The sequence below is a fragment of the Nocardioides dilutus genome (genome assembly GCF_054779555.1).
This window is the reverse complement of sequence record NZ_BAAGYA010000003.1, coordinates 960,897-1,075,973: the sequence shown is the minus strand read 5'-3', so window position 1 is coordinate 1,075,973 and position 115,077 is coordinate 960,897. Positions and strand designations below refer to the sequence as shown.

100 protein-coding genes and 1 pseudogene (2 of these 101 running past the window's edge) are annotated in these 115,077 nt (G+C 71.0%); 58 read left to right on the top strand and 43 right to left on the bottom strand.

Features of this window, described 5'->3' with window-relative positions; translation table 11 throughout:
• Nucleotides 1–1,960, top strand: partial view of an arylsulfotransferase family protein gene (locus ACYVC6_RS20855; protein WP_460716406.1) — the 3' portion only. 179 nt of this gene lie to the left of the window's left edge; 1,960 of the gene's 2,139 nt are visible here — the last part of the coding sequence; its start codon lies beyond the left edge, outside the window; the stop codon is at nt 1,958–1,960.
• 7 nt (nt 1,961–1,967) lie between these two features.
• On the opposite strand, the gene ACYVC6_RS20850 is transcribed toward ACYVC6_RS20855, so the two are convergent.
• A complete protein-coding gene (locus ACYVC6_RS20850; protein ID WP_460716404.1) occupies nt 1,968–2,945 on the bottom strand; it encodes a sigma-70 family RNA polymerase sigma factor in 978 nt (325 codons plus the stop codon).
• A 205-nt stretch (nt 2,946–3,150) separates the two neighbouring features.
• The gene (locus tag ACYVC6_RS20845; protein WP_460716403.1) at nt 3,151–5,328 is read right to left on the bottom strand and encodes a S9 family peptidase; all 2,178 of its coding nucleotides are present in this window, start codon (nt 5,326–5,328) and stop codon (nt 3,151–3,153) included.
• 34 nt (nt 5,329–5,362) lie between these two features.
• On the opposite strand from ACYVC6_RS20845, the gene ACYVC6_RS20840 reads away from it, so the two are divergent.
• The 3 genes from ACYVC6_RS20840 (at nt 5,363) to ACYVC6_RS20830 (ending at nt 8,156) form a co-directional block, all read left to right on the top strand.
• Complete coding sequence (locus ACYVC6_RS20840) at nt 5,363–6,046, top strand: LamB/YcsF family protein (RefSeq protein ID WP_460716402.1); 684 nt, start codon at nt 5,363–5,365, stop codon at nt 6,044–6,046.
• 641 nt (nt 6,047–6,687) lie between these two features.
• Nucleotides 6,688–7,299, top strand: coding sequence for a 5-oxoprolinase subunit B family protein (locus tag ACYVC6_RS20835; protein ID WP_460716401.1), 612 nt, complete (start codon nt 6,688–6,690; stop codon nt 7,297–7,299).
• A complete protein-coding gene (locus ACYVC6_RS20830) occupies nt 7,296–8,156 on the top strand; it encodes a 5-oxoprolinase subunit C family protein (RefSeq protein WP_460716400.1) in 861 nt (286 codons plus the stop codon). The genes ACYVC6_RS20835 and ACYVC6_RS20830 overlap by 4 nt, the downstream gene beginning before the upstream one ends.
• Here the strand turns inward: ACYVC6_RS20830 and ACYVC6_RS20825 are convergent.
• Complete coding sequence (locus ACYVC6_RS20825) at nt 8,143–9,138, bottom strand: GNAT family N-acetyltransferase (RefSeq protein WP_460716399.1); 996 nt, start codon at nt 9,136–9,138, stop codon at nt 8,143–8,145. The two genes, ACYVC6_RS20830 and ACYVC6_RS20825, sit on opposite strands and share 14 nt — an antisense overlap.
• 88 nt (nt 9,139–9,226) lie before the next feature.
• Between ACYVC6_RS20825 and ACYVC6_RS20820 the strand changes: the two genes are divergently transcribed.
• The gene (locus ACYVC6_RS20820; RefSeq protein ID WP_460716398.1) at nt 9,227–10,141 is read left to right on the top strand and encodes a hypothetical protein; all 915 of its coding nucleotides are present in this window, start codon (nt 9,227–9,229) and stop codon (nt 10,139–10,141) included.
• On the top strand, nt 10,138–10,668 hold the full coding sequence (locus tag ACYVC6_RS20815) for a SigE family RNA polymerase sigma factor (RefSeq protein ID WP_460716397.1): 531 nt from the start codon (nt 10,138–10,140) through the stop codon (nt 10,666–10,668). The genes ACYVC6_RS20820 and ACYVC6_RS20815 overlap by 4 nt, the downstream gene beginning before the upstream one ends.
• Here ACYVC6_RS20815 and ACYVC6_RS20810 read toward each other — a convergent pair.
• The gene (locus ACYVC6_RS20810) at nt 10,598–11,932 is read right to left on the bottom strand and encodes a DNA polymerase IV (RefSeq protein WP_460716396.1); all 1,335 of its coding nucleotides are present in this window, start codon (nt 11,930–11,932) and stop codon (nt 10,598–10,600) included. The two genes, ACYVC6_RS20815 and ACYVC6_RS20810, sit on opposite strands and share 71 nt — an antisense overlap.
• A 126-nt stretch (nt 11,933–12,058) precedes the next feature.
• On the opposite strand from ACYVC6_RS20810, the gene ACYVC6_RS20805 reads away from it, so the two are divergent.
• Both ACYVC6_RS20805 and ACYVC6_RS20800 read left to right on the top strand, forming a co-directional pair.
• The gene (locus ACYVC6_RS20805) at nt 12,059–12,988 is read left to right on the top strand and encodes a DUF4192 domain-containing protein (protein WP_460716395.1); all 930 of its coding nucleotides are present in this window, start codon (nt 12,059–12,061) and stop codon (nt 12,986–12,988) included.
• A 23-nt stretch (nt 12,989–13,011) separates the two neighbouring features.
• Nucleotides 13,012–14,490, top strand: a complete 1,479-nt coding sequence (locus tag ACYVC6_RS20800; RefSeq protein WP_460716394.1) for a glutamate--cysteine ligase — start codon at nt 13,012–13,014, stop codon at nt 14,488–14,490.
• On the opposite strand, the gene ACYVC6_RS20795 is transcribed toward ACYVC6_RS20800, so the two are convergent.
• Nucleotides 14,487–14,927: a hypothetical protein gene (locus ACYVC6_RS20795; protein WP_460716393.1), complete on the bottom strand. Its 441-nt coding sequence runs from the start codon at nt 14,925–14,927 to the stop codon at nt 14,487–14,489. The two genes, ACYVC6_RS20800 and ACYVC6_RS20795, sit on opposite strands and share 4 nt — an antisense overlap.
• A gap of 86 nt (nt 14,928–15,013) precedes the next feature.
• Between ACYVC6_RS20795 and ACYVC6_RS20790 the strand changes: the two genes are divergently transcribed.
• Nucleotides 15,014–15,415 carry a universal stress protein gene (locus ACYVC6_RS20790; RefSeq protein ID WP_460716392.1) on the top strand — a complete coding sequence of 134 codons (402 nt, stop codon included), beginning with the start codon at nt 15,014–15,016 and terminating at the stop codon, nt 15,413–15,415.
• Nucleotides 15,416–15,453: 38 nt separating this feature from the next.
• Here ACYVC6_RS20790 and ACYVC6_RS20785 read toward each other — a convergent pair whose 3' ends face one another.
• Both ACYVC6_RS20785 and ACYVC6_RS20780 read right to left on the bottom strand, forming a co-directional pair.
• Nucleotides 15,454–16,164, bottom strand: a complete 711-nt coding sequence (locus tag ACYVC6_RS20785; protein ID WP_460716390.1) for a response regulator — start codon at nt 16,162–16,164, stop codon at nt 15,454–15,456.
• Nucleotides 16,161–17,762, bottom strand: coding sequence for an ATP-binding protein (locus tag ACYVC6_RS20780; RefSeq protein ID WP_460716389.1), 1,602 nt, complete (start codon nt 17,760–17,762; stop codon nt 16,161–16,163). The genes ACYVC6_RS20785 and ACYVC6_RS20780 overlap by 4 nt, the downstream gene beginning before the upstream one ends.
• Before the next feature lie 159 nt (nt 17,763–17,921).
• Between ACYVC6_RS20780 and ACYVC6_RS20775 the strand changes: the two genes are divergently transcribed.
• From ACYVC6_RS20775 to ACYVC6_RS20760, 4 genes are read left to right on the top strand one after another with little or no spacing between them, the layout of a single operon-like run.
• The gene (locus ACYVC6_RS20775; protein WP_460716387.1) at nt 17,922–18,935 is read left to right on the top strand and encodes a Bug family tripartite tricarboxylate transporter substrate binding protein; all 1,014 of its coding nucleotides are present in this window, start codon (nt 17,922–17,924) and stop codon (nt 18,933–18,935) included.
• A 41-nt stretch (nt 18,936–18,976) separates the two neighbouring features.
• Complete coding sequence (locus ACYVC6_RS20770) at nt 18,977–19,480, top strand: tripartite tricarboxylate transporter TctB family protein (RefSeq protein ID WP_460716386.1); 504 nt, start codon at nt 18,977–18,979, stop codon at nt 19,478–19,480.
• Complete coding sequence (locus tag ACYVC6_RS20765) at nt 19,473–21,038, top strand: tripartite tricarboxylate transporter permease (protein WP_460716385.1); 1,566 nt, start codon at nt 19,473–19,475, stop codon at nt 21,036–21,038. The genes ACYVC6_RS20770 and ACYVC6_RS20765 overlap by 8 nt, the downstream gene beginning before the upstream one ends.
• Nucleotides 21,035–21,433: a universal stress protein gene (locus ACYVC6_RS20760; RefSeq protein ID WP_460716383.1), complete on the top strand. Its 399-nt coding sequence runs from the start codon at nt 21,035–21,037 to the stop codon at nt 21,431–21,433. Before ACYVC6_RS20765 ends, ACYVC6_RS20760 begins: the two co-directional genes overlap by 4 nt.
• Before the next feature lie 33 nt (nt 21,434–21,466).
• Here ACYVC6_RS20760 and ACYVC6_RS20755 read toward each other — a convergent pair whose 3' ends face one another.
• Together ACYVC6_RS20755 and ACYVC6_RS20750 are read right to left on the bottom strand one after the other, a co-directional pair.
• The gene (locus ACYVC6_RS20755) at nt 21,467–23,095 is read right to left on the bottom strand and encodes a helix-turn-helix transcriptional regulator (RefSeq protein ID WP_460716382.1); all 1,629 of its coding nucleotides are present in this window, start codon (nt 23,093–23,095) and stop codon (nt 21,467–21,469) included.
• 30 nt (nt 23,096–23,125) lie between these two features.
• Nucleotides 23,126–24,235: a flavin-containing monooxygenase gene (locus ACYVC6_RS20750; protein ID WP_460716381.1), complete on the bottom strand. Its 1,110-nt coding sequence runs from the start codon at nt 24,233–24,235 to the stop codon at nt 23,126–23,128.
• Nucleotides 24,236–24,404: 169 nt separating this feature from the next.
• Here ACYVC6_RS20750 and ACYVC6_RS20745 point away from each other — a divergent pair, with 169 nt between their 5' ends.
• The 3 genes from ACYVC6_RS20745 (at nt 24,405) to ACYVC6_RS20735 (ending at nt 27,261) form a co-directional block, all read left to right on the top strand.
• Entirely contained in the window at nt 24,405–24,974 is a 570-nt protein-coding gene (locus ACYVC6_RS20745) for an HhH-GPD-type base excision DNA repair protein (RefSeq protein ID WP_460716380.1), read from the top strand.
• 111 nt (nt 24,975–25,085) lie between these two features.
• Complete coding sequence (locus ACYVC6_RS20740; RefSeq protein WP_460716379.1) at nt 25,086–26,591, top strand: RNA polymerase sigma factor; 1,506 nt, start codon at nt 25,086–25,088, stop codon at nt 26,589–26,591.
• A 289-nt stretch (nt 26,592–26,880) separates the two neighbouring features.
• Nucleotides 26,881–27,261 (top strand): hypothetical protein, encoded by a 381-nt coding sequence (locus ACYVC6_RS20735; protein WP_460716378.1) that lies wholly within the window; start codon nt 26,881–26,883, stop codon nt 27,259–27,261.
• Nucleotides 27,262–27,311: 50 nt separating this feature from the next.
• Here the strand turns inward: ACYVC6_RS20735 and ACYVC6_RS20730 are convergent, their stop codons facing one another.
• A complete protein-coding gene (locus ACYVC6_RS20730) occupies nt 27,312–27,572 on the bottom strand; it encodes a hypothetical protein (protein ID WP_460716377.1) in 261 nt (86 codons plus the stop codon).
• Nucleotides 27,573–27,703: 131 nt separating this feature from the next.
• Between ACYVC6_RS20730 and ACYVC6_RS20725 the strand changes: the two genes are divergently transcribed.
• Nucleotides 27,704–28,267, top strand: coding sequence for a hypothetical protein (locus tag ACYVC6_RS20725; protein WP_460716376.1), 564 nt, complete (start codon nt 27,704–27,706; stop codon nt 28,265–28,267).
• A 6-nt stretch (nt 28,268–28,273) separates the two neighbouring features.
• Here ACYVC6_RS20725 and ACYVC6_RS20720 read toward each other — a convergent pair whose 3' ends face one another.
• The 3 genes from ACYVC6_RS20720 to ACYVC6_RS20710 all read right to left on the bottom strand — a co-directional run bounded on the left by ACYVC6_RS20720 (nt 28,274) and on the right by ACYVC6_RS20710 (nt 29,916).
• Nucleotides 28,274–29,113: an EamA family transporter gene (locus ACYVC6_RS20720; protein ID WP_460716375.1), complete on the bottom strand. Its 840-nt coding sequence runs from the start codon at nt 29,111–29,113 to the stop codon at nt 28,274–28,276.
• Complete coding sequence (locus ACYVC6_RS20715; protein WP_460716374.1) at nt 29,110–29,583, bottom strand: DUF456 domain-containing protein; 474 nt, start codon at nt 29,581–29,583, stop codon at nt 29,110–29,112. Before ACYVC6_RS20715 ends, ACYVC6_RS20720 begins: the two co-directional genes overlap by 4 nt.
• Nucleotides 29,584–29,685: 102 nt before the next feature.
• A complete protein-coding gene (locus tag ACYVC6_RS20710; RefSeq protein ID WP_460716373.1) occupies nt 29,686–29,916 on the bottom strand; it encodes a DUF7455 domain-containing protein in 231 nt (76 codons plus the stop codon).
• A 297-nt stretch (nt 29,917–30,213) separates the two neighbouring features.
• On the opposite strand from ACYVC6_RS20710, the gene ACYVC6_RS20705 reads away from it, so the two are divergent.
• Nucleotides 30,214–32,316, top strand: a complete 2,103-nt coding sequence (locus ACYVC6_RS20705; protein WP_460716372.1) for a DNA gyrase/topoisomerase IV subunit B — start codon at nt 30,214–30,216, stop codon at nt 32,314–32,316.
• A gap of 289 nt (nt 32,317–32,605) precedes the next feature.
• Here the strand turns inward: ACYVC6_RS20705 and ACYVC6_RS20700 are convergent, their stop codons facing one another.
• From ACYVC6_RS20700 to ACYVC6_RS20675, 6 genes are read right to left on the bottom strand one after another with little or no spacing between them, the layout of a single operon-like run.
• A complete protein-coding gene (locus tag ACYVC6_RS20700) occupies nt 32,606–33,604 on the bottom strand; it encodes a hypothetical protein (protein WP_460716371.1) in 999 nt (332 codons plus the stop codon).
• A 10-nt stretch (nt 33,605–33,614) separates the two neighbouring features.
• Nucleotides 33,615–34,574 (bottom strand): lytic transglycosylase domain-containing protein, encoded by a 960-nt coding sequence (locus ACYVC6_RS20695; RefSeq protein WP_460716370.1) that lies wholly within the window; start codon nt 34,572–34,574, stop codon nt 33,615–33,617.
• Between the two features lie 24 nt (nt 34,575–34,598).
• Complete coding sequence (locus tag ACYVC6_RS20690) at nt 34,599–35,093, bottom strand: beta-class carbonic anhydrase (RefSeq protein ID WP_460716369.1); 495 nt, start codon at nt 35,091–35,093, stop codon at nt 34,599–34,601.
• Nucleotides 35,094–35,131: 38 nt separating this feature from the next.
• Nucleotides 35,132–36,886, bottom strand: a complete 1,755-nt coding sequence (locus tag ACYVC6_RS20685; RefSeq protein WP_460716368.1) for an MFS transporter — start codon at nt 36,884–36,886, stop codon at nt 35,132–35,134.
• A complete protein-coding gene (locus ACYVC6_RS20680) occupies nt 36,883–37,605 on the bottom strand; it encodes an LppX_LprAFG lipoprotein (RefSeq protein WP_460716367.1) in 723 nt (240 codons plus the stop codon). The genes ACYVC6_RS20685 and ACYVC6_RS20680 overlap by 4 nt, the downstream gene beginning before the upstream one ends.
• A 4-nt stretch (nt 37,606–37,609) precedes the next feature.
• Nucleotides 37,610–40,084, bottom strand: coding sequence for a DNA gyrase/topoisomerase IV subunit A (locus ACYVC6_RS20675; RefSeq protein ID WP_460716366.1), 2,475 nt, complete (start codon nt 40,082–40,084; stop codon nt 37,610–37,612).
• A 62-nt stretch (nt 40,085–40,146) separates the two neighbouring features.
• Between ACYVC6_RS20675 and ACYVC6_RS20670 the strand changes: the two genes are divergently transcribed.
• Nucleotides 40,147–42,837, top strand: coding sequence for a bifunctional acetate--CoA ligase family protein/GNAT family N-acetyltransferase (locus ACYVC6_RS20670; protein ID WP_460716365.1), 2,691 nt, complete (start codon nt 40,147–40,149; stop codon nt 42,835–42,837).
• A 61-nt stretch (nt 42,838–42,898) separates the two neighbouring features.
• Here the strand turns inward: ACYVC6_RS20670 and ACYVC6_RS20665 are convergent, their stop codons facing one another.
• The 5 genes from ACYVC6_RS20665 to ACYVC6_RS20645 are packed head-to-tail and all read right to left on the bottom strand — an operon-like array spanning nt 42,899 to nt 50,127.
• The gene (locus ACYVC6_RS20665) at nt 42,899–43,294 is read right to left on the bottom strand and encodes a hypothetical protein (RefSeq protein ID WP_460716364.1); all 396 of its coding nucleotides are present in this window, start codon (nt 43,292–43,294) and stop codon (nt 42,899–42,901) included.
• The gene (locus ACYVC6_RS20660; RefSeq protein ID WP_460716363.1) at nt 43,291–45,480 is read right to left on the bottom strand and encodes an alpha-galactosidase; all 2,190 of its coding nucleotides are present in this window, start codon (nt 45,478–45,480) and stop codon (nt 43,291–43,293) included. The genes ACYVC6_RS20665 and ACYVC6_RS20660 overlap by 4 nt, the downstream gene beginning before the upstream one ends.
• Complete coding sequence (arfA, locus tag ACYVC6_RS20655; protein ID WP_460716362.1) at nt 45,477–46,994, bottom strand: arabinosylfuranosidase ArfA; 1,518 nt, start codon at nt 46,992–46,994, stop codon at nt 45,477–45,479. The genes ACYVC6_RS20660 and arfA overlap by 4 nt, the downstream gene beginning before the upstream one ends.
• The gene (locus ACYVC6_RS20650) at nt 46,991–49,048 is read right to left on the bottom strand and encodes a beta-galactosidase (protein WP_460716361.1); all 2,058 of its coding nucleotides are present in this window, start codon (nt 49,046–49,048) and stop codon (nt 46,991–46,993) included. Before ACYVC6_RS20650 ends, arfA begins: the two co-directional genes overlap by 4 nt.
• A gap of 38 nt (nt 49,049–49,086) precedes the next feature.
• Nucleotides 49,087–50,127: a LacI family DNA-binding transcriptional regulator gene (locus ACYVC6_RS20645; protein ID WP_460716360.1), complete on the bottom strand. Its 1,041-nt coding sequence runs from the start codon at nt 50,125–50,127 to the stop codon at nt 49,087–49,089.
• Nucleotides 50,128–50,236: 109 nt separating this feature from the next.
• On the opposite strand from ACYVC6_RS20645, the gene ACYVC6_RS20640 reads away from it, so the two are divergent.
• From ACYVC6_RS20640 to ACYVC6_RS20615, 6 genes are all read left to right on the top strand, one after another.
• Nucleotides 50,237–51,139, top strand: a complete 903-nt coding sequence (locus ACYVC6_RS20640) for a carbohydrate ABC transporter permease (protein WP_460716359.1) — start codon at nt 50,237–50,239, stop codon at nt 51,137–51,139.
• 8 nt (nt 51,140–51,147) lie between these two features.
• Nucleotides 51,148–52,008 (top strand): carbohydrate ABC transporter permease, encoded by an 861-nt coding sequence (locus ACYVC6_RS20635; protein ID WP_460716358.1) that lies wholly within the window; start codon nt 51,148–51,150, stop codon nt 52,006–52,008.
• Nucleotides 52,009–52,022: 14 nt separating this feature from the next.
• The gene (locus tag ACYVC6_RS20630) at nt 52,023–53,372 is read left to right on the top strand and encodes an ABC transporter substrate-binding protein (protein WP_460716357.1); all 1,350 of its coding nucleotides are present in this window, start codon (nt 52,023–52,025) and stop codon (nt 53,370–53,372) included.
• 100 nt (nt 53,373–53,472) lie between these two features.
• Nucleotides 53,473–55,236 (top strand): glycoside hydrolase family 35 protein, encoded by a 1,764-nt coding sequence (locus ACYVC6_RS20625; protein ID WP_460716356.1) that lies wholly within the window; start codon nt 53,473–53,475, stop codon nt 55,234–55,236.
• Nucleotides 55,237–55,287: 51 nt separating this feature from the next.
• On the top strand, nt 55,288–56,505 hold the full coding sequence (locus tag ACYVC6_RS20620; protein ID WP_460716355.1) for a hypothetical protein: 1,218 nt from the start codon (nt 55,288–55,290) through the stop codon (nt 56,503–56,505).
• Nucleotides 56,502–57,884, top strand: coding sequence for a flavin monoamine oxidase family protein (locus ACYVC6_RS20615; protein ID WP_460716354.1), 1,383 nt, complete (start codon nt 56,502–56,504; stop codon nt 57,882–57,884). Before ACYVC6_RS20620 ends, ACYVC6_RS20615 begins: the two co-directional genes overlap by 4 nt.
• A 56-nt stretch (nt 57,885–57,940) precedes the next feature.
• Here the strand turns inward: ACYVC6_RS20615 and ACYVC6_RS20610 are convergent, their stop codons facing one another.
• Nucleotides 57,941–59,512, bottom strand: a complete 1,572-nt coding sequence (locus ACYVC6_RS20610) for an outer membrane protein assembly factor BamB family protein (protein ID WP_460716353.1) — start codon at nt 59,510–59,512, stop codon at nt 57,941–57,943.
• Between the two features lie 320 nt (nt 59,513–59,832).
• Between ACYVC6_RS20610 and ACYVC6_RS20605 the strand changes: the two genes are divergently transcribed.
• The 3 genes from ACYVC6_RS20605 (at nt 59,833) to ACYVC6_RS20595 (ending at nt 62,521) form a co-directional block, all read left to right on the top strand.
• Nucleotides 59,833–60,570, top strand: a complete 738-nt coding sequence (locus ACYVC6_RS20605; RefSeq protein ID WP_460716352.1) for an SDR family NAD(P)-dependent oxidoreductase — start codon at nt 59,833–59,835, stop codon at nt 60,568–60,570.
• A gap of 5 nt (nt 60,571–60,575) precedes the next feature.
• Nucleotides 60,576–61,418 (top strand): aldo/keto reductase, encoded by an 843-nt coding sequence (locus ACYVC6_RS20600; RefSeq protein WP_460716351.1) that lies wholly within the window; start codon nt 60,576–60,578, stop codon nt 61,416–61,418.
• A gap of 203 nt (nt 61,419–61,621) precedes the next feature.
• Nucleotides 61,622–62,521, top strand: a complete 900-nt coding sequence (locus tag ACYVC6_RS20595) for a DUF4037 domain-containing protein (RefSeq protein ID WP_460716349.1) — start codon at nt 61,622–61,624, stop codon at nt 62,519–62,521.
• A 34-nt stretch (nt 62,522–62,555) separates the two neighbouring features.
• Here the strand turns inward: ACYVC6_RS20595 and ACYVC6_RS20590 are convergent, their stop codons facing one another.
• Complete coding sequence (locus ACYVC6_RS20590) at nt 62,556–63,257, bottom strand: hypothetical protein (RefSeq protein ID WP_460716348.1); 702 nt, start codon at nt 63,255–63,257, stop codon at nt 62,556–62,558.
• Nucleotides 63,258–63,384: 127 nt separating this feature from the next.
• Between ACYVC6_RS20590 and ACYVC6_RS20585 the strand changes: the two genes are divergently transcribed.
• Both ACYVC6_RS20585 and ACYVC6_RS20580 read left to right on the top strand, forming a co-directional pair.
• Entirely contained in the window at nt 63,385–63,972 is a 588-nt protein-coding gene (locus ACYVC6_RS20585; RefSeq protein ID WP_460716347.1) for a DUF5998 family protein, read from the top strand.
• Nucleotides 63,973–63,990: 18 nt separating this feature from the next.
• A complete protein-coding gene (locus ACYVC6_RS20580; protein ID WP_460716346.1) occupies nt 63,991–65,124 on the top strand; it encodes an alkaline phosphatase family protein in 1,134 nt (377 codons plus the stop codon).
• Nucleotides 65,125–65,141: 17 nt separating this feature from the next.
• On the opposite strand, the gene ACYVC6_RS20575 is transcribed toward ACYVC6_RS20580, so the two are convergent.
• The 3 genes from ACYVC6_RS20575 to ACYVC6_RS20565 all read right to left on the bottom strand — a co-directional run bounded on the left by ACYVC6_RS20575 (nt 65,142) and on the right by ACYVC6_RS20565 (nt 67,940).
• Nucleotides 65,142–66,611, bottom strand: coding sequence for a multicopper oxidase family protein (locus ACYVC6_RS20575; RefSeq protein WP_460716345.1), 1,470 nt, complete (start codon nt 66,609–66,611; stop codon nt 65,142–65,144).
• 41 nt (nt 66,612–66,652) lie between these two features.
• Entirely contained in the window at nt 66,653–67,141 is a 489-nt protein-coding gene (locus ACYVC6_RS20570) for a hypothetical protein (protein ID WP_460716344.1), read from the bottom strand.
• A 124-nt stretch (nt 67,142–67,265) separates the two neighbouring features.
• Nucleotides 67,266–67,940 (bottom strand): thymidine kinase, encoded by a 675-nt coding sequence (locus ACYVC6_RS20565; protein ID WP_460716343.1) that lies wholly within the window; start codon nt 67,938–67,940, stop codon nt 67,266–67,268.
• Between the two features lie 19 nt (nt 67,941–67,959).
• On the opposite strand from ACYVC6_RS20565, the gene ACYVC6_RS20560 reads away from it, so the two are divergent.
• On the top strand, nt 67,960–68,799 hold the full coding sequence (locus tag ACYVC6_RS20560) for a sulfurtransferase (RefSeq protein ID WP_460716342.1): 840 nt from the start codon (nt 67,960–67,962) through the stop codon (nt 68,797–68,799).
• A gap of 117 nt (nt 68,800–68,916) precedes the next feature.
• On the opposite strand, the gene ACYVC6_RS20555 is transcribed toward ACYVC6_RS20560, so the two are convergent.
• The 4 genes from ACYVC6_RS20555 to ACYVC6_RS20540 all read right to left on the bottom strand — a co-directional run bounded on the left by ACYVC6_RS20555 (nt 68,917) and on the right by ACYVC6_RS20540 (nt 74,904).
• On the bottom strand, nt 68,917–70,938 hold the full coding sequence (locus ACYVC6_RS20555; protein ID WP_460716341.1) for an SDR family oxidoreductase: 2,022 nt from the start codon (nt 70,936–70,938) through the stop codon (nt 68,917–68,919).
• A gap of 125 nt (nt 70,939–71,063) precedes the next feature.
• The gene (gene sepH, locus ACYVC6_RS20550; protein ID WP_460716340.1) at nt 71,064–72,206 is read right to left on the bottom strand and encodes a septation protein SepH; all 1,143 of its coding nucleotides are present in this window, start codon (nt 72,204–72,206) and stop codon (nt 71,064–71,066) included.
• A 159-nt stretch (nt 72,207–72,365) separates the two neighbouring features.
• On the bottom strand, nt 72,366–73,673 hold the full coding sequence (locus ACYVC6_RS20545) for a D-arabinono-1,4-lactone oxidase (RefSeq protein WP_460716339.1): 1,308 nt from the start codon (nt 73,671–73,673) through the stop codon (nt 72,366–72,368).
• A 10-nt stretch (nt 73,674–73,683) separates the two neighbouring features.
• A complete protein-coding gene (locus ACYVC6_RS20540; RefSeq protein WP_460716338.1) occupies nt 73,684–74,904 on the bottom strand; it encodes an MFS transporter in 1,221 nt (406 codons plus the stop codon).
• 73 nt (nt 74,905–74,977) lie between these two features.
• Here ACYVC6_RS20540 and ACYVC6_RS20535 point away from each other — a divergent pair, with 73 nt between their 5' ends.
• From ACYVC6_RS20535 to ACYVC6_RS20525, 3 genes are all read left to right on the top strand, one after another.
• Nucleotides 74,978–76,105, top strand: a complete 1,128-nt coding sequence (locus ACYVC6_RS20535) for a ferrochelatase (RefSeq protein WP_460716337.1) — start codon at nt 74,978–74,980, stop codon at nt 76,103–76,105.
• The gene (locus tag ACYVC6_RS20530) at nt 76,102–76,917 is read left to right on the top strand and encodes an inositol monophosphatase family protein (protein WP_460716336.1); all 816 of its coding nucleotides are present in this window, start codon (nt 76,102–76,104) and stop codon (nt 76,915–76,917) included. The genes ACYVC6_RS20535 and ACYVC6_RS20530 overlap by 4 nt, the downstream gene beginning before the upstream one ends.
• Nucleotides 76,918–77,134: 217 nt before the next feature.
• Complete coding sequence (locus tag ACYVC6_RS20525; RefSeq protein ID WP_292674314.1) at nt 77,135–77,428, top strand: DUF4193 domain-containing protein; 294 nt, start codon at nt 77,135–77,137, stop codon at nt 77,426–77,428.
• Nucleotides 77,429–77,451: 23 nt separating this feature from the next.
• Here the strand turns inward: ACYVC6_RS20525 and ACYVC6_RS20520 are convergent, their stop codons facing one another.
• Nucleotides 77,452–77,748, bottom strand: a complete 297-nt coding sequence (locus ACYVC6_RS20520) for a DUF4235 domain-containing protein (protein WP_460716335.1) — start codon at nt 77,746–77,748, stop codon at nt 77,452–77,454.
• A gap of 34 nt (nt 77,749–77,782) precedes the next feature.
• Nucleotides 77,783–78,250 (bottom strand): DUF3093 domain-containing protein, encoded by a 468-nt coding sequence (locus ACYVC6_RS20515; protein ID WP_460716334.1) that lies wholly within the window; start codon nt 78,248–78,250, stop codon nt 77,783–77,785.
• Nucleotides 78,251–78,302: 52 nt separating this feature from the next.
• Here ACYVC6_RS20515 and dut point away from each other — a divergent pair, with 52 nt between their 5' ends.
• The 4 genes from dut to ACYVC6_RS20495 are packed head-to-tail and all read left to right on the top strand — an operon-like array spanning nt 78,303 to nt 80,561.
• Nucleotides 78,303–78,812, top strand: coding sequence for a dUTP diphosphatase (gene dut / locus ACYVC6_RS20510; protein ID WP_460716333.1), 510 nt, complete (start codon nt 78,303–78,305; stop codon nt 78,810–78,812).
• A complete protein-coding gene (locus ACYVC6_RS20505; RefSeq protein WP_460716332.1) occupies nt 78,809–79,453 on the top strand; it encodes a DUF3710 domain-containing protein in 645 nt (214 codons plus the stop codon). Before dut ends, ACYVC6_RS20505 begins: the two co-directional genes overlap by 4 nt.
• A gap of 5 nt (nt 79,454–79,458) precedes the next feature.
• The gene (locus ACYVC6_RS20500; RefSeq protein ID WP_460716331.1) at nt 79,459–79,818 is read left to right on the top strand and encodes an OB-fold nucleic acid binding domain-containing protein; all 360 of its coding nucleotides are present in this window, start codon (nt 79,459–79,461) and stop codon (nt 79,816–79,818) included.
• On the top strand, nt 79,815–80,561 hold the full coding sequence (locus ACYVC6_RS20495; protein WP_460716330.1) for a DUF3159 domain-containing protein: 747 nt from the start codon (nt 79,815–79,817) through the stop codon (nt 80,559–80,561). Before ACYVC6_RS20500 ends, ACYVC6_RS20495 begins: the two co-directional genes overlap by 4 nt.
• A gap of 33 nt (nt 80,562–80,594) precedes the next feature.
• Here ACYVC6_RS20495 and ACYVC6_RS20490 read toward each other — a convergent pair whose 3' ends face one another.
• The 3 genes from ACYVC6_RS20490 to ACYVC6_RS20480 are packed head-to-tail and all read right to left on the bottom strand — an operon-like array spanning nt 80,595 to nt 84,849.
• Nucleotides 80,595–83,522, bottom strand: coding sequence for a helix-turn-helix transcriptional regulator (locus tag ACYVC6_RS20490; protein WP_460716329.1), 2,928 nt, complete (start codon nt 83,520–83,522; stop codon nt 80,595–80,597).
• A gap of 6 nt (nt 83,523–83,528) precedes the next feature.
• Complete coding sequence (locus ACYVC6_RS20485) at nt 83,529–84,200, bottom strand: potassium channel family protein (RefSeq protein ID WP_460716328.1); 672 nt, start codon at nt 84,198–84,200, stop codon at nt 83,529–83,531.
• A gap of 1 nt (nt 84,201) precedes the next feature.
• Nucleotides 84,202–84,849: a potassium channel family protein gene (locus tag ACYVC6_RS20480; protein WP_460716527.1), complete on the bottom strand. Its 648-nt coding sequence runs from the start codon at nt 84,847–84,849 to the stop codon at nt 84,202–84,204.
• Between the two features lie 98 nt (nt 84,850–84,947).
• Here ACYVC6_RS20480 and ACYVC6_RS20475 point away from each other — a divergent pair, with 98 nt between their 5' ends.
• From ACYVC6_RS20475 to ACYVC6_RS20465, 3 genes are all read left to right on the top strand, one after another.
• The gene (locus ACYVC6_RS20475) at nt 84,948–86,999 is read left to right on the top strand and encodes an APC family permease (RefSeq protein ID WP_460716326.1); all 2,052 of its coding nucleotides are present in this window, start codon (nt 84,948–84,950) and stop codon (nt 86,997–86,999) included.
• Nucleotides 87,000–87,028: 29 nt separating this feature from the next.
• Nucleotides 87,029–87,625: a hypothetical protein gene (locus ACYVC6_RS20470; protein ID WP_460716325.1), complete on the top strand. Its 597-nt coding sequence runs from the start codon at nt 87,029–87,031 to the stop codon at nt 87,623–87,625.
• A gap of 74 nt (nt 87,626–87,699) precedes the next feature.
• On the top strand, nt 87,700–88,770 hold the full coding sequence (locus ACYVC6_RS20465) for a class I SAM-dependent RNA methyltransferase (RefSeq protein WP_460716324.1): 1,071 nt from the start codon (nt 87,700–87,702) through the stop codon (nt 88,768–88,770).
• A gap of 210 nt (nt 88,771–88,980) precedes the next feature.
• On the opposite strand, the gene ACYVC6_RS20460 is transcribed toward ACYVC6_RS20465, so the two are convergent.
• The 3 genes from ACYVC6_RS20460 to ACYVC6_RS20450 all read right to left on the bottom strand — a co-directional run bounded on the left by ACYVC6_RS20460 (nt 88,981) and on the right by ACYVC6_RS20450 (nt 98,448).
• Nucleotides 88,981–89,643, bottom strand: a complete 663-nt coding sequence (locus tag ACYVC6_RS20460; protein WP_460716323.1) for a tyrosine-type recombinase/integrase — start codon at nt 89,641–89,643, stop codon at nt 88,981–88,983.
• 223 nt (nt 89,644–89,866) lie between these two features.
• Nucleotides 89,867–90,331 (bottom strand): DUF4304 domain-containing protein, encoded by a 465-nt coding sequence (locus ACYVC6_RS20455; protein WP_460716322.1) that lies wholly within the window; start codon nt 90,329–90,331, stop codon nt 89,867–89,869.
• Nucleotides 90,328–98,448, bottom strand: coding sequence for a DNRLRE domain-containing protein (locus tag ACYVC6_RS20450; RefSeq protein WP_460716321.1), 8,121 nt, complete (start codon nt 98,446–98,448; stop codon nt 90,328–90,330). Before ACYVC6_RS20450 ends, ACYVC6_RS20455 begins: the two co-directional genes overlap by 4 nt.
• A 486-nt stretch (nt 98,449–98,934) precedes the next feature.
• Between ACYVC6_RS20450 and ACYVC6_RS20445 the strand changes: the two are divergent.
• The 6 genes and pseudogenes from ACYVC6_RS20445 to ACYVC6_RS20420 all read left to right on the top strand — a co-directional run.
• A pseudogene (locus tag ACYVC6_RS20445) lies at nt 98,935–99,252 on the top strand (transposase); the annotation flags it as partial.
• The gene (locus ACYVC6_RS20440; protein ID WP_460716526.1) at nt 99,241–99,513 is read left to right on the top strand and encodes a transposase; all 273 of its coding nucleotides are present in this window, start codon (nt 99,241–99,243) and stop codon (nt 99,511–99,513) included. The pseudogene ACYVC6_RS20445 and the gene ACYVC6_RS20440, both read left to right, overlap by 12 nt.
• Nucleotides 99,514–99,780: 267 nt before the next feature.
• Nucleotides 99,781–100,500 carry a Type 1 glutamine amidotransferase-like domain-containing protein gene (locus tag ACYVC6_RS20435; protein WP_460716320.1) on the top strand — a complete coding sequence of 240 codons (720 nt, stop codon included), beginning with the start codon at nt 99,781–99,783 and terminating at the stop codon, nt 100,498–100,500.
• Nucleotides 100,501–100,602: 102 nt separating this feature from the next.
• Complete coding sequence (locus ACYVC6_RS20430; protein ID WP_460716319.1) at nt 100,603–103,428, top strand: aconitate hydratase; 2,826 nt, start codon at nt 100,603–100,605, stop codon at nt 103,426–103,428.
• A gap of 87 nt (nt 103,429–103,515) precedes the next feature.
• Nucleotides 103,516–104,853 carry a hypothetical protein gene (locus ACYVC6_RS20425; RefSeq protein ID WP_460716318.1) on the top strand — a complete coding sequence of 446 codons (1,338 nt, stop codon included), beginning with the start codon at nt 103,516–103,518 and terminating at the stop codon, nt 104,851–104,853.
• Nucleotides 104,840–105,343 carry a SigE family RNA polymerase sigma factor gene (locus ACYVC6_RS20420; protein ID WP_460716317.1) on the top strand — a complete coding sequence of 168 codons (504 nt, stop codon included), beginning with the start codon at nt 104,840–104,842 and terminating at the stop codon, nt 105,341–105,343. Before ACYVC6_RS20425 ends, ACYVC6_RS20420 begins: the two co-directional genes overlap by 14 nt.
• A gap of 3 nt (nt 105,344–105,346) precedes the next feature.
• Here ACYVC6_RS20420 and ACYVC6_RS20415 read toward each other — a convergent pair whose 3' ends face one another.
• Nucleotides 105,347–105,652 (bottom strand): hypothetical protein, encoded by a 306-nt coding sequence (locus tag ACYVC6_RS20415; protein ID WP_460716316.1) that lies wholly within the window; start codon nt 105,650–105,652, stop codon nt 105,347–105,349.
• A 24-nt stretch (nt 105,653–105,676) separates the two neighbouring features.
• On the opposite strand from ACYVC6_RS20415, the gene ACYVC6_RS20410 reads away from it, so the two are divergent.
• The 10 genes from ACYVC6_RS20410 to ACYVC6_RS20365 all read left to right on the top strand — a co-directional run bounded on the left by ACYVC6_RS20410 (nt 105,677) and on the right by ACYVC6_RS20365 (nt 113,942).
• Nucleotides 105,677–105,979, top strand: a complete 303-nt coding sequence (locus ACYVC6_RS20410; protein WP_460716315.1) for an MTH1187 family thiamine-binding protein — start codon at nt 105,677–105,679, stop codon at nt 105,977–105,979.
• A gap of 197 nt (nt 105,980–106,176) precedes the next feature.
• On the top strand, nt 106,177–106,791 hold the full coding sequence (locus ACYVC6_RS20405) for a DUF3105 domain-containing protein (protein ID WP_460716314.1): 615 nt from the start codon (nt 106,177–106,179) through the stop codon (nt 106,789–106,791).
• Nucleotides 106,791–107,891, top strand: coding sequence for a DNA glycosylase AlkZ-like family protein (locus ACYVC6_RS20400; RefSeq protein WP_460716313.1), 1,101 nt, complete (start codon nt 106,791–106,793; stop codon nt 107,889–107,891). Before ACYVC6_RS20405 ends, ACYVC6_RS20400 begins: the two co-directional genes overlap by 1 nt.
• A 21-nt stretch (nt 107,892–107,912) precedes the next feature.
• Nucleotides 107,913–108,317 (top strand): YjbQ family protein, encoded by a 405-nt coding sequence (locus ACYVC6_RS20395; protein WP_460716312.1) that lies wholly within the window; start codon nt 107,913–107,915, stop codon nt 108,315–108,317.
• Nucleotides 108,318–108,369: 52 nt separating this feature from the next.
• Nucleotides 108,370–108,741, top strand: a complete 372-nt coding sequence (locus tag ACYVC6_RS20390; RefSeq protein ID WP_460716311.1) for a hypothetical protein — start codon at nt 108,370–108,372, stop codon at nt 108,739–108,741.
• A 32-nt stretch (nt 108,742–108,773) separates the two neighbouring features.
• The gene (locus tag ACYVC6_RS20385; RefSeq protein ID WP_460716310.1) at nt 108,774–109,232 is read left to right on the top strand and encodes a cupin domain-containing protein; all 459 of its coding nucleotides are present in this window, start codon (nt 108,774–108,776) and stop codon (nt 109,230–109,232) included.
• Nucleotides 109,229–109,657 (top strand): NUDIX domain-containing protein, encoded by a 429-nt coding sequence (locus tag ACYVC6_RS20380; protein ID WP_460716309.1) that lies wholly within the window; start codon nt 109,229–109,231, stop codon nt 109,655–109,657. The genes ACYVC6_RS20385 and ACYVC6_RS20380 overlap by 4 nt, the downstream gene beginning before the upstream one ends.
• Complete coding sequence (locus tag ACYVC6_RS20375) at nt 109,654–110,583, top strand: SMP-30/gluconolactonase/LRE family protein (protein WP_460716308.1); 930 nt, start codon at nt 109,654–109,656, stop codon at nt 110,581–110,583. Before ACYVC6_RS20380 ends, ACYVC6_RS20375 begins: the two co-directional genes overlap by 4 nt.
• A 31-nt stretch (nt 110,584–110,614) precedes the next feature.
• On the top strand, nt 110,615–112,540 hold the full coding sequence (gene dxs / locus ACYVC6_RS20370) for a 1-deoxy-D-xylulose-5-phosphate synthase (RefSeq protein ID WP_460716307.1): 1,926 nt from the start codon (nt 110,615–110,617) through the stop codon (nt 112,538–112,540).
• The gene (locus tag ACYVC6_RS20365) at nt 112,521–113,942 is read left to right on the top strand and encodes a hypothetical protein (protein WP_460716306.1); all 1,422 of its coding nucleotides are present in this window, start codon (nt 112,521–112,523) and stop codon (nt 113,940–113,942) included. The genes dxs and ACYVC6_RS20365 overlap by 20 nt, the downstream gene beginning before the upstream one ends.
• A 9-nt stretch (nt 113,943–113,951) precedes the next feature.
• Here ACYVC6_RS20365 and ACYVC6_RS20360 read toward each other — a convergent pair whose 3' ends face one another.
• Nucleotides 113,952–114,554, bottom strand: coding sequence for a TetR/AcrR family transcriptional regulator (locus ACYVC6_RS20360; protein ID WP_460716305.1), 603 nt, complete (start codon nt 114,552–114,554; stop codon nt 113,952–113,954).
• Nucleotides 114,555–114,629: 75 nt separating this feature from the next.
• On the opposite strand from ACYVC6_RS20360, the gene ACYVC6_RS20355 reads away from it, so the two are divergent.
• Nucleotides 114,630–115,077, top strand: partial view of a homocysteine S-methyltransferase family protein gene (locus tag ACYVC6_RS20355; RefSeq protein ID WP_460716304.1) — the beginning only. It continues 461 nt past the right edge of the window; 448 of the gene's 909 nt are visible here — the first part of the coding sequence; its start codon is at nt 114,630–114,632; the stop codon falls past the right edge of the window.

Here is a 115,077-nt window from a genome sequence, read left to right as displayed (position 1 = left end):
GGTGGCGAGATATGCCGTCACCACCGGGGAGGCCACGGCCGGCACGCTCACGGTCACCGCGACGTCGTCGGACCCCGATCGGCGGATCCACTTCAACGGGATCCCTGACCCGGACGGTGTCCGGACCTTCATTGGACTCGATGAGGGTGACGAGATCGCGGTGTTCATCCGGGACTCCGGGGGTCTGGCCCGCTACGCGCTGATCTACCTGCCCGCGGGCTTTCCGGCTCTGGAGAGAGTGAGCCCCGACGAGTCGCTCGGTGAGGTGGCGCCGGGCCACGTCCTCCTCACGCTGGGCCTCTTCCTGTCCCCGTCCGACTTCTACGAGACGGCCGTTGACGTGAACGGGGTGCCGGCCTTCGCGCGCGCGATGGTCCGGGCGATGGACCTCCAGCGCCAGCCCAACGGGAACTTCTCCGTCTTCAGGCCGACGACGGCACCCGGACGCACCGGGTCCGACCTCATCGAGCTGGACGCGGGCCATCAACCGGTGCGGACCTGGCGCACTGTCGGCCTGGTCAACACCGACCCCCACGACGCGATCCTGCTCCCGGACGGTTCGGCGTGGCTCATGGCCTATGAGCCGAACGCGAACACAGACCTCGTCGACGCCGTCATCCAGCACATCGCGCCCGACGGGGATGTTCTCTTCTCCTGGACCAGCGCTCCGTACGCGTCGGAGACCACCGTGGATCCAGCATCGGACTTCCATGCTGACTACGCGCACATCAACTCGTTCGAAGTGCTCCCAGACGGACACCTCCTGGCATCATTTCGCCACCTGAGCTCCGTCTACAAGATCGCCACCCATGCCGATGGGGCCCACCTGCCGGGAGACGTGCTCTGGAAGCTCGGCGGCCGAGACAGCGACTTCACCTTTCCCGACGGCGACGCCGGCCCGTGCGCCCAACACACAGCCCGCATGCTTCCGGGCGGCAACGTCCTCATGTTCGACAACGGTTCATGGGCCGTGAACTCCCAGACCTTGTGCGTCGACCCCGCAGACCCGGGCGGTCCGTCCGTCGCGCGAACCAGCACGCGCGTCGTCGAGTTCCAGCTCGACGAAGTGGCCGGCTCCGCCGAGCCCGTCCGCAGCTTCAGTCCGTCCGGCTGGTTCGCACTCTTCGCCGGGTCGACTCAACCACTTCCTGCGGGCGCGACCATGATCGGCTGGGCTGCCGAGACCCGTGCCATGGCGACCGAGATCAGCGATGGCGGAGAGGTCCTCTGGGAGCTGCGTGATGCATCGTCGGGTTTGCGCTACTTCAGCTATCGCGCCCACAAGGCCCTGGTCCCCGACGTCACCCTGCCGGAAGTCGCCGTCACCGCGCCCACGGATGGTGCGTCGTACCTCGAGGGTGAGTCCGTGGTCGCGGCATACGAGTGCACGGATCGCGGCGGCTCGAGCCTGCAGACGTGTTCTGGCCCGGTCGAGCCCGGGCAGCCCGTCCACACCTCGACGCCGGGCACCCACAGCTTCCAGGTGACTGCCGCCGACGGGGCGGCGGGAGTCACGACCGTCACCCGGACCTACTCGGTGCTGCCCGTCGGGCGGCCGGACGCGGCGATCAGGGTGCGCGGTACGCCGGACTATCGCGGCCTGGGCCACTACGGAGGCAGCGCACGCCAGCGCGTCAAGGCCACGATCGACCGACCGGGTGGCAAGGCACGGGTCCTCGTCAAGCTCACCAACGACGGCGCAGTCGCTGACCGACTGTCCGTCGAGGTGCGCGAGGACTCGCCGTGGTTCCGGGTGAGCGGCAGCTGTGCGGACCACGAGACCTCTCCCACGCTCGCGCCCGGACAGAGCTGGGTCTGTCGGCTGAACGTGACCCGCCTCGCGGCCGCGCAGGCCGGCCGGAAGACCCTCGTCCGGGTGCCGGTGCGATCGGTGACGAACCCGTCGCGGCGAGATGTGGTCGCTGTCAAGGTCCGCGCCCGGTCGGTGGACCCGGACTAGCCGGGTCCTAGGCGGCCAGGTCGGGATCCGCGATCCGGCGCAGCTTCTGCAGCGCCTCGCGCTCGAGCTGGCGGACCCGCTCGGCGGAGATACCGTGCTTGAGCCCGATGTCGGCGAGCTTGTGCTGGCGGCCGTCGACCAGGCCGTAGCGCGACCGGATGATGTCGGCGGCTCGCTCGTCGAGGTGCTCGACCAGGGTGTTGAGCCGCTCGCGCGACTCGACGTCGAGGACGCTGAGGTCGGGACCGGGCGTCGTCTGCTGGGCCATCAGGTCACCCAGCGAGGTGTCGCCGTCCTCGTCGACGGGGGAGTCGAGGCTGACGTGCTCGCGGCCCCAGGCCATCAGGTCGAGGACCCGGTCGAGGTCCATGCCGAGCTCGGCGGCGATCTCGGAGGGGTCGGGGTCACGGCCGAGCTGGCGCTCCAGCGTGCGACGGGCGCCGCCGACCTGGTTGAGCTCCTCCACGACGTGCACGGGGAGCCGGACGACGCGCGCCTGCTGGGCGATGCCGCGGGTGATCGCCTGGCGCACCCACCAGGTGGCGTAGGTCGAGAACTTGTAGCCCTTGGTGTAGTCGAACTTCTCGACCGCGCGGATCAGGCCGGTGTTGCCCTCCTGGATCAGGTCGAGCATCGGCATCTGGGCGCGGCCGTACTTGCGCGCGATGGAGACGACCAGGCGGAGGTTGGCGGTGATGAACGTGTCGACCGCCTTGCGGCCCTCGTCGGCGAGCCACTCGAGCTCCTCCTGGGTCGCCGACATGGGGGCGCCGCCCTTCTTGCGGCCGACGCGGCCCTCCTTGAGGAGTGCCTCGGCCATCAGTCCGGCCTCGATCGTCTTGGAGAGCTCGACCTCGGTCTCGGCGTCGAGGAGGGGGTTGCGGGCGATCTCGTCGAGGTAGAGCCCGACGCTGTCGCGGCCCTCGATCTCGCGCGTGGCACCGACGTTGCGGCCGGTGGCCGTCGCCTTGGTTGCGGTTGCCATGGGGTCCCTCCTTGCCCTGCGTGGGACCCTGGAGGTCACACGACATCAACAACGCCCCCGGTGACCCGAAGATTCCCTGTTCACACGGGCTCGTGGGGGTGCTTACGCCTTGATCGACGCTCGAGCGCGCCGTGGAGTTGCCTGATGAGCGGAATCTCAGGGACTTCTCAGGGGTGATCCGGAGCCGGGGCCTCCGGCGGATGGCTCAGACCCGTCCCGACTTCTCGGCGAGCCCCATCCGGTCGAGGATCCACGCCAGCGTGAACGCCCGGTCCTTCCACGCCTTGTAGCGCCCCGAGACGCCGCCGTGCCCGGCCGCCATCTCGGTGCGCAGCAGCACGTCCTCGCCGTTGAGTGCGACGGCCCGCAGCCGGGCGACCCACTTGGCGGGCTCGACGTAGAGCACCCGGGTGTCGTTGAGCGAGGTCTCGGCGAGGATCGGCGGGTAGGTGATCGGCGCGACGTTGTCGTAGGGGGAGTACGACGCCAGGTAGTCGTAGACGGCCGGGTCGTCGGCCGGGTCGCCCCACTCGTCGTACTCGGTGACCGTGAGCGGCAGGCTGGCGTCGAGCATGGACGTCAGGGCGTCCACGAACGGGACGCCGGCGACGATGCCACCGAAGAGGTCGGGTGCCTGGTTGGCCACGGCACCGACCAGCAGTCCGCCCGCGCTGGCGCCCTCGGCGACCAGCGTCTCCGGGCTGGCCCAGCCGGTCTCGACGAGGTGCCGGGCGCAGGCGACGAAGTCGCTGAACGTGTGCTGCTTGGCGAGCATCTTGCCGTCGTCGTACCACCGCCGGCCCATCTCGCCGCCGCCCCGGACGTGCGCGATGGCGAACGCCGCCCCGCGGTCCAGCAGCGAGAGGCGGGCGACCGAGAAGTAGGGGTCGATGGACAGCTCGTAGGCGCCGTAGCCGTAGAGCAGCACGGGCAGGGGGCGGGGGGACCCACGCCGGGCCACGATCGAGATCGGCACCCGCTCACCGTCCTCGGCCGTGGCCCACAGCCGGTGCTCCTCGTAGTCGGCGGGGTCGTAGCCGCCGAGGACCGGCGCCCGCTTCAGCAGGGTCAGCTCGCGGCTGCGGACGTCGTAGTCGTAGACCGAGGCCGGGACGGCCATGGTGGTGTAGCCCAGCCGGACCGTGGGACGGTCGAACCCGGGGTTGCCGCCGGCCCCCACGGTGTAGATCTCGTGGTCGAACTCGACGAGGTAGTCGTCGGTCACGGGCGCGGCGGGGTCGGCGCCGAGCTCCAGGACGCGGAGCTGGGTGAGGCCGGCGCTGCGCTGGCTGACCACGAGGTGCCCCGCGAACGCGTCGACGTTCTCCAGTCGCACCGCCGGGTCGTGGGGGACCAGCGGCGTCCAATCCCCCGCAGGGGTGGGGGCGATCGGCGCGGTCCCGAGCTCGAAGTCCGGGCCGGTGGCGTTGTGCAGGACCAGGAACCGGTCCTCGCCACCGAGTACCGCGTGGTCGAGCGAGTACTCCAGTCCCTCGCGGCGCTCGGCGAAGACCCGAAGGCCCTCCTCGGGTGCGTCGGCGTCGAGGAAGCGGTACTCCGAGGTGGTCTTCGACCCGCTGGCGACCATGATGAAGCGGTCGCTGCGCGAGCGGCCGACGCCGACGAAGAACCGCTCGTCGGTCTCGTGGTGCACCAGTTCGTCGTCAGCCTGGGTGGTGCCGAGCAGGTGGCGCCAGACCTTGTCGGAGCGCCAGGCGTCGTCGACGGTCGTGTAGTAGAAGCTCCGTCCCTCCCGGTCCCAGGTGGCGCCTCCGACGACGCCGGTGACCTCGTCGTGGAGCTCGCCGGTGGCAGCGTCGGCACCAAGGTCCTTGACCCGGATCGTGTAGCGCTCGTCGCCCACCACGTCGGTCGAGTAGGCGAGCATCGTGCCGTCCGGGGAGACGCTCGAGCCGCCGAGGGAGAAGAACTCGTGGCCCGCAGCGAGCGCGTCGAGATCGAGCAGCACCTCTTCGCCGGGCAGCGCGGGCAGGTCCGGCGTCGCGTCCTCGTCGGGCCGGGGCGGTGTCCAGTCGTCGGGTCCCCGCACGGGAACCCGACAGCTGGCGCCGTACTCCTTGCCCTCGAAGGAGCGGCCGTAGTACCAGTGACCGCGGCTGCGGGTCGGCACCGAGAGATCCGTCTCCAGGGTGCGCGCCTTGATCTCGTCGAAGATGGCCTGCCGCAGGTCCGCGAGGTGCGCCGTCCGGTGCTCGGTGTAGAGGTTCTCGGCCTCGAGGTAGGCCGTCACTTCCGCGGAGTCCTTGTCGCGCAGCCAGTCGTAGTCGTCGACGCGGGTCCGGCCGTGGTGTTCGGTGGTGACCGGACGGCGCGGTGCCACCGGAGGCTGTGCCATCTGAGGCCGGGAGATGGGTGGCTGCACGCCGGCGAACCTATCCGGGCCTACCTTGGATGCCGTGCGGTACGTCGACCTGAACGCCGACCTCGGCGAGGAAGTCACCGACGACGTCGCCCTGCTCGAGGTGGTCACCAGCGCCAACGTCGCGTGCGGCTACCACGCCGGCGACGCCGAGATCATGGCCACGGTGTGCGAGCGCGCCGTGGTCCTCGGGGTGACGGTCGGCGCCCAGGTCTCCTACGACGACCGGCTGAACTTCGGGCGGCTGGCGCTGGACGTCGACCCCGGCGTGCTCCGCGACCAGGTCGCCGACCAGGTGGGCACGTTGTCGGCGATCGCGGCCGCGGCCGGTACGACGGTGAGCTACATCAAGCCGCACGGGGCGCTCTACCACCGGGTCCTGGACGACGGCGCCCAGGCGGCCGCCGTGCTCGAGGGGTCCGGTGCGCTTCCCGTGCTGACCATGCCGGGTGCCCTGGCCCGGCTGGCCGCCGCGGCCGGCCGGGTGGTGTGGTCCGAGGGCTTCCCGGACCGCGCCTACGGCGCCGACGGCCGGTTGCTGCCGCGCGACCGGCCGGACGCGGTGCTCGACGACCCGGAGGCGATCGCGGGCCGCGCGGTTCACCTGGCGCCGGAGGTCGACTCCCTGTGTCTGCACGGGGACACCCCTGGTGCGGTCGCTCATGCCCGGGCCGTCCGGCGGGCTCTCGAGGACGCCGGCTGGACGCTCCGCGGGCTCTGATGCCTCTCCACAGGCAGTGGACCGCAGGTGTGGAGAACCCGGCAGACCTGTGGAGGTGACGGGCTGTTCTGTGGAGCAAACTGTGGGACCAGAAGAATGTCGGACTTTCTTCGCCGAACCCCTTGCGCGGTGTCGGAGCCAGGGCATAGAACTCTCCCACCGAGCCACCAGCGGGAAGGCCGAAAGGCCGGATCGCAGAGGGTTCGGGGATCAGATCGGCACCACGATCCACACCGTGACTTCGGTCGCGGCGCCGGCCCAGGACGGGGTCGGTGGGATCCGCAGAGCCGGTCGGGTCGAGGTGGGCGTCCACCTTCCACCTCAAGCCGAGGGCCGCTTGGTGCTCATACCACCAGGCGACTCTCACCAACTCCGATCGACCAGCGGCTTGCCGTTGCAGATCGGGGCCGAGCTGGAGGAAGGATCCACACCGCGACTCCGGTTGCGGCGTCGGCCCGGTGACGGGGGCGGCGGGATCCGACAGACAGCGCGGTCGAGGTGGGCGTCACCTATCCGCCTCAAAGCCGAGGGCCTCTTGATGCTCATACCATCAAGAGGCCCTCACCCTTTTCTCGCACCTACCGTGCCCAACTTCGGCCTCGGGTCGCAACTCGACGCGCACCGCGCCTCAGACTGTTCACGTGACCGACACACCCGTGACACTCGCCCGGGTCGGACCCTCCGCTCTGCGCGTTGAGGTCGCCGACGTACGCCGGGCACTGGCCCTGGCGGCCTGGGCCCGCTCCTTGGAGGTGGCCGCGGCCGAGGTCGTGCCCGGCGCGCGGACGGTCCTCTTCGACGGCGTGGGGGACCTGCCGGCACTGGAGGAGCTGGTGTCCTCGTGGACCGGTGACGATGCCTTGGTCGAGCCGGGCCCGCTGGTCGAGGTGCCGGTGACCTACGACGGAGCCGACCTGGCCGACGTGGCCCGTCGTTGGGGCACGGATGCCGACGGGGTCGCGGCCCGGCTCGCGCGGACCGAGCTGGTCTCGGCGTTCTGTGGGTTCGCACCGGGGTTCGCCTATCTCAGCGGGCTGCCCGCCGACCTGTCCGTGCCGAGGCTGGTCACGCCCCGGCCAGAGGTTCCGGCGGGGGCCGTGGCGGTCGCGGACCTGTGGTGCGGGATCTACCCGACCGCGTCGCCGGGAGGGTGGCGGCTGCTCGGCCACACGGACGCCACCTTGTGGGACCCCGCCGGCGACCCCCCTGCGCTCCTGGCGCCCGGCACCCGGGTCCGGCTGGTGGCGACGTGACCGTCGGCGCCAACACGATCGGGGCCAACACGATCGGGGCCAACACGATCGAGGTGGTGTCCGCCGGGCCGCTGACCACCGTGCAGGACCGGGGACGCCCAGGGCTCGCCCACCTGGGCGTGCCGCGGGCCGGCCCGTTGGACCGGCCGGCCGCGGAGCTCGCCAACCGCCTGGTCGGCAACGGTCCGGATGCGGCGCTGCTCGAGGTGACGCTCGGCGGGCTCGTGGTCCGGCCCGACCGGGGCCTGTGGGTGGCGGTCACCGGCGCCGGGCGGGAGCACGCCCGGGCCGAATGGGTCGCCGCCGGGGAGATCCTGACGGTCGAGCCGCCGGCCGACGGCGTGCGCTCCTACCTCGCCGTGGCCGGCGGCATCGCCGTCGAACCGGTCCTCGGTTCCCGCGCCACCGACACCCTCGCCTGGGTAGGACCTCCGCGGGTGACCGACGGCGTCGAGCTGCCGCTCGGTCCGGCGTCCGGTGCGCCGCAGCCGCTCGACACCCCGCGACCGCCGCCGGCGGGGCCGTTGCGGCTGTTCGCGGGGCCGCACGCGGCGTTCTTCGAGGAGGGCGCGCTCGCCGCCGTCTGCGCCGCGGCGTACGCCGTGCGGCCGGAGTCGAACCGCGTCGGGCTGCGCCTGCAGGGACCGCAGGTGCCGCGCCGGGGTCCCGCCGAGCTGCCCAGCGAGGGCATGGTGCTGGGTGCCGTGCAGGTGCCACCGGACGGGCAGCCAGTGGTGCTGCTCGCCGACCACCCGCCGACCGGCGGCTACCCGGTGCTCGGCGTGGTCCACCCCGACGACCTGTGGCAGTGCGGCCAGCTCCGACCCGGGGAGACCGTCCGATTCAGAGGTGCTTGATCCACTCCGCGGAGTCCTCGACCGCCTCGAAGCCGATCTCCTTGTTGATGTTGACCATGAAGTCGTTGGTCTCGGCGTTCTGGGTGGTGATGCGCCGCTTGTCCGGGTGGGCGGTCTGCACGGCCTGGATGTTGGCGATCTTGACCGCCAGCCCGAGCCGGTGACCCCGGTGCTCGCGGTGGACGAAGGTGCCCCACTGGAAGACGTCCGTGCCCTCGCCCCTGGCGACCGCCAAGGTGGACTGTGCGACCACCTCGCCCTCCGGGCTGAGCGCGACGGTCTCGAAGAGGGAGCGGCCCATCGCCTCGGTGGTGGCGTAGCGCTCGCGCAGCCGCTCGGGGGTGAACGCCTCCTCCTCGAAGTGGACGAGACCCGTCGGTGCGTCGACGGCGAGCTGCCCCAGCAGCAGGCACAGCGACTCCGCGAGCTCGTCGGGGAACTCGTCGACATAGGTCACGATCGAGTAGCCCTCGTGCCGCTCGGCCGCCTTGTCGGACCACGCCTTGAGGCGCTCGTCGGGCACTGGGAGGGGGAGGTGCCGCACCACCTCCACGTTGGAGAACATGAAGCCGCACGCCTCCGCGAACCCCCGGGACGGGTGGGTCTCGCGCTGGCCGGGCGGGATCTTGGAGTCCGTCAGCAGCATGGTGCGGCCGTCGAGGCGAGCCCGGTCCGCGAGCTCGGCGACCAGGGCGCGCCCGACCCCCCGGCGGCGGGCGGGCGGGTCGACCCGCAGGTCGAAGTAGACCTTGTCGACGTTGTCGAGCACGGGGAACCAGGCTGCGCAGAAGCCGAGCAGCGTGTCACCGTCGTAGGCGCCGAACACCTCGTGGCGCTCGCCGCTGTCAGGGGTGCGATATGCGCCGGTGAACTCCTGCAGCGTCCAGAAGGGCATCGCCTCGCGCCTGGTGGCGCGCTCCTCCACGGCATAGAGGTCGCCGATGACACCGTCGTCGGCGATGTCGAGATCTCGGAGGTCCACGACCGGTCAGCCTAGGCAGCATCGGTGCGGCAGCAACACTGGTTTTCCGACGTGACAACCGATCGACCGGCCGTTCCGTAGAGGAGACATGACGCTCGACGAACCCGACCTCGCCCTCCTGCTCGACGAGAGCTTCGGCGACGGCCCGCCGCTTCCCGCGCCGGCCGACCGGCTCGCGGCCGGCCGGACGGCCCTGCGTCGCCGCCGCCGCGTGGGCGTCGCCGGGTCGGCGGCTGCGGTGGCCGTCATCCTCGGCGGTGTGGCGGTCCTGGGACCGGGCGGCAACGGCCCCGAGACCGCGGAGCCCCTGGCTCCGGGCCCGACCACCTCGTCCTCCGAGGGCACCATCGACGAGGCGCAGCTGGAGGTGTCGCTGGACCGGCTCGCGGCCCTGGCCCAGGTCCGGGCCCGGCACCTGCAGACCCAGCAACTGGTCAGCAAGCAGTTCCCCGCAGCGCTCGACCAGGACGGGACGCTCGTGGTCAAGGACGGGTGGGAGGTGACCCAGCAGGTGCCGGATCCGGTGGGCCTGACCCCGCCAGAGGCATCGCTAGGGGTGGTCGTGACCGACGGCCGACGCACCCGCTGGATGCTGCTCACGCTCGAACTGGTGAAGGGCACGATGTCGGCGGGCGCCAGCGCCGACGACCCGGGCAAGGGCTACAGCCGCTTCGAGGACTGGCTGGCCAGCATGGTCGCGATCAGCGGCGGGGCCGAGCCGGATGCCCTGGTCGTGGTCGGCGCCGGCGACCAGGTCGCCGCGGGTCCGGGCAGCACCCTGGTGGACGTGCAGGAGATCGACGTCATCGAGGGCTACACGTCGCCGGGCGACCGGATCGCCGAGGTGAGGCGTGACGGCCGGACCTGGTTCGTCGTCATCCGTGGCCACGGCCTCGACGCGGAGACCATCCCCGTCGATGCCGAGGTGTTGCCGGACGCGACGCTGGACGCGCTGCTGACCTATCTCGCCCAGCAGGCCGACTCCGGGGAAGGGGTGCGGTGAGCCGATCCACCGAGGATCGCGACGCGGAGTACGTCGCCTACGTCGCCGCGCGGCAGGCCCACCTGCGCCGGATCGCGTTCGCCGTGTGCGGTGACTGGCACCGCGCCGACGACCTGCTCCAGACGGCGCTGACCAAGCTCTACGTGGCGTGGCCGAGGGTGCACCTCGACGGCAGCCCGGACGCCTATGTCCGCCGGATCATCGTGCGCAGCCACATCGACGAGTCCCGCCGTCCGTGGCGGCGCGAGCGGTCGGGTCTGGACGGCCACGACCGGGCGGCCGAGACCGGGCTCCCGGTCGAGGAGCGCTCGGCCCTGTTCGAGGCTCTCCAGCAGCTGCCGGAGATGCAGCGCAAGGTGGTCGTGCTGCGGCATTGGCTCGGTCTGAGCGTCGAAGAGACCGCGAGCGAGCTGCGGATCAGCGGGGGCACGGTCAAGAGCCACAGCGCCCGGGCGATCAGCTCTCTCCAGGGGGTGCTGGAGGAGCCCAGACCGACAGGTCCGGGTCGTCCTCGGCGTACGACCTGACCGGGCCGGCGGGCGTCTCCGCGGTCTCGAAGCGCACGGTGACCACACCGCGTCCCGAGCCCCAGACCCAGCCCTTGCCCATCTCGGCATGCACGACGTCCATTCCGGGCGCCCAGCGTCGGACGGTGCCACCGCGGGGGAGCGGCAGCTCGAGGTCGGGCGCGTCCTCCTCCTCGTCCTCGGCGTCGGTGGTCTCGCCGAAGAGGTCCTCCTGCACCCAGTCGGCCAGGCCGGAGACGCCGACGCCGAGCAGGCGGACGCCGCCCGAGGTGTCCAGGTCGGCGAGAAGGCCCCGGGCTAGTCGGGCGATGGTGCCGGCGTGGTCGGTCGGTGAGGCGAGGGTCGTCGACCGGCTGACCGTCGTGAAGTCGTGCAGCCGGACCTTGATGGTGACTGTGCGGCCGGACAGCCCGTGCTTGCGCAGCCGGGTGGCGACGTCACCGGCCTGCCGGGTGAGCAGGTGCTCCATGAGCGTCCGGTCGGTGAGGTCAGTGTCGTAGGTGCCCTCCTGGCTCACCGACTTCGCCTCCCGTTCGGCCACGACGGGCCGGTCGTCCTGGGCGCGGGCGAGCCGGTAGAGGCCCGAACCCTGGGCCTTGCCCACCAGGCGCACGAGCTCGTCGAGGCTCACCGTCTCCAGCTCGGCGACGGTGTGGATCCCAAGGCGGCGCAGCCGCTCCGAGGTCGCCGGCCCCACGCCCGGGATGACCGTGACGTGCATCGGCCGCAGCAGCTCCTGCTCGGTGCCGGGGACGACCACGACCAGGCCGTCCGGCTTGTCGAGGTCGGAGGCGACCTTGGCGATGAACTTGGACGTGCCCAGGCCGACCGAGGCGGTGAGGCCGCCGGTGGCCTCGTGGACGTCGGCCCGGATCCGCTCGGCCAGCGCGGTCACCGTCTCGATGCCGAGGTCCGGCAGGCCCGCCTGCTCGAGGTCGACGAACGCCTCGTCGAGCGACAGCGGCTCCACCAGTGGGGAGACCTCGTGCAGCAGGCCCATGACGACCGCGCTGGCGTCCCGGTAGGCGTGGAACCGCCCGGTGAGGAAGGCGGCGTGCGGGCACCGGGACCTCGCCTCCCGCGTCGACATCGCCGACCGTACGCCGTACTTCCGGGCCTCGTAGGACGCCGTGGCCACCACGCCGCGGCCGCCGGTGCCGCCCACGACGACCGGCTTGCCGCGCAGCGAGGGCTTGTCGCGCTGCTCGACCGCGGCGAAGAACGCGTCCAGGTCGAGGTGGAGGACCGAGGCCTGGTCGCGCACGGCCGCACCGTACCCCCGGCAGCCGACATGCCAGCCAGGGCGCACAGGCGACCCCCGGCCCGGGTTCTCCCCAGGCTGCCGCCGACCGGCCCCGGAGCGTCGGCCGTCCTGGGGAGCGTCGTACGCATGACGACCACACCCAACCGCCAGGTCATGACCTTCCGAACCCCCGAGGACGTCCTCGCCGCGGTGCCCGTGCTCCTCGGTTTCGAGCCCTCCGACTCGGTGGTGATGCTCACCTTCGGCGGCCGGGAGACGTTCCACGCTCGCATCGACATCCCGCCGCCGCGAGAGCTGGACGAGGCGGTCGCCCTGCTGCTCGAGCCCGCCCTGGCCCACGGCGTGGAGCACGTCCTCTTCGTCGTCTACTCGGCCCGGCAGCGTCGCTCGCAGCGGCTCCTCGACCGGCTCGGCGCGAGCTTCGCCGAGGCCGGCATCCGGGTGGTCAGCACGGTGCGTGCCGACGGGGCCCGGTGGTTCCTCCCGGGGGTTCCCGACGCCCCGGGCGTCCCCTACGACGTCTGCGCCCATCCGTTCCGCGTCCGCTCGGTGTTCGAAGGGATCGTCGTGAGCGCCTCCCGTGACGAGCTGGCGGCCCGGCTCGTGCCCACCCCGGGGGTCGCCTCGGTCGACCGGGCTCGGGCGCGGGTGGATGCCTACGACTCAACGGAGGTGGTGGCCACCGTCTGGCGGGCGCTGGGCCGGGGCAGCTTCGAGGACGACGACCTCGCGGGCGTGCTGCAGGGGATGTGCGACCAGGCCGTCCGTGACGCGGCCTGGGGCTCGATGACCCGCGACGACGCGTCCGCCCATGTGGCGCTGTGGACCGATGCCGTCCAGCGCTCGCCCGAGGACCTCGTCGGTGCTCCGGCGGCGGTCCTGGGTCTGGCCGCCTGGTTGGCAGGCAACGGCGCCCTGGCCTGGTGCGCCGTCGACCGGTGCACGGCCAGCGACCCCGACAACTCCTTGGCCGAGCTGGTGGGCCGGCTGCTCAGCCGGGCCGTTCCGCCGTCCTCGTGGGACCACACCTATCGGGAGCCCGGCGGCGCGGGTTAGCGTCGACGGCATGGGTGAGCGGCATGGGTGAAGAGGTCGACGCACAGGAGTTCACCCGGGCCGACCGGACCCGCCACCGCGAGAAGGTCCGCCGCTGCCTCGACGTGTTCGCGCGGATGCTGCGCGAGGCCCGGTTCGACACCGACGACCCGATGACCGGCCTCGAGGTCGAGCTCAACCTGATCGACGACCGGGGCGACCCGGCGCTCAAGAACGTCGAGGCCCTCGCCGCGATCGCCGACCCCGCGTTCCAGACCGAGCTCGGCCAGTTCAACATCGAGATCAACGTCCCGCCGGCCAAGCTCCGCGAGGACGGGCTCGGCTTCTTCGAGGACGTCCTGCGGCGCAACCTCAACGACGCGGAGGCCAAGTCGGCCGAGGTCGGGGCGCATCTGGTGATGATCGGCATCCTGCCGACCCTCGCCGAGGGCCACATGACGGCCGAGAGCATCAGCCCCAACCCGCGCTACAAGCTGCTCAGCGAGCAGATCCTGGCCGCCCGTGGCGAGGACATCGCGATCTCGATCGCCGGAGTCGGCAACATCGAGCGGCTCGAGGCGACCTCAGACTCGATCCTGCCCGAGGCGGCCTGCACCAGCACCCAGTTCCACGTCCAGACCTCCCCCGACGACTTCGCGGAATACTGGAACGCCTCCCAGGCCGTCGCCGGCATCCAGCTGGCGCTGGGCGCCAACTCTCCCTACCTGCTCGGCAAGGAGCTCTGGCGGGAGACCCGCATCCCGCTGTTCGAGCAGGCCACCGACACCCGCAGTGAGGAGCTCAAGGCCCAAGGGGTGCGGCCCCGGGTCTGGTTCGGCGAGCGCTGGGTCAACTCGGTCTTCGACCTGTTCGAGGAGAACGTCCGCTACTTCCCGGCCCTCCTGCCGATCACCGACGACGAGGACCCGCTGGCCGTGCTCGAGTCCGGTGGCACCCCGACGCTCTCCGAGCTCCGGCTGCACAACGGCACGATCTACAGGTGGAACCGGCCGGTCTACGACATCGCCGGGGGAGTGCCGCACCTCCGGGTGGAGAACCGGGTTCTCGCGGCCGGTCCCACGGTCGCCGACACGGTGGCCAACGCCGCGTTCTACTTCGGACTGGTGCGCTCGCTGGCGGAGAATGAGCGTCCACTGTGGTCCCAGATGTCCTTCAGCGCCGCGGAGGAGAACTTCCACGTCGCTGCGCTCCAGGGCATCGACGCCCAGGTCTACTGGCCGGGAGTCGGCCAGATCCGGGCGACCGAGCTGGTGCTGCGCCGGCTTCTCCCCATGGCACATGAAGGCCTGGCCTCGTGGGGTGTCGAGAGCGCCGCGGCCGACCGCCTGCTCGGCATCATCGAGCAGAGGTGTCTGATCGGGACCAACGGCGCGGAGTGGTTCGTCAACCGGATGGCCCAGCTCGGTGACCTGGACCGCTACGACGCGCTGCGGCGCGCGCTGCTCGACTACCGCGAACGGATGCACACCAACGAGCCCGTCCACACCTGGGACCAGGTCTAGGGCCGCAGCCGCACCCAGGTCTGGCCGGCTCCGCTGCGGGGGTCGCGCCAGCCACGCCGGGTGACCACCACCATGGTCAGGTCGACACCCGCCTCGGCGCAGGCGGTGGCAGAAGAGCTCAGCCACTCCACGTCGAGGTCGTGCAGGGCGAGGTCGCCGGCCCGGGTCAGCCACACCCAGGGCCCCGCCGACGACGACAGCGACGACCCCGGCGGGGCGGGCCGGCGGCGACCGAGCATCGCGGCCACGATGTCGGCGCGCAGGGCGTGATCGGTCGGCTCGTCACGGTTGACGGTGAAGCGGCGCAGCCGGCCCCCCGGTGTGCCCACGTGGACCACGGGCGGGAACGCCCGGCCAGTGAGGGAGCGGACGTGCTCGGCCACGGCCCGGCGCAGGAGCCGCCGACTCTCGAGGTCGATCGGTTCGCGCACCTCCACTCCGACAGCCTGCCCGTTCCTGGCTCGGCAGGGGTTTGGCCCTCCACAGGCTGCCTGCAACGGCCCGGATTGGGTACGGTGCCCAGATGGGAACCGTCGTGGTGGGATATGTGCCCAAGCCGGAGGGGGAGGCCGCGTTGAGCGCGGCGATCGCTGAGGCCAAACTCCGCAGCTCGACCCTGGTGATCGTCAACTCTCATCGCGGGGGCGACTCCTTCGACGGCGAGAAGGCGCTCCGCGCCGATGCCGAGCTGGACGACGTCAGGGCGCGGCTCGAGGCGGCTGGCGTCGACTTCGAGATCCGCCAGCTCGTCCGCGGGTTCGAGCCCGCCGAGGACCTCATCGGCATCGCCCAGTCCACCGATGCCGAGCTCATCGTGATCGGCCTGCGGCGGCGTACGCCGGTCGGCAAGCTCATCCTCGGCAGCAACGCCCAGCGAGTGCTGCTCGACGCGCCGTGCGCGGTGCTGGCCGTCAAGTCCGACTGAGCCTGGATCCACCGGACGGCGAGCCTGGGTCCCCAGGGTCAGCCGAGCCAGTGGTAGCGGTTCTCGGGACGTCCCGCGGCGCCGTACTTCGGCGTCACCCGAGCCCGCCCCTCGGTGACGAGGTGCTCGAGGTAGCGGCGCGCACTGACGCGGGAGACCCCTACCTGGTCGCTGATCTCCTGCGCGGAGGCAGAGCCGTCGTGCTCAGCGAGCGCGTCGCGGACGGCCTCCATGGTGGTGCGGGAGAGACCCTTGGGCAGGACGGCTGCGGTGCGTCCACGGCGCGGGGCGACCAGGAGCCGGTCGACCTGGTCCTGGTCGAGCTCGGTGTCCTGGACCTCCGTGCGCTGGATCTCGGCCCGGTGCCGTAGGTAGTCGTCGAGGCGCTCGCGGAGGACCTGGGCGGTGAACGGCTTGACCAGGTAGTGCAGCACCCCGCCGGCCATCGCGGCCCGCACGGTGTCCAGCTCGCGGGCCGCGGTGATGGCGATGACGTCGATCGGCCGTCCCGGGCGGGCCCGGAGCTGCTGGAGCACCTCGAGGCCGGTCATGTCGGGCAGGTAGACGTCCAGCAGCACCAGGTCGGGCCTGGTCTCGTCGACGAGGCGGAGCGCCTCCGCGCCGTCGTGGGCGACGCCGACGACGTCGAACCTCCCGTGGAACTCCACGAACCCACGGTGGAGCGCCGCCACGGCGAAGTCGTCGTCGACCACGAGCACCCTGGGCCGTTCGCTGGGCCGTTCGGTCATGACCCTCCTCCGGCGGGAGCCGGCTCCCGCGGCGCGGCCCGGGGGGCGCGACGGGGGAGGTGGACCTCGAAGCGGGCGCCACCCGAGGCCGACGCCGAGACGGTCACATCGCCACCGCGCCGCCGGGCGACCCGCTGGACGAGGGCGAGCCCGATGCCGCGGGTGCCGGCCTCGCCCTTGGTGCTCCACCCGGACTCGAAGATCCGGTGCCGGTCCGACTCCGGGATGCCGGCGCCGTCGTCCTCCACGGTCACCAGCGTGCCGTGCTCGTCCTGGCGCAGCGAGACCTCGACGGTCCCAGCCGGGGCACTGGCGTCGACTGCGTTGTCGATGAGGTTGCCGAGGACGGTCACCAGGTCGGCGCTCTCGTCCTGGCCGACCTCCGAGGCGGGGTCGACGAGGAGGTGGACGCCGCGCTCCTCGCTGGTCGTGGTCTTGGCGAGCAGCAGCGCGACGACGTCGGGGTTGGCGATCCCCGGCGCCACCGCGGCGCGGGTCAGCGAACCGCCGTGGCCGGTGCGGGCGATGAACGCCAGCGCGTCGTCGGTGGCGCCCGTCTCGATCAGCCCGGAGATGACGTGCATCCGGTTGGAGAACTCGTGGGCCTGGGCGCGCAGTGCCTGGGTGATGTCCCGGGCGCCGTCGAGCTCGCGCAGGGTGCGGAGCAGCTCGGTCCGGTCGCGCAGCACGAGCACCGAGCCCACCGTCTCCCCGTCGACCTGGGCGTCGCTGCGCTGCCCCAGCAGGATCCGCTCGCCGGCCAGGAGCATGCGCTCGCGCGTCTCGCCGTCGGCGCGCAGCAGCGCGAGCACGCTGGGCTCCAGCACCTCCTCGGCCCGTCGACCGATCGTGTCGGGACCGAGGTCCAGCAGGCGGACCGCCTGGTCGTTGACCAGTGCGATGCGCTCCTGGGCGTCCACGGCCAGTAGGCCCTCACCGATGCTGTGCAGCATCGCCTCGCGGGTCTCGAGCAGCGCAGCGATCTCCTCGGGCTCCAGGCGGTAGATGCGCCGCCACACAAGGCGGGAGACCCACACGGCGCCCAGGGTGCCGACCAGCACCGCGCCGGCGAGCCACATGGCCAGGCCGGGGAGGTAGTCGTAGAGGTCGGCGCGCAGCTCGGACTCGAGGATCCCCACGGACACGGAGCCGATGATCGTGCCGCCGTCGTCGCGGATCGGCAGCTTGACGCGCCAGGACTCGCCCAGAGTGCCGGTCTGGGTGCCGACGTACATCTTCCCCGAGAGCGGGACCGAGGGGTCGGTGGAGACGCGCTTGCCGATCTGGTCGGGGTTGGGGTGGGAGAAGCGGATGCCCTGGTCGTCGGTGACCACGACGTAGGTCACGCCTGAGGCCTGGCGGATCAGCTCGGCGATCGGCTGGATCGTCTCCGAGGGGTCCTCGGAGTCGAACGCCTCGACCACCGAGGGGAGCGTGGCCACGCTCTGGGCGACCCCGATCATCTGGTCCTGGTAGGACTCCCGGATCTGCGCGGCCTGCATCCGGGCGGCCACGACGCCGACCAGGCACACCGTCGTCAGCACGATGAGCATCTGCAGCACCAGCAGCTGGGTGCGCAGGGAGCCTCTCCGGACCATCCCGTCATTGTGCAGCAGGTCACAGCCCTGACGGCCGGCTCGGAGCCAGGCCAAAAGTTCCAATACGACCGATACCTCCGCAACGTTCCCGCCCGGTCAGCGCCACTCCTACGGTCGCCGGACGTGACGCCCGTCACGATCCCAAGGAGTGAACCCGACATGACCCGCTTGCTGAACCATCGCCGCCGTCTCGCCACCACGGCTCTCGCCCTCACCGGAGCGCTCGCCTTCGCGGGCTGCGGCTCCCTGGGCGACAGCACCGAGGACGCCGCTGCCGACGACAGCGCCATCGACGACCTGAAGATCATCGTCCCGGCCGACCCGGGAGGTGGCTGGGACGCCACCGGTCGCGCGATGCAGGGCGTCCTGCAGGACAACGACCTGGTCGGGAGCGCCCAGGTGGTCAACGTCGGCGGGGCCGGCGGCACCATCGGCCTCGCCCAGCTCGCGAACGAGCGCGAGGAGAACACCCTGATGGTCATGGGCCTGGTGATGGTCGGGGCGATCGAGACCAACCAGTCCGAGGCCACGTTGGCCGACGTGACCCCGATCGCCGAGCTGACCGAGGAGCCGCTGATCATCGTGGCGCCCGCGGACTCGCCCTACGAGTCGGTCACCGACCTCGTCGAGGACCAGGCGGCCCGCGGTCAGGGCGTCTCGATCGCCGGTGGCTCGGCCGGGGGAGCGGACCACATTCTCGCCGGGCTGCTGCTCCAGGACGCCGGCATCGCGCCCGACAGCCTCAACTACATCCCCTACTCCGGCGGCGGCGAGTCCCTGGCCGCGCTGCTCGGCAGCAAGGTGGACGCCGGCATTTCCGGTGTCGCGGAGTACGCGGCCCAGGTCGAGAGCGGCGAGCTCAAGGCCCTCGGCGTCTCCGGCGAGGAGGCGTCCGACCTGCTGCCCGACGTCCCGACCCTCACCGAGCAGGGCGTCGACGTGACGCTCACCAACTGGCGCGGCGTGGTCGCTCCCGGCTCGATCGACGACACCAAGGCGGATCAGCTGACCGAGCTGGTGACCGAGATGCACGGCACCGAGGACTGGGCAACCGTGCTGGAGGAGAACGCCTGGGCCGACGCCTTCGTGGCGGGCGACGAGTTCGCGACCTTCATGGACGACGAGATCGCCCGGGTGATCGAGGTCCTGCGCGACATCGGTCTGGTCGAGTGACCATGTCGCCCACACCGTCCTCCACGCACGACGCGCCCCCCGTGGACCGCGCCGTCCCCGCCGGCGAGCTCGGGTTCGCCGCCGGGGTGGTGGCCCTCGGCGTCTTCTCGCTGGTCCGGGCGGGCTCCATCAACGAGCCGGTCACCGCCGGCTCGATGGGGCCCCGGGTCCTGCCCTACGTGGTCGGCGCGGCGCTTGTCCTCTCCGGCCTCGCCGTCGCGGCGGCGGTGGTCCGCGGCCACCGCGGCGAGGCCGAGCAGGGCGAGGACGTCGCCGATGACGACCACACCGACTGGGTCACCGTCGGGCTGCTGGTCGGCATGTTGCTCATCCACGTCTTCCTCATCGTCCCGGCGGGGTGGCCGTTCGCCGCCGCCGTGCTCTTCGGCGGCTCCGCGATCGTGCTGGGCGCCAAGCCGTGGTGGCGAGCGGCCGTGATCGGTCTGCTCCTGGCGTTCGTCCTGCAGGCGGCGTTCGCCGGCGGCCTGGGCGTCTCGCTGCCCGCCGGCCCGCTCCTGGAGGGGGTGTCGTTCCTCGGTGGATAGCTTCTCCGCCCTCATGGAGGGCTTCGGCACGGCCTTGCAGCCGGAGTACCTGCTGCTCGCCATGGTCGGCGTCTTCGTCGGCACCGCTGTCGGCGTGCTGCCCGGCATCGGCCCCGCGATGACCCTCGCACTGCTGCTGCCGCTGACCTACAGCCTGGACGCGACCGGGGCGCTCATCATGTTCGCCGGGATCTACTACGGCGGGATGTACGGCGGGTCGACCACCTCCATCCTGCTCAACACCCCAGGTGAGTCCGCGTCGATCATCACTGCCCTCGAGGGCAACCGGATGGCGAAGGCGGGCCGCGGCACCGCGGCGCTGGCCACCGCGGCGATCGGCTCCTTCGTCGCCGGGACGATCGCCACCGTGGCGCTGACCTTCCTCGCGCCGCTCGCGGCCGAGCTTGCCGTGAAGCTAGGCCCTGTCGACTACGTCGCCCTGATGATCCTGGCGTTCCTGACCGTCGGCGCACTGCTGGGCAGCTCCGTCTCCCGAGGCCTCGCCTCGCTGTCGATGGGACTGTTCATCGGCCTGATCGGGGTCGACCTGATCTCGGGGCAGCAGCGGTTCACGTTCGGCATGTCGGTGCTCGGCGACGGGATCGACGTCGTCCTGGTTGCCGTCGGCCTGTTCGCGGTCGGCGAGGCGCTCTACGTCGGGTCCCGGCTGCGCCGCGGTCCGGTCGAGGTGGTCCCGATCGCCAAGGGCTGGCGCAGCTGGCTGACCCGCGACGAGCTGCGGCTCTCGTGGAAGCCGTGGTTGCGGGGCACCGCCATCGGCTTCCCGATCGGCACGATCCCCGCCGGCGGAGCGGACGTGTCCACGTTCCTGTCCTACGCCGCGGAGAAGAAGCTGGCCAAGGGCGAGCGCAAGGAGCAGTTCGGCCACGGCGCGATCGAGGGCGTGGCAGGCCCGGAGTCGGCCAACAACGCAGCGGCTGCCGGGGTGCTCGTCCCGTTGCTCACCCTGGGCCTGCCGACCTCGGCGACCGCGGCGATCATGCTGCTGGTGTTCCAGCGCTTCGACGTACCGACGGGGTCGCAGCTGTTCGCGGGCGACGCCACCCTGGTGTGGGGGCTGATCGCCAGCCTCTACCTCGGCAACGTGATGCTGCTGGTGCTGAACCTGCCGCTGGTCGGGATGTGGGTGCGGGTGCTCCAGATCCCGAGGCACTACCTCTACGCCGGCATCCTCACCTTCGCGGGGATGGGTGCCTTCGCGGTGAACTTCATCCCTGCCGACGTGATGATCCTGCTGGTGATCGGGGTCATCGGGTTCTTCATGCGGCGCTACGGCTACCCGGTGGCACCGATGGTCGTGGCGATGATCCTGGGCCCGATGTTCGAGGCGCAGATGCGCAGGGCGCTCTCGATCTCGCAGGGCGACCCGCTGACGCTGGTGCAGTCGCCGTTTGCGGTGGTCGTGTACTCCACGGTGGCGGTGCTCTTCGCGGTGTCGCTGTGGCTGAAGGGGCGCGAGAAGGAGGCGGAGGAGGTTCTGCAGCACGTGGAGGACGACGAGCCGCTGTCGACCGGAGAGAGGGCTGGGCGGTCATGACCGTGGTCGTGGGATACATCCCCAACGAGCTGGGCGAGGCGGCCCTCGACGTGGCTATCGAGGAGGCGCGCAGGCGCGGCACCGACCTGGTCGCCGTCAACACCACGCGGGCCGACCGCCTCGTGGACCCGCGCTACGCCCAGGAGGCACAGGCGACCGCGCTGGAGGCGCGGCTCGAGGAGTCGGGTATCCCGCACTCGGTGCGCCGGTTCACCTCGACCGAGCTGGCGGCCGACGACGTGCTGAGCACGGCCGACGACGTCGGCGCCGAGCTGATCGTGATCGGCCTGCGCCACCGCACCCCGGTGGGCAAGCTCATCATGGGCTCCACCGCCCAGTCGATCCTGCTCGACGCGACCTGCCCGGTGCTCTCGGTGAAGCTGCCGCGGCACTGAGGTCGCGGCGCACTGAGGTCGCGGCGCCGGCCCTCAGGTGATCCCGTGCTCGAACGCGTAGGCGGCCGCGGCCGTGCGGGACCGGACGTCCAGCTTGGTGAAGATGTTGCTCAGGTGCCGCGCGACCGTCTTCTCGCTCAGGAACAGGGCCGTCGCGATCTCCGGGTTGGACCGGCCCGCGGCGACCAGCCGGAGCACCTCGGCCTCGCGGGCGGTGAGCCCGCCCGGTAGGCGACCCGGGGCCAGCAGCCGGTCCGCCTCCAGTGCGGCCGGCCGCGCCCCCAGCGCCGCGAGTGCCCGGGCCGCGGCCGCCAGCTCGGCGGCCGCGGACTCCTCGTCGCCGAGCTGCCGCAGCGCGCGACCGACCAGGACCTGTGTTCGGGCGGTCTCGTAGGGCCAGCCGAGCTCCCGCCACCCCTGCAGCGCCGGACGCGTCGAGGCCAGGGCTTCCTCGGGTCGGTCCTCGGCGAGCGCCAGAGCCCCGACCGCGTAGCCGGCCATGGCCCGCAGAGAGCTCGACTCGAACCCGTCACCGACCGCCACCAGCTCGGCGACGAGCGGGCGCGCGGCGGCCAGGTCGTCCCCGGCGATGAGGACCTCGATCGCGCCGGGGAGCAGCTGCGAGCGATGGATCGGGTCGCGTGGCTCGCCGAGCACGCGGCGTACGGCCGCGCACGCCGCGTCGGTCCGGCCGCAGGCCAGGGAGAGCAGGGCATGTGCGGGCTGTGGGTCGTGGCCGAGTCCGATGGCCTGCTGGAAGGCCGCCTCGGCGGCGTCGTGCTCACCACGGATCCGCAGCAGGTCGCCCTTCTCCGCGAAGGCCAGTCCCGCGGCGCCCGGGGTGTCCGCCGCGACGTAGCGCGCGGCGGCGCCCTCGAGCTCGGCAATGGCCTTCTCGAAGGCACCCCGGACCCGCATCACCTGGGCGCGGTGCACCGCGCACTGACCGGTGAACGGCACCAGCCCCACCTGCGCTCCGCACCAGGTCGTCAGCGCGGTCGTCCACTGCGCGACCCTGCCGAAGTCCGAGATCTCCTGGCAGGCCTCGATCAGTGAGCAGTAGGTGTGCCCGGCGAAGATCGGGGACACCTCGCCCGTGGAGACGCCGACCATGGCCTCGTCGAGCAGTCGCACGCCCTCGGGCACCCGGCCCAGGTAGAGCAGGCACCGCCCCTGGGCCATCAGTCCGGCGGCGAGCAGATCGCCGTCACCGAACCGGCGGCCGTACGACGTGAGGGCGGCGGCCTCATCGTGCCCGGTGACCGGGTCACCGCCGAGGATGTGCGTGAGCATCCGGAAGAACAGGACGTACCCGTGCTCGACGGTGTCCTCCTCGAAGCCCGCCAGCAGCCGCTCGGCACGCGCGATCCAGCCGCTGGCGACCGCCCGTTCCCCGCGGTCCATCAGCGTCATGGCCAGCCAGAAGGCCGACCGGACCGCGGCTGGCTGGTCCCCGGCGTCGACGTGTGCCTGGTAGGCCCGCTGGAGCGCCTGGATGCAGTCGTTGTGACGGCCGACGAGGAAGGCAGCGGTGGCGAGATCGGCGAAGTCGGCGGCCAACAGAGCGTCGCTCCCGGCCGCCGAGAGACCTTCGTACGCGGCGACCCAGTCGCGGCGGTCGAAGGCCTCACGCGCCCGCTGCAGCTCTTCGACGACGTCCACGAAGCCTCACCTGCTGCGAGCATAGGACGTTCAGGCGGCCTGGGGCTGCTTCCTTCCCGTCGCCTTCACCCGGTCGCCGATCCGCCGCGCCAGGAACTCCGCGTCCCGGCCGATGCCCGGGAAGACCATGGAGCTGAACGCGTACTGGAACGCGAGGCCGCAGAAGAAGAGCCCGGGCACCTCGTCGACCACACCGCGCATCTCCACGGGCCAGCCGTCCTCGCCGACCACCGGCAGCTTGATCCAGTCGAAGACCTGGCGGAAGCCGGTCGCCCAGACGACGTTGGTGACGGGCACGACGGTGCCGTCCTCGAGCAGCGGCATGCCGTCCCGGACCCCCACCATCCTGGCCGTGTTCCGCTCGACGCCGCGCGCGGCGAGGTCCTCGCGGTGGATCCGGACCATGGGCCCTCCGTGCGCCCGCACCTCGTGGAACTCCTTGCGTCCGATCGGCGTACGCCTGGTGAGGACGTGCCGCCACGCGAAGACGACCACCGGGAACATGAACCTCGCCCGGCGCTGCTCGGGCTTGAACGGGAGCTGCCCGGGGTCCCGCCCGCAGAGGGTGACCGGGTTGGTCTGCGCCGCCTCGAAGGCGATGTCGGTGCCCGAGTGCGAGGCACCCACCACCAGGACCGGCCCGGGGCGGAGGTCGGCCGGCCGGTGGTAGTCGCTGGAGTGGAGCTGGTGGATCGACGGGTCGAGCTGGTCGGCGAAGTCCGGCAGGTTGGGGGTCTGGCCGAACGTCCCGGTCGCCACGACCACGTTGTCGCAGGTGATCGTGTGGTCGCCGATGAGCAGCTCGAAGCCCCCGTCGGCGGTCTGCTCCAGGGCGTCGACCCTGGTGCTCATCCGCACCGGCAGGTCGAATTCGAGCGCGTAGCTCTCCAGGAAGGCGGCGACCTCGTCCTTCTGGGGGAAGGTCCAGGGGTCGGCCGGGAACGGCATGCCCGGGAGGCCGTCGTACTTCGCCGGGCTGTAGAGCCGCAGCGTGTCCCAGTGCCGACGCCAGTTGTCGCCGACCCGGGCGTTGCCGTCCAGGACGACGCAGGGTCGGCCCTGCTTCTTCAGGTGGTAGGCCGTGGACAGGCCGGCCTGGCCGGCCCCGATGATCACGGTCTCGATGTGCTCGGTGGACATGGTTCCTCCCGGGTGTCGGGTGAGGCTGGTGTCTGGTGAGGCTCCGACGCTAGGAAGGGCGAGCCGTTGGCCGCGTCGGGCAGGATGCCCAAACCCGTTCCGTCGGCCTGGGTGGGTTGACCCATCCGCCCGGGAGGCGTGATGACCCCGGGTGCTGCAGGATGGCCGGGTGACGATCCACATCACCGGAGACCCGGCGGCCGACGAGGTGCTGTCCACCAACGCCTTCGCGCTGGTCGTCGGCATGATGCTCGACCAGCAGTACCCCATGGAGCACGCGTTCCGCGGGCCGGCGAAGGTGCTGGACCGCTTCGGGACCCTCGACCCGGCCGCGATCGCGGCAGCCGACCCGGAGGAGTTCGCCACGCTCTGCTCGACCCCGCCGGCGATCCATCGCTACGGGCGCTCGATGGCCGGCCGGCTCCAGGCGCTGGCCGCGCTGGTCGAGGAGAAGTACGACGGCGACGCTGCCCGGCTCTGGACCGAGGCCGGGTCGGCGCAGGAGCTGTTCGACCGGGTGCTCGAGCTGCCCGGGTTCGGCAAGCAGAAGGCCCAGATCTTCGTGACCCTGCTCGCCAAGCAGCTCGGCGTACGCCCGGAGGGTTGGGAGGCTCTCGTCGGCGACTATGCCCAGGACGGGTATCGCTCCGTGGCCGACGTCGTCGACCCCGCGTCGCTGCAGAAGGTGCGGGACTTCAAGAAGGCCAAGAAGGCGGCCGCCAAGGCCGGATCCGCCTGACAGGCACCGATGCGGAGGCCTCATGGTCTGCGTGGCAGAATGAGGACGCGGCTCTTGACGACAGCGGGTCCTGCCGCGCCCCGATGCCTTGGCCCATGCTTGTGACGAGAGGTGTTCGTGTCCTCGAACGCGCGTAAGATCCCTGCCCCGGTGCTGGCCCACCCAGCCGTTGTGGCACTTGTCCAAACCGGGACGGAGACCGGCTCCCTCAGTCCGGAGCAGGTGCGCCAGGCCAGCGATGCCGCGGCGATCGAGCCGCGCCATCTCAAGGGCCTTCTCGCCCATCTGAGCGGGCTCGGGATCTCGGTGGCCGTGCCGGTCACGGCCAAGGCGAGCACGCGTGCCGCCGCCGCGAGCAGCGCCACGGCCAAGAAGACCGCCACGGCGAAGGCGACGGCCAAGAAGGACGCCGCCCCCGCCAAGAAGGCCGCACCGGCCAAGAAGGCCGCCGCGACCAAAGCGGCGCCGGCCAAGAAGTCGGCCCCGGCCAAGAAGGCGGCCGACGACGCCGCCGCCGAGGTGCCGGTCGAGGCCGTCATCGGGCCCGACGGCAAGAAGATCCTGCCGGACATCCCGGACGAGGAGTTCGAGAAGGCCGTCGTCGCCGACCCCTCCATCAAGGAGGACGAGGAGTCGGCCACGACCGCCTTCGTCGTCTCGGCCGCCGACGACACCGACGAGCCCGAGCAGCAGGTCATGGTCGCGGGCGCGACCGCGGACCCGGTCAAGGACTATCTCAAGCAGATCGGCAAGGTTCCCCTCCTCAACGCGGAGATGGAGGTCGAGCTCGCCAAGCGCATCGAGGCGGGTCTGTTCTCGGAGGAGAAGCTCGCCAAGGGCGGCAAGATCAGCGCCAAGATGCTCGAGGAGCTCGACTGGATCGCCGAGGACGGGCGCCGCGCCAAGAACCACCTCCTCGAGGCCAACCTGCGGCTCGTCGTCTCCCTGGCCAAGCGCTACACCGGCCGCGGCATGCTGTTCCTCGACCTCATCCAGGAGGGCAACCTCGGCCTGATCCGGGCGGTCGAAAAGTTCGACTACACCAAGGGCTACAAGTTCTCGACCTACGCCACCTGGTGGATCCGTCAGGCCATCACCCGGGCCATGGCCGACCAGGCCCGCACCATCCGGATCCCGGTGCACATGGTCGAGGTCATCAACAAGCTGGCCCGCGTCCAGCGGCAGATGCTCCAGGACCTGGGCCGCGAGCCCACCCCCGAGGAGCTCGCCAAGGAGCTCGACATGACCCCCGAGAAGGTCGTCGAGGTGCAGAAGTACGGCCGCGAGCCCATCTCGCTGCACACCCCGCTCGGTGAGGACGGCGACTCCGAGTTCGGGGACCTGATCGAGGACTCCGAGGCGATCGTCCCGGCCGATGCGGTGTCGTTCACCCTCCTCCAGGAGCAGCTGCACGCCGTTCTGGACACGCTCTCCGAGCGTGAGGCGGGAGTCGTCAGCATGCGTTTCGGTCTCACCGACGGCCAGCCCAAGACCCTCGACGAGATCGGCAAGGTCTATGGCGTGACCCGCGAGCGGATCCGCCAGATCGAGTCCAAGACCATGTCCAAGCTGCGTCACCCCAGCCGCTCGCAAGTCCTGCGCGACTACCTGGACTGAGGTAGCGGCCGCGCGGCCGGCCAGAGCCGGTCGATTTTGCACCCCGCAACGTGGGAACGGACGGGGTGCTTCGTGACATGTCCATAGTGAGCCACCGGTCGTGGCCGGGCTCCAGGGGGACGCGGCCGCGGTCGGTGGCGCCACGCTGCTTCCGTGGCGCGGCATCCACCGTCGGTGGCGTTCCCCGATGCTCGGGTCGTCGGGCGAGATGTCCACGGACGACGTAACGCCGAGGGCTCCTGGCGACAGGTATCGACGTAGGTCCCCCCACCGCACAGGAGTTCCCCCCATGAAACTCGCCCGCATTCTTGCCAGCGCCGTCGCGACGGGAGTCGTCCTCATGGGCGCCAGCCCTGTGGCGACCGCCGACGAGCCCGCGCCCGCCGACGGGCCGTGCGCGACCCAGGAGGCCAAGGTCGCCAAGGCCGAGGCGGCGCTGGCCCGGGTCACCGCCGTCTTCGAGCGCCAGAAGGACCGGGTCGCCGCTGCCGAGGCCGCCGTGGCTGCGGCCACGACCGACAAGGAGCTTGCCAAGGCCGAGAAGCGCCTGGCCAAGGCCGTCGCGAAGGCCGCCGACGCCAAGAAGGAGAAGAAGGCGCAGAAGAAGCGGCTGGCCAAGGCCGAGGAGCGCCTCGCCGAGTGCGAGGCTGCGAACCCGCCCGCACCCTGAGACGCCGCGGCATTCCCGGCCGGCTCCGGCCGGGGGTGCCTCGGTCCCCGCTACGAGGCGTCGTCGAGGCTGCGCTGCAGGCGCAGCTCGTCCCGCAGCGCGTAGGGCACGGGGCTGCCCATCTCCTCGAGAGACGCCGTGTAAGCCTCGAGGGCGAGCACCAGGTCGTGCCTGGCGTTGCCGGCTTCGACGCGGCTGGCCAGCTGGAGGCGGCGCACCTTCTCCACCGCGTCCCGGGCCCTCACCACGTCACCGAGCAGGTCGCCGAGGGGCGCCCCGGAGTGGAAGTGGAGCGGCACAGGTGCGGTCACGGCTCTCCCCGATGTCGGCGGACGCCAGGAGGCTCGGCGTCGCCACATCATCTCACTACTCAAGTGCCTGCATGCGCCATCCTCCAATCGGGCCATGGACCCATGGTCCGGCGGCGTGCGATGTTCGGGCCATGCCCACCACCCGCACTCGTCTCAACCGCGGCCTCCTCGGGACGGTCCTGGCGCTGACCCTGCTCGGAACTACTGCCGGGCCGGCGGCCGCCGAACGTCTCGGGCTCGACGACCCCGCCGACGTCGGCGGTGCGTCCCTGTCCGACATCCTGGCTGTCACGGCGGTCCACGCACCGAAGAAGCTCGTCGTCAGGGTCGACTTCGCCGAGCTCGAGCCGACCTCCAGCGCAGGCCCGTCCAGCCTGGCGGTCTTCGTGGACACCGATCCCCTCGCCAAGGGTCCTGAGTTCCGGATCGGCACGGGCCTCCAGGAGGGCACCGACTACCAGCTCGTCCGGATGAAGGGTTGGAAGCCGGTCGGGGAAGCACTGTCGTGCCCACACGTCGTCGCCCTCAACTTCGACACCAACCGGGCGCGGGTCCGGGTCAACCGCACCTGCCTGGGTAATCCCGACAAGGTACGCATCGGCGTGAAGATGACGGACCACTGGGACGGGTCACACCCCGTCGTGGACTGGCTCGGCAAGCGCCGCTACCTGAGCATCCCGATCGCCAGCGGCTGACCGAGGTCAGCCCAGCGCGACCAGGGTGACCGCGGCCGCGCACAGCGCCAGACCGGCCGCCTGCGCGCGGTGCACGTGCTCGCGGAGCACCAGAGCGGCCAGCAGCACCGTGAACGCCGGGTAGAGCGAGGTGATCACGGCGGCCACGCTCAGGTGTCCCTGCTGCGTCGCGACCTGGAACAGCCCGGTAGCCAGGGTGCCCAGGGCGCCGCTGAGCAGCCCGCCGAGGGCAAACCGGTTGCGGGGGACCCAGTCCTGGCGCAGTGCGACGGCCACCAGCACGACGACGACCCCGGCCACGAGCTGGTTGAGGGCCAGCGGCAGGAAGCCGGCGCTCTCCGGGATCTGCCCCAGGGCCGCGAACAGGGTCCCGAACCCCAGGCCCGCCAGGATCCCGTCGAGCAGGCCCGACCCGGGGCCCAGGGAGGCGACCGGTGGACGCGTGGGTTCGCGGGAGACGAGCCAGATCGCGGGGACGGCGAGCAGCACGCCCAGCCACACCCCGCTGCCGGGCCGCTCGCCCGTGGCCACGGCGACCACAACTGGGACCAGGACCGCGCCGACCCCGGACACCGGCGCGACGACCCCCATCCGGCCCGAGGCCAGCCCGCGGTAGAGGAAGGCCGTCCCGAAGCCGTTCCCGAGCCCGGCCGCCAGGCCCCAGGCGAGGTCGCCGGTCGTCGGGTCGCCGCCGTGCACCAGGGCGACGACGAGGACCAGCAGGGTGCCGCCCAGCTGGGCGACCAGCGACACCGCCCACGGCCCGGCACGCTTGGAGAAGATGCCTCCGTTGAAGTCGCCCAACCCGTAGGCCGCCGCAGCCAACAGCGAGAGCAGCACCGTCACGTGGCGAGCACGCCCCCGACCCAGACGAACGTCGCGGCGAGGCCGGCGACCAGCTCGATGACGATGCTCAGCCCGACGGCCCGCAGGGCTGCCTTGGTCGACGGCCAGGCCTGGCTGCCCACCCGGCGCCGCTCGGCGGCGTAGACACCGAGGACGAAGCCCACGAACAGGCCGACGACCGGGAGGACGAAGAAGCCGACGATGCCGACCGCCGCGCCGACCCACTGCGTCGAGCTGGGCACGCCGGCGGTCCTGAGCCGGCGGTTGGGCACCAGATACTTCACGACCCCGCCGGCGACCAGGATCGCCGCGGCGACCGCGAAGACGACCCAGGCGGTGGCACCGCCGACGTCGACGGCCCAGACCAGGATGCCGGCGAGGATGAGGACGGAACCGGGCAGGATGGGCACCAGGATGCCGGCCATCCCGACGGCGATCGCGAGCGCGACGAGGAGCTCGAGACCGGTCACGGCGGTCACCTTGCCACAGGCCTCCGCAGGGTCCGGACATGCACGACGACCCCGGACTCAGGTCCGGGGCCGTCGTGGATGACTAGGGGTGGAGCGGCTGGCTCAGCGCTCCGCGTCGGGAGCAACGGCCGGGGTGCCGACGAGCTTGTCGGTCTCGTCGACCATCGTCGCCGCGACCTCCTTGAGGGCCTCACCGTGCTCGCGGGCGTGGTGTGCACAGAAGAGGAGCTCGCCCCCGGACAGAAGCTCGACACGGAGGTAGGCCTGGGCGCCGCACCGGTCGCAGCGGTCGGCTGCGGTCAGCGGCGTGCTGGTGGCAACTGCAGTCGTCACGTCGGCCTCATTTCTGGTCGGTTCCCCGGTACCCCCCGGGAACGGTTCCTTCTGGTACTGCTGTCTGCAACGTAGCCGCGGCTCCCAAGATTCCCGCGCCCACCCTCCTGCTCTGCGACATCTCCATCACATCACGGCGCACGCTTCCCCGCCTGCGAGTTGTCCACTCTGAGACCCCAGGGTCGTCGATGAGTGATCTAGTCCACACGGCAGAGGTCGCCGTCACCACCATTGAGTTGTTCCTCCACGCTAGACCCCGGTCATGGTTCGCGAGCCTCCACGGGCCTCCGGCGTGTCGTGAGTAGATTCGGAACCAGAACGCTGCCGGATGAGGAGCCACCGATCGACAACACCTACAACGCCGCCCACCTCCTGGTCCTCGAGGGCCTGGAGGCGGTCCGCAAGCGCCCCGGCATGTACATCGGCTCCACCGACACCCGCGGCCTCATGCACTGTCTCTGGGAGATCATCGACAACGGCGTCGACGAGGCGCTGGCGGGCGTCGCCAAGCACATCGAGGTCACGCTCCACCCGGACGGCTCGGCCGAGGTGCACGACGACGGCCGCGGCATCCCCGTCGACAAGGAGCCAAAGACCGGACTGCCCGGCGTGGAGGTGATCTTCACCAAGCTGCACGCGGGCGGGAAGTTCGGCGGCGGGTCCTACGTCGCCACGGGCGGCCTGCACGGCGTCGGTGCGTCCGTGGTCAACGCCCTGTCCGCACGGCTGGACGTCGACGTCGACCGGTCCCCGGCCCAGCAGGGCATGTCGTTCCGCCGCGGCGTGCCAGGTGTGTTCGCCGCCGACGGCCCCGACGCTGCGTTCGAGGCGAAGTCGGGCCTGACCCGCAAGGGCGGCCGGGTCGCCAAGACCAAGTCAGGGACCCGGATCCGGTTCTGGCCCGACCGGCAGATCTTCACCAAGGACGCCGACTTCGTCCTCGAGGAGCTGTTCACCAGGGCCCGGCAGACCTCGTTCATCGTCCCCGGCCTCGAGCTGGTCATCCGCGACCTGCGGGGCTCGGAGATGCGCGAGGAGAAGTTCCGCCACGACGGCGGCATCGCCGAGTTCGCCGACTTCCTCGCCAAGGACGAGCCGGTCACCGAGATCCTGCGCCTGCAGGGCATGGAGACGTTCACCGAGACCGTTCCGCTCCTCGACGACGCCGGCCACATGACTCCCCAGGAGGTCGAGCGCGAGCTGCACGTCGACATCGCGCTGCGCTGGGGCACCGGCTACGACACCGAGGTGCGCTCGTTCGTCAACGTGATCGCGACCCCCAAGGGCGGCACCCACGTGAGCGGGTTCGAGCAGGCGCTCACCAAGACCTTCAACGAGTCGATGAAGGCCGCCAAGGTCCTCAAGGTCAACGACGACGACGTCGTCAAGGACGACGTCCTCGAAGGCCTCACCGGTGTCGTCACGGTCCGGCTCGCGGAGCCGCAGTTCGAGGGGCAGACCAAGGAGATCCTCGGCACCCCGGCCGCGCGCACCGTCGTCCGCAAGGTCGTCGGCGCCGAGCTCAAGAAGTTCCTGACCTCGACCAAGCGGGCCGAGAAGGCCCAGGCCCGGCTGGTCATGGACAAGGTCGCCGGGGCGGCCAAGACCCGGATCGCGGCCCGCCAGCACAAGGAGACCCAGCGCCGCAAGAACGCCCTGGAGTCCTCGGCCCTCCCGGCCAAGCTCGCCGACTGCCGGGCCAGCGACGACCGCACCGAGCTGTTCATCGTCGAGGGCGACTCCGCGCTCGGCACGGCCAAGCTCGCCCGCAACTCCGAGTTCCAGGCGCTGCTGCCGATCCGGGGCAAGATCCTCAACGTCCAGAAGGCCTCGGTCGCCGACATGCTCAAGAACACCGAGTGTGCCTCGATCATCCAGGTGGTCGGCGCGGGCACGGGCAAGACCTTCGACCTCGACGCGACCCGCTACAACAAGATCATCTTCATGGCCGACGCCGACTCCGACGGCGCCCACATCCGCTGCCTGCTGGCCACGCTGTTCTTCAAGTACATGCCAGAGCTGATCGAGAAGGGGCGCGTCTACTCCGCGGTCCCGCCGCTGCACCGGATCGAGATCTCCCAGCCCAAGAAGGGCATGGACAAGTACCTCTACACCTACTCCGACGACGAGCTGCAGCGAAAGCTGGCCGAGCTGAAGAAGAAGGGTGTCTCCTGGAAGGACCCGGTCCAGCGCTACAAGGGCCTGGGCGAGATGGACGCCGCGCAGCTGGCCGAGACGACCATGGATCCGCGCCGGCGCACGCTGCGCCGGATCACCGTCGACGACGCCGACGCCGCGACCCGGGTCTTCGAGCTGCTCATGGGCACCGACGTGGCCCCGCGCAAGGAGTTCGTCATCAGCAACGCAGGCGCGCTCACCGAGGAAGACCTCGACTTCTGAATCGTCCGCTCGCGCCGACGAGCGGGATCTGGGAGTGCGAACCAATCGGGCGTTCTGGCCATCCCACCCGGTGTCCCGCCTTGCACCGAACGGAGTCGAAGATGAAGTGTCGCCTGACCGCCTGGGCAAGCGTCCCTGTGTGGACCGTGCGCGGCCTGTCCGTGCTGATCGGACTGGTCATACCGCTGACGCTGACTCCTCCGGCCTCCGCGGACACCGACGTCGTCAGGGACGAGACGAAGGACGGCGGGCTCCGGTCGCGCGAGTCCGACGGGCGGTTCCGACGGTGTCACGACGCAGACTGGCGCGCCACCCTGGTGAGCAGCGCGTCCAGTCCCGCCGCGTCCCAGGCGGAGCCACGGCCGCGGAGGGTGAGCACCGTCCGGCCGGCGTGGCCGACCGCGCCGAGCGAGAGGCCGGTGCCGCCGGCGGTGACCGGGTAGAACGCGAGGTCGCGGGCCGCGGCCGTCGTGACGTCCCCGAGGTGTGAGACGAGCAGCGTCGACCCCAGACGAGAGGCGAGCACACGCTGGGCGGCGGCGGCCAGCCACCCTCCAGAGGCGCCGCTGCCGCCCGCCGAGTCGAGGGGGGCGGACCGAAGCGCCTCCTGGACGTGCTCGCGCGAGAGTCCCTCGAGGTCGCGCAGCCGGATCAGCTCGCTGCGGTTGGCCAGGCGCTCGCCGGGGGCAGCCGCCCGTCCGGCGCCGACCGCGACCGTGACGTGACGACTGCCGCGGCCACGCTCCTCGTTGTGGGCCATCACCGCCGAGACCGCGGCGTGCACGAGGTCGGCGGTGCGGACCCGGCCCGGCACGGCGACCTCGGCGAAGGCGTCTCCCTCGGCCGCGACGGCGGGTAGCGGGGCGACCCGCGCCGGGGGAGCCAGGGCCACCTCGCGGAGCCGATCGAGGGCGGCGCTTCCCCTGCCCGCGGGCCGATCGGCGACACCCCGCGCCGAGGACGTCACCTCACCACCAGCGAGCGCGGCCAAGACCTCGAGCAGGCCGAGACCGTCGACGTAGGCGTGGAAGGCGGAGATGACCAGCCGGTCCCCGGCGAGGCCGGTCACGAGCGGCACGTCGCGCACCTCCGCGATCTCCCGCCGCACCGTGTCCGCGCCGCCCGTCATCACCGGAGGCGGTGCGGGCCAGCCCTGTGCGAGGTGAAGCGCCTCCTGGCGGGCGTTGAGCTCGGCCGCGGTCAGCGACGGGGCCGGGACCGCGGTGAGCAGGATCCGCCACGCGATCGAGGGGTCGCCGCCCCAGGCGGGTGGGCTGGTCTCGGTCACGAGCCGGAACCTATCCCTGCGGGTGGGTGGCGAGGTACCGGCGCACGGGGACGGGCTTGGTGCGCTCGTAGCCGACGGGCAGGAGCACGTCACCCTCGGTCGTCAGGTAGTAGACGTCCCACTGGTGGTAGGCGAGGAAGGCCCGCGGCCGGCGCTCCATGACCTTCGCGTACGCCGTCACTCCGCGCACGTACGCCGGGTGGTTGTTGTACTCGTAGAGCGCGTTGGCCACTCCCCGCGGGCCCCGGGCGAACCCGTTGGAGGCGAGATAGCGGGCCGCCGCCATGATCGCGTCCGCCGGGTCGTTGACGTCTCCGCGTCCCCACCGCGCCCAGGTCGTCGGGATGAACTGCATCGGGCCCTGCGCTCCGGCCACCGAGGTCCCGCGGATCCGGCCCATCGCGGTCTCGACCAGGTTGATGGCGGCGAGGTACTCCCAGCCGACGCCGTAGGCCGCCTCGGCGTCTCCGTAGAAGCGCATGAGCTCCTCGGCAGGCTCGGGCTCGACGATCCGCCACGCCGGCAGGGTGCGGCTGAGTGTGGTGTGCATCGACCGGAACTCGCGGCGGGCCGCGACGTTGTCGCGGACCACCGAGTGCAGCCGGGGCGGCAGCGCCGCGTAGACCGCCTTGTCCCACCCTGGGCGGGTCCCGAGGACCCGGTAGGCCAGCTGCTGGACGCGGGCGGCCAGGCGGAGCTCGGCAGTCGTGGTCGCCGGGTCGGCGATGGCCGCCTCGGCGGTGAGGATCTGACGAACGACCTGTCGGGCCGTCCGGGCTCGCGCCACCCGGGGCGTGGAATCTGTCGCAGCGGAAGGGGTCGGTGTCGGGGTCGAGCCGGGCGCCGCGGTGGGAGAGTCGGACTCCGGTGAACGCAGCGCGCTGCGCTCGGTCGCCGGTCCACTGCAGGCGACGAGCAGGACGACCGCGAGCGCGGACGCAATGCCTGTTCGGATGCGGATGGTTCCCACGCCAGCCAGCCTACGAACCAGGGGTCAGACCTTCTGGTCGAGCAGCCCGGTGTCGACGTCGTAGAGGAAACCGCCGACCGCGACGTCCTCGGGGATGAGCGGGTGGGCCCTGACCTTCCTCACATCGTCCTCGAGCGCGGCGAGCTGGTCGGTGACCACGCTGAAGAGCTGCCAGGACGGGTCGGTCCCGGTCGCCGCGCCGATCCGCTCGCGCAGCTCGGCCTCGGAGTTCGCCGCCATGGCGCAGCGGGTGTGCGGCACCACCAGGATCCGGCGCACGTTGAGGAGGTGGGTGCCCAGCACCAGCGCCTCCATCGCCTGAGGTGTGACCCGGCCGCCGGGGTTGCGGAAGATCTTGGCGTCGCCCAGGCCGAGACCGAGCATCCTCAGCGGCTCGATCCGCGAGTCCATGCAGGTGATGACGGCAACTCCGGCTCGCGCCACGCCGTCGAACCCGCCTTGGTCGAACGCCGCGGCGTACTGCTCGTTCGCGGCCAGGAGGTCGTCGAAGTCGCTCACGGGCAGGACGGTAGTGCGTCGATGTTTCCGTTCTTCGCTCAGCCCAGCGAGCGGACCCTCGGGTGGGCGTCGGCCCGGGTGGCCGCGCCGCGGAACACCAGCAGCGCGATGACCGCGGCCGCCAGGGCGCAGAAGACGGCGCCGAGGAAGACCGTCTGCTCCTGGGCGACGCCCGCCAGCTTCTGGAGGTCGCGGAAGTCCTTGCACATCTCCGGCTTGCCGCAGACCTCGGTCACCGTCTGGAGCGCGTCCTGCTCGGCGTAGTAGCGGCGCAGGCCGATCGTGGTGAGTGCGGAGATGCCGACGAGCATGCCGACCATCCGGGCCACCACGACCATCGCGGAGGCCAGACCGTGCACCCCTGGGTCGGTGTGGGCGAGCACGGCGGCGTTGACCGGTGCCAGGGCGAGCCCGAAGCCGAACCCGCACACGACCAGGGCGATGTTGGAGGTGGGGTCCTCGAGGGAGTCGATGCCCCACTTCGACATCAGGAAGAAGCCGGTGGCCGACATCGCCATCCCCACGGCGGTGATCAGTCCGGCGTTGCGGGTCCGGGTCAGGTAGCCGCCGACGACCGCGCCCACCGGCAGGGCGACGAGGAACCTGACGAGCACCAGGGCGGCCATCAGCTGGGAGCCTCGGTAGGTCGTGGTCCGGGCGTAGATGGGGATGTCGATGAGGGCCGCGATCAGGGCGGCGCCGACGAAGAAGCTCACCAGGATCGCTCCCCAGGCCGGCGTCTGGCGTAGCGCGCCGGGCGGCACCAAGGGCGCCTCCGCGCTGCGCAGGTGGAGCACGAAGGCCGCCGTGGCGACCGCGGAGACGAGCAGGTACCAGAGCCCGCGGTCGGAGAAGACCTGCACCTGCGGGTCGGCGGTGGCGAAGGCGAGGATCACGCCACCCAGGGCCACGGCGAGCAGGAGCGCGCCGCGCAGATCGGCCTCGCGTGACGAACGTGCCCAGCCGGGCAGGTCGAGCAGCGGACGGCTGGCGGTGGCGGAGCGGACCAGGAAGAGCAGGAACGCCACGGCCGCGACGGCACCGACCGGGGTGAGCCACCGGTTGTCGCCGGCCACCGGGAGGAACAGCTCGCCCCAGGTGATGTGGGTGACCAGCTCGTTGGGCTGCACGAACACCAGGGCGCCGAAGACCAGCGCGACGAGCAGGAGCAGGGGGCTTCCCCAGTCGAGGCGGCCAGGTGGTCTCGAAGCCCGGTCCGCCGTCGTCCGGTCGTCACTGGCCGCCCGCAGCGCCGCGGCGAGGACCAGCCCGACGGCCAGGTTGATCAGGAAGATCGTGCGCCAGTCGGCGACCGAGATCACCAGCGCACCGAACAGCGGGCCGATCACCGAGCCGAGCTCCTGCACGGCGGAGACCAGGCCCAGCGGCACCCCCCGGCGCTCGACGGGGTAGAGGTCCGCGACCAGAGCCAGGGTGGCCGGGACCAGCCCGCCGCCGCCGACACCCTGCAGGAAGCGGCCGGTCACCATCGATGGCAGGTCGTAGGCCAGCGCGGTGACCAGCGACCCGGCGGCGAACACCACGAGGGCCGCGACGAGCACCGGGAGCCGGCCTCGCAGGTCGGCGATCCGCCCGATCAGCGGCAGCATGGCGATGTAGCCGAGCAGGAAGCCCGAGACGATCGGGGCAGCCCGCTGGAGCTGGTCGATGGGGATGCCGGTGGCGCCCATCATCTCGGGCAGCGCGAGCACGACGACGTAGGTGTCGGCCGCGGCGAACGCGACGGCCACAGCGGCCAGCCCCAGGAGCAGCCGGGGCGACCTGGTGGTCACGGCGCGGTGATCTCCGCTTCCGTGCCGTAGTCGTCGAGCGTCAGCGTGTAGGTGAGCTCGTCGGCCTCGTCGTAGAAGACCCCGCTCAGCTCGGCCCGCCGCAGCTCGCCGTCCTCGCTGATCGTCAGGGTCGCCTCGAAGTCGCCGCTCGCGGTCGGGATCAGCGCCTCGACCGCCGTGGACGGGATGGTGCCGGTGTATTCGGTGAAGATCTCGCGGTTGTCCTGGCCGCCGCGGACCGAGTCACCCTCCTCGACATCGGTGAGGGCCGAGATCAGGCCGGAGAACCCGCCGTCGGGCTCCATCAGGGTGGCCGGGTCGGGGGCGCCGTAGTCGTCCGGGTCGATCTGGGTCCAGTCGGGTAGCAGCAGGGAGTTCTTGGCGTAGGTCACGCCGTCGACGGCGATGACCTCGGCGGTGGCCGGGAGGCCGTTGACGCTCAGCTCGAACTCTCCCTCGAACGCCGCGGGGTGGGCGCCCAGGCCGGTCGCGGACTTGATACCGGTGACGCCGCTCGGGACCTCGTCGGTCGAGAGCGAGATCGTCACCCCGGGGGTTTCGTCGAGGGTCGTCTTGGCGAGTGCGAGGACCTCCTCGGGAGTGGGGTCGTCCGCGTCTGCGCCACCGGCCTTGGCGTCCTCGGTGCAGCCGGCCGCGGCCAGGACCAGGGCCGCCACGAGGACCAGTGCGGACGCGCGCCCGCTGAACGATGAAGCCATGCGGTCAGCCTCGCACAAGCCGCGTGAGCCGAACGCCGACCGGCCCCGCGGCCGCGGCGATCGGCTGCGACCCCGGCGTGCCCGACCCGTCGCGCCTGCCGATCGCCTCGGGCAGGTCGACCGGGGCCCCGCTGGCGGCCGCGGCGCGCGCGGGCGCGTCACCGGCCCAGGCGAAGACGAGTGCGTCCTCACCCTTGAGGAAGCGGTGGCAGCGCACGCCGCCCGTGGCGCGGCCCTTGGCGGGGTACTCCTCGAACGGCGTGACCTTGACCGCTCCGGGCTCGGTGCCGGGCAGCGCGGTGGTCGACCCCGACGCCGTCACCACGACCGCGTCGGAGGGGTCGAGCGCGCCGAACCAGGCGACCCGCTCGCCGGAGGAGACGCGGATGCCCTGCATGCCGCCGCCGGAGCGGCCCTGGGGTCGCACACCGTCCGCGCCGAAGTGCAGCAGCTGGGCGTCGGTGGTGATGAAGCACAGCGTCTCGTGGCCGGTGGTCAGCTGCACCGCCCCGACCACCTCGTCGCCGTCCTTGAGCCCGATGACGTCCCACTCGTCCTTGCCGATGACCTCGGGGTTGACGCGTTTGACGATGCCGTCCCTGGTGCCGAGGGCGAGGCCGGGCCCGTCGCTGGTGAGGGTGCACAGCGCCAGGGCCCGCTCGCCCGGCTCGAGCGAGGCGATCTCGCTGACCGGGTAGCCGCCCTGGAGGTTGGGGTCGTTGGCCGAGGCGGGGAGTCCCGGGAGGTCGAGCACGGACAGCTTGACCAGCCGGCCCCGGGACGTGAGCAGGCCGACCTCGCCGCGGGCGGTTGTGGCCACCGCCGACACGATGACGTCGTGGTTGGTTCGGTCGCCCCCGGCACCGACCGGCTCGGCCGAGGACGTGCGGGCGAGGAGCCCGCTGGACGACAGGAACGCGAAGCACGGGTCGTCGGCGACTTCGAGCGGCGCCGCCTGCGACGCCACCGGGGTGCCGGCGGTCTCGAGGAGGACGGTGCGCCGCGGCGTGCCGAAGGTCTTGGACACCTCGAGCAGCTCGTCCGACACCACCTTCTTGAGCATTTCCTCCTCGGCGAGGATGGCCTCGAGCTCCTCGATCTCGTGGCGGAGCGTCTCCTGCTCCTTCTCGAGCTCGATCCGGCTGAAGCGGGTCAGCCGGCGCAGCTGCATGTCGAGGATGTAGGTCGCCTGGGCGTCCGACAGGTCGAAGACAGAGATCAGCCGCGCCTTGGCCGCGCCCGAGTCGTCGCTGGTGCGGATCACCTCGATGACCTCGTCGATGTCGAGCAGGGCGATGAGCAGGCCGTCGACGAGGTGGAGGCGGTCGGCGAGCTTGTCGCGCCGGAACTGCGAGCGGCGGCGGACGACGGTGTAGCGGTGCTCGAGGAAGACCTCGAGGAGCTCCTTGAGGCCGAGCGTGCGGGGCTGGCCGTCGACGAGACAGACGTTGTTGATGCCGAAGGACTCCTCCATCGGCGTGTGGCGGTAGAGCTGCTCGAGGATCGCCTCGGGGTGGAAGCCGTTCTTGACCTCGATGACCAGTCGGGTGCCGTTGGCCATGTCGGTGAGGTCCTTGATGTCCGCGATGCCCTGGAGCTTCTTGGACTGGACGAGGACCTTGATCCGCTCGACGACCTTCTCGATGCCGACGGCGTAGGGCAGCTCGGTGACCACGATGCCCTTGCGCCGGCCGATGGTCTCGACCCGGGCGGTCGCCCGCATCCGGAACGACCCGCGGCCGGTCTCGTAGGCGTCCTTGATGCCGTCGAGCCCGACGATCTTGCCGCCGGTGGGCAGGTCCGGGCCCGGGACGAACCGCATCAGGCTGTCGAGCCGGGCGCCGGGGTGGGTGATGAGGTGGCGCAGCGCCTGGACGACCTCGACCAGGTTGTGCGGCGCCATGTTGGTGGCCATGCCCACCGCGATGCCGGTGGTGCCGTTGACGACCAGGTTGGGGATGGCGCTCGGCAGGACCGTCGGCTCGAGCTCCCGGCTGTCGTAGTTGGGCTTGAAGTCGACGGTGTTCTCGTCGATGGAGGCCGTCATCGCCACCGCGGCCGGGGCCATCCGACACTCCGTGTAGCGCATCGCGGCCGGCGGGTCGTCGCCGCCGGGGGAGCCGAAGTTGCCGTGTCCGTCGACCATCGGCAGCCGCATCGACCACGGCTGAGCCAGGCGCACCAGGGCGTCGTAGATCGCCCCGTCACCGTGCGGGTGCAACCGGCCCATGACCTCCCCGACGACGCGGGCGCTCTTGATGTGGCCGCGGTCGGGCCTGATGCCCATCTGGTTCATCGTGTGGAGGATCCGGCGCTGCACAGGCTTGAGCCCGTCACGGGCGTCGGGCAGCGCGCGGGAGTAGATGACCGAGTAGGCGTACTCCAGGAACGAGGATCGCATCTCGTCGCCGACGTCGATGTCGAGGATGTGCTCCTCGAAGTCCTCGGGGGGCGGTGGGGTCGCAGAACGCCTTGCCATAGGGCGATTCTCTCCCGGCGTACGACACTCTCCCGTCACGCCCCGCCGATAGAGTCCGGGGCGTGACCGCGACCCAGGCCCCGCCCGCACACTGGGAGGCCGACGTCCTGCTCAAGGACGGCAGCACGGCACACATCCGGCCGATCCGCGGCGAGGACAAGGACCTGATGGTCGAGTTCTACTCGCGGGTCTCCGACCAGTCGAAGTACTACCGGTTCTTCTCCCCGATGCCGACCCTCTCGGACCGGGACGTGGCCCGCTTCACCGAGGTCGACCATGTGGGCCGGGTGGCCTTCGTCGTGCTGCTGAGGGGCCGGATGATCGCGGTCGGCCGCTACGACGTCGTGGAGAACGGCGAAGCCGAGGTCGCGTTCCTCGTCGAGGACGAGCACCAGGGCCGGGGGATCGCCCAGATCCTGCTGGAGCACCTCGCCCAGGCGGGGCGGGAGCGGGGCGTGGAGCGGTTCGTCGCCGAGGTGCTGCCCGACAACCAGGCGATGATCCAGACCTTCAGGGACGCGGGATACCGGGTCGTCAGCCAGTACGACGACGGCGTGCTCAGCCTCGAGTTCCCGATCGACCCCACCGACACCCTGGTCGGCGCCATGGCCAACCGCGAGCACCAGGCCGAGGCAGCCTCGATCCACCGCTTCTTCAACCCGCGCTCGGTCGCGGTGATCGGCGCCAGCCGCCGTCAGGACACCATCGGCCAGGCCCTGGTGCGCAACCTGGTCACCGGCGACTTCACCGGCCGCGTCTACGCCGTCAACCCGAGTGCGGCGGCGGTGTCCGGCATGCCGGCCTACAAGGCGGTCGGCGACATCCCCGACGAGGTGGACGTGGCGATCGTCGCAGTGCCGGCCGACTCGGTGACCGACGTCGTCCTCGACTGCGCGTCCAAGGGCGTGCACGGGCTGGTCGTGATCTCCTCGGGCTTCGCAGAGACCGGTGAGGAGGGCCGTCAGCGGCAGCGGCGGCTGGTCGGGCTGTCACGTTCCTACGGCCTGCGGCTGATCGGGCCCAACGCGCTGGGCATCATCAACACCGACCCGTCCGTGTCGCTCAACGCCTCGTTGGCCGGGTTGATGCCACCGCGGGGCCGGGCCGGCTTCTTCTGCCAGTCCGGTGCGCTTGGTTCGGCGATCCTGGAGAAGGTCAACAACCGCGGCCTCGGTCTCTCGACGTTCGTCAGCGCGGGCAACCGCGCCGACGTCTCGGGCAACGACCTCCTGCAGTACTGGGAGGAGGACGACTCGACCGAGGTCGTGATGATGTATCTCGAGTCGATCGGCAACCCGCGCAAGTTCTCCCGCATCGCCCGTCGAGTCTCCCTGCGCAAGCCGATCGTGGCGGTCCGCTCCGGGCGCACGACGCAAGGTGTGCCGATGGGCCACGCGGTCCGCAAGATCGCTGCGCCGCCCCAGGCCGTCGACGCGATGTTCAAGCAGGCAGGCGTGATCCAGGTCGACACCCTGGACGACATGTTCGACGTCGCCCAGCTGCTCGCCCACCAGCCGCTGCCGCGCGGGCGCCGGGTCGCGATCGTCGGCAACTCCGACGCGCTGGGCCTCCTCGCCGCCGACGCGGCGGCCTCGGTCGGCCTGGTCGTCAACCGGCAGGTCGCCCTGGACGCCGAGCCGACCGCGGAGGACTTCGAGGACGCGCTCGACAACGCCATCGACGACCCCGAGGTCGACGCGGTGGTCGCGGTCTACATCCCGCCGCTCAACGTCGCCGGCGAACACATCGCCAACGTCCTGGCCGCGGTCGGGGAGCAGTCCGACAAGCCCCTGGTCTCGACGTTCCTCGGTGCTGAGGGTGTCCCCGAGCTGCTGCGCGTCCCCGACGTCGCCGGCTCCACCGCAGGTCGCGGCTCGGTGCCGTCCTACCCCGCGGTCGAGGCAGCGGTCCGGGCCCTCGCGAAGGTCGTGGAGTACGCCGTGTGGCTGCGCACCCCCGACGGCGCGTCCGTCCCCCCGGAGCACGTCGACCTGGTCGCCGCGCGTCAGGTCGTCGGGCGGGCGCTGATGGGGCACCCCGAGGGCACCACGCTGGACCAGGACGACGTCACCGCCCTGCTCGGGGCCTATGGGATCGAGCTGTGGCCGGCCGTGCCCGTGTCGTCACTGCGCCAGGCGCAGGCCGCCGGCCGTCGGCTCGAGTGGAACGTGGTCCTCAAGGCGACGGCCGAGCACCTCCAGGAGCGCCCGGACCTCGCGCACGTGTGGCGCAATGTCGACAACGCCGAGGAGATGAAGGACGCCTGGAACTCGCTCAGGGCTCTGGTGGGACCACCCGAGCAGGCGGGCTACGTCGTCCAGAAGAACGCGCCCCCCGGCGTCCCGATCGCGGTGCGCTCCATCGAGGACCCGCTGTTCGGCCCGGTCGTGTCCTTCGGGATCTCCGGGCCCCTGACCGAGCTGCTCGGCGACAAGTCCTACCGGATCCCGCCCCTGGGAGACCGCGACGCCGCCGCCATGGTGCGGGAGATCCGGGCCTCGCCGATGCTCTTCGGCTACCGCGGCTCGGAGACGGTGGACGTCGCGGCCGTGGAGCAGCTCATCCTGCGGCTCGCCCAGCTGCAGCACGACCTGCCCCAGGTCGCTTCCGTGGAGCTGTCGCTCGTGCTGGCCAGCGTTTCCGGCCTGTCGGTCCTGACCGCGTCGGCGCGGGTCGAGCCGGTCGCCGACCCCCGCTCGGACTGGTTCGTGCGCCGGATGCCGGCCCATCCGGGGGACACGATCCCGCAGTAGTGTCGGTGCGTCCTAGCGCCGCTAGCGGCGCGGTCGCAACCGCACTCTTCTTCCTGAGCGGTCATTTCCCAGGCATCGAGTGCCCGGCGAGACGCCAGGCGTCTGCGAGCACGATGATCTGCGCAACCACGAGCGCACCCGCGGCAACGAGCCACACCCGACCCAGGTCGGCGCCGATGGTGATCACGAGCGCCGCGGCCCCGAGAACGGCAAACGCGGCGGCGACTCGCGCCGGGGCGCCGGCCATTGCCCGCCACAACGACGGAATGACCAAGGCGATCGGTAGCCAGCAGCCAACGAGGATCGCTACACCAAACAGGTCAAGCGGTGCCGGGCCGTGCGTTCTGCTGAACGACAAGACCCGTTGATCGGAGTCCGGAAGCGCGACGACAACCGCACCAACCACTGACCCGACGATCCATACAGACGACCGCAGGAACAAGGACTTCCTCGTCACAACGACCCCTCGAGAAGCTCGGAGCGCCAACTTGCCGACGGACCTGGAGTCGCCTCCGCGACCAGGTGCACGATGACCAGGTCGTCGGCCTCCAGCAGTGGCGCGACCAGGCCGACCTCGCCCAGCAGGCGGCCGCTCAACACCTCGCCGCCGTCGTACCACCGGGGTCGCGGGCGGTCCTTGGGTGACACCGTGAGGGGCGCGGGCATCACCCGGTAGGCCGTCTCGGGGGCCAGGCCGGGGAAACGGAGGCGGCCGGCCGGCTCGCCCAGAGTGAGGTCGAGCGCCGAGACCCGGAAGAGTGCCTCGCGCCCGTCACGGGCCACCACGCCGTCCAGCTGCAGGCCGTCGGGCACGGCGTCCGCCCGCACGACGCGGCCGGAGTGGAGCAGCCCCCGGAAGCGCTTGTGCAGCGCGATCCAGGCCCGGAGCTCCTCGCGCTCCTCCTCCGAGATGGTCGTGAGGTCGCACTCGACGCCGAGGTGTCCCCACAGGGCGGTGCCGGCCCGGAAGCGCAACGTGTGCCGGCGGCCGGTGGTGTGGTCGACGCCCGATCCGACGTGGGTGCCCATCAGCTCGGGAGGGAGGGTGAGCCCGGTCCACCGGACCAGACGATGCGCCTCGTGGGCGTCGATGCAGTCGGAGATCCAGACCCGGTCGGTCCGTTCGAGGACTCCCAGGTCGAGGCGCCCACCGCCCCCGCAGCACGACTCGATCTCGAGCCCGGGGTGCCTGGCCCGGAGTGCGTCCATGAGGCGGTAGACCGCAAGGGTCTGCAGGTGGACGGCGGGTCTGAGGTCCCGGCCGCGGCCCGCGCCCGTCAGGGCCCGGTTGTGGTCCCACTTGAGGTAGGCGATGTCGTAGCGGTCCACCAGCGCCGAGATCCGGCCGAACACGTGGTCCCAGGCGTCCTGGTCGGTCAGGTCGAGCACGTGCTGGTGGCGCGAGCTGATGCCTGGACCGGCGTGGGTGCCGAGGACCCACTCGGGATGCGCCCGCGCCACATCGGAGTCGAGGTTGACCATCTCGGGCTCGACCCACAGGCCGAACTCCATGCCCAGGTCGTGCACGGTCTCCACCAGCGGGGTGAGCCCGTCCGGGAACACGCCCTCGTCCACGACCCAGTCGCCCAGGGAGCTCGTCGCGTCGCGCCGGCCCTTGAACCAGCCGTCGTCGAGGACATACCGCTCGACGCCCAGCTCCGCCGCACGCTCGGCGAGCTCGACGAGCCTCGGCAGGTCCAGGTCGAAGTAGACCGCCTCCCAGGTGTTGAGGAGCACTGGTCGCTCGCGCCGGGGGTGGACCTCGCGCGCCCTCAGGTGCTCGTGGAAGCGGCCGGAGAAGGCATCGAGCCCCTCGCCCCAGGAGGCGTAGAGCCAGGGCGAGGCGTAGGTCTCGCCCTGGCCGAGCACGATCTCGCCGGGCATGAGCAGCTCGCCTCCGCGCAGCATCTTCCAGCCGGTGAAGGAGCTCTCGGCACTGAGCACCTGGTTGCCGCTCCAGCCGAGATGGACACCCCAGACCCGGCCGGCGCGGAAGCCGAACCCGGACCGGCCGGCGCACAGCACTGTGGCCGAGTCGTGGCCGGGGCGGCCGCCCCAGGCCTCGCGGACGTGCTGCCCCTGGGTGAACGCGTGACGCTGGGGAGTGCGCTCGTGAGCGTGCCGTCCGGCCATGTCCAGGAGCTCGTCGGCCTCGGCCGGCACCGGGAGGGCGGGCTCGAGCAGGGTCACCTCGTACGCCGTGTCCGCCAGGTTGCGCACGCGGGCCCGCAGGCGCAGCAGGCCACTGCCCAACAGCTCGAGCACGGTGGTCACCTCCACGCCGGCGGACTCGTCGAGGGCGACGCTGGTGAGCCGGGTGGAGTCGGCTGACTCGGTGACGCTGTGGTCCACCGAGCCGAAGGTGAGCGCCCAGGCCCGGCCGGCGCGGCTGCCCAACAGACCCGGACGGCCCACCCAGCCACTGGTCTGCTGCGGCAGCACGGATGCCCACGAGTGCTGGTAGATCGCCCCGTCGACGGTCGGCATCTCCAGCGAGCGGAGGACGGCGGGCAGGTGCTCGTCCGCGAGGTCGCCGAGGTCGGGGCCCCAGTGGAGGATGCACGGGAGCTCGGTGGGGTCGAGGCGGACCGCCAGGCTGGTGTCGCCGCGCCGGAGGTGGACGCCGCGGGCGGGGTCCGTCACGACGTGGTCGGGGAGGCGACGACGTCCTGGCCGGTCTCGAGGACCGTCCACGACTCCGCGGGCAGGACGAGCGAGAGCGTGTCGCCGGGACCGGGGGAGACCTCCGTCGAGGTGAACAGGCGGTCGGACCCTGCAGGCGCGTCGGCGGTGAGGGTGCGCGCGGACCGCAGGTGGGCCGAGGGGAGCCCCCGCCACTCGAGGTGGACCTCGGTCGGTGCCGCCGACCGGTTGGTGAGGAAGAGGCTCCAGACGTCGGTCTCCGGGTCGAGGGTGGCGGCGGCGGTGACGGCCGGCACGTCGCCGTACCTCTCGGTGGCGACGGTGGCGCAGTCCACCTCGGTCTCCAGCACGACGCCTCGCGCGGCGTGGCTGACGGCCGCGAAGGGGTGGAACGTCGGCTGGCGCCAGGCAGCCCCGCCCGGCTCGGTCCGGATCGGCGCGATCACGTTGACCAGCTGGGCCTGGCACGCGATCCGCACCCGGTCGGCGTGGTTGAGCAGGGAGATCAGCAGGTCGCCGACCACCACGGCGTCCAGGGCGCTGTAGTCGTCCTCGAGCAGCCGGCCGGCCTCGGTGATCCGCGGCAGCCCCTCGTCGTTGAACCGGGTCTGGTACCAGACGTTCCACTCGTCGAACGCGATGCCGATCCTCTTGCTGCTGTGCTTGCGGGCGGCGACCGCGTCGATGGTGGCGGTGACCCCGTCGATGAACGAGTCCATGTCGGCCCCGGAGGCCAGGAAGCTGCGCCGGTCGCCGTCGACCTCCTCGTAGTAGGCGTGCATCGAGATGTGGTCGACCACGTCCCACGCCTGCTCCAGCACCTCGGACTCCCAGTAGCCGAACGTCGGCATGGTGTGGTTGGAGCTGCCGCAGGCCACCAGCTCGAGCGTCGGGTCGACGAGCTTCATCGCCTTGCCGGCCTCGGCGGCGAGGCGTCCGTAGTCGGTCGCGGTCTTGGCCCCGATCTGCCAGGGACCGTCCATCTCGTTGCCCAGGCACCAGAGCCGGACGTCGTACGCCGCCTCCCGGCCGTGCCGGCGGCGCAGGTCCGACCAGTGGGTGCCGCCCGGCAGGTTGCAGTATTCGACGAGATCGGCCGCGGCCTGGACGCCGCGGGTGCCCAGGTTGACCGCCATCATCGGCGCCATCCGGTTGCGCTCCGCCCAGGCGAGGAAGTCGTCGGTGCCGACCTGGTTGGACTCGACCGACCGCCACGCGAGGTCGAGCCGCCGCGGCCGCTGCTCGCGGGGGCCGATGCCGTCCTCCCAGCGGTAGCCGGAGACGAAGTTGCCGCCGGGGTAGCGCACCAGGTTCACCCCGAGCTCGTCGACCAGCTCCTCGACGTCCCGGCGGAAGCCGTGCTCGTCGGCCATCGGATGCCCCGGCTCGTAGATCCCGGTGTAGACGCAGCGGCCCAGGTGCTCGACGAAGCTGCCGAACAGGCGGCGGTCGAGCGGGCCGCGGTCCCGGCGCGCGTCCAGCCGGACGCGCGCGGGGTGGGTGGTGGCGGTCATCGGGCGCTGCGGTCCGGTCTGGCGAACACCGCCACCGCGGAGCCCGGAAGCCCGTCGAGCCTGGGATCGCCCTCCGCCGAGGACAGGACCGGCTCTCTGACGTCGCCCAGCTCGCCGAGGTCGACGGCATCCACGGGGTCGTCGGTCCTGTTGACCAGGAACCAGAACTCCCGCTCGCCGTCGGTGCGGATCGTGAGCTCGACCCGGCCCCGGAGTCCCTCGGGCAGCTCACTGTCCACGCCGGCGGCCTCGAGCAGCCGGCCGAGCAGCGGCTCGAGCCCCGCCGGGCCGAGACGGGTGGAGACGTAGGTTGCCGAGCCCCCGCCCACCACGCGCCGGGTGACGGCGGGGCGCCCCGCCTGAGGACCGGTCTTGTAGGTCGCGATGACGTGCGTGTCGGGCGTGGTCGAGGTGATCCGGTCGGTCCAGCGGGTCCCGGTGCTGCCGTCATCGAGGACCACCTCGTCGCCGTCGAGGAGCGGCCCGAACTCCTCGATGCGGATGCCGAGCAGCACGCGGAGCGCGCCCGGGTAGCCGCCCGGCCACACGTGGTCGTTCTCGTCCACGACGCCCGAGAAGTACGTCGTGGCGAGGTGTCCGCCACGGCCGACGAAGTCCCGCAGCTGGTCAGCCACAGGGGCCGGCAGCACGTGCAGCAGCGGCGCCACCACGACGTCGTAGCCCTCGAGCGGCGCGCCGGTGGGCAGGACGTCCGCCCTGACCCCGAGCGCCAGGAAGGCGGCGTACCAGTCGAGTGCCTCCTCCCGGTGGCTCAGTGCGGAGCTCGGGTTGGCCTCCAGGCCGAGGGTCCACGACGACTCGATGTCGAAGAGGATCGCGGCCCGGGCCTGCTGGCGCCGCGAACCGACGACGGGGGAGAGCCGCTCGAGATGGCCGCCCAGCCGGACCACGGTCCGGTAGACCTCGCTGTCCTCGCCGGCGTGGGGCACCATCGCGGAGTGGTACTTCTCCGCGCCGGCCACGGACTGCCGCCACTGGAAGAAGCACACGGCGTCCGCACCGTGGGCGACGTGGGTGAGCGAGTCCCGCACCAGCCCCCCGTCGGCCTTGGGCGGGTTGATCGCACGCCAGTTGACCGCGCTGGTGGAGTGCTCCATCAGGAACCACGGCTCGCCGCCGGCGAGGCCACCGGTCAGGTTGGCCGAGAACGACAGCTCGTCCAGGGCGCGGTCGTCGACCAGCGTGTAGTGGTCGTTGGAGACGAAGTCGACCTCGGCGGCCCAGTCGGCGTAGTCGATCCCGTCGAAGTGCTGCATGACCATGAAGTTGGTCGTGACCGGAACATCGGGGGTCAGGCGCACCAGGACCTCCCGCTCGGCGCGCAGGTAGTCCTTGAGCGCGTCGGAGGAGAACCGCTTGAAGTCGAGCTGGTGGGTCGGGTTGGCGATGGTCGGCGTCAGCCGCGGCGGCAGGACCTGCCCCCAGTCGCTGTAGCGCTGTGACCAGAACGCCGTCCCCCAGGCGTGGTTGAGCGCGTCGAGGTCGGCGTACCGCGCCGACAGCCAGACCCGGAACGCGGCCGCGGCGTCGTCGGAGTAGTCATAGAGGTTGTGGCAGCCGAGCTCGTTGGAGACGTGCCAGGCGGCGAGCGCGGGGTGGTCGGCGTAGCGGCTCGCGATCGCCTCGACGAGGGCGAGCGCGTGCTGCCGGAACACCGGTGACGTCGGCCGCCAGTGCTGCCGGGAGCCTGGCCACATGGTCTCGCCGGTGCGGGTGACAGGGAGGATCTCGGGGTGCGCGGCGCCCAGCCACGGCGGCGGCGAGGCGGTCGCGGTGGCGAGGTCGACGGCGATGCCGTGCGCGTGCAGGAGGTCCATGACCTCGTCGAGCCACGCGAAGTCCCAGGAGTCCTGGGCCGGCTGAAGCCGGGCCCAGGAGAAGATCGCGAGGGAGACGATGTTGACCCCGGCCTGGCGCATCAGCCGGACGTCGTCGTCCCAGACCTCGCGGTCCCACTGGTCAGGGTTGTAGTCGGCCCCGAAGCCGAGCGGTCCCCGGACCGTGCCGCCCTTCACGGACTCGGGCCACCTCACCCACCGGTGGTGTCGACGGCTGCCTTTTCGTGGGGTGTTCATGCCTCGGTCCCGGGGGGCGGGGCGGTGCTGGCCCGGACCACCAGCTGGGTCGGCACCAGCTCAGCATGGTGCTCGTGCTCACCGGACCGGATCTCCCTCATCAGGGCGTCGACGGCGCGCCTGCCGACCTCGGCGAACGACTGGCGGACGGTGGTCAGCGGCGGCCAGAAGTACGCCGCCTCCTCCATGTCGTCGAAGCCGACCACGCTGACGTCGTCGGGGACCCGGCGACCGCGCTCGTGGAGGGCCCGCAACAGCCCCAGGGCCATCTGGTCGTTGGCCGTGAACACCGCGGTCACCTGGTCGTCGTCGGCCAGGCGGAGCCCGGACTCGTAGCCTGATCCCGTCGACCAGTCGCCCGGCAGGACCGGCGGCACGACCCGCCCGTGCGTCTCGAGCGTCTCCTGCCACGCGGTCCGGCGGCGTCGAGCCGAGTAGGACAGCTCGGGCCCGGCGACGTGCCAGACGGTCTCGTGACCCAGCTCCAGCAGGTGCTCGGTCGCCAACCGCGCACCGTGGGCCTGGTCGTTGTCGACGATCGGGTAGTCGTACTGCGCGCTGGAGTCGACCACGACGACCGGCAGCCCGTCCGGCACGGCGACGCCGTCGAGCCGGTGCGTCTCGACCAGGATGATGATGCCGTCGACCGCCTGCTCGCCGAGCTGGTCGAATGCGGCCCGCACCGCCTCCTGGGTGGCGTCCAGCACTGGCACCAGGTTGATCGCATAGCCGGTCTCGGTCGCCGCGGACGCGACCGCGTCCAACGTGTGGGTGGTGCCGACGCTGGAGAGCTCGAACGCGATCACGCCGATGCTCTGGAACCGTCCGCTGCGCAGCGCCCGGGCGGCGCGGTTGGGGCGGTAGCCGACCTCGCGCATGGCCGCCAGCACCCGCTCGCGGGTCGCCTCGTCGACGTAGCGGGCGCCGTTGGCGACCCGGGAGACGGTCTGTCCCGACACCCCGGCGATCCGCGCGACGTCGGCCTGCGAGGCCGCACGACGCGGCCCCGGCCCCGCCGCGGTGCCGTCCGTCCCCATGGATGGAATCCTTTCGGTCGAACCTGTTGACGTCAACATGTGTCGTGCGCCACTCTACCTGTTGACGTCAACAGGCCGCCACCGGAATCGGCGGTGAAAGGAGGCGAGGATGGCGCAGCTACCGGCCCATCGGCCCCGGCGCTACTCGCGCACCGACACCCGTGGCTGGCTGTTCGTCGGCCCCTTCCTGGTGGTCTTCGCGCTGACCTTCCTGGCGCCGATCTGCTACGCCGCCTACCTCAGCGTCTTCCGGGAGCAGGCATTCTTCGGCACCAAGGAGTTCGTCGGACTGGCCAACTACGTCGACGTCTTCACCGACGACAAGTTCTGGGACGGCGCGCTGCGGGTCGTGCTGTTCTTCGTCGTCCAGGTGCCGATCATGCTCGGCCTGGCGCTGGTGGCCGCTCTGGTCATCGACAGCGCCCGGCTCTACGCCAGCAACTTCTTCCGGCTGGTCATCTTCCTGCCCTATGCCGTGCCCGGCGTGGTGGCCGTCCTGATGTGGGGGTTCATGTACGGCACCAGCTTCGGGCTGGCCGCCGATCTCAACGACCTGTTCGGCACCTCGTTCGTGCCGCTCAGCGAGAGCTGGATGCTCGCGTCGATCGCGAACATCGTGACCTGGGAGTTCGTGGGCTACAACATGCTGATCTTCTACTCCGCGCTGCGCACGGTGCCGAGCGACATCTACGAGGCGGCCGCGATCGACGGCGCCGGCGCGCTGCGCACGGTGCTCTCGATCAAGATCCCGGCCCTGCGCGGGGCCATCGTGATCGCCACCATCTTCTCGATCATCGGGACCTTCCAGCTGTTCAACGAGCCCAACATCCTGCGCACGCTGGAGCCCAACGTCATCACGACCTACTTCACGCCCAACCTCTACGCCTACAACCTCTCCTTCGGCGGCCAGCAGTACAACTACTCGGCCGCGGTCGCCATCGTGATGGGGCTGCTGACCGCGGTGATCGCCTACGTCGTCCAGCTGCGCGGGTCTCGGGAGGCGATGAAGTGAGCGGCAACGTGAGCACCTCACCGCTGACACCGCGGCGCTCGCCGCTGCTGACCGGGCTGATGGTCCTCTTTCTCGTCTACACCCTGGTGCCGCTGGTCTGGCTGGTCCTGAGCGCCACCAAGACGCAGGCGGACCTGTTCTCGAGTCCCGGCCTGTGGTTCGGGGGCGACTTCGCCTTGTTCAGCAACATCCGTGAGACCTTGACCTACAACGACGGCATCTACCTGCGCTGGCTGGCCAACACCCTGCTCTACGTCGTGGCGGGGGCCGGCGGCGCGACCCTGCTGGCCACCGCGGCCGGCTACGGCCTGGCGAAGTACCGCTTCCCGGGGCGCCGCGTGGTGTTCGCGATCGTCATCGGGGCGGTGGCCGTGCCCGGCACGGCCCTGGCCGTCCCGACGTTCCTGATGTTCTCCAACATGGGGCTCACCAACACGGTCTGGGCGATCATCATCCCCTCGCTGATCAGCCCCTTCGGCCTCTACCTGATGTGGGTCTATGCCGCCGACGCAGTCCCGCAGGAGCTGCTCGAGGCGGCGCGCATCGACGGCGCCGGCGAGATCCGGATCTTCTTCACCGTCGCCCTGCGGCTGCTCGCGCCCGGCATCGTCACGGTGCTGCTCTTCGCCGTGGTCTCGACCTGGAACAACTACTTCCTGCCGCTGATCATGCTGAGCGAGCCGAAGCTCTACCCACTCACCGTCGGCCTCACCCAGTGGAGCGGCCAGGCGACCGGGGCGAACTCGCAGCCGATCTACAACCTCGTGGTCACGGGCTCGCTGCTGACCATCGTCCCGCTCGTCATCGTCTTCATCCTCCTCCAGCGGTTCTGGCAGTCCGGCCTGACCGCGGGCAGCGTCAAACAGTGAAAGAAGGGAACAGCATGTTGATCACTCGTGGGCGCAGTGCCCGCCGGGTCGCCCTTGCCGTGGCGGCTCTGACCACCGCTTCAGTCCTCGCGGGCTGCGGCTCCGATGACGGAGGCAGCGGCGGCAGCGGAGGCGGCGACGGCACGGCCGCGGACCTCGACGCCGCGCTCGAGGAGGGGGGCACCATCACCTACTGGACGTGGACCCCGTCCGCGGAGGCGCAGGTCGCGGCGTTCGAGGACCAGTACCCGAACGTCGACGTCAAGCTGGTCAACGCCGGGACCGGCAACGATCACTACACCAAGCTCCAGAACGCCATCAAGGCCGGCTCCGGCGGCCCGGACGTGGCGCAGGTCGAGTACAAGGCTCTGCCCCAGTTCGCGCTGCCTGGCGACCTGGTCGACCTGACCCAGTACGGCCTCGACGAGTACGAGGACGACTACACCGCGTCCACCTGGGCGTCCGTGCATGCGGGCGACGGCCTCTACGGCCTGCCGCAGGACTCCGGACCGATGGCGCTCTTCTACAACCAGGAGGTCTTCGACCAGCTCGGGCTCGAGGTGCCTACGACCTGGGACGACTACGTCGCCGCCGCCCAGCAGATCAAGCAGGCGGATCCGTCGAAGTGCATCACCAACGACAGCGGCGACTCCGGGTTCACCACGAGCATGATCTGGCAGGCCGGGGGCACTCCGTTCCAGACCGACGGAGACAGCGTCACGATCGACCTGCAGGACGAGGGCACCCAGAAGTGGACGGGTATGTGGAACCAGCTCGTCGAGGGTCAGCTGGTCTGCACCATCCCCGGCTGGACCGAGGAGTGGTTCAAGGCGCTCGGTGACGGCACCATCGCGACCATCGCTCTCGGCGCCTGGGCGCCCGGCGTCTTCGAGGACTCGGTGCCGGACGGCGCCGGCAAGTGGCGGGCGGCGCCGATGCCGACCTACGACGGGCAGCCGGCGACCGCCGAGAACGGCGGCAGCACCCAGTCGGTGCTGAAGCAGAGCAAGAACCCCGCCCTGGCAGCGGCGTTCGTGCGCTGGCTCAACCACGACGAGGGCATCGAGCCGTTCCTGGAGAGCGGTGGCTTCCCCGCCACGGTCGCGGACCTGGAGGACCCGGCGTTCGTCGACGCGGAGCTGGAGTACTTCGGCGGCCAGCAGGTCAACCAGGTGCTCACCGACGCGGCCACCCACGTGGTCGAGGGCTGGGAGTACCTGCCCTTCCAGCTCTACGCCGACACCATCTATGGCGACACGGTCGGTGAGTCCTACAAGGACCACTCCGACCTCAACGCCGGGCTGACCGCCTGGCAGGAGGCCCTGGTGAAGTACGGCAAGGAGCAGGGCTTCAGCGTCAACTGACCGACCCACCACTGAACGGACGGACAGCCGCCGCCCGACGCGCTCCCCCCGGCGCGAAAGCGGCGGCTGTCCGTCGCCCCCGATCGAACGTGAGGTAGGCATGCCCGAGTTCAGGGTCGGCGAGACCGACTTCCTCCTCGACGGTGAGCCGTTCCAGATCCTCTCCGGGGCGCTGCACTACTTCCGGGTCCACCCCGACCACTGGGCGGACCGCATCGAGAAGGCCCGGCTGATGGGCCTGAACACCATCGAGACCTACGTGCCGTGGAACGCCCACAGCCCCCGGCCGGGCGACTTCTACACCGACGGCATCCTCGACCTGTCCCGGTTCCTGTGCCTGGTGGGCGAGGCCGGCATGCACGCGATAGTCCGCCCAGGGCCGTTCATCTGCGCGGAGTGGGACAACGGCGGGCTGCCGCCGTGGCTGTTCCGCGAACCGGACGTCGGGATCCGCCGCTCCGAGCCGCGCTTCCTCGACGCCGTCTCGAGCTACCTCGACCAGGTGCTGGCGCTGGTGCACCCGCACCAGGTCCACCTGGGTGGACCCGTGCTGCTGGTCCAGGTGGAGAACGAGTACGGCGCCTACGGCGACGACCCGGCGTACCTGCGGGCGCTTGTCGACGTCATCCGGGCGGCTGGCATCGGCGTACCGCTCGTCACCGTGGACCAGCCCGTCGACGCCATGCTCGCCGCGGGTGGGGTCGAAGGGGTGCTACGCACCAGCTCGTTCGGCTCGGACAGCGTGAACCGGTTGCGGACCCTCCGTGCCCACCAGCCAACCGGGCCGCTGATGTGCATGGAGTTCTGGGACGGCTGGTTCGACCACTGGGGCGGCATCCACCACACCACCCCGGTCGAGCAGGCCGCCGCCGAGCTCGACGCTCTCCTCGCGGCCGGGGCGTCGGTCAACATCTACATGTTCCACGGGGGCACGAACTTCGGTCTGACCAGCGGGGCCAACGACAAGGGCATCTACCGGCCGACCGTGACGTCCTACGACTACGACGCTCCCCTGGACGAGGCCGGCAACCCGACCGCGAAGTACTTCGCGTTCCGCGACGTCATCTCTCGCTACGCCGCGGTGCCCGCCGAGACTCCTGGCGCAGCCGGTCCCGCACCCGAGCTGACGGTCGCGTTGGGTCAACCGGTCCGGCTGTTCGATGACCCGGCGTCCTGGGGCACCTGGAGCAGGTGGGAGTCACCACCGATGCTGGACGAGCTGGGGACCGACGCCCGGCTGGCCGTCTACCGGACCCAGCTGTCCGTCGACGGACCGGGCGTCCTCACCCTCGGCGAGGTCCGTGACCGCGCCACCGTCCACCTCGCCGGCGCGCCCGTCGGCATCCTCGAGCGGGAGCACCACGAGCGGGCGATCGCGCTGCCACGGGGGAACGGCCGCCTGGACCTGGTCGTGGAGGACCAGGGCCGGGTCAACTACGGCGCCCGCATCGGCGAGCACAAGGGCCTGGCCGGGCCGGCCCTGTTGGACGGGGTGCCGGTCACGGGCTGGGAGGTGCTGGCCGTCGACCTCGACCGGGTGCCGCACCTGTGGGACCTGTGGGACGCCGCTCGCACCGAAGGTCGGGGCTCCGGGGTCGGTCCCACCGCGTGGCGGGCGACCTTCTCGGCCGAGCCCGCTGTCGACCACTTCCTCGACACCGCTGCCTGGGGCAAGGGCATCGCCTGGGTCAACGGCTTCTGCCTGGGGCGCTACTGGCGCCGTGGGCCGCAGCGCACCCTCTTCGTGCCCGGGCCCGTGCTGCGGTCCGGTGCCAACGAGCTCGTCGTCCTGGAGCTGGACGTGCTCGCCGACCCGACGGCCCGATTCGTCGCGGGGCCCTGCCTGGGTCCGCTCGAGGACTGAGCCTCCGCGGCCAGGCCCCGCGTTGGCCCTGGAGAGCAGTAGCGTGCGGCCATGTGCGACACCTTGGTGAGCCTCACCGATGACGGTGTGCTGTTCGCCAAGAACAGCGATCGCGACCCCAACGAGGCCCAGGTGCTGCGCTGGCACCCCGCGACCTCGACGACCTCGGCCCGGCTGCGGTGCACCTGGAGCGAGATCGACCAGGTGCCTCGCACCCACGCCGTGCTCCTCAGCCAGCCGTGGTGGATGTGGGGCGCGGAGATGGGCGGCAACGAGCACGGCGTGGTGATCGGCAACGAGGCGGTGTTCACCCGGGGCGCCGGCCGGGAGCGCTCGGACTCCGCCCTGCTGGGCATGGACCTACTCCGGCTCGGTCTCGAGCGCGGCGCCACCGCCGAGGAGGCGGTCGGGGTCATCGTCGACCTGCTGGAGCGACACGGCCAGGGTGGCTCGTGCAGCCACGAGCACCCGCGCTTCACCTACGACAACTCCTTCATCGTCGCGGACCCTGATGGCGCGATCGTGCTCGAGACCGCCGGCAGGCGGTGGGCGACCGAGGCCGTGAGCGGACGTGGCCGGTCGATCAGCAACGGGCTGACCATCCCCGCCTTCGCGCGAGCACATGCCGATCCTGTGCGCGGCCGGGTGGCCCAGTGTGCGGCCCGCCGCGGCCGCACCCAGGCCTCCGCCGAGCGCGCCGACGACGTCGCCGCGATGCTCGCCGCGCTGCGCGACCACGGCGGTCCGGCACCCCGGTGGTCCCGGGTCAACGGGGCGCTGTCGGCGCCCTGTGCCCACGCTGCCGGGATGCTCACCACGACCCAGTCGACGGCGTCCTGGGTCGCTGACCTGCGGGCGGACCCCCGGCACTGGGTCACCGCCACCTCGGCGCCCTGCACCTCGGTCGCCAAGCCCGTCCGGGTCGAGGAACCGGTCGCGCTGGACCCGGACCCGATGCCCACCAACAGGTACGACGCGGCGTACCGCTGGTGGCGGCACGAGCGGCTCCACCGGCTGGCGCTGCGCGACCACGCCGCCGCGCTCGCCAGGTTCGGTGGTGAGCGGGACCAGGTCGAGAAGGAGTGGATGCATGATCCGCCCGGCAGCGCCGAGGCGTTCACCACCGCCGACCGGCTCGAGGAGGCCTGGCTGCAGGACCTGACGCAGGCCGGCCTCGCCGACACGCGGCCGGGCTGGCTGCGCCGGCGCTGGCGGGCCATCGACCGGGCGGCGGGGCTGCCGGAGGCGGCCGGGATGAGCGCGTCATGAGGGTCGTGGTGGTGGGCGCGGGTCTGGCCGGGCTGTCGGCGGCGCGTGAGCTCCAGCGGGCCGGGGCCGAGGTGGTGGTCGTCGAGGCGCGCGACCGCGTCGGCGGCCGTCTCGAGGGTGGCACGCTCGAGGGCCAGCCCGTCGAGCTCGGCGGCACCTGGATCGGCGAGGGCCACTCGCGGATGTATGCGCTGGTCGAGGAGCTCGGGCTGGCGACGTTCCGGACCTGGAACGACGAGGGCAAGCTGCTCATCCAGCTGGGGAAGAAGCGTGCGCTGGTCTCCGGCACGAAGGGCGCGGTGCCCAGGCTCAACCCGGTCGCGCTCGCCGATCTCGCGCAGGGCATGGCCCGCTTCGGCAGGCTCGCCCGCGGCGTGGACCCCGCCGAGCCGTGGGCACACCCGCGCGCGCACCGCCTCGACAGTGAGACGTTCGAGAGCTGGGTGCACCGCAACCTGCGCACCCCGTCCGGCCGCGCCTACTTCCGCACCGCGACCGAGGCGGTCTTCGCCGCCGACACCAGCGACATCTCGCTGCTGCACGCCTTGTTCTACGCCGTCAGCAACGCCGACCTCGAGACACTGCTCGCCGTCGACCGCGGCGCTCAGCAGGACCGGGTGGTGGGTGGCTCGGTGCTCGTGGCCGAGCGGCTGGCCGCCGACCTCGACGTACGACTCTCGACTCCGGTCACGACCGTCGCCGTGGATGCGGCCGAGGTCCGGGTCCTCACGAGGTCGGGCGAGACGATCGTCGGCGATCGCGTCGTCGTCGCGCTCCCACCCACCCTCGCCGGGCGTCTGCACTACGACCCGGTGCTGCCGGCCTGGCGCGACCAGCTGACCCAGCGCCTCCCGGCGGGGACTGTCGCTAAGACCTTCGCCGCCTACCCGACGCCGTTCTGGCGAGACGACGGGCTCAACGGCCAGGCCGCCTCAGACAGGGGACCGGTCAAGGTCACCTTCGACGTCTCCCCGCCCGGCGGCGAGGTCGGCATCCTCCTCGGGTTCGTCGAGGGCGGCGAAGCACGACACTGGCAGCGGCTCTCGGCGGCCGACCGCCGGCGTGCCGTGCTGGACAGCTTCGTCCGCTACTTCGGGCCGCAGGCTGCGGCACCCTCGTCGTACGTCGAGAAGGACTGGAGCGCCGAGGAGTTCACCCGGGGCTGCTATGGCGCCCATTTCGCGCCCGGCGTGTGGACCAGCTATGGCCCGGTGCTGCGCCCGCCGGTCGGGCGGATCCACTGGGCCGGGGCCGAGTACGCCGTCGAGTGGAACGGCTACATGGAGGGCGCCGTCCGCTCCGGGTCGGCCGCGGCGCGTGAAGTCCTCGGCACCGGCGGAACGGGTCAGCCGAAGGACCCTGGACGTTTCGGGAAGTAGACAGGCGCTCTGGCCGACCGAGTCGCAGCCCGGCCGGCCAGAGTGGCCCGATGGTGTTAGCCGGACAGGCCGAAGGAGTAGAGCTTGTTGTTCGGTGTGCCGAACAGTGAGTAGCCCGACCCCCAGAACAGCCGCCCATCGGAGATCGCGGCTCCTGATAGGCACGAGCCGCCACTGGCGAACGTCCACAGGATCTCACCCGTAGCCCCGTTCAACGCGTACATGTGCCCCGCGGAGTCGAGCGCGCACAAGAAGACCACACCGTTGGCCGTGGTCAACGGGCCCGAGGTCGCACCTCCGAACGCTGACCCACCGAACGGCGGGACCGTCTGCCAGAGCAGCTGGCCAGTGACGGCATCGATGCTGCTGATCACGCCGCTGGTTGTCGTCGTGCCATCAGGCAGCGTCCACGGCACCGCGTTGCTGTTGGCATCGGCGGTGTACACCCGAGAGGCGTCGACGGCCGAGCCCCACTGCAGGCCACCGGCCGTCCCACCAGGTCCTGCCTGGGTGACCCAGCGTACGGCGCCGGTGTCGGGGTCGAGCGTCCAGTACTGGCCGCTCTTCTGGCCTACCCCCACGACGTCCCTCTTCTTGCCATTCTCCGTGACCGTGAACAGTGCCGGAGCCTGGCCGAAGTCGAAGTCGGGCCCGGCCGGCTCGGGACAGTTCGTGCCCTCGCCGATGAACGGGATGCAGTCCACGGTCCAGGCGTCGAAGCCCAACGCTCGCGTCACCCAACGGATGGCGCCCGTCTTCAGGTCCAGGGCCATGATCGAGTCGAAATGGTTGTCAGCGGGAAGGCACGCCTGCTGCGCCTCGGGGTCGCCGCCCGCAGCCGTGACGCAGTCGAGCGTCTCCTGTGGGGCGTCGTAGTTGTTCCCGGTGGCGATGTACAGCTGGCCGCGCCTGGAGTCGATCGCCGGCGAGCTGCCCCACACGGCGTTGCCGGGGAAGCCCTCAGGTGCCGTCCTGACCTGCCACACGATGGCGCCGGTGTTCAGGTCGAGTGCCGCGAACCTGCCTCGGAACGAGCAGCATTCGTAGCCGGGGATGATCGCCGCGAAACCCTCCTCCTGAGACGATGTGCCGACGTAGACCCGGTTGCCGAATATCGTTGCCGACTGCGTGATGATCGCTGCCGGGTGCGTGTCCAGTGTCGTGGCCCAGAGCAAGGCACCGGTGTCCTTGTCGAAGGCGAGGACCTTCCCGCCCCCGCCGAACGGGCCCTGCGTTCCGATGATCACCTTGTTGCCGGAAACGGCTGGTGTCGCCCTGGCGTAGTCACCCGGGACGCCGCTGGCGGCGGCGATGGTGGACCGCCACCGCTGCTGGCCGGTCCACTTGTCGACGGCGTACAGGTAGCCGGCTCGGTCGGGGAAGTACACCGTGTCGCCGACCACCGCCGGCGTGGCCGAGACGTCGCCGCCGGTCGTGAACTGCCACTTCACCTCGAGCTCGTCCACATTGTCCACGCTCAAGGTCTTCTCGCTCGCTTGGAACCGGGTGTTATGCAGATTGCCACCCGCCGAGTTCCAGTCGCTCCCGCCCACAGCAGTGGCCGTCACGTTGCCGAGCAGCAGCACGCCGGCCACCGCGATCGCGAGCGCTCCCGTCGTCCTTTTCATCCGCTTCATTGAGCCCTCCAATCAGGAAGGGCGCACAGGACGAAGATCGCGACGCGAGCTTCGCAATGACCGTCCCGCTCGCCTCCTCAGCACTGAGTTGGTGCTGAGTGGAACGTAGCCCTCTATTCACGCACGCACATCACCAATTCCGGCCGGTTGAGCGAGGTCAGTTCTGCTGCGCCGTACGTCGGCCTGCGCCGGTGAGCTGTCCGACCGAATCACGATCCACCGGCGCCTGAGACGAGGCCACCTCAGGCGAGGACTCGGCGTTCATGTCGACTGGTGACAAGGAGCAGGCGCCGCCTGACAGACTCGGGGTGATGACCTCGTACGTCGTGACAGGAGGTGCCCAGGGTGTCGGCTGGGCCATCGTGCAGCGGCTGGCCGCAGACGGGTCGACCGTCGTCGTGGTCGACCTCGCGGGGAGCCTGGACCGGGAGGGTCCCGGCATCCGGCTGCTCAGTGGCGATGCCTCCGATCCCGAGGTGACCACCCGCGCGGCCGCCGAGGCCGAGGCCCACGGCGCACTGGTCGGCTGGGTCAACAACGCCGCGGTCTTTCCCGAGGCCGACCTCACGAGCACCCCGGTCGCCGAGGTCCTGGCAGGGATCACGACCAACCTGGCGCTCGCCGTGACCGGCTGCCACACCGCGGTCAACCACTTCGTGACCCACGGACGGCCGGGCGCCATCGTCAACGTCTCGTCCCACCAGGCCCAGCGCCCGGTCCGGGGCGCCTTGCCCTACGCGACGGCAAAGGCGGCCATCGAGGGCCTGACCAGAGCGCTCGCCGTCGACCACGGACCCGACGGGATCCGCACCAACGCGGTCGCGCTGGGCTCGATCAGCACAGCCAGGTACGAGGAACACCGCGAGCAGCACCCCGAGGTCGACGGCCAGATGGCGGCGCTGCACCCGCTCGGACGGGTCGGCACGGCGGCCGAGGTCGCCGAGGCCGTCGCGTTCCTGCTCTCGGACTCGGCCGGCTTCGTCAACGGCGCGGTGCTGCCCGTGGACGGCGGACGGTCGGTCAACGGACCCGACCCGGAGGCACACTGATCCCGATGACCCAGGACGTCCCGCGATACCAGCTCAACGACGGAAGCTCGCTGCCCAAGATCGGCTTCGGCACCTACACACTCAACGGTGAGGACGGCGTGGCGGCGATGACCTCCGCGCTGAAGGCCGGCTACCGACTGCTGGACACCGCCGTCAACTACGGCAACGAGGAAGAGGTCGGCAGGGCCATCCGCAGCGCAGGGATCTCCCGTGAAGAGGTCCAGGTCACCACGAAGATCCCCGGTCGGCACCACGCCACGGCCCTGGCCATCAAGTCTGTCGAGGACTCCCTGCGCCGGCTCCGCATGGACTACGTGGACCTGTGCCTGATCCACTGGCCCAATCCCAGCGTCGGCAGATACGGGGAGGCGTGGCGGGCCCTGGTGGAGCTGCGGGAGCGCGGCCTGGTCAGGTCGATCGGCGTCAGCAACTTCACCGAGAAGCACCTCAGAGAGGTCATCGACGACACCGGCGTCACGCCCGTGGTGAACCAGATCGAGTTGCACCCCTACTTCGTCCAGAACGACATGCGCGCTGTGCACTCCGAGCTGGGGATCCTGACCGAGTCGTGGAGCCCGCTGGGCAAGCGCAGCGCCCCGTTCGACCAGCCACCCGTGGCCCGGGCGGCGCAGGCCCACGGCGTGGCCCCGGCGCAGGTGATCCTGCGCTGGCACTTGCAGCTCGGGGCCCTTCCCCTGCCCAAGTCCGCCTCACCAGAGAGGCAGCGGCAGAACCTCGATGTCTTCGGGTTCGAGCTGGACGAGCAGGACATGGCCGCGATCACCGGGCTCCACCGTCCGGATGGGCGGCTGTTCGGAGGAGACCCGGACATCCACGAAGAGATGTGACACGGGTCTGCCGCGCGAGCCGGTGAGAAAGGACGGGTGCGTGCGAGCATCTTCGGGTGACTGCGGGCGGTGAGGGCATCGCGCTGTCGCGTTCATATTTCGAGGACCTCGTCGGCCCCCTGTTGAAGCAGCACGTTCCGGACGTGCGGTACGCAGCCGCACGCGTGGGGACTGGGTCAGACGTGTTGGGGCTCGATGACGCCATGTCGCGCGACCACGACTGGGGTCTGCGACTGCAGCTGTTCGTCCCCGACGTCGACCGATCCCATGTCCTGTCCGCGCTCGACCGGCACCTACCTTTCGACTTCCGTGGGCACCCGATCCGGTTCGGCTTCTCCAGCGACCCGACAGAGAGCTTGCGAATCGATGTGACCAGCGTGAACGCGTTCGCCGAACAGTCACTCGGCTTCGACCCACGCGGCGTCGTATCCCTGGTCGACTGGCTGAGCGTCACCGGCCAGGCTGCCCTCGAGGTCGTCTCCGGCGCGGTCTTCGAGGACCAGACAGGCGAACTGACCCGGCTGCGCGAAGCCTTGGCCTGGTACCCCGACGACATCTGGCGGTACGTCCTCGCATGCGACTGGCAGCGATTGGACCAGGAGTTGCCGCTCGTGGGACGTGCCGGCGGACGCGGCGACGACCTCGGGTCCAAGGTCATCGCGGCACGGCTCGTCGACATCGCCGTCCACCTCGGGTTCATGCTCACTCGATCCTGGCCGCCGTACTCGAAATGGCGAGGATCGGCCTTCGGCCAGCAGGCCGGCTGCTCAGCCATCGCGACAGACCTCGCGCGGGCCCTCGACGCCCCCGGTTGGGAGAACCGCCAGGCCGCGCTCCGCGACGCCCTGACCGGTCTCGCAGACCTGCAGCGCCAGAGCGGGCTACCGGCACCTCAGCCAGCGGTCGAGCCCTTCTGGGACCGCCCCCACCTCCACCTGAGCCCCGGCCTGGTGCCGGCGCTGCTTGAGACCATCCGAAGCCCGGAAGTCCAGGCGCTGCCGGCCGGCCTCGGGAGCGTCGAACAGCAGACCGACAACGTCGACATCCTCACCAACCCTCATCGTCGGAGGGCATTGGCAACCTCGATCCACGCTCACCCATAGACGCATCGGGGGTGATCTGAGCAGCCTTGGCCGGCTAGCGCAGGGCGGCGCGATCCACGCGGTCGTGGTAGCGGTGGCCGACCTTGCCGCCCAGCATCGCGGCCAGCGCCGTGACCCCCAGGACCGCACCAGCGGTGATCAGCCCTCCCCAGCCGAGCTCGTCGGTGGAGACGGGGATCCGGGGCAGGTCCACGCGGTCCAGGACGTTGTACTGCGAGCCGAAGATCGCACCCAGCCCCAGAGCCACGAGCGTGACCAGGAGACCGATGGTCCAGACGCCCAGCCCTTGCACGCCCCCGTCGAAGCGGGACATGCGTCCGGCGACATAACCGCCGGTGTAATAGGCCAGCGCCAGGACGACGACGAGGGTGACCGCCGCTGCGACGCCGATCGTGCCGGCGGACCGTTCCGCCTCGGACTGGGTGATCTGCGTGGTGGAGTCGATCGCTGCCAGGACCGCACCGACGATGCCGATCAGCAGGATCGTCACGGCGATGGCCACCAGCCAGCCGAAGAACGCCGCGCCCGGGTTGAGCCCGCCGAACTTCTCCCGGGCGGCCGCTTCGCCGTGGTGGGTGGGCACCGTGCGGTGGACCTCCCGCTCGTGGCGGTGGTCCCCGATGCGCTCCCCGCGATGCTGGCCGCCGTCGTGCGGCTGCGTGGCGTCATGGTCGGTGCGGTCGGGATCGACTCCGGTCGCCCCCTCGGAGTCGATTCGTTGGTGCGTGCGTCTCATGGTGTCTCCTCACTGCAGGCGTGCGCCCGTCGGCCACGTCTTGCGGTGTCGGTGCCCTTCCGGCCCACCCGCAAACTCCGGCCGCCTCGGTCGGGGCCGCGTAGGCGTCCGTGACAGACTGCAAACCATGCCGCTTCGCACCACCGAGGACCGGGACCGCAGGCGTGACCTGCGCGCCGCGATCGATCACACGGGCTACTACCCGGAGGTCGTCGGGGACGCGGTCGCCGCAGCCCTGGCCGACGAGCCGGTGGTCTCGTTCTACGTCCACCACGAGCCGACCTTCGACCGCGACGAGGTACGCCGCCACCTGAGCGTCATCGTGCTCACGCCGTCTCGGCTCGTGCTGCTGCACACCGACGAGCACGCCGGCGACGACCTGCTCCCGGAGCCCTACACGTCCACGAGCACTGAGGCGATCCGGCTGTCCGCGGTGAAGTCCGTGGTCGTGACCCGGATGGTCGCCAACCCGACCTCAGGGGCGACCAAGCCGGCCGAGGCGGTCATGACGATCGGCTGGGGCGGCGTCAGCCGGATGGATCTCGAGCCCGCGGGCTGCGACGACCCCAGCTGCGAGGCCGACCACGGCTACACCGGCGTGCTGTCCGCCGACGACTTCTCGCTTCGGGTGTCCGCGGCCGCGGACGGCGCCGACGCGGTGGCCGGCCTGCTGTCGTTCGCCGAGCAGCTCTCAGCCCGCACCCACTCTGCCTGACCACAGGGGCCTGACCAGATGGGCGAGCCGGTGACCGAGGGGTTCGTCGAGCCCGCCTACTCCCAGCGCTCCCTCGGCGACGTCGTCCCGGCGGTGGCCGCTGCGCTCGGACGGCCGATCGGCGCGACGCCGACTGACCTGACGCTGCCCGACGCCCCGTCCTACGTCGTCTTCCTGGTCGACGGCCTGGGCGCGCGCCTCGTCGACCGCTACCGCCACGCCGCGCCGTTCCTCGCCGCGCTGCTCGACGACAACGAGACCGGCACCGCCGGCGTCCCGTCGACCACAGCGACGAGCCTCACCTCGCTCGGCACCGGCCTCACCCCGGGCACGCACGGTCTGGTCGGGTTCACCAGCCGGATCCCGGGCACGGAGCGGCTCCTCATCTCGCTGCTGTGGGACAAGGACGTCGACCCGCTCGAGTGGCAGCCGCACCCCACGGCGTTCATGCGGATGCAGGACGCCGGCGTGGCCGTCACGATCGTCAACAAGCGCGAGTTCCAGGGAAGTGGGCTCACGATCGCCTCCTCGCGTGGCGGTGACTACATCGGTGCCGACCGGGTGGGGGAGCGGATCGCCGCTGCGGTGCAGGCGGCCGCGGCCAGTCCGTCGTTCACCTACCTCTACGACGGCGACCTGGACTGGACCGGACACAAGTACGGCGTCGCATCACCCCCCTGGTTGCAGCAGCTGGCCATGATCGACGCCGAGGTGGAGCAGCTGCGCGAGGCGCTGCCCGAGGCGACCCGGCTCGTCGTCGTCGCCGACCACGGGATGGTCGACTCGCCGCCGGAGCACCGCGTCGACGTCGACGAGCACCCCGAGCTGCGCGACGGGCTGCTGCTGTTCGGCGGCGAGGCCCGCTTCCGCCACCTCTACTGCCGCAACGGTGCCGTCGACGACCTCTGTGCCACGTGGTCGTCGTTCCTCGGACCGGCCGCCGATGTGATGACCCGGGACACCGCCATCGAGCGCGGCTGGTTCGGTGAGGTCATCCCCTCGGTCTACCCCCGGCTCGGGGACGTGGTGGTCGCCATGCGCGGCGACCACTCCGTCTTCTCCAGCGTCGACTTCGCCTACGAGATGACGCTCGTGGGCCTGCACGGCTCGCTGACCCCGGACGAGATGCTCATCCCGATCCTGGTCTGCTGAGTCTCACTGCTGACTCCTCACTCCGGTCGGTTGCCGCGGTCGCCACCCACCCGGAACGACGACCTGACCCCGGTGTACATCAGGTGCGCCACCAGTCCCTCGGCCGCGTGCGAGAGGTTGTGGCAGTGGTCCATCCACAGTCCGGGGTTGTCGGCCACGAAGGCGATCTCGTAGGTCTCGCCGACCCGCACCTCGAGCGAGTCGACCCACCAGGGGCTGCCCGTGGCCACCTTGCCGTCTCGGGACAGGACCACGGCGTGGTGCCCGTGCAGGTGCATGGGGTGCGCGTCGTCGCTGCCGTTGTGGAGCTCCATCACCACGACGTCGCCCTCGCTGACCATGAACATCGGTACGTCGGGGAACAGGTGGCCGTTGATGCTCCACCACATGCCAGGGCGCCCGTCCAGGAAGCCGGGACGCCTCCCGATCCGGTAGTCGAAGCGACGGTCCGCCTGGCTCGGGTCGAGGCCCAGGTCGGCAGGCTCGCCGTACGACAGCAGGTCGAGGAACCCGTCGGGGACCTCCGGCTGCTTGCCGCCGGTCGGGTCCTCACCCAGGACCAGGGTGGTGGTGCCGGCGAAGTCGATGCGGACGCCGCCGGGGGGGACCGTGATCCCGAGGTCCACCCGGCCCCCGGCGGGCAGGCCGTACCTCTCGCCCTCCACCGCGCCGGGCGCGTTCAGGTCGGTCCCGTCCACGGCGAGCACCTGGTAGGCACCGCCGGTGACCCACAGCGGCGCCAGGCCGTTGTCGGTGTTCACGACCCGCAGCCGCAGCCGCTCCCCGGGATCCGCGTCGATCGTCGTGGTGCCCTCGGCGCCGTTCAACGTCGGCGTGCTGCCGTAGCGATGCAGGACGACGACCTCGTCGCGGACCTCGGGGTCCCGGGTTGCGGGGTGGACCACCAGAGCCCCCAGGATCCCCTCCCGCACCTGCGCGTGGGAGATCTGGTGGGAGTGGTACCAGAACGTGCCCGCCTGGTCGGCCACGAAGCGATAGACGAAGTCCTCGCCGTCCCCGACGGCGTCCTGGGTCACTCCGGCCACCCCGTCCGCGGCGTTGGGCACGTCCACGCCGTGCCAGTGCAGCGTGATCCCCTCGTCGACCCCGTCGTTGACCAGCCTGACCTCGACCAGGTCGCCGACGGTCGCCTCCAGCACGGGGCCGGGTGAGGTGCCGTTGACGAGGTAGCGGCCGTCGTCCCGGGTCACCGCCAGGGTCTCGGTGACGTCGGGCGCGCGGTCCGGGTCCGCGACGAGGTCGGCCACGGCGGTCTCTTGCGCCGCCCCGTGTCCCGCCCCGTGAGGTTGCCCGACGGGACCGCCGCCCCAGTCGGGATAGCCCATGGCGGCCATGTCGTAGGAGTCAGGAAGCCGGCTGGCGTTCCACATCCAGCCGAGCGGCAGCACGATCGCCAGCGTGGCGACGACGGCCACGACGGTCCGCGGGCGGTCGCGCAGGGCGCGCCACCAGCGCTCGACGCCCACCCTGGCTCGAGCGACGCCCGCAGCGGGGGTCTGTGCCGGGCTCAGGCCGGGGCCGTGGTGCTCGGGGCGGCGGGCTGGGCCGGGGCGCCGATCGCGCTCGACGCCCGCTGACCGGCCATGATCGCGACGCCCATCAGGACCAGTGCGTTGACGCCGTGCAGGGCACCGAAGCCGGAGCCGACCTCACGCGACAGGGCGGGGAGGACGAAGACCTGCAGCACGACCAGGCCGAAGACGACCGCGGCCAGCATGACGCCCTTCGGCACGCCCCTGGCGAAGAACGAGACGATCAGCAGGATCAGTGACGTCAGCGGGATCAGCACGAGCCCGTTGAAGAACATGTGGATCGCGAAGCCCCACTCGGCGGTGAACTCCTGGTCACAGTCGTCGCACTCGAGCAGCTCCTTGTTGACCACTCCGCCCTCGTTGTTGATCCAGTCGGTCATGCCGAAGAACGCCCACGCGATCGCACCGGCCTGGACGACGACCAGCACGGCGATCATGAATGCCAGGAAGCGGTATGCCTTCATGGTTCCCCCTCGTTCCCCCGCGCGCGACGCAGGGGTTCGTCTGTCGATGCCCCGCAGCATGCGCCTGCAGGGCCGTCGAGGGGAATGGCTAGAACGGGTCAACCGAAATGGGTGACGCGGCGCTTCAGCCGAACGGCAGGGGCTCCGCGCCGAGCGAGACCGCCTTCGCGCGGGCGGCGGTCATCCGGCGCCGGTGGTGCTGGCGGCACAGCACCTCGTAGGCGACGTGGGCGTCGTCGACCGGCTCGCCGCCCGACTCACCGGCGGGGTCGTCGACGTCACCGACCACGATGACCTCGCCCTCGACGACCATCTCCCCGTTCTCGGTGCGCGCGTTGTGGGTGGCCCGCTTGCCGCACCAGCACAGCGCCTCGACCTGCAGGACGTGCATCCGGTCGGCCAGCTCGACCAGGCGGGCGCTGCCTGGGAACAGCTCGCTGCGGAAGTCGGTGAGGATCCCGAACGTGAACACGTCGATCTGGAGCTCGTCGACCACCTTGGCAAGCTGGTCGATCTGGTCGCGGGTGTAGAACTGCGCCTCGTCGCAGATCAGGTAGTCGATCCGCGCGCCGGCGGTGAGCGCGTCGACGACGTAGCGCCAGAAGTGGAAGTCGGGGGAGACCTCGACCGCCTCGTGCGCCAGGCCCAGCCGGCTCGAGAGTGTCGAGGTGCCGGCCCGGTCACGGGTGGTGAAGATCCGGCCGACAAGCCCGCGCGCCGCGCGGTTGTGGTTGGTCTGCAGCGCGAGCGTGCTCTTGCCGGAGTCCATGGTTCCGGTGAAGAACTGCAGCTCCGCCACGTGCGGCATCCTGTCACGCGTGCCACAGAGCAGCAGTCCCCTGATCTCGACCGCCGACCTCCGTGACCTGCTCGCCGCGCGGGCGCCCGTGACCATCCTCGACGTCCGCTACCGGATGGGCGGCGGGCCCAGCGGACCGGGGGAGTACTCCCTCGGCCACGTCCCGGGCGCGGTGTACGTCGACCTGGACACCGAGCTGGCCGCCGCACCCGGCGCCGGCGGCCGGCACCCGCTGCCCGCGACACAGGACTTCCAGGAGGCGATGCGTCGCGCCGGGGTCGACCAGAACCGGCAGGTCGTCGTTTACGACGACTGGGCCGGACTCGCTGCCGGCCGCGCCTGGTGGCTGCTGCGCTTCCACGGCCACGCCGACGTCCGGGTCCTCGACGGCGGCTGGAGTGCCTGGGTCGGGGACGGCGGCGAGGTGGAGCGGGGCGTGAACCTCAACAGCCGACCGGGCGACTTCACCGCCCGGCCCGGCCAGCTGCCGGTGGTCGGGGCCGACCGGGTGCTCGAGGTCCCCCTGCTCGTCGACGCCCGGTCGCCCGAGCGCTACCGGGGCGAGAACGAGCCGATCGACCCGGTCGCCGGGCGCATCCCCGGCGCGGTCAACGTGCCGACCAGCGCCAACCTGCAGGCGGACGGTCGGTTCCGGAGCCCGGACCAGCTCAAGACGGCCTACGAGGCCGCCGGCATACCGACCGACGGTTCCCGGGAGGTCGCCGTCTACTGCGGCTCCGGTGTGACCGCCGTGCACGACATCCTGGCGCTGGAGACCCTCGGTGTGCGCGCCACGCTCTACCCCGGCAGCTGGAGCGACTGGATCACCGACCCAGCGAGACCGGTGGAGATGGGTTGAGTTCCAGCATCAGCTTGCGAGGTTTCGACACGCTCGGTTCGGGCTTCGCAAGCTCAGCCCGACTCGCTGCTCAACCACCATCGATCTGATCCGTCCTCGTTCCTCGGACGGCTCAGATCACCAGTGGATGCCCTTGAACGCCCGGGCGAGCAGCAGCTGCTCGGACTCGCGGGTTCCGCCCGTCGGCGCCTCGCCCTGACCCTTCCCCTGGGCAGCCGCCGAGTCCGGGAACACGTGGTAGGCCATGTTGAGCAGCCGGAAGGTCGCCTTGGGAGCCACCGTGTGTGCCACCGCGCCGACGTTGCCGAGCAACGTGTTGATCTCGTGCGGCCGCTCGACCATCGCCTTGATGACCAGGTCCGCCGCCTGCGCCGGTGAGATCGTCGGGAACTTGTCGTAGATCTTGGTCGGCGCGATCATCGGCGTCCGCACCAGCGGCATGTGGATGCCGGTGAACGTGATCCCGTCGCCGACCAGCTCGGAGGACACCACGTTGCTCCACGAGTCCAGCGCCGCCTTGGAGGCGACGTACGCCGAGAAGCGCGGCGGGTTGGTCTGCACGCCGATCGAGGAGATGTTGACGACGTGGCCCCGCTTGGCCTTCTTCATCGCCGGGATCAGGCCCATGATCAGCCGGATCGCCCCGAAGTAGTTGAGCTGCATGGTGCGCTCGAAGTCGTGGAAGCGGTCGTGGCTGAGCCGAAGCGAGCGGCGGATCGACCGTCCGGCGTTGTTGACCACGAAGTCGACCGACGGGAGCTCGGTCGAGAGCTGCTCGCAGAGCCGGTCGATCGCCTCTAGGTCGGACAGGTCGCACGGGAAGACGTAGGCCGTGCCGCCGCGGCGCTCGATGGTGGCCCGGGTCTCCTCGAGCTTGTCCTTGCCGCGGGCGACCAGCACCGGGATCCCTCCGGCCTGGGCGACCTTGAGCGCGGTGACCTGGCCGATGCCGCTGGAGGCCCCGGTGATGACGACGTGCTTGCCCTTGAGGGCCTCCCGCACCTTCGGGTCGCGCCCGGTGGCCTCGTCGAGGTGCTCCTCCCAGTAGGTCCACAGGGTGCGGGCGTAGCCGTCGAGGTCTGGCACGGCGATGCCGGAGCCGGCCAGCGCCTTCTCGGTGCGCCGGGAGTCGAAGACCGCGGTGAACGACGAGTGCGCCAGCACCTCGGCGGGGATGCCCGAGCGGCCCAGGGTCAGGTCGAGCGCGGCCTGCACCGGGGCGAGCTTGACCAGGGAGGTGGCCAGCGACAGCGGCCGGAGCCGGCGCGGCACGAGGGCCAGCGGGCCGGCGGCGGTGACCCGCCGGTCGACAGGGGTGGCGAAGGTCGGCGCGCCGGCGGCCCGGCAGAACGTGTTGACCACGTCGGCGGTCGGCTGCGGGTCCGGGTTGACCAGGTGGAACGCCTGGCCGTCGCGGCCGGGGAGGTGGGCGAGGTGGTCCATGGCCTTGGCGACGTAGTCGACCGGGACCAGGTTGGTGTCGCCGAGGTCAACGCCCAGGAGCGGCAGCCAGGCGGGCAGGTTGTCCCGCATCGCCTTCATGAGGGGGAAGAAGTAGTAGGGCCCGTCGACCTTGTCCATGGCGCCGGTCTCGGAGTGGCCGACCACGATCGCCGGCCGGTAGACCCGCCAGGGGACCTCGGCATCCTCGCGGACGATCCGCTCCGACTCGAACTTCGTGCGGTGGTAGGCCGACGGCAGGTGCTGGCCCTCGTCGAACATCGTCTCGTCGAAGACGCCGTGGTATTCGCCGGCGGCGGCCACCGAGGAGACGTGGTGGAGGTGACCGACCTGCAACGCGTGCGCCAGCTCGAGGGCGTGCCGGGTGCCGCCGACGTTGAGCTTCTCGTTGGTGGCGTCGTCGACGGTCATGTCGTAGATCGCGGCGAGGTGGAAGAAGTGGTCGATCTCGCCCTTGTGCTCCTTGACCCACGCCTCGTCGACGCCGAGCCCGGGGCTGCCGAGGTCTCCGACGACGGGCACGACCCGGTCGGCGCCCCAGCCTCGGATGAGGGCCTCCATCCGGTCCAGCGAGCCCTGGCGGCACAGCACGTAGACGGGGCCCGAGCGATGGTCGACGAGCTCCTCGACGAGGTGGCGGCCGATGAACCCGGTCGCGCCGGTCACGAAGTAGGACATGGCGGGAGGTTACTCGCAGGGAACTTGCGCTGGGAGCCTTCCCTGCGGTGGTCTCGACCCGCCCGTCGCGACCTCGCGAGCTCGGCCGCGGGGCTTGCTCGACCTCCTCGCCGACGGAGCCCTCGCTACGCTCGGTCTCCGTCGCTCGGACCGCCAAACATGATCTCGTCCCAGCTGGGCACGGACGCCCGCCTCTTCCGCGCCGGCGGGCGGGCCGGGGGCTCGTCGGCGGCCGGGCCGGTGGCTGCGTCGGTGGCTGGGTCGGCGGCCACGACCTCGAGCTCCTCAGTGGTCTGCTCGTCGGTCGCCGGCGTGACGTCCACGTCGAGGAAGGCCTCGATCGGCTGCTCGACCCCGAGGTCGGTGGCCGGGCCCGGCACCGGGTCGCGCACCATGTCGAGGGCGTCGGCACCGAGCTCGTCGGGGGTCAGGGCCAGCTGCTCGCTCGGGACCGCGGTCAGGAGGCGGCCCGCCGGCTCGGGCTCGCGCTCGGTCTCCGGCGCGGACGGGACGGAGGTCTCGAGGTGGTCGCCGACCAGCCAGCGGGCCTCGTCGTTGTCGAGCAGGACGAAGTTGCCGCGCTGGTCGTAGGTCAGCCGGCCCACTCCCTCCTGCCCGCCCGCGCTGAAGCTGGCGGTCAGGGTCCAGCGGCCGTCCTCACGGCGCCAGGCGTCCCAGACCACACTGTCCGGATCGACGTTCATGCCCCGGAGGCGGCTGCTGACGGAGTCGCCCAGGGTGCGGTTGGTCCCGGCCGGACTCGGCTGTTCGCTGGGTCGGTCAGCGGCCGGGCGACGGATGGAGGCGCGGAGCGCCCGCTGGGCGACGTGCTCGCGCTCGGCGAGGACGGGAGCGGCGTACGGCATTACCTTCTCGAGGGTGGTCTGCGCTGCCTCGGCGACCGCTTCGGGGGTCTCACCGGCTCGGATCCTGGCCTGGATGTCACGGGGTCGAAGAAGGATGCTCTCCATCGTCTTCTCACTGGTCCTCGAGTTGGCGCCGGATCGGGTCGGTGTGCTCTGGCTGCTGGGGTCGGTGCGGGACGGGTCGCCGTGCAGAGCGGCGCGGAGGCGCGCGTCGATGTCGACGGTGAACTCCAGGCCTGCGCCATCCACGAGAAGCAGCCGGGTTCCGTCGTCGGTGAGACCCCGAAGCCTGAGGTGGGTGTCCGCGGGCCGCTGCGGCCGAGCGTCGGACGGCGCCGGGCGTGACGTCGACTCGGGGGAGGTCCCCGGGGCGATGTTCGCGGGCAGTTCCTGGGCCGACATCTCTCGTGGTTCCTTGCGTAGCGGTGTGCACGACCTTACGACGGCGCGCGCCGCAGGCAGCGGCACCGCCACGGCGCGCCATGCCTGGATTTCATGCCTGGGTTTCCGCCTGGATGACCCGGCCCGGATCTCGTTCCGTGGCCGCGGGCCAATGAGACCTCAGTCGCCCAGGATCTGCCGCAGGTGGGGGTTGGCGAAGACCCGGTCCGGGTCGAGCCGGTCGCGCATCGCCAGGAAGTCGTCGAAGCGGCGGTAGGCCGGTCGCAGGTCCTCGGCGGTGCGGGTGTGCATCTTGCCCCAGTGGGGGCGGCCGTCGTAGGTGCGCATGATCGGCTCGACAAGGGCGAAGTAGTCCGTGTGGTCGGCGTCGCGGTGGGTGTGGAAGGCGAGGTAGAGGGTGTCGCGCTCGTAGGCGGTGGACATCGGGATGTCGTCGGCCGGCGCGGTGCGGACCTCGACCGGGAAGCTGATCCGCAGCCGCGAGCCGTCGATGGCCTTGCGGACCTCGGCGAGGGCCTCGAGGCCGGCCTCGCGGGGGATGGCGTACTCCATCTCTCGGAACACCACGGAACGCCTGGCGGTGAACACCCGGTGGGGCACGTCGCTGTAGGTGCGAGCGCTGAGCATCCTGGCCATGACCCGGTTCATCCGCGGGATGACGCCCGGCGCCCGGTTGGCTCCCGCGGTGAGCATCCCGAACAGCGTGTTCTGGAGCAGGTCGTCGTCGACCCACGCCTTGACCCGGCCGAGCGGCCGGGCGAGCGTCAGGTCTGTGCCGCGCCGGTGGTTGCGCTTGGTGAGCATCCGGTCGGTGTGGGGAAACCAGAACATGTCGAGGTGGTCGGACGTCGCCGTCATCTCGTCGAACGTCGAGGTTGCCTCGGCCCACGACATCGGCTGCTCCTGTGCCTCGAGGACGAAGACCGGCTCCACCTGGAAGGTCACCTTGGTGAGCACGCCCAGGGCGCCGAGCCCCACCCGGGCCATCTCGAGGACGTCGGGGTTCTCCTCACTGGTCGCCCGCAGGACCTCCCCGGTGCCGGTGACGAGCTCGAGCCCGACGACCTGCGCGGCCAAGGACGCGGCCCGGCCGCCGCTGCCGTGGGTGCCGGTCGAAATGGCACCCGCGAGGGTCTGCTCCGCGATGTCTCCCATGTTGTGCAGGCTGAGACCCTCGCCCTCCAGGGCGCGGTTGAGGTCCTTGAGGATCGTGCCGGTGCCGGCGGTCACCGTCATCGCCTCGCGGTCGACATCGAGGATCCCGGCCAGCCGGCCAGGAGTCAGCATGGTCGCGCTGGGTGCGCCGATAGCGGTGAAGCTGTGGCCCGAGCCGACCATCTTGACCTGGGAGCCGCTCGCGCGGGCGGCGGTGACCTCGGCCGCGACGGCCTCGCTGTCGGCCGGCTCGACGATCCGGGTCGGGGTGGCGTGCTCGAGCTCGGACCAGTTATGCCAGTGGTTGGTCACGGCAGGGTTTCTACACGACGGGCGCGGTCTCGGTCGCCTGGGTGGACGACCCCGCGCCGCGCGGGACGGTCTGGGCGGCCAGGGCGGCGACGACCCCGGCCGCGAGGCTGACGAGGTAGGCGGCCGAGGCGCCCCAGTGGTCGACGACGAACCCGGCGATCGTGGCGCCCGGCGCGACGCCCGCGACGATGCCGGTGTGCATGATCGCCATCCCCTCGGTCAGGCGCGAGACCGGAACCGTGCGCTCGGTGAGCGACAGCGTGGCGATCATGGTGGGCGCGATCGCCACCCCGCCGACCAGCAGGGCCAGCCCCATCACCGGGATCGAGTCGACGAAGTAGAGGGGTGTCATCACGCAGGCCATGCCGAACGCTCCCCAGCGCACCCGGGCGGCGGGGCCCGCCTCGGACGCGACGGCGCCGGCGACCAGACCGGCCAGGAGGCTGCCGAGCGCCCACACGGCCAGCAGGCCGCCGGCATAGCCCTGGTGGCCCTGCTCGTCGGCGAACGCGACGGTGGTGACCTCGGCGGCGCCGAAGAGGATGCCGAGGGCGAGGCAGACAACGGCCAGGGGGACGACCGTGCGCCACGGCATCGGCTGGCGGAGGCCGGCCGACCTGTCGTGCGGGTGTGGCGGCGGTTCGGTGGCGCGCTGGGCGGAGAAGGCGAGGCTGCCGCCCACGCCGGCGACGACGGCGACCCCCAGCCCGAGCACCGGGCTGATGGTGCTGGCCAGCACCGCGACCAGGATCGGACCGATGATGAAGACGACCTCGTCGAACACGGCCTCCAGCGCGAAGGCGGTCTGCACCTCGGCCGGCTGCTGGAGCACGTAGGACCACCTGGCCCGGACGCAGGAGCCGATCGGTGGCAGGGCCGCGCCGGCGCCCCCTGCCGCCACGTAGGTGACCGCAATGGGCCAGTCGGCCTCGACGGCGGTGACCAGCGCGACCATCGAGATGCCGTAGCCGACGGCCGCGGCGGCGAGCACGACGCCCTGGCCCAGGGTGTCGACCAGGCGACCCATGAGGATGGCGCAGGCGGCGTTGGCGATCGCGAACGCCGCCGCGACGGCACCCGCCACGCCGTAGGAGTCGGTCGCCGGCTGGACCAGCAGCACGATGCCCAGGCCCGTCATCGAGATCGGCAACCGTGCGACCAGGCCGGTCAGGGAGAACCGCAGCGTGCCGGGACGCGACAGGACCGTGCGGTAGGGAGACAGCGACACCATGAGTGGTCCCAACGTAGGACCAGCCGGGGACACCGGACCAGTCGTTATCCGACCGGCTCCTAGGCTGGCCGACGTGCCAGTCGCCGCAGACGTGTCGCCGTACGACGCCCTCCTCCTCGTCTCCTTCGGCGGCCCGGAGCGTCCCGCGGACGTCGTCCCGTTCCTGGAGAACGTGACCCGGGGCCGGGGCATCCCGCGCGAGCGGCTGGAGGCGGTGGGCCAGCACTACTACCTGTTCGGCGGCCGGTCGCCGATCAACGACCTCAACCGGGACCTGCTGGCCGCGGTCCGCGCCGACCTGGCGGCGTCGGGCATCGACCTGCCCGTCTACTGGGGCAACCGCAACTGGGACCCCTACCTCACCGACGTGCTCGCCGAGATGGCCGCCGACGGCATCACCAGGGCGGCCTGCTTCGTCACCAGCGCCTACTCGTCGTGGTCGGGGTGCCGGCAGTACCGCGAGAACCTCTACGACGCGGCGGCCCCGCTCGGGGCCGGAGCCCCGCGGCTCGACAAGCTGCGCCACTACTTCAACCACCCCGGTGTCGTGGAGCCGGTGGTCGAGGCGGTCGTCGAGGCGCTCGAGGAGCTGCCGGACGCCGCCCGGGACGGCGCCCACCTGGTCTTCGTGACGCACTCGATCCCGATCGACATGAACGAGCGGAGCGGTCTCGCCGGCGGCTCCTACGTCGAGCAGCACCTAGACATCACCGCCGAGATCGCCGCGCGGGTGAGTCAGGAGACGGGCCGGCGCCGCGACCACGCGCTCGTCTACTGCTCCCGGTCAGGGCCGCCGTCCGTGCCCTGGCTGGAGCCGGACGTCAGCGACCACCTCACCCAGCTGGCCGCTGACGGCGTTCCCGGCGTCGTGCTCGTCCCGGTGGGGTTCGTGGCCGACCACATGGAGGTCGTCTACGACCTCGACACCGAGGCGCTGGAGACGGCCCGCGAGCTCCAGCTGCCGGCCGTGCGGTCGGCCACCCCGCAGGGCGACGCGCGGTTCGTGGCGATGGTGCGCGAGCTCCTCGTGGAGCGCGCGGCCGCGGAGCGGGGGGAGCAGGTGGAGCGACCGAGCGTGGGCTCGCTGGGTCCGCTCTGGGACACCTGCCCGGTCGGCTGCTGCTCCAACCCGGCCGGTGACCGCCCCGCCCTGTGTGGGTCTGACCTGCGCGGATCTGAATTGGGCGGGTCCGACCGGTGAGCGAGGCGCTGCTGAGCCTCGCGGTCGACGCGGCCAGGGCCGCTGCCGAGCTCGTCCGGGCGCGGCGCCGCGGCGAGGTCACCGTGGCGGCCACCAAGTCCAGCGACGTCGACGTCGTCACGGAGGCCGACCGGTCCGCCGAGCGGCTGATCCGGCAGCGGCTCGCCGAGGCTCGTCCCGACGACGCGATCATGGGGGAGGAAGGGGACGACGTGGCGGGGTCCAGCGGGGTCCGTTGGGTGATCGACCCCATCGACGGCACCGTCAACTTCCTCTACGGCCTGCCGCAGTACGCCGTCTCGATCGCGGCCGAGGTCGGCGGCGAGATCGTCGCCGGGGTGGTCCTCAACATCGCGACCGGCACCGAGTTCACGGCCTACGTCGACGACTCCGGGGTCGCCCGGTCCCGCCGGGACGGTGAGCCGATCCGGGTCCGCGAGACGGTGCCGCTGTCCCAGCGGCTGGTCAGCACGGGCTTCGGCTACGACGCCCGGCTGCGCGAGCTGCAGGCGCAGGCGCTGGTCAAGCTGATCCCCCAGGTCCGCGACATCCGGCGGCTCGGCTCGTGCGCGCTAGACCTCTGCCACGTCGCGGAGGGCACCATCGACGGCTACGTCGAGGAGGGGGTCAACCTGTGGGACCACGCCGCAGGAGGCCTGGTCGCCCGGGGTGCCGGGGCCGTGGTCGAGGTCACCACCGGGGCGGGTGGAGGGCGGCTGGTGCTGTGTGCGCCGGCCGACGGCTTCGCCGAGCTGAGGGTGCTTGTTGCGGCGGCGGGGTACCTTGCAGAAGGGGTCGCCGGGGGGCCCTGAGTCACCGCGGGGAGCCGGGAATAGCCCCGGGTCATCGACTGTTCATGAGACGCATCGCTCGCCGGTGTGCCACAAGGGCCGTCGATGGTGCACAATCTGGCGCGCCGACCCCGTCTGACGCGGGCGGCGTTCCCCCGCAGTTCCCCCGATCGATTGACGACAGCCGGCCGATCAGCAGGTTCCCACCGCCTGCCAGCAGCCGAGAGGAGTGAGTGACATGGCGACGGACTACGACGCACCGCGCAAGACCGAGGAAGACCAGTCCGAGGAGAGCATCGAAGAGCTCAAGGCACGCCGTCACGACAAGAACTCCGGCAAGGTCGACGAGGACGAGGCCGAGGCCGCCGAGTCGTTCGAGCTGCCCGGCGCCGACCTCTCCCACGAGGAGCTCGCGGTCGAGGTCAAGCCCAAGCAGGAGGACGAGTTCACCTGCATGAGCTGCTTCCTGGTGCACCACCGTTCGCAGCTGGCCGACCAGAAGAAGATGATCTGCTTCGACTGCGCGGCCTGACCCAGGTCGTCAGGTCCAGGTCCTCAGGCCTTTTGCGAGTCGTGCTTCAGGTTCGGCGGCAGGTGGCCGGTCGACCTGGCGTAGTAGGTCGCGGCCTTGCGTTGGGCGAGCATCCGCGCCACGCCGATCGCGACGCCGCTGACCGTGGCCCAGGCCACCGCCTCCCAGATGTCGACGTCCGGGTCGGCCGGGTTCTCGGGCGGCTTCTTGCCGGTGGCGACTTTCCATGACGTGTTGAGTGCCTTGCGGGCGAACGCCGCCGCGGCGAGTGCGCTCATCAGCGAGAAGACCGTCCAGAGCTTCGAGCTGTCCGATGCCATGGCCGGACAGTACCCACCGCGCTAACCCACCGCGCTAGCCGCCGTTCGCAGTGAGCCGGGTCAGGGCCCCCGCCAGCTCCTCGGGGTGGCGCGAGCTGACCAGCCAGTAGGGCGCCGGGTCCGCCGGGTCGGTGATCTCGACCCGGACCGCGCGCTTGAGGTAGGGGCGCAGCAGCAGGAACGCGCGGGCGTCCGCCTCGGGGCCCGACACCCGGCGGGTGCGCTCGGCGTCCAAGGCCTCGGCCGCGCCGAGGTGCTCGGGCCCGATCCGAGCCTGGCCGGCGCGGAACCCGCCGTCGTCGACCTCCAGCCGGGCTGACCCGTAGCTGACGAGTCCCGCAGCGAGCAGCGTCATGGCGACGGCCGTCACGACCCAGGCCACCGCGCCGGGAATCGCGACGATGCAGGCGAGCCACAGGCTGGCGACGAGCATCGTGCCCTGCACCCACCAGCGCAGCGGCACACCCAGGCGCTCGCGATAGATCGGGCCGGTGGTCTCCACGGGCCGGAGTCTCCCATCCGGGTGGGGACCCGCCAGGGATAGGGTCCGGGCCGTGACGCTGCCCGCCTCGCTGCCCGTGCAGGTGGTCCGCCTGGACCCCGACCTGCCGCTCCCGGCCTACGCCCACCCCGGTGACGCCGGGGCCGACCTCGTCACCGGTGTCGACGTGACACTGGCGCCGGGTGAGCGCTGCCTGGTGCCGACGGGTGTCGCTCTGGCCGTGCCCGAGGGCTACGTCGCCCTGGTCCACCCACGGTCCGGCCTGGCGGCCCGGCATGGACTCTCGATCGTCAACACCCCGGGCACCATCGACGCGGGCTACCGCGGTGAGGTCAAGGTGCTCCTGGTCAACCACGACCCCAGGGAGACCATCGAGCTGCGGCGTGGTGACCGGGTCGCCCAGCTGGTCTTCCAACAGGTCGAGCAGGCGGCGTTCCTGGAGGTGGAGGCGCTCCCCGACAGTGCCCGTGGCAGTGGCGGTTACGGTTCTACTGGGGGATTCACCCGTTCCCGACCAGCAACCCGATCAGCAGACCAGCCAGCAGCAGAGGGAGAGCAGTGAGGTTACGTCGCAGGTCCGAGGTGTCCGAGGAGACCGCGGACGATTTCGACGTCGACCTCGCGGACGGCGGGACGACCTCGGGCGCGGAACCCACCACCGGGCCCTTCGACGCCGACGAGCTGCCGGACGACGGCCCGGAGCGCGTCGACCTGGGGTCGCTCCTGATCGCGCCCGAGCCCGGACGCGAGCTCCGGCTCCAGGTCGACGAGGCCAGCGGCGCGGTGCAGTCCGTGGTCCTGGCCGGGGCCGACGGCGCGCTCGAGCTGCGCGCCTTCGCCGCGCCGCGCAACGGCGACCTGTGGTCGGAGGCCCGCCCACAGATCGCCTCCGAGGTGGCCGGTCGAGGTGGCACCGCCACCGAGCGCGAGGGCCGCTGGGGCCCCGAGCTCGTCTGCCGGGTGCAGGTCCGCACCCCCGACGGCAAGACCGGGACCCAGGAGTCGCGCATCATCGGCATCAACGGACCACGCTGGCTGCTGCGCGGGACGCTGCTGGGCAAGCCGGCGACCGACGTCGAGGGGTCCCAGGACTGGGAGGACCTGCTCAGCCGGGTCGTCGTCCGCCGCGGCGCCCAGGCGATGCCGGTCGGGGAGCCCCTGGCCGTGACCATGCCGCCGCAGGCGCGCCGCGTGGAGCAGTGAGTGTGATGAGCAAGAGCCGGCTGCGTCGCAACATCAGCCGCTGGGCCAGCTCCGCGGACCAGGAGGCCCGCGACCTACGCCGGGTCTATGCCGGCAACGATTGCATCCGGATCTCCGAGGCGCCCGACCGCGAGATGGTCCGGCTGCGTGGGTCGCTGCGCACCGTCTCGCTGCGTCCGCGCGCGGGAGTGCCGGCCCTGGAGGCCGAGCTCTTCGACGGGAGCGGTTTCATCGTCATCGTCTGGCTCGGCCGCCGCCGGATAGCGGGTATCGACCCAGGGCGCTCGATCCAGGTGGAGGGGCGGATCGGCGAGCACTCGGGGGTGCGCACGATGTTCAACCCACGTTACGAGCTCATCCCGTGACCGAGACGTCCCCCAACACGCCCCCGACGCCGCCCGCAGCGCGGGAGCCGTCACCGGCGGCGACCGCACAGACCGTCGAGGAGGTCGTGCGCAAGCAGCTGGGCTCGGCGCTCGGCGGCCGCCGCGGGATGCTGGAGGCCGCGGTCCCGACGATCACGTTCACGGCGCTGTGGCTGACCACACGCGAGCTCCAGCTGGCGCTGGCCGTGAGCATCGGCGCCGCCGTGCTCTTGCTGCTGGTTCGGCTGGTGCAGCGCTCGTCGGTCCAGTTCGTGATGAACGCGCTCTTCGGGATCGGCATCGGCTGGGTGTTCGTCACCATCGCCGCCAGACGCGGTGGCAGCGAGGACGAGCAGGCGCTGGCCTACTTCCTGCCGGGCATCCTCTACAACTCCGGCTACTTCGTGCTGATGGCCTTCACCTGCCTGATCGGGTGGCCCCTGGTCGGGTTCATGGTCGGGAGCGTCACCGGAGACCCGACCGCCTGGCACGCCGACAAGCAGGTCGTCCGGCTGTGCGCCCAGCTGACGTGGCTGCTCGCCGTCCCCTGCCTTCTCCGGGCCTTGGTCCAGGGTCCGATCTGGCTCGGCGGCAGCTCCGGCGCGATCGACACCGATGCGGCGATCGCCGCGCTGGGCGTGCTCAAGATCGCGCTCGGCTGGCCCCTTCAGCTCGCCGCGCTCGGCACGATGCTGTGGCTCCTCGGGCGCAACCGGACGCCGGTCCAGCCGACCGTCGCCTGAGCGCCAGCCACGTCGGCCGTCGGTCCCCTCGGCTCAGAGGACGTCGAGAAGGCCGCGACGGTGGGCGACCGTCACCGCCTCGGTGCGGCTGGAGACGCCCAGCTTCGCCATCAGGTTGCTCAGGTGCACGCTGGCCGTCTTCTCGCTGATGAAGAGACGTCGCCCGACCTCGCGGTTGGTGAGTCCCTCGGCGACCAGCGCGAGGACCTCCTGCTCGCGCGCGGTGAGCACCGTGGCCCCCGCTGCGCCCGGCCCCGCCAGCCCGGCCCGGCTCATGGTGGCGGCCACGGCCCGCTGGAGCGGGGCCGCTCGCATCACGCGGGCCGACTCCGCAGCGGCCTCGGCATGCGGCCGTGCCGCGGCCCGGTCGCCCGCCGCGACCCAGGCGTCGGCCAGGCGCCAGTGGCAGCGGGCCTGCTCGTAGGCGTGCCCATAGCCGAAGGCGTCGAGGGCCGCCTGCCACCGCTCGACCGCTGGATCCCCGCCCAGCCGGGCGTGCTCGGCCAGGCTGCGCGCGTGCCACGCCCGGCCCTCCGGGCCCAGCTCTCCGGGGCGTCCGTAGCCGCCGGCCACGATCCGCTCGACCCGTTCCAGCAGCGCCTCGCCCCGATGCTCGGCGTCGGCCGAGCCCGGCCGGTCCCGCCGCCGGCGGCAGTCCGCCGCCGCGTCCGCCAGCGCGGCGAGCGCGATCGCGGAGAGCCACAGGCCGCCGTACATCCCCCCGCCGGCCAGTCGGTCCAGGTGTCCTTGCGCGCGCTCGGCCATCGCGGCTGCTGCGGCGTGCTGGCCATCCCAGCTCAGCCGGTCGGCCTCGCAGCCGCCGGCCACCAGCCCGATCTGCGGTTCGAGGTCCCAGCTGTCACGCAGCGCGGCGAACCGTCCGTCCACGTCCGGCAGCCCGCGGGCGACCGCCGGGTAGCAGCTCACCGCCGCCAGCCTCGCTGCGGCGACGTCCGGGGGGCGGCTCTCTGGTGTCTCGGCCGCCTCGAGGCTCCCGCCGAGGTCTCCGGAGACATAGCAGGCGACGGCGAGCAGGATCCTGACCTCGACACCCGGCTCGCTCCACCGCAGCCCGGTCTCGGTGACCCTGGTCATGGCGGCCCGCAGCACCGGCAGCGACCCCTCGACGTCGCCGTTGTAGTAGTGCAGCGACGCCAGGGAGTAGTGCGCGCGCAGCTCCGCGGCCAGCTCGCCCGCGTCCCGGGCCAGGCGCAGCGCCGCGCCGAGCCGCCGCGCCGCGGCGGGCCGGTCACCGTCGATCTCGTCGACGAACGCTGCCGCGGCCAATGCCTCGACCTCCAGCCCCGCCGCGCCCGCGGCCCGGGCTGCCTCCAGCGCGCGACCCACCTGCGACCGGGCCTCGTCGGTGCGCCGCTCCGAGACCAGCGCCCGAGCCAGGACCACGTGGGCAAGCGCCGCGTCAGTCGGGTCCACGGTGGCTGACTCGGCCAGGGCGACGGCCTCCGTGGCCGGTGGCACCCCCTGGTCGGTGGTGTTCGCCGCGATGAGGCGGCGGACCAGCTCCGAGCGGGCCCGGACGCCGCCCGATGCGTCCCCGTCGGTGTCGCAGAGCCGGATCGCCTGGCGGGCCAGCTCGACTCCTCGGGCGGGTTCGCCGGCGAGCCCGGCGGCGTGCGCCGCCCGGACCGCCACGCGGCCGTTGGACTCGCCGGCGAGCGCGGCGGCGTCGGCGACATGTGGCCACGTGGCGAGGGCCCGCTCGAGGTGCTCGAGGGCCTCGGCCGGGGCGTGCAGCCGCATCGCGTCCGTGGCGGCCCGAACCGACCACTCGAGGATCTTGGGCGCGTTCTGGGCCTCCGTGTAGTGGTGAGCCACCTCGGCGGGAGCGGGGCGGCCGGACGTGCCGGCCTCGAGCGCCGCTGCGTGCGCGGCGTGCAGGCGCGCGCGTTCGCCGGGCAGCAGGTCGTCTTGGACGGCTGCCCGCAGCAAGTCGTGGGGGATCGCGTAGCCGTCCCCGTCCGGGACCAAGATGCCTTCCCCGACCGCGAGGCGCAGTGCCTGGTCGGCGCCGCCCTCGGACAACCCGCTGGTCGCGCGCAGGACCCGGTCGGCGACGCGGTGGCCGGCGACGGCCGCGGAACGCACCATCGCGCGGGCGTCGTCGGAGAGCCCGTCCAGCCGGCCCACCAGCAGGTCTGCCAGGGCTCGGGGGAGTGCTGTGTCGAGTCCGCCGGACGAGGTCATCCCGGCCGCCAAGGTCTCGACGTAGTAAGGGTTGCCCCGGCTGAGCCGGAACACCTCGTGCACGTCGGCCGGGTTGCTCGGGGTGCTGTCGAGCTCTGTCAGGAGTGCCTCGACCTCGGATTCGTCCAGCGGTCCCAGGTCGAGCCGCTGCACCGCGGGGAAGCGGGCCAGCTCGCCCAGTAGGCGGCGCGCCCGAGGCCGGACCGCCAGCCCGTCGGTCCTCACCGTGGCCAGGACCGTCAGCCGCTCCGAGCTCATCCGGCTCAGGAGGAACCTCAGGAAGTCGGCCGAGGACGAGTCCACCCACTGCAGGTCCTCGACCACCACGACGACGGGTCCGCGCGAGCGGCCGACCGAGCCGAGGACGGTGGCCGTCGCGTCGAGGAGCTGGAGTGCCCGCGACTCGTCCGGGTAGGGCTCGGTGGGTGCGTCGGGATCGGCCAGGCCGGCAACCAGCGGGTGGCGCTCGAGGACCGCGGCGACCTCGGGGTCGGTCGCGGCGACCGTCCGGAGATCCCGGACGAGGTCGACCGTCGACAGGTGGGGCAGGCCCGGGTCGCCGAGGTCGACGCACTGGGCGCGGAGGACCAGGGCGTCCAGGTGCGGCGGGTCGTCGGTCAGCGCGCGCAGCAGGCGGCTCTTCCCCACCCCCGCCTCGCCGGTGACGAGGACCGCGGAGGGGTTGCCGGCCGCGGCCCGGGCGACCGCATCGCGCAGGAGCGCGAGCTCGCGCGCGCGACCGACCAGCGAGCCCACGGCCAGCTAGCCGCCGTGCTCCATCGGGGCGAGGAGGGTCTCCAGCTCGTCCTCGCTGTCCTCGGGGATGACGAAGAGGAGCTCGTCGCCGGCCTCGACCGGCTGCTCCGGGTCGGGCACGTAGACCTGCCCGTCGCGCAGGATCGTGACGAGCGCGCAGTTCTCCGGCAGTGGGATCAGTCCGGTCGGCTTGCCGACGTACGGCGAGTCGGACGGCAGGGTCATCTCGACCAGGTTGGCGTTGCCCTGGCGGAACGTGAAGAGCCGCACCAGGTCGCCGACAGTGACCGCCTCCTCGACGAGCGCGGACATGATCCGGGGAGTCGAGACGTTGACGTCGACGCCCCACGCCTCGCTGAACAGCCACTCGTTGTTGGGGTGGTTGACCCGCGCGACGGTCCGGGGAACACCGAACTCGGTCTTGGCGAGCAGCGAGGTGACCAGGTTGGCCTTGTCGTCACCGGTGGCCGCGATGACCACGTCGCACTTGTCGAGCCGGGCCTCCTCGAGGGAGGAGAGCTCGCAGGAGTCGGCAAGCAGCCACTCGGCGTCGGGGACGCGCTCGGGCTTGATCGACTCGGAGTTCTTGTCGATCAGCAGCACCTGGTGGCCGTTCTGGATCAGCTCCCGGGCGATGGACCGGCCCACGGCCCCCGCCCCGGCGATGGCGACCCTCATGTCAGTGCTCCTCCGGTCCGGCGGCGATGACCTCGAACACGCTGGCGGCGTCGGCCTCGCGCATCGCCAGGTGGATGACGTCGCCCTCCTGGAGCATCGACTCGCGGTTGGGCAGCATCCCCTCGCCGAGCCGGTCGATCCAGGCGATCCGGCTGCGGGTCTGCTCCTGGAAGAGCACGGTGCGCTGACCCACCCACACCTCGGGCACCGGCACCTGGTCGACGCGCACCGTGCCCGACGGGTCGCGGAAGTCGGGTTCCGCACCGGCCGGGAGCAGCCGTCGCAGCACCTGGTCCGCGGTCCACTTCACCGTCGCAACGGTCGTGATGCCGAGCCGCTGGTAGACCTCGGCGCGCCCGGGGTCGTAGATGCGGGCCACGACCTGCTGGATGCCGAAGGTCTCCCTGGCCACCCGCGCGGCGATGATGTTGGAGTTGTCGCCGCTGGAGACGGCCGCGAAGGCGTCGGCACGGCGGATGCCGGCCTTCTCGAGCACCGCCTGGTCGAACCCGAAGCCGGTGACCTTCTCGCCGTTGAAACCCGGCCCCAGGCGCCGGAACGCGTCGGGCTCGCTGTCGATGATCGACACCGTGTGGTTGCGGTCCTCCAGGCTGCGCGCGAGCGTCGAGCCGACCCGGCCGCAACCCATGATCACCACATGCACCCGGCCACGGTATCGGCCATCGGCCGTCAAGGGCGTAGGCAGGGCGTCCCGACCCGGAGCCGAGGGCCCTACTCTTGTCGATCGTGGGTGCCGGCGACGTCTCCAAGCGGATCCTGCTGGGACGCAAGCTCCGGAGCTCCCAGCTGGGTGAGACGCTGCTTCCCAAGCGCATCGCGCTCCCGGTGTTCGCCAGCGACGCGCTGTCCTCGGTGGCCTACGCACCCGACGAGGTCTTCATCATGCTGGCGCTTGCCGGCGCCAGCGCGTACGTCTGGTCGTGGAAGATCGCGATCGCCGTCGCGCTGGTGATGACGGCGGTCCTCGCGTCCTACCGGCAGACCGTGCACGCGTATCCGAGCGGCGGCGGCGACTACGAGGTGGCCACGGTCAACCTGGGCCGCCGGGCAGGAATGACCGTGGCCAGCGCGCTGCTCGTGGACTACGTGCTCACTGTCGCGGTGAGCATCTCCTCCGGGGCGCAGTACGCCGCGGGGGCGATCCCGGTGCTGGGCGGCCACGAGGCGACCGTGGCGGCCGCGGCGGTGGTGGGGCTCGCGGCGATGAACCTGCGCGGGATCCGGGAGTCCGGGACGTTCTTCGCCTTCCCGACCTATGCGTTCATGATCGCGATCCTCGGCATGTGCGCCTACGGCTTCCTCCGCCTCGCCGGCGGCGACCTGCCGGACGTCGAGAGTGCGGGGCTGGCGATCACACCGGACCCTGGGACCGGGGACGTGGACTCGCTGACCACCCTCGGGTTGCTCTTCCTGCTGGCCCGAGCCTTCTCCTCGGGGTGTGCGGCACTGACCGGTGTCGAGGCGATCTCCAACGGCGTCCCGGCCTTCCAGCGGCCCAAGAGCAAGAACGCGGCGACGACGCTGCTCCTGCTCGGCCTCATCGCGATCACGATGATGATCAGCGTCATCGTGCTCGCCAAGCAGATGGGGCTGCGCTACGTCGACCCGCACCACCTGAAGCAGCTCAGCCGCGACGGCGAGCCCCTGCCCGAGGGCTACGACCAGAACCCGGTCATCGCCCAGATCGCGAAAGCGGTCTTCAACGACTTCTCGCCGGGCTTCTACGCCGTCGTCACGGTCACCGGCATCATCCTGGTCCTCGCGGCCAACACCGCGTTCAACGGCTTCCCGGTGCTCGGCTCGATCCTCGCCAAGGACGGTCTCGCCCCCCGGGCGCTCGGCTCGCGAGGCGACCGGCTGGCCTACAGCAACGGCATCGTCTTCCTGGCCGTCATGGCGATCTCCCTCATCATCGCCTTCGATGCGCAGGTCACCCGGCTGATCCAGCTCTACATCGTCGGCGTCTTCGTCTCGTTCAATCTCAGCCAGCTGGGCATGATCCGTCACTGGACCCGGCACCTGGCCACCGAGGAGGACCCTGGTGAGCGGCGGCGGATGCAACGGTCCCGGGTCATCAACGCCATCGGGCTCACGTTCACCGCCGTCGTGCTGGTGATCGTGCTCATCACCAAGTTCCTCGCCGGGGCCTGGATCGCGATCCTGGCGATGGTCTTCTTCTTCCTCATCATGCGCGGCATCCGCCGCCACTACGACAACGTCGCCGAGGAGCTGGCGGTCGTGGACGCCGACAAGGTGATGCCGACGCGGGTGCACGCCATCGTGCTGGTCTCGAAGCTGCACAAGCCGACGCTCCGCGCGCTCGCCTTCGCCAAGGCCACCCGCCCCAACGTGCTGGAGGGGGTCTACGTCTCCACCAGCGCCGAGGAGACCGGCCGCCTGCTCGAGGAGTGGGACGAGCGCAACATCGATGTGCCGCTCAAGGTGCTCCACTCGCCCTACCGCGAGGTCATCAAGCCGATCGTCGACTACGCCACCGAGATCAGGGCCGCCAACCCCCGCGGCGTGGTCGCCGTCTACATCCCGGAGTACGTCGTCGGCCGTTGGTGGGAGCAGCTCCTGCACAACCAGACCGCCCTGCGGCTCAAGGGGAGGCTGCTGTTCAGTCCCGGGGTCATGGTCACTTCGGTGCCCTACCAGCTCCGGTCCTCGGAGATCGCCCGCGAACGCGAGGCGCGCGAGGACCGCCGGGTGCGTCCCGGTGACCTGCGTCGCGGGAACGTCGAGGATCGCGGCAACGACCGCCAGGTTCCCCGCTGAGCCACACCGGCAGCCACTAGGGTGCCGGGATGAACTTCCGTCGCCACCTCTCCTTCGCCAACGTCGCCTCGGCGACCGCTCTCACGCTCGTGCTCGGCGGCGGGGTCGCCGTCGCCGCCGGCCTCGCCCCCAACTCGGTCGGCTCCAAGCAGATCAAGGCCAACGCCGTGAAGTCCTCGGACATCAAGAACAACGCGGTCAAGGGCAAGGACATCAAGGAGTCCTCGCTCGGCACGGTGCCCTCGGTCGAGACCGTGCTCGCGGACGCGCGGGTCACCTCCGTGGTCGGGGCCGTCCCGGCCACCGTCCACGAGTCGGCGCCCTTCACCATCACCCTGCGCTGTGTCGACGGCGGCGGCGGGAACGTGCAGTCGTTCCTCGAGATCCGGACGAGTGTCGACAACGCGGCCTACGACGCCAACTTCTCGGGCGGCACGGACGCCGACCTCGATGTCTTCGACGGACCGCAGGTCCTCGGCAACAGCAGCGGCGCGGCCGCCGACATCGAGCACGTGGGCTTCTCCGCGGTGAGTCCTACCGGCGAGCTCCTCGCCGGCTACGGCTACGTGTCCTCGAAGCTGAACGGCTCGCCCGACTGCGCCGCACAGCTCACCTTCATCGGCTGACCTCCATCGCCGACGGAGTGCCGGACCGACGCCCGCGGGCGCCGCGGGCCCGGTCCGCCCGGGGACGGTCCCGGGTGGGGGATCGCTTCGACGCCCTCGTCGGACCGGTCGCGCACGGGGGCCACTGCGTCGTCCGGCTCCCGGAGCCGGAGGCGCGGGTGGTGTTCGTCAGGCACGCCATCCCGGGCGAGCGGGTCACCCTGCAGATCACCGAGGGCACCGAGGGAGACCGCTTCTGGCGCGCCGACGCGGTCGCCGTGCTCGAGGCGTCGCCGGACCGGGTCGCACCGCCCTGCCGGTACGCCGGGCCCGACGCCTGCGGTGGCTGCGACTTCCAGCACGTGTCGCTGGCGCGGCAGCGGCTGCTGAAGGCCGAGGTGGTGCGAGAGCAGCTGTCTCGGCTCGCCGGTCTCGAGATCGACGTGACGGTGGAGGCCGTGCCCGGCGACCAGGATGGCCTGCGCTGGCGGACCCGGCAGCGCTTCGTGGCACTGCCCGGCGGCCGGCACGGCATGCGCAAGCACCGCTCGCACGACGTCGTACCCGTCGACGACTGCCTCATCGCCGGGGCGACGCCGTCCTTCCTCGTGCGGGGTGTGCCGTTCGAGGTCGCCGCCGAGACGGGCTTCTGGCAGGTCCACCCGGGAGCGCCCACGGCCCTGGCCGACACGGTGGTCGGGATGCTGGACCCACGCCCGGGGGAGTCGGTGCTAGACCTCTATGCGGGCGTCGGCCTGTTCGCTCGCTTCCTCGCCGATGCGGTCGGCCCGTCAGGCACGGTGACGGTGGTCGAGGGCGATGCCGAGGCCTGTGGGCATGCCGCGGTCAACGTGCCGCGAGCTCACGTGCACAGCGGCGAGGTGGGCCGGGTGCTGGCGTCCGGCGTCGCCTCGTCGGTCGACCTGGTCGTGCTCGACCCGCCGCGAGCCGGTGCCAAGCGAGCCGTGGTGGAGCAGGTCATCGCCCGGCGGCCCCGCGCGGTGGCCTATGTGGCCTGTGACCCGGCGGCGCTCGCCCGCGACGTCGCGATCTTCGCCGAGCACGGCTACGGGCTCCGCGGGCTCCGCGCGTTCGACGCGTTCCCGATGACGCACCACGTCGAATGCGTTGCACTGCTGACGAAAATCGGCTCTGACCTGCGCTGATGCGACCTGGGCTCCCCGGGCTTTAGTCCCGAGGAGAGGCCTTAAGGCTCACTTTGGGCTCGCTTTGAGAGGTCGGGCACGCCTTCAGTGCTCGTCGGAGCGGGTGACTCAGCAGCTCGCACGGGGCCGCAGGAAGGCGCAGAACGGCCAGCAGACGGACGAAGGCCCCTCCGGTGGGTTGTCCGGGGCGTTCGAGGCCTAGCGGGGAGCTCAGTGCCCGAGAGCAGGGTCCTCGCCTGCTCCAGAGCTGGGCGCAAGCCGCTCGGTGGCCGCTCGGTAGTCCGGCACCACGAGCCTGCGGTTGATGTAGTGCCGTTCGGTGACGGTCTTGGATGTGTGTCCGAGGTGGTGCATGACGGCTTCGGCGTCGTAGACCTCATCGATCTCGGTGGCCACCGTCCGACGGAACGAGTGGGGCGACACGTCCCGGAGTGCGGCGATGTCCTGATAGTCGACGAGGCGCCGGATATGCCGCAGTCGGCCTTGGATGTTCGTGGTGTAGTGCCAAGTGCCGTTACGGGTGATGAAGACCGCGTCGAGGTCGTTCGGGGGTTGGGCGACCTTGCGCCGGCGCAAGAGCGCCGCCGCCCAGTCCGGGAGCGCGATGGGACGGATCGCCGCGTCGGTCTTGCCGTAGTCGACCCGGTTGCCCTTCGAGGTGATCTGGCCGTTGACCATGAGCCATGGGAACCACGTCTCATCGTCGCGACGCTCGGGCGGAGCGGTCAGCTCGATGTCGGACCAGCGCAGCGCGAGCAGCTCACCGATGCGCATTCCGGTCGCTATGAGCATCTCTACGATGTCGGGCAGGTCGGCGCTCTTGGGGCCGTTCCGCTTCTCCGCGTCGGCCCACTCGCGAATGGCCGCCCGCACCGCGTCCAGGTCTTCACAGCCACCGGCTTCTTCTTGTTCCGTGGCACACCCATTGACGCAGCCGAGCCGCATCGCCCGGCAGCGCCAGTGTCGCGGCGGGGCGCGGCTTCACGATCCGGCGGCGGTACAGCAGTTGCCTCGCCAACACGAAGATCCGGGCAGCGCTCGGCACCGGGACCGAAGGCACGGCCGCCCGCCAGTTGAGCGAAGCGCACCGAGGTCGTCAGCCAGCCGCGAGCAGGCGCTGACCCTCTCCATCGACCAAAGACGCCTCGACGAATCTCTGCCCATCGCCGAACCGCAGGCTGTCCAACGTCACGGCCGATTCGACCACCGGCAACAAGTGCTGATGGAACTGTGCAAGAAGCTCCTCGCGCCGCGCCTCTTCCTCGATCGGACTCTCCAGATTCAGCAGGGCCTCAAGACGGTCTCGCAACTCAGCCGGCACCAATCTCTCCAGCCGGGTCTGGATGTGGCATTGAGACGGCTTGGGGGATTCAGCCGGGCCCGCCGCAAGCAACCAGATCGCCGCGTTGACGTAGTAGCTCAACCCGTAGTTCGACTTCTGCAAGTTGAGTACCACGATCGTTTCATCGCTGCGTCGGTACCACGATCCTGCCTTCTTGCTTCCGAACGCAGCCTTCCCGAACTCGTCAAACGTCCTCTGGACGACGTTGCGCTCGCTCATGGTCGGTCGTACGTCACGACTCGGCCGATCCACGGGTCGCCCGGGAACTGCTCGTTGAGCTTGGCGATGTAACCCTCAAGCTGGCGCTCCCCAAGACGGATTGCACGGGCGTTGTTCGGCTTCAACTCTAGGACCTCCCGAGTTTCGAAGTTGATCGCATCCACTCGGCCACCCGCCCTGAGCGTGAACTCGCGAGAGAAGCCAGGACCGTAGTCGAAGGTCTGGTGCATGAGCCGGCCGTACGCAGTCGCAGTCGTCTCGCCGTTGATGGCGACCTTCTCTGCTGTGTTTGCGGCGTCGGCGACTCGCTCACCGTCCCTGGCATCGTCGACGAGGTCAGCGACCTTCTTGACCTTGCCGACCTTGAACCAGGGCATGACCATGGCGATCTCGGCGGCGCAGCCCTTGCTCATTCCGTCTTCGCATGCGCTGTAGTCGAAGACGACCGCGCGGAAGATCGCGCCTATCCAGGAGAGTGATCCGCCCAGTGACACGTAGCCGGGGCCCATGAGCCCGTTCACTCGTTCGGCGGCGGCGATTTGCTCGGGTGAGTCTGTGTCGTAGTTGATGGGGATGTTGTATGCGGAACCGAGCGTGACTGCTTGTTCAGTGGTCGATGCCCCGGTCGGGTTCCATGGTTCGTCGTATCCCTCGGGGTTGTGCCACGGCCGGGGCTCGAGTCCGCTGCCATCCGAGAGGGCGATCGGGTTGTTTCTCGAGTAGGCGTAGGGGTTCAGCGACTGGGGTGCCCCCACTGTGAACAGCGGATCCGGTGTGGTGAGGACGTTGAGGGCCGGTGTGTAGTTGCGGTGGTCGAGACGAAGATCCCCGTTGGGGTCGATGGGCTTGTTGAGATAGCTGCGCTCACCGACCGGCGCAGTGACGGCCGTCGCGGCGCTGTCTCCGTAGGGGTAGTAGGTAGGTCGGGTTTCAGTCTCCAGGAGGGTCTGGGCCAGGCTGAAACGGATCGAGTTTTGGGCGTCTCCGAGGAGGAAGGTCCAAGTCTCGCCCGCTACCCCGACTTCTTGGGTCGCCAGTGGCGTTCCTGCCGGACTAGTGAGGTTCCGGCGGGCGGTTTGGATGACGCCAGCGACGCTGGTGACCTCAGTGCTGCCGAGGTAGTACACCGCGGTTGTGCCGCTCTTGCGTGCCACGCGCATGCCGTCCGCGCCATAGGCGTAGTTGGTTGCCAGAGCCCCGTTGGTCTGGTTCTTGAGGCTTCCGGTTGCGTTGTAGCTGTAGGTGGACGCAACCGCGTTGGACGTCATGGTCGAGATGCGTCCGGCGTTGTCGTAGCCAAGGGTGGCCGCGGGTGGCAGCGCTGGGTCGAGCGGGAGCGGGTTGGTGATCGAGGTTGTCTTGTGTGCGCCGCTGTAGCCGTAGGCAGCGGTTCCGGTTCCTAGGGTTCCGGTGCTGGTGACGCTGGTGAGTCGGTCGTCGTCGTAGGCGTAGCTCAGGTTCTGGTCTGCGCCGATGAACTGCTTGTCGGTCGGGGTGCCTGAGCAGGTGTTGTTGGTTGCGGTTTGCCCGGTCTTGGCTGTCTTGAGCCTGTTGAGCGGATCGTAGGTGTAGCACCAGGCGCCGGATGTAGTGCCGATGCGGATGTTGGCTTGGACGCTTTGCGGTTGGCCGATGTTGTCGTAGGTGTTGTTGAGGAACCCGAATCTTGAGGCTCCGAGCTTGGTCATCCTCCCGGTGGGGAGTTCCCACTCGTACTCGCGGTTCAGGTGCCGGTTCTCCTGACCGCCGATGGAGGACAGCAGACGTCCGGTTTGGCCGACCTTGTCGTGGGTGGCGTCGGCGAGGGTGATGCCGGTGCCGTCGACGGTGAGGGTGTCGTACTGGCCGTTGGTGGTGTAGCTGGTGCTGACTGTGGTGGCTGTGAGCCCACCGATGGCGCCGTAGGTGGTGGCGGTGGGCATGTCGGCGTCGTTGTAGGTCTGGGTCTCGGTGTAGGCGGGGAGGCCGGGGTAGGTGTGGGTGACGCCGAGGGGGTTGCCGTTGAGGTCGTACCCGGTGACGGTGGAGACGTACGTGTCGTTGGCGGCGAGGCTCGCATCGTTACTGGTGCTGCTGGCGAGGCGGCCGCGGCCCTTGGGTGCCGTGTCGTAGGTCCATGACGCCAGGTCCTTGGTGACCGGCGCGGTCTGGTTGCGGGTCAGCGGCCGGTCGCGGTCGTCATAGGTGGTGACGATGGTTTCGCCCGCGCCGTTGGTCGAGCTCGTCTGGTTTCCGTTGTCGTCGTATCCGGCGGTGGTGTTGCCTGTGTCGGGGTCGGCGGTGCTCGTGCGACGGCCGGCGTAGTCGTACCCGTAGGTCCAGGTCCGGTTGCCGCCGTTGATGGTGCTGGAGATCTGGGTGAGTTGGCCGAAGCCGTCGTAGGTGTAGGTGGCGCCGTGCAGCGGCGTTGCGGTGGTGTCGGCCCCGGCGTACTGCGTGACCGCGGTGGTGCGGCCCCAGCCGTCGATGCCGGAGAGTGTCGATCCGCCGACCGGCGGGATGGTGATGGTTCTGTTGCCCTGCTGGTGGATGGTGGTGGTGTCGCCGGGCTTGGTGGAGTGGACGACATTGGTAGTGCGGCCCGCGGCGTCGTAGGTGGTCGTGGTGTTCCGGGGGGTGGTGGCGAGTTTGGCGTTGAGCAGGCCACTGCCGGGTGCTGCTGTGTTGGCGATGTCGGTGGCGGTCCGCCAGGGGAGGCCTTGTTCGTCGTAGGCGGTGGCGGTGACGACGCGGCCGTTGCCGTCGGCCTGCAGGACTTGGGTCTCGATCTGGCGGCCCCAGCCGTCGTAGTAGGCCCAGGTGGAGTCGGTGGTGCTGCCGCTGCGGCGGGTGAGGGTCTTGACCGTGGCGGGGCGACTGTTGCCGTTGCTCTTGGTGGTGTCGGCGTTGGTGTAGGTGTGGGCGATTGACGGGGTGCTGGGTGTCGCTTGCTGGTTGGGTTTGACGACGGTGAGCAGCCGCCCGTAGGCGTCGTAGGTCATGGTGGTGGTCGCGGCGTTGTCGACGTCGACGATGCTGGTCGGCAAACCACGCGCACTTTCGAGTGTGGTGAGCGTGGTCAGGTCTGGGCTCAGGGTGCCGAGGCGGACGTTGGTGAACTGGGTCGTCAGGTCGTCACTGGTCCGTCCCGATCCCGAACCGTTGTAGGTAACGGTGGACTTGTTGCCGTTGCCGTCGACGGTTTGGACTGGTCGGCCATATAGGTCGTAGTCGGTGTAGGTGTCGATCCAGTGACCAGCCGTGGCCTGGGTCTGGGTTTGGGTAACGTGGCCGCGCCCGAGGTTGTCTCCGGTCTGGGTGTGCCCGCCGTTGGCGAAGGAGCCGTCGTAGCCGTACTTGGTCGAGGACCGGAGATCGGTGCAGTCGGGCTGGCCGAAAAGCGTTCCGTGGACCTGGGTCTGGGTGGGGACGCGCAGCCACTTGGTGTCGTTGCCGATCCAGGTCGTGGACGTGCAGACGTTGGGGTCGTTAGTGCCGCCGCCGGTAGCGCCGCGGTCGGTCTCTTTCTCGACCACGCCGAGCCGGACGCCGCGGTGGTTGGTGCCGCCATCATGGAACTGGCGACCGATGGTGTGGCGCCAATCCTGCGGGGCTCCGCTGCCCTGGCCGACGAGGGCGATGTGGGTGCGGGTCAGGTTCTCCCCGACCCACCGGGCCGGGCCGCCGCCTGTGGTGTCGGTGGTGAAGATGCGCTGGTATCCGTGGTAGGTGCGCGAGAGCCACTGGTTGGTGGGGTTCTTCAGGGTTTCCTCGGCGACCATGCCTTGGAGGGCGTCGAAGTCTTCGAGCCGCTGGTTGGCCGGCCCCGAGGCGGGGTGTTCGACGGTGTCGATGTAGCGCTGCGGGAACTGCGGGTTGCTGACCTTCTCGCGGGACCTGCTGAGGCCTTGGTAGCGCGTGACGACTCTGGTGGAGACGTTCGTGGACCCGTCGTCACCCTGCGGGTTGGTGTCCTTGTCGGTGATCCTTCGAGTCGCGATGCGGACCCGGGGGTAGCCGCGCCAGTCGGTCCACGACCGCTGGTCGATGGGGGTGTTGACCGAGTCGGAGTCGAAGCGCCAGCCCGGGTCACCGAGGTAGTCGTAGGCGTACTTGCGGACGGTGCCGAGGCTGGTCTGGCCGGTGTTCCAGGCACCGGTTCCGAGACCGAGTGCCCCGTCGGTCAACGTGGTCGACGTGACGACGTACTTGTGGAACCAGGCCCACTTCGATGAGGTTCCGCCGTTGGCGGGGCTGTACTTCTGCGCGAAGCACTCGCGTTTGGACGCCCAGCGGTCGAGGTTGTCGGTGTAGTTGTCCTGGTCACAACCCGGGCCGTCGTGGCCGTAGGCGACGCTGACCCGGCCGCCCATCTCGTTGACCACGGACTTGATGCGCAGGTGCTTGAGGGTGCGCTCACCGTTGGTGGGCTTGACCCGGTTCTGCTTGATGACCCCGGCGAACCGGACGTCGGGCAGGGTGGTGGTGCCACCGGGGGCGGCGTCGAGGCTGGAGCCGTCGTGACGGATCCCGCGTAGCCAGAGTTCGGGCTTGTCTTCCCCGTTGCTGCCGCCGGTGCGGGACTTGTCGGGGTCGGGCATGGCGTGCTGCAGGGTGTAGCGGTCGACGCGGACCTCGCCGCTGGTGTTGTCGTAGCCACGTTCGGTGGTGATGGTGGTGTAGCGCTTGGTGGTGAAGAACGAGGGAGAGAAGACCGAGCAGTCTCCCGAGCCACCACAGATCAGGTCTGTCGGCACGTCGGGCCAGGACCGCGGTGTGGTCCGCGGGTCGGGGCACGAGGCCGAGGCGTTGCGGATCTTGTCGGTGCACCGGGGCACGGACGCGAGCGTGATCCGCACTTGCGAGGCGGTGGTGTTCGGTGCGTTCCCGCGGGGGAAGCCGTACTCGATCCTCGAGAGGTGGCCGGCCCGGTCGTAGGCGGTCCGGTTGTCATCTCCGAGTTCGGCGCCGCGCTGGTAGTAGTTGGTTTCGGTGTCGTAGTAGTAGCGAACCGCGTTGCCGTCGGGGTCGACGACCCGGTCGAGGTTCCATTGCCACGCTTGGTCACACCACCGCTCAGCGTTCGTGTAGCAGGGCTCGCCCGGGTCGTTGCCGTAGACGGGCACGGTCCACACCGAGTTGGCCTGAGCGTGCAGTCCGAACCAGTAACGGGTGCCGTCGGGGCTCAGAAGCCGGAACGCCTCGTCGTTGTTGTCGGCATTGCTGGGGAACTCGGCCCCGTCGGGCACGAAGCTCGACCCGTCGGGGTCGCCGTAGTAGTCGACGCGCCAGCCCGGGTCGTTCTTCAGCCTCCAGGTTCCGCTGGTGTCCCGGACCAGCTTCGAGGAGCGGCCGGCGACTGTCACGGACAGGTCGTTGACCAGCTTGCCGCCCTGGGTGCGCCAGCACAGGTCGCCGGTCTGGTGCGCAGATGCGGCGACGTCTTTCGCGCAGGCGGCGTAGCTGCGGGTGATGTGCCCGGGGTCGAGCGACCAGCCCACTCCCGCGAGGGAGGCCTGCCCGGACTCCGGGGTGGTCATGGAGTCCACCGCGCCGGAGGAGTAGGTCAGCGCCAACGAGGGCGCCTCCTTGCCCATCCCGGTGGGGAAGGTGAAGGGGTAGGACCAGGAGAACTCGCCCGATCCTTCGCCGACCTGCCACGAGCTGGACGGTGCCAGCGGGGTGGCGTCGGATCCGCCGCCCCCGGTGTCGCCGGCGCCGCCGCCACCGGCGCGGGCGAAGCCACCGGACTGGGCCGAGACGACGTAGACCATGCCGCGACACACCGTGGCATCGCCGACGGCGGTGCTGAGCTGGGGAGCCGGGTCGGTCACCGGCGCGCCGCCGGCGCCGGGGTTGGCAGTATCGGTTTCGGTGTTGGCGGCGTTGAGGTCGTCAGGGTTCCCGTCGCCGATGGCCTCGCCGAGTCCGTCGGTGGACCCGTCGGTGTCGGCTGAGGGCGCGGTGGCGGTGTCCAGCCATCCGGTCGCGTCGGGGTCGACCAATCGGGAGAAGCAGGAGTCGATCTCGCCGAGTCCGGGCACCACGCCGGGGACCTCGCCCACCTTTAGCGGCGGGCCGGCGGTGAACATCAACTGCTTGCTGTTCCGGTCAAGTACCGACGGCACCAGGACGCCCTGTCGGCATGGCTGGTTGGAGACGCCTAGGACGGCGAGGAGGTCGGTGACCGGGGTCAGGAGGTAGCAGGTCGGGTAGGCGGTGACCTGCAGACGGTCGGCGTAGTCGCCGCCGAACTTGTCGGCGATCGTGGAGTAGTTCAACCGGACGTCGACGTCCTGGTTTGTCTGCCCCGGGAGCTGGCCCAGCCCGTCGAGCACAGTCGCGAGGGTGAGCTGCAAGGATGGAGTTCCGAACGCATCGGTGGCGTCGTCGGAGCCTGTCTCAGCGCCAATGTTGGGCACCGACAATGACGCCAACAGAGTGTCGCCGACCGTGTCGGCTCCGGCTCGGACGTTGGACCCGTTCTCGTACACCTGGCCTGCTCGGACCTGGATGGTCGAGAGGTTGGCGGGGTTGGTCCAGCCGGCTGACATGGTGGCCTGGCCGCTACCGGGGGAGGGCATCGCCTGCGATGACCCGGTCGGCAGGTCATCGGTGTACTGGCCCGGGTCGTCAGTGTCGGACTCGTCGGTCGCGGGCACATTCTGGCCGTTGGTCTCCGGGTAGGTGTCCACGAACGGCGCAGGCTCGTAAGGGCACGGGCCAACCTGAGATGTGTAGTCGGTGTAGGCATAGTTGAAGCCCTCACCGAAGGTCGCCCGCCCGGAATAGGTGCCTGGCAGAAGGCCCGTGAAAGACGTCGTCGTCGAGCCGTTGGCCGGGATCGTGACATTCTTGGTCTGGCCGCCCAACGTCACCGTCGCGGTCCCGCTCGAGTCGTTCGTGTTGGTGAGCTGGACGTTGATCGCGCCGATGCTCTGACCCTGGTCGGCGCAGGCGGTTTGGCTCGCGTTGACCGTGGGGCCCTGGTAGTACAGGACGTTGAGGTTGGGCCACCGGGCCGTGATGGTGGCGTCGCTGGAGTAGAACTCGATGCGGCCGTTGGTGCCCTCGGGCTGTTGTTTGACCAGCAGGCCGTTGTTGGGCGCACCCGCATGCCAGGCCTCGACGATGTCGCGGACCAGGAAGTAGCGCCAGCCACTCGAGGTGCCGCCCAGGGTCTGTTGACCGTGGGCCGACCCCGTGGGGTCGCCGCCGGTCCATGCCGCGGACCCGGAGCTGTTCCACGTGGCTCCACCGGTCCAGGCCTTGCCAGGCTCGAAGACCGCATAGTCGGCGTTGGGCCCGACGCCGTTGCCACGCAGGTAGAGCTCCAGGTTGGCGTGGCTGATCCCCGCTCCCACGGGAAGCGCGCTGACGTCGAAGTCCAGCAACGCGCGATGCCGTGAGCTGGAGTCGAGCCGACCCACGGTGAGTCCGTCGGGACTGCACAGGGTCGCGGTCGGAGACTCCTGTCGCACCACACAGTCCTTGTCCGGGCTGCCGACGAACTGGACGGGTGGGTCGATGACTACCGGGTAGACCCGGGCCGGGTCGGCGAGCCACTCTGCGTCCGGGGTCACGGTCAGCGTCCAGCCACCAGCGCTCGGCGTCAGCGCGTAGGGCACCGCGGTGGAGAACGCGCGCTCCGGGGAGGCCGAGTCATACATGAACCCCGCCGGCATCACGAACACCACCGAGTCCTCGGCATCCACGAACTCGATGTCGTTGGACGCCGTCAACCGTGCCGTCAGTCCGGGGCTGGCGGCCACGTCGAACCTGAAGACCGCCGGGTTCGCCGCCGGAGGCGGCGAAGTCAACGTGATGTCCTCACGCACCCCGGACCCCGACGCCGTGTACGCGACCGATGCGGCGCCCACCACCTCGTCGAACACGGCCGTCGCTTCACTCACCAGCGGCGCATCGGTCATGCCGCGCAGCCGTTGGGAGAGCCACGCGTCTCCCGCTTCAACAATGACCGGGGTCGTGCTCGGGTCATCCGGGATCTTGACCGTGAAAGCCGCCGCATCATTCTCGACCGCGAAACCCGGGTCGAGCGAGTCCACCAAAGTGCTGACCACGGGATGCCAGCCACCCGCCGCGTCCTGGAAGTTGACCACGTCAGTGGCCACATCCATCGAGAACGAACCATCCGGCAACCGATACGTCGTCGAGGTCACCGTCGACAACTCCGGGACCAACACCGGATCAAGATCACCGACCGAGACACTCGGCACAACCGACAAGGGCGCGGCGACAGCAGCGGGGGCAGTGCCGGGGCCCAGCGATGAGACGAGCGCCACGACCACACCAGTCGCTACCAAGCGCCGGACAGCCGAACCCAGCGGGGGAACCAGAGAATTCACGCGACGCGCCTCATCGTTCGAGAGAAAGTCGGGGCCGGAGGGCGCCGAACCAGCAAACGTCCCGATCAACCAATCGTCACGGAGCTTGGATAGCTACTCATCAGTAATAGTCCATTCAGACCATGGGCCATAGCTCGTTTGGGCCACCGGAACCGTCTCGTCGAAAGGACGGTAGGTGGGGCGGGCTGTCGCCTTCGACGAGCGTTCCCCAAGTCCGCCGTGTCCGAGCTGCCCGAGGCGTTCCGTGCCGGTGACGGCGTGGACCTGGTCCGTGAGTCGGTCCGGATCGTGATGTAGGAGCTGATGGAAGCCGAAGCCGAAGCGACCGAACGGATCGGCGCCCGTCGCTACGAACGCACCTACGAGCGTGTCACCGACCGCAACGGATCGCGGCCCCGGCTGCTGTCGACCCAAGCTGGGGATCTGGACCTACGGATCCTCCAGCTCCGCAAGGGGTCGTTCTTCCCGGTCATCCTCGAGCCCCGCCGCCGCATCGACCAGGCGTTACACGCAGTGATCATGGAGGCCTACGTCCAGGGTCTCTCGTCCCGCAGCGTCGACGACATCGTCGAGGCCCGGGACCAGCTGGCCAAGTCCTTCCCCAAGGTCGGTCCACTGTCGACCAACCCCCTCGAGCAGCTCAACAAGGAGATCAAGCGCCGCTCACGCCTGGTCGGGATCCTCCCCAAGCCCGCCGCCGGCGTACGAGGACGGCTTGCAGATCCCCTTCCTGACATCCTTGACGCGCTCGGGCCCGAAGCCGAAATCGACACGGCCGAGCCACTTGCTCGTCAGTGCCGCGTTCTGAGCGAACTCGGTCGCGAGCGCATGCATTAGCGCCTCGCGCTTCGAGAACTCGACGGACATATCGACCACGAGCTCCAGGGTGGCAGCTAGAGCGGCTACCCGTCGAACCAGTGGGAAGCGCTCTTTGAAGGCCTTCCGAAAGACGTGCTCGTTCGAACGTTTGCCATCCGTGGTCGATGACCCACCACGTGGAGTGCGTGGGGTTGCTGGCCCCTGCAATCCCGGTCAGGCCGGTTGCACAAATGTGAGGCAGCAGGGGTGAGGTGACTTCGAGAGCCGCCGACCTAGTCTCGACGCGTGCGCATCCTGGCTACCTCGGGTGGCTTCCTGCCCTCGGAGATCGGCGCGTTCCAGTGGCGTCGCGGTCCCCTCATCCAGCACGCGATCCACCTCGCCGGAGATCCGGCCCGGCCCCGCTTCTGCTACATCGGCACGGCAGCGGGCGACAGCCTCAACGGTCTGGCCGGCTACTACCGCGCGTTCGCCGGCTCGGAGGTCCGGGCCTCCCACCTCGAGCTCTTCACGATGCCCAACGTGGCCGACGTGCGCTCGTTCCTGCTCGGGCAGGACGTGATCTGGGTCGGAGGTGGCTCGGTCGCCAACCTGCTCGCGGTGTGGCGGGTCCATGGTCTCGACGAGATCCTGCGCGAGGCCTGGGAAGCCGGCGTCGTGCTCAGCGGCGTCTCCGCGGGCGCGATCTGCTGGTACGTCGCCGGGCCCACCGACAGCTACGGCACCGAGCTGCAGATGTCGCCTCCGGGCCTCGGCCTGCTGCCCTACGGCTGCGGGGTCCACTACGACAGCGAGGACCAGCGCCGGCCCCTGCTCCACAAGCTGGTCGGCGACGGCATCCTGCCCACCTCCCACGCCACGGACGACGGCGTCGGCCTGGTCTACGAGGGCACCGAGCTCGTCGAGGCGGTCTCGGACCGGCCCGGCGTGGCGGCGTACGTCGTGGAGCGCCGGCCGGACGGCGGGGTCACCGAGACCAGGATCGAGCCCAGGCTGCTCGGCTGACCCGAACTCGCGCCGCTGTGCCGGGTGATGTATCTTGATATCAAGATACATTTGACGTGCGGCAGGATGGGCCGAGAGCCCACGACGAGGAGATGGTGAGCAGTGGCGAGCAAGGACAGCTTCGGCGCGAAGAGCACGCTCGAGGTCGGTGGGGAGTCCTACCAGATCTACCGCCTGGACGCGGTGAGCGGTGACGGGCTCGACGTGGCCAGCCTCCCGTTCAGCCTCAAGGTGCTGCTGGAGAACCTGCTGCGCACCGAGGACGGCGCGGACATCACGGCCGACGACATCAGGGCGCTCGCCGGCTGGGACGCGGACGCCGACCCCGACAAGGAGATCCAGTTCACCCCGGCCCGGGTGATCATGCAGGACTTCACGGGCGTGCCCTGCGTCGTCGACCTGGCCACGATGCGCGAGGCGATGGCCGACCTGGGCGGCGACCCGAGGAGGATCAACCCGCTCGCCCCGGCCGAGATGGTCATCGACCACTCCGTGATCGCCGACGTCTTCGGCACCCCCGAGGCGTTCGAGCGCAACGTGGAGATCGAGTACGAGCGCAATCGCGAGCGCTACCAGTTCCTGCGCTGGGGTCAGGGTGCGTTCGACGACTTCAAGGTCGTCCCGCCCGGCACCGGCATCGTCCACCAGGTCAACATCGAGCACCTGGCCCGCGTCGTGTTCACCCGCGACATCGACGGGCAGCTGACGGCCTACCCCGACACCTGCGTCGGCACGGACTCCCACACGACCATGGTCAACGGCATCGGCGTCGTCGGCTGGGGCGTCGGCGGCATCGAGGCGGAGGCCGCGATGCTCGGCCAGCCGGTCTCGATGCTCATCCCGCGGGTCGTCGGCTTCAAGCTCAGCGGCGACCTGCCCGAGGGCGCCACCGCTACCGACCTGGTGCTGACGATCACCGAGATGCTGCGCAAGCACGGTGTGGTCGGCAAGTTCGTCGAGTTCTACGGGCCCGGCGTCTCGGTCCTGCCGCTGGCCAACCGCGCCACGATCGGCAACATGAGCCCGGAGTTCGGCTCCACCATCGCGGTCTTCCCGATCGACGAGGAGACCACGAAGTACCTCAAGCTCACCGGTCGCAGCGACGAGCAGCTCGCACTGGTGGAGGCCTACGCCAAGGAGCAGGGCCTCTGGCACGACCCGGACGCCGAGCCACGCTTCTCCGAGAAGCTCGAGCTCGACCTGGCCACCGTGGTCCCCTCGCTCGCCGGGCCGAAGCGGCCGCAGGACCGGGTCTCCCTGTCCGAGGCCAAGGCGGCGTTCCGCGGCGCGCTGGTCGACTACACCGACGGCAGCCCCGAGCAGGAGACAACCGGCTACGACGAGGCGGTCGAAGAGTCGTTCCCGGCCTCCGACGCCCCCAGTCACGCCAACGGCAACGGCAAGCCGGCCAAGCCGTCCGCGGCACCGAAGGACGGGGGCCGCGCGAGCAACCCCGTCAGCGTCACGATCGACGGTGAGGAGGTCGAGGTCGACCACGGCGCCGTCGCGATCGCGGCCATCACCTCGTGCACCAACACCTCCAACCCGTCGGTGATGATCGGTGCGGCGCTCCTGGCCAAGAAGGCCGTCGAGAAGGGCCTGCAGCGCAAGCCGTGGGTCAAGACCACGCTCGCGCCCGGCTCCAAGGTGGTCAGCGACTACTACGAGAAGGCCGGCCTCACGCCCTACCTCGACAAGCTCGGCTTCAACCTGGTCGGCTACGGCTGCACCACCTGCATCGGCAACTCCGGGCCGCTGATCCCCGAGGTCAGCCAGGCCGTCAACGCCAACGACCTGGCCGTCGTCTCGGTGCTGTCGGGCAACCGCAACTTCGAGGGCCGGATCAACCCGGACGTGAAGATGAACTACCTGGCCTCGCCGCCGCTGGTGGTCGCCTACGCGCTGGCCGGCTCGATGGACGTCGACCTGTTCAACGAGCCGCTGGGCCAGGACCAGGACGGCAACGACGTCTTCATGAAGGACATCTGGCCGAGCGCCAAGGAGGTCGAGGACGTCATCGCGACCGCGATCACCTCCGAGATGTTCTCCAGCGACTACGCCGACGTCTTCGCCGGTGACGAGCAGTGGCAGTCGCTGCCGACCCCCGAAGGCAACACCTTCGAGTGGGACCCCGAGTCGACCTACGTCCGCAAGCCACCCTATTTCGACGGCATGCCCGACGAGCCGTCGCCGGTCGAGGACATCGAGGGTGCCCGGGTGCTGCTCAAGCTCGGCGACTCGGTCACCACCGACCACATCAGCCCGGCCGGGGCGATCAAGAAGGACTCTCCGGCCGGCACCTACCTCGCCGAGCACGGCGTCGAGCAGCGCGACTTCAACTCCTACGGCTCGCGACGCGGCAACCACGAGGTGATGATCCGCGGGACGTTCGCCAACATCCGGCTGCGCAACCAGCTGGCGCCGGGCACCGAGGGTGGTTTCACCCGCGACTTCACCACCGGCGAGGGCGACGACGCCAAGGTGACCTCGGTCTACGAGGCCTCGGAGAGCTACCTCGCCGCAGGGACGCCGCTGGTGGTCCTGTCCGGCAAGGAGTACGGCTCCGGCTCGTCGCGTGACTGGGCCGCCAAGGGCACAGCGCTCCTGGGCGTCAAGGCCGTGATCGCCGAGTCCTACGAGCGGATCCACCGCTCCAACCTGATCGGCATGGGCGTGCTGCCGCTGCAGTACCCCGAGGGCGAGAACGCCGAGTCGCTCGGCCTCACCGGCGAGGAGACGTTCTCGATCACCGGGGTCACCGCGCTCAACGACGGCACCACGCCGCGCACGGTGAAGGTGAAGGCGGACGGTCCGTCCGGGAGCACGGAGTTTGACGCCGTGGTCCGGATCGACACCCCGGGCGAGGCGAACTACTACCGCAACGGCGGGATCATGCAGTACGTGCTCCGCAACCTCCGCCGTTCCTAGGGGCAGCAACCCAGACCTGCGCATGAGAGGTGTGCGCGTGCTGAGTCCGACCCCTCCTTCGCAGGTCCTGGTGACGTGTAGACGGGTATGACCACTCTCCACGATCGGCTCAGGGACCTCGCGGACGAGGCTTCGACCGGCGCCGTGCCCGGCGACCTCTGGGCCATCGGCCGGAGGCAGCACCGCCGTCGCCGCGCGGGCACGGCGGTCGTGGTCGCCGCTGCCCTGGTGGCCCTCGCCGGCCTCGGCGGCCTCGCCTGGTCCAGGAGCCACACGTCCGTACAGCCGGCCGGCACCGACGCTCCGCTGGGCATGCCGGACCAGATCTGGCTGGCGGACGAGCATCTGCCCGGCACCGACGACACAGGTCCGATCGGCCCCTTGGTCGCCGTCGTCCCGACCGTCCGGGACGCGTGGATCGGCGGCTCGAGCAATGCGGTGCTCGGTATCTCAGCGACAGGGGAGTACGCCTTCCTGGACCTGCCGCGGAGCCTGGGGGACTCACAGCTCGCACGCCCTGCCATCTCCGCCGATGGTCGCTTCGTGGCGTACTGGAGGGCCGGAAGCCCCTCCGGACCCCCCGGCGACCGGCTCTTCATCCAAGGGTCCGAGGCCGTCCCGGTCGGCGTCGCGGTCTACGACACCGTGACGGGGAAGACCTACGAGCACCTCGTCGAGACCGAGCACGGGCTCGTGCCCGCGAACCTGGTCTGGGCGGGCGCCCGGCTCTGGTTCGACGTCTGGCAGATGGACCATCCGGACGAGGAGGGCCGAGGAGCCCGCCGTACCCAGGTCTTGTCGTGGGATCCGGCGGGCGACGTCGTGGAGACGGCCGATCCGTCGCTGGCCCTCGACGAGGCGAGCGCGTGGGGCAGCTCGGTGGTCACCATCACCTGGAGGAGCCGACTCATCCGGAGCTCCCCGTCCGGCAGCGACGTGCTCGGCCGGCTGGGCGCTGACGTGGCCGGCTTCCGCTCACCGGTGTTCGTGTCGCCCGACGAGAGCCGCGTGGCCGGTCTCGAGGACGACGAGAGCGGCGACGGCACCGGACCGGTCGTCGCTGGAGCACTCGGTCCTCCGTCGGGCACCTTGACCCTGTCGGCGGTGGGCAGGACTGACGAGCTGCCGGTCAACGGCCTCCTCGGGTGGCGCGACGACCATCTCCTCGTCACCGTCGGGTACGGCAACGGCACGGGCGAGGCGACGTACCAGACCCTCGACGTGGACACGGGAGCGCAGGAGATCCTCGGCTACGCCGAGGGCAATGAGCCGATCCTGGCCGCGGACGCCCTGCGGGGCGAAGTGTTCGCCGCGCCCGAGCCCCCGCACCCGCTGAACCCGTTCCTCGTCTGCGGCGCCGGCGTCGGGATACTGCTCGCCGCCGGCCTGTTGCTGCGCTGGTGGAGGCGCCGTGTTCAGCGCTGACGAGCACGGCTTCGAGGAGTTCGTCGCCGCCCGTCGGCCGGCGCTGCTGCGCACGGCCTACCTGCTCACTGGCCGCCAGGCCGACGCCGAGGACCTGGTGCAGACGGCCCTCGTGAGGTGCGTGCCGATCTGGAAGCGAATCGCGGACCGGCCCGAGCCCTACGTCCGCCAGGTCCTGGCCCGGGAGAGTGTGTCGCGGTGGCGGGCCCGGCGGTGGCGTGAACAACACGTCGGCACGGTCCCCGAGTCGGTTGCCGCGGCGCCGGACGTCGACGGCCGCCTGGCGCTGCGGCAGGCCCTCCTGGGCTTGGCTCCGCGCCAGCGCGCGGTCATCGTGCTGCGCTACTACGAGGACCTCACCGAGCAGCAGACAGCGGCCGAGCTCGGCATCTCGGTCGGCACGGTGAAGTCGCAGGCCAGGGACGCGCTGTCCCGGCTGCGCGAGCTGGTCCCCGGCCTCGACGAGGACCCGACGTACGTCGCTCCCTGAGCCTCAGCTCCTGCGTTGCAGCTCGACCGCCTCGGCGATGCCTCGTGCGAGGGCGTCCGGGTCGGCCCGGTCGAGCTCGACGACCACCTTCATGTGCGACTCGAAGCGGGGCGGCAGGGTGAACGTGTCCGGGTGGTCCTCGAGCAGCCGCTCGCGGGCCGCGAAGTCGCTGCGCAGGACGACCGAGGTCGGGTCGAGCCAGCGGACGACCAGGCGGTTGTCGACGAACCAGGCCGGCCGAGCGTCGGTGCCCTTGCGCTTCACGCCCTCGTGGCTCCGGGCCAGCCGGTCCACGTCGTCGAGGTCCACCTGCCCGAGGCTAACCTCGTCCGCGTGATCGTGGCGTTCAGCATCTCCCCGACAGCGACCGACGAGACCGGCAGCGTGTCCGAGGCGGTGGCCGCCGCCGTCCGCGTCGTGCGCGACTCGGGTCTGCCCTACGAGCTCAACTCGATGTTCACCAACATCGAGGGGGATTGGGACGAGGTCATGGCGGTCGTCAAGCAGGCCGTGGACGTCGTCGCCGCAACGTCGCCGCGGGTGGGCCTGGTGCTGAAGGCCGACATCCGGCCTGGTTTCGAGGGTCAGCTCACCGCCAAGGTCGAGCGGGTCGAGCGGGCCCTGGCCGACACGTGAGCGACCCGACCCCGCCGATACCGCCGGGACCACCCTTGAGCCCACCACCGGGCCCACCACCGGGCCCACCACCGGGCCCACCACCGGGCCCACCACCGGGCCCACCACCGGGCCCACCGCCGGGCTGGCACCCGCCACCACTGACGCCTCCGGAGCCACCACCACCGCCGCCCTCGCGACGAGGGCTGCAGGCTCTGGTGGTCGGGTTGGCGCTGCTGGCCGCGCTGCTCGTGGTCGCCGCTGCCGTCCTCGTGCCGCGGGTCGTCGACGACCTCGCCGACGACGACGGGTCGGCCGTGGCCCGGGGCGAAGAGGCCGACCAGGGCGATGGACGCGACGACGGGAGACCGCCCGGGCTCGAGGACGTGCTGCTGGTGGACGACCTCAACCCCGAGCACCGCGACGACGAGGACATCGACTACGACCAGGTGCCGCCGATCGGCGGACCGCACGACCCGGAGTGGCTGGCCTGCGGAGCCTACGACCAGCCGATCCGCGACGAGAACGCGGTGCACGACCTCGAGCACGGCACTGTCTGGATCACCTACGACCCAGAGCTCGCGGACGAGGACGTCGCGACCCTGGAAGGGTTCCTCCCGGAGGACGGCATCCTCTCGCCGTACGAAGGACTGCCGGCTCCGGTCGTGATCACCGTCTGGGGCGCTCAGCTCCAGCTCACGGGGCCGGAGGACCCCCGGCTGCCGCTGTTCCTCGACGAGTACGGCGACGGCCACACCGCGCCCGAGGCGTTCGCGTCCTGCGAGGGCGGCACCACCGACCCGCAGGGTGGCCCCGAGGGCGTCTCCGTGTGATGCACCGGCTGACCCGCGAGCAGGCCCGCCGGATCGCCGTGCAGGCCCAGCTCCTGGACCTGCCGCGGCCGACCGACCTCATCGGCGTCGTCAGGGTCCTGACCTTCGTGCAGCACGACCCCATCGCCGCGGTCGCGCCGAGCGCCGACCTGGTGCCCTGGAGCCGGATCGGCTCGTCCTACGACCCCGGCGACCTGCGTGACGCTCTCGACGAGCAGCGCCTGATCGACCACCACGGGATGATCCGGCCGGCCGAGGACCTGGCGCTCTACCGCGCCGAGATGGCGATCTACCCGGGACGGCCCGCGGAGCTCAAGCAGTGGGAGCTCGACGTCGCCGGATGGGTCGAGGCCAACGACGAGTGCCGCCGCGACATCCTCGAGCTGCTCCGGGCTGACGGCCCGCTGCCGACCAGCGCGCTGCCCGACACCTGCCAGGTGCCGTGGCGGTCCAGCGGCTGGAACAACAACCAGAACGTCAAGCGGCTGCTCGTCCAGATGGTCGAGCGCGGCGAGGTGGTGACGGCCGGACGCCAGGGCCGCGAGCAGCTGTGGGACCTCGCAGAGCGCATCTACCCCGATGACCCCGTCCCCGGTGTCGACGAGGCGCGGCAGCTCCGGGACCAACGACGGCTCCGTGCCCTCGGGATCGCGCGGGCGAAGATGCCCGTGACCGGGTCACCCGAGCCCAACCACGTGGGCGCCGCCGGCGAGCCGGCCGTCGTCGACGGTGTGAAGGGGGAGTGGCGGGTCGACCCTGAGCTGCTCGACCAGCCGTTCACCGGACGGACCGCGCTGCTGTCGCCGTACGACCGGCTCGTCTACGACCGCAGGCGCGGCGAGGAGCTGTTCGGTTTCGAGTTCTACCTCGAGATGTACAAGCCGGCCGCCCAGCGTCGCTGGGGCTACTACGCGTTGCCGGTCCTGCACGGCGACCGCCTGGTCGGCAAGATCGACGCGACCGCCGACCGCAAGGCCGGGGAGCTGCGCGTGGACGCGATCCACGAGGACGTGGCGTTCGGCGCGGAGCTCAGGGACGCCGTCGAGGTCGAGATCCAGGACCTGGCAGGCTGGCTCGGGCTGGAGGTCCGGCACGCGTGACGCCGTGACACAGTCGGCCTCATGGATTCGACGACACGCGATTACCGCACCGGAGACCGGGAGATCGTGCTCGACCTGACGCGTGACTGCGCGGGTTTCGTCAGCGGGAAGGGCGACGGGCTGCTCTCGCTGTTCGTCCCCCACGCCACCGCGGGGATCGCGATCATCGAGACCGGCGCCGGCAGCGACGAGGACCTGCTCAGCGCGCTGGGCGACCTGCTGCCCGCCGATGACCGGTGGCGGCACCGGCACGGCTCGCCGGGGCACGGTCGCTCGCACGTGATGCCGGCGATCGTGCCGCCGCACGCGACCGTCCCTGTGCTCAACGGTCGTCTGGCGCTCGGGACCTGGCAGAGCATCTGCCTGGTCGACCTCAACGTGGACAACGACGAGCGCACCGTCCGGCTGTCGTTGCTGCCCGGCTGACGCTGGCCGGAGAGATCGAACAGACGTTCGATTCCTGACCTATACTCTCGGCATGGCCACCCATGTCGCCCCGCCGGGCTGGCCGCGCCAGGTCCGGCCACCCGATGCCCCGGACTGGGAGCGCACGGCCGAGCTGTGGCTGCTCGACCTCTGTCCACCCGAGTTTCGTGGCTACCCGACACTGCGGCGTCACGTCGTCGTGCTCGCCCGGTTCGCGGTGCTGCACGTCGAGGCCTGCCAGGCGTCCGTACGCCGCGGGCTCAGCGAGGCGCGGGCCGAGCTGCGCGACGTCGCCGCGCTCGACGTCATCGAGGCCGCGATCGCGACCTGGCAGACCGAGCAGGCCCGGCTCGAGGGCGTACGCCGCGCCGTCGGGCTCGTCGAGGAGGCGCTGCGCGGCCGGCGCTACGTCGCGCGCCTCTGACCCCGCCTCGCCCGGCAGGGAATGATGTCCGGGTGGTCACCCAGACGAACGCCTCGATGATCCGTCGGTCCGCGGACCTGCAGGACGACCCCATCAACCCCGAGGACATCCTCTCAGGGGAGCCCCGAGCCCGCGCCTACACCTGGGCGGTGACGGCGGATGGAACAACGACCCACTGGATGTGGGACTGCTCGGCCGGCTCGTTCCGGTGGTGGTTCGGCTTCGACGAGACGGTCAGCATCGTCGAGGGCTCGGTGCGCGTCCAGGTCGACGGCGAGGAGCCGCTGGTCCTCGAGGTCGGCGATGCGGCGTACTTCCCGGCCGGCCGGTGGAGCACCTGGACCGTCGACGACTACGTCTGCAAGCACGCCGTCCTCCGGGTGCCGGTGCCGCGGGCGATGGCGTTCGTGTCCAAGGTGCTCGGCCAGCGCAAGTACGCCCAGCCCAAGTACGCCCAGCGCAAGTACGCCCAGCGCAAGTACGCCCGGTGAGGCGGTTCGCCACGGTCCTGCTCGTCGACCCGCGGGGCTGGCTGCTGCTCCAGGAGCGCGACGAGCATGCTCCGATCGACCCCGACTGCTGGGGCCTGGTCGGCGGGCACGTCGAGGACGGCGAGGCCGTCGAGGTCGCCGTCCACCGGGAGCTGGCCGAGGAGACCGGGCTGGCGGCGGGGGCCGGCCAGTCGACCGGGGCGTTGACCCTGTGGCGGGAGTTCACCGTGCACGCGAGCGCCGACACGATGTGGGTGTTCACCGGCTCGACGACGGCCACCGACGAGGACGTCGTCTGCGGTGAGGGACGCCAGATCGTCTTCGTCGACCCGGGCGCGGTCGCTGGTCTGCCGCTGTCGGAGGCCGCGGCGGTCGTGGTGCCGCTGTTCCTCCAGTCGCCGGCGTACGCCAGTCTGCTGCCATGACCACCAGCTTCTCCGTCATCCCGGTCCCTGCCCACGGCGCCGAGGACGTCGTCGTCGCGACCCGTGGCCCGGACGAGGGTGCGGTGTTCACCGGCACCGCCGACGGGACGATCTGGCGGGTGCGCCACGACGGGGAGACCGTCGACAAGGTCGCCCACACCGGCGGCCGTCCGCTCGGCATCGAGATCGACCTCGACGGCCGGCTCCTGGTGTGCGACGCCCGGAAGGGCCTGCTGCGTGTCGACCCCGCCGGCGGAGCCATCGAGGCGGTCGCGGACAGCGTGGCCGGGACGCCGATGGCGTTCTGCAACAACGCCGCGGTGGCCTCGGACGGGACGATCTGGTTCTCCGACTCCTCCAAGCACTTCGGCATCGACCAGTGGAAGGACGACTTCGTCCAGGACACCAGGACCGGGCGGCTGCTGCGGCGTGACCCCGACGGCACGATCACGGTCGTCCACGAGGGACTGCGGTTCGCCAACGGGGTCGCGCTCTCGCGCGGTGAGGACTTCGTGGCCGTCGCGGAGACCGCCGGCGCGACCGTGGTCCGACACTGGTTGACCGGCGACCTGGCCGGCACTCGCGACTACCTCTGCCAGGACCTGCCCGGCTACCCCGACAACATCGCGCGGGGGAGCGACGGCCTCATCTGGGTGACCATCGCCAGCCCGCGCGACCCGCTGGTCGAGCGGCTCCAGCGCGGCCCCGTGTGGCTGCGCCGCCAGGTGACCCGGATCCCGGAGAAGTTGCAGCCCAAGCCCAAGAAGACCGTCCGGGTCCAGGCCTACGACGACGCGGGCACCCTCGTCCACGACCTCGACGTCAAGACCGGGGACTACCACATGGTCACGGGCGTCCGGGAGCACGAGGGCCGGGTCTGGATGGGCAGCCTCGAGGAGCCCGCGGTCGCGGTGCACCAACTCTGATCTGAGCCGCCGAGTCCGTAGACTCGCCGCCATGCCACTGCTCGAGACGATCACCGGTCCCCGCGACCTGCGTGACCTCTCCGACGACCAGCTGGCGACCCTGGCGAGCGAGATCCGCGACCTGCTGGTCCGCGCCTGCGCCCCCTCAGGGGGTCACCTCGGCCCCAACCTCGGGGTCGTCGAGCTCACGCTGGCCATCCACCGGGTCTTCGACTCGCCCCGCGACCGGGTGGTCTTCGACACCGGCCACCAGGCCTACGTGCACAAGATGGTCACCGGGCGGGCCGCGCAGTTCGACCGGCTCCGGCAGGAGGGCGGCCTGAGCGGCTACCCCAGCCAGGCGGAGTCCGAGCACGACATCGTCGAGAACTCCCACGCGTCCACGTCGCTCAGCTATGCCGACGGGCTGGCCAAGGCCTACACGATCCGCGGCGAGGACCGGCACGTCGTCGCGGTCATCGGCGACGGCGCCCTCACCGGCGGCATGGCCTGGGAGGCGCTCAACAACATCGCGGTGGCCAAGGACTCCAGGCTGGTCATCGTCGTCAACGACAACGGCCGGTCCTATACCCCCACCATCGGCGGCCTCACGACGGCGCTCACCTCGCTGCGCACCAGCCCCCGCTACGAGCAGGTGCTCGACCAGGTCAAGCGCCGCCTCAACGCGGTCCCGGGGGTGGGCCACGCGGCGTACGACGCCTTGCACGCCATGAAGAAGGGCCTCAAGGACGCCGTGGCGCCCCAGGGCCTGTTCGAGGACCTCGGCCTCAAGTACGTCGGCCCGGTCGACGGGCACGACCGGCCGGCCCTGGAGCAGGCGCTCGCGCAGGCCAAGAAGTTCAACGGGCCCGTGATCGTGCACGCGATCACCCGCAAGGGGTTCGGCTACGACCGGGCCGAGCAGCACGAGGCCGACCAGTTCCACCAGGTGGGGCCGTTCGACCTCGAGACCGGCGAGGCCCCGACGAAGGGCCGGATCTGGACCGACGCGTTCTCCGAGGAGATGGTCGCGCTCGGGTCGGAGCGCAAGGACATCGTCGGGATCACCGCGGCGATGATGCACCCGGTGGGGCTGCACACCTTCCAGGCGCGCTTCCCCGAGCGCACCTTCGACGTGGGCATCGCCGAGCAGCACGCCGTGACGTCGGCGGCGGGCCTGGCGATGGCCGGCCTGCACCCGGTGGTCGCCATCTACGCGACGTTCCTCAACCGGGCCTTCGACCAGGTGCTGATGGACGTCGCCCTCCACAGGTGCGGCGTGACCTTCGTGCTCGACCGCGCGGGAGTGACCGGCGACGACGGGGCCAGCCACAACGGCATGTGGGACATGTCGATCCTCCAGGTCGTGCCCGGTCTGCGACTGGCGGCGCCGCGCGACGCCGCCCGGGTGCGCGAGCTGTTGCGCGAGGCGGTCGATGTCGATGACGCGCCCACCGTGCTGCGCATCCCGAAGGGTCCGCCGCCGCAGGACATCCCGGCCGTCGGCAAGGCCGGTGGAGCCGACGTCCTGGTCCGCAAGGGCCCCCGCGACGTCCTGGTCGTCGCGGTCGGCTCGATGGCCGAGGTGGCCGTCGACGTCGCCGGCCGGCTCGGGGCGCAGGGGATCGGGGTCACCGTCGTGGACCCGCGGTGGGTCAAGCCCGTCGACCCGGCGATCGTCCGGCTCGCCGCCGAGCACCGGCTGGTCGTCAGCGTGGAGGACAACGGGGAGATCGGGGGCTGCGGCGCCGTCCTGCTGCAGACCCTCAACGAGGCCGGCGTCACCACGCCGTTCCGGTTGCACGGCATCCCACAGGAGTTCCTGGGCCACGCCAAGCGAGCGCGCATCCTCGAGCAGATCGGGCTCACCCCGCAGGCCCTGGCCCTCGGCATAGTCGAGGCGATGTCCGCCCTGCCCGACGTGGGCGTGGGCGAGCCGGTCGGCGGGGCTCCTGTCGATGCCGAAAAGCCGCTCTAGCTCCGGGGTTCTCGTCGCGGCGGCCCTGCTGCTGGCGACAACGGGCTGCTCGCTGTTCTCCGACGACCCCGACGGCCCGGACGAGTCGTCGTCCTCTCCGTCCGGGGTCACGATCACCGAGGCCCCGCCGGACGCGCTCGCGGGCATCGAGTCGGCGCTCGACCGCCGTGCCGACGCCGTACGCCGTGGCGACGAACGGCGCTTCCTGGCCGGCCTGGCCAACGGCGACCAGGCCGATCCCGGGCTCCGGGACCAGCAACGCACCTACTTCGCGAACCTCAGCCAGCTGCCGTTGGCGGCGTTCGACTACTCGGTCGACCCGGCCGGTCTGGTTCGCGACGGAGAGGACTACTGGGTCGTCGTCGAGCTGTCCCTCCAGCTCGACGGCTTCGACACGGCGCCGGTCCGCTCCCGGGACCGGTTCCGGTTCACTCCCGGCACAGAACCGGGTCGCTACCGGCTGGCCTCGGTCACCGACCCGCAGTGGGAGGTGGACAACGAGGTCCAGCCGCAGCCCTGGGACGACGGCGAGATCGTCGCGGTCCGCGACACCGGGGTGCTCGGGATCTTCGACTCGGGCAGCGTCCGGGCCTCCGCCAAGCTGCTCGCCTCGGTCCAGCGGGGCATCGCCGAGGTGGCGGGCGTCGTGCCCTCGTCGTGGACCCAGTCGGTCGTCGTCTACGCCCTCTCCAACACCGCCTTCCTCGCGACGCTGCCCGGACTGCCCGGCGGGGACCCGACGATCCTGGACGGTGTGGCCTTCCCGGTCTTCGCCTCTCCTGACGGTGCCGATGGCGAGGGCGGTGCGGAGCTGGTGGGCACCCGTTTCGTGCTGCACCCACGGATGCTGGACGAGGCCGGCCGGGCCCGCGACCGGCTGGTCCGGCACGAGCTCACCCACGTCGCGATCGGCGAGGCCGACGACCGTGCGCCGGTCTGGCTGAGCGAGGGCCTCGCCGAGTATGTCTCGGTCCAGTCGCTGCCGCCGGAGAGGCGCACCATCTCGGGGGCCGCCATCGACGCGGCCCGCGCGGGGGTGACCGAGATGCCGCCCGACGACGCGTTCAACGACGCCGGCACCCCCGGGCGCGCGTCGGCCAACTACGGCATCGCGTGGTTCGCCTGCGAGTACCTCGCGGCCAGCTATGGCGAGGTCACGCTCTGGCAGCTCCTGGACGCCCTCGACCAGGAGGACGCCGACCCCGACGAGGTCCTGCTCGCCCAGCTCGGGCTCAACGTGCGCACCTTGGCCCGCAAGGCGGGCAAGCTCATCCTCACGACGTACGACGCGCCGGAACCGGAGCCGACGCCCGAGCCGACGCCGACCGCTCAGCCCACCGGCGTTCCCACGGACCTGCCGGCGGAGCAGCCCTCGGCGGTGCCGCCGGACCAGGCGGGCTGAGACCTCGGGTCAACGGCGCAGGAGCGCCTCGACCAGCCGGCGGTAGGCGGCGAGCTGGCGGCGCATGTGGCCCGGGTCGCCGGTGGAGCGGCAGAGCAGGAACGCACCCTCGAAGGTGACGAACAGGTGGTCGGCCAGGGCCAGGACGTCCACGGTGTCGGCCCGGTCATCGAGGGCGGCCCGCAGGAGCTCGGCGTAGCCCTCTCGCCAGGCGACGATGGCGGTGCGGATCGGGCCACCGGTGTCGTCGCCCGCCAGGTCGCGCTCGATGAGCACCGAGATGTAGAGGCAGCTGGACTGCTCGGCCATCAGGTCGTCGGCGGTGTCCTCGAAGAACCGGACGAAGGCCACGGCTCGCTCGACGGGGTCGTCCACGTGAGCGGTGGCCTCGAGGGCCTGCTCGAGGTGGGCGATGTCCGCTGCGGCATACCGGTCCACCAGCGCGCGCCCCAGGTCGACCTTGGCGGGGAAGTGGTGGAAGAACGCACCCTTGGACGTGGCCGATGCCTCCAGCACCCGGTCGACCGAGGTGGCCGCGAAGCCGTGGTCGATGACCAGCTTCTGGGCTGCGTCGAGGATGCGATCTCGGGTGGCGGTTCCGTCGCGGGGCACAAAACAGTTGTACCAGACCATTCAGTCTGGTTTGATGCAGACTGTTCAGTCTGTTACGACTCTTGGAGTGTCCGCATGACCCGCATCTACGACACCGGCCACTACGTCACCGACGGCGGCCTCGAGACCGACCTGATCTTCAACCGCGGCATCGACCTGCCCGAGTTCGCGTCCTTCCCGCTCCTGGGCACCGCGGACGGCAGGTCCGTGCTGACGGACTACTACGACGGCTACGCCGAGGTGGCCCGGCGTGCCGGTGCCGGGCTGGTCCTGGAGACGCCGACGTGGCGAGCCAACCCCGACTGGGCCGCCGATCTCGGCTACGACGCCTCGGCGCTCCACGCCGTGAACCGCTCGGCCGTCGATCTCCTTCACCGGGTCAGGGACTCCCACACGGACCTGCACGATGCCGGCGTGGTCGTGTCGGGCAACGTCGGACCGCGCGGTGACGGCTACGTCGCCGAGACCGCCGGCAGCTCGGACGACTACGCGGACTACCACTCCCCGCAGATCGCGGCGCTCA

Excerpts from the sequence above, each read along its gene's own strand:
- ACYVC6_RS20585 (WP_460716347.1), top strand. The coding sequence starts at position 63,385 with ATGCCGCTTCGCACCACCGAGGACCGGGACCGCAGGCGTGACCTGCGC.
- ACYVC6_RS20520 (WP_460716335.1), bottom strand. The coding sequence starts at position 77,748 with ATGGCATCGGACAGCTCGAAGCTCTGGACGGTCTTCTCGCTGATGAGC.
- ACYVC6_RS20805 (WP_460716395.1), top strand. The coding sequence starts at position 12,059 with ATGACGACCACACCCAACCGCCAGGTCATGACCTTCCGAACCCCCGAG.
- ACYVC6_RS20390 (WP_460716311.1), top strand. The coding sequence starts at position 108,370 with ATGGCCACCCATGTCGCCCCGCCGGGCTGGCCGCGCCAGGTCCGGCCA.
- ACYVC6_RS20640 (WP_460716359.1), top strand. The coding sequence starts at position 50,237 with ATGGCGCAGCTACCGGCCCATCGGCCCCGGCGCTACTCGCGCACCGAC.
- ACYVC6_RS20725 (WP_460716376.1), top strand. The coding sequence starts at position 27,704 with ATGCCCACCACCCGCACTCGTCTCAACCGCGGCCTCCTCGGGACGGTC.
- ACYVC6_RS20425 (WP_460716318.1), top strand. The coding sequence starts at position 103,516 with ATGACCACTCTCCACGATCGGCTCAGGGACCTCGCGGACGAGGCTTCG.
- ACYVC6_RS20675 (WP_460716366.1), bottom strand. The coding sequence starts at position 40,084 with ATGGCAAGGCGTTCTGCGACCCCACCGCCCCCCGAGGACTTCGAGGAG.
- ACYVC6_RS20760 (WP_460716383.1), top strand. The coding sequence starts at position 21,035 with ATGACCGTGGTCGTGGGATACATCCCCAACGAGCTGGGCGAGGCGGCC.
- ACYVC6_RS20500 (WP_460716331.1), top strand. The coding sequence starts at position 79,459 with ATGAGCAAGAGCCGGCTGCGTCGCAACATCAGCCGCTGGGCCAGCTCC.
- ACYVC6_RS20525 (WP_292674314.1), top strand. The coding sequence starts at position 77,135 with ATGGCGACGGACTACGACGCACCGCGCAAGACCGAGGAAGACCAGTCC.
- ACYVC6_RS20600 (WP_460716351.1), top strand. The coding sequence starts at position 60,576 with ATGACCCAGGACGTCCCGCGATACCAGCTCAACGACGGAAGCTCGCTG.
- ACYVC6_RS20630 (WP_460716357.1), top strand. The coding sequence starts at position 52,023 with ATGTTGATCACTCGTGGGCGCAGTGCCCGCCGGGTCGCCCTTGCCGTG.
- sepH (WP_460716340.1), bottom strand. The coding sequence starts at position 72,206 with ATGTCGGCCCAGGAACTGCCCGCGAACATCGCCCCGGGGACCTCCCCC.
- ACYVC6_RS20580 (WP_460716346.1), top strand. The coding sequence starts at position 63,991 with ATGGGCGAGCCGGTGACCGAGGGGTTCGTCGAGCCCGCCTACTCCCAG.
- ACYVC6_RS20610 (WP_460716353.1), bottom strand. The coding sequence starts at position 59,512 with ATGAAAAGGACGACGGGAGCGCTCGCGATCGCGGTGGCCGGCGTGCTG.
- ACYVC6_RS20850 (WP_460716404.1), bottom strand. The coding sequence starts at position 2,945 with ATGGCAACCGCAACCAAGGCGACGGCCACCGGCCGCAACGTCGGTGCC.
- ACYVC6_RS20780 (WP_460716389.1), bottom strand. The coding sequence starts at position 17,762 with ATGGTCCGGAGAGGCTCCCTGCGCACCCAGCTGCTGGTGCTGCAGATG.
- ACYVC6_RS20485 (WP_460716328.1), bottom strand. The coding sequence starts at position 84,200 with ATGAGGGTCGCCATCGCCGGGGCGGGGGCCGTGGGCCGGTCCATCGCC.
- dxs (WP_460716307.1), top strand. The coding sequence starts at position 110,615 with ATGCCACTGCTCGAGACGATCACCGGTCCCCGCGACCTGCGTGACCTC.
- ACYVC6_RS20775 (WP_460716387.1), top strand. The coding sequence starts at position 17,922 with ATGACCCGCTTGCTGAACCATCGCCGCCGTCTCGCCACCACGGCTCTC.
- ACYVC6_RS20620 (WP_460716355.1), top strand. The coding sequence starts at position 55,288 with ATGTGCGACACCTTGGTGAGCCTCACCGATGACGGTGTGCTGTTCGCC.
- ACYVC6_RS20820 (WP_460716398.1), top strand. The coding sequence starts at position 9,227 with ATGACGCTCGACGAACCCGACCTCGCCCTCCTGCTCGACGAGAGCTTC.
- ACYVC6_RS20480 (WP_460716527.1), bottom strand. The coding sequence starts at position 84,849 with ATGGGTTGCGGCCGGGTCGGCTCGACGCTCGCGCGCAGCCTGGAGGAC.
- ACYVC6_RS20455 (WP_460716322.1), bottom strand. The coding sequence starts at position 90,331 with ATGAGCGAGCGCAACGTCGTCCAGAGGACGTTTGACGAGTTCGGGAAG.
- ACYVC6_RS20680 (WP_460716367.1), bottom strand. The coding sequence starts at position 37,605 with ATGGCTTCATCGTTCAGCGGGCGCGCGTCCGCACTGGTCCTCGTGGCG.
- arfA (WP_460716362.1), bottom strand. The coding sequence starts at position 46,994 with ATGACCGCCACCACCCACCCCGCGCGCGTCCGGCTGGACGCGCGCCGG.
- ACYVC6_RS20790 (WP_460716392.1), top strand. The coding sequence starts at position 15,014 with ATGGGAACCGTCGTGGTGGGATATGTGCCCAAGCCGGAGGGGGAGGCC.
- ACYVC6_RS20570 (WP_460716344.1), bottom strand. The coding sequence starts at position 67,141 with ATGAAGGCATACCGCTTCCTGGCATTCATGATCGCCGTGCTGGTCGTC.
- ACYVC6_RS20470 (WP_460716325.1), top strand. The coding sequence starts at position 87,029 with ATGAACTTCCGTCGCCACCTCTCCTTCGCCAACGTCGCCTCGGCGACC.
- ACYVC6_RS20800 (WP_460716394.1), top strand. The coding sequence starts at position 13,012 with ATGGGTGAAGAGGTCGACGCACAGGAGTTCACCCGGGCCGACCGGACC.
- ACYVC6_RS20735 (WP_460716378.1), top strand. The coding sequence starts at position 26,881 with ATGAAACTCGCCCGCATTCTTGCCAGCGCCGTCGCGACGGGAGTCGTC.
- ACYVC6_RS20590 (WP_460716348.1), bottom strand. The coding sequence starts at position 63,257 with ATGAGACGCACGCACCAACGAATCGACTCCGAGGGGGCGACCGGAGTC.
- ACYVC6_RS20750 (WP_460716381.1), bottom strand. The coding sequence starts at position 24,235 with ATGTCCACCGAGCACATCGAGACCGTGATCATCGGGGCCGGCCAGGCC.
- ACYVC6_RS20400 (WP_460716313.1), top strand. The coding sequence starts at position 106,791 with ATGCACCGGCTGACCCGCGAGCAGGCCCGCCGGATCGCCGTGCAGGCC.
- ACYVC6_RS20555 (WP_460716341.1), bottom strand. The coding sequence starts at position 70,938 with ATGTCCTACTTCGTGACCGGCGCGACCGGGTTCATCGGCCGCCACCTC.
- ACYVC6_RS20540 (WP_460716338.1), bottom strand. The coding sequence starts at position 74,904 with ATGGTGTCGCTGTCTCCCTACCGCACGGTCCTGTCGCGTCCCGGCACG.
- ACYVC6_RS20615 (WP_460716354.1), top strand. The coding sequence starts at position 56,502 with ATGAGGGTCGTGGTGGTGGGCGCGGGTCTGGCCGGGCTGTCGGCGGCG.
- ACYVC6_RS20365 (WP_460716306.1), top strand. The coding sequence starts at position 112,521 with ATGCCGAAAAGCCGCTCTAGCTCCGGGGTTCTCGTCGCGGCGGCCCTG.
- ACYVC6_RS20785 (WP_460716390.1), bottom strand. The coding sequence starts at position 16,164 with ATGACCGAACGGCCCAGCGAACGGCCCAGGGTGCTCGTGGTCGACGAC.
- ACYVC6_RS20625 (WP_460716356.1), top strand. The coding sequence starts at position 53,473 with ATGCCCGAGTTCAGGGTCGGCGAGACCGACTTCCTCCTCGACGGTGAG.
- ACYVC6_RS20395 (WP_460716312.1), top strand. The coding sequence starts at position 107,913 with ATGGATTCGACGACACGCGATTACCGCACCGGAGACCGGGAGATCGTG.
- ACYVC6_RS20375 (WP_460716308.1), top strand. The coding sequence starts at position 109,654 with ATGACCACCAGCTTCTCCGTCATCCCGGTCCCTGCCCACGGCGCCGAG.
- ACYVC6_RS20605 (WP_460716352.1), top strand. The coding sequence starts at position 59,833 with ATGACCTCGTACGTCGTGACAGGAGGTGCCCAGGGTGTCGGCTGGGCC.
- ACYVC6_RS20450 (WP_460716321.1), bottom strand. The coding sequence starts at position 98,448 with ATGGATGTGGCCACTGACGTGGTCAACTTCCAGGACGCGGCGGGTGGC.
- ACYVC6_RS20595 (WP_460716349.1), top strand. The coding sequence starts at position 61,622 with ATGTCGCGCGACCACGACTGGGGTCTGCGACTGCAGCTGTTCGTCCCC.
- ACYVC6_RS20645 (WP_460716360.1), bottom strand. The coding sequence starts at position 50,127 with ATGGGGACGGACGGCACCGCGGCGGGGCCGGGGCCGCGTCGTGCGGCC.